The sequence below is a fragment of the Iodobacter fluviatilis genome (genome assembly GCF_004194535.1).
Taxonomy (GTDB): domain Bacteria; phylum Pseudomonadota; class Gammaproteobacteria; order Burkholderiales; family Chitinibacteraceae; genus Iodobacter; species Iodobacter fluviatilis_A.
This window is the reverse complement of the sequence record NZ_CP025781.1, coordinates 1,669,302-1,784,644: the sequence shown is the minus strand read 5'-3', so window position 1 is coordinate 1,784,644 and position 115,343 is coordinate 1,669,302. Positions and strand designations below refer to the sequence as shown.

The window sequence follows — 115,343 nt, the reverse complement described above, 5'->3', positions numbered from 1 at the left end:
TAAACATATTGTTGGGCAAACGGCTGCCAAAAAGGCTGTGGCGATTGCGCTGCGTAATCGTTGGCGTAGGCAACAAGTGGCAGAGCCGCTTAGAAATGAAATCACCCCTAAGAACATTTTGATGATTGGGCCAACCGGTGTGGGCAAAACCGAAATCGCCCGCCGCTTGGCTAAATTATCTGACGCTCCCTTTATCAAAGTAGAGGCAACTAAATTCACCGAAGTAGGTTACGTGGGTAAAGATGTAGACAGCATCATTCGTGATTTGGTTGAGGTCGCCGTGAAGCAAGTGCGGGATAAAGCCATTAGCCGTAATCGTGTTCGAGCGTCAGATGCGGCTGAAGAGCGCATTCTGGATGTATTACTGCCGCCAGGTGGCAGCGATGATTCAGACACACGCCAAAAATTCCGCAAAATGTTGCGTGAAGGAAAGCTGGACGAAAAAGAAATTGAAATTGAAGTGGCGGCAGCCGCGCCAACCATGGAGGTGATGAGCCCGCCAGGCATGGAAGACTTCTCTAGCCAGATTCAGCAAATGTTTAAGGGCGCGTTTTCCGATAAAAAGAAATCGCAAAAGCTTAAAGTTGTTGAAGCCATGAAGTTGCTAACTGAAGAAGAAGCGGCCAAGCTCGTCAATGAAGAAGACGCTAAAGCCGAGGCTCTATTTGCGGTGGAGCAAAATGGCATCGTGTTTATTGATGAAATTGATAAAGTAACTAGCCGTGCCGAGGCGGGCAGTGGCGAAGTCAGCCGCCAAGGTGTGCAGCGCGATTTACTACCGCTGGTAGAAGGCACCACGGTCACCACCAAATATGGCATGGTTAAAACTGACCATATTCTATTTATTGCTAGTGGCGCTTTTCATTTAGCTAAGCCATCAGATTTGATTCCAGAGCTGCAAGGGCGTTTTCCGATTCGGGTAGAGCTTAATTCACTGACTGTGGATGATTTTGCCAGCATCTTAACTGGCACAGATGCTTGCTTAGTGAAGCAATATCAGGCTTTACTGGCAACAGAAGAAGTGGAATTAGATTTCACTGATGACGGTGTAAAACGGATGGCTGAAATTGCTTGGCAGGTTAATGAGAGCACTGAAAATATCGGTGCTCGGCGTTTATATACCGTGATGGAACGCTTGCTCGAAGAGATCTCTTTTGATGCTAAGAGCGGCAAAATTGTGGTGGATGCTGAATTTGTAAGCAGCAAATTAGGTGGCATTGCAGCGGATGAAGATTTAGCACGTTACGTACTGTAGCCGCGTTTAGTTAAATCTGGCGAAAGAGACTTGAAGCATAGTTTTGCTCCAAGGCTCTTTCGCCATTTTTTTGTCTGAATCTGCAGTAAACAGATAGGCAAGCATGCGAAGCGTGCAGAGGGAGTTGAGCTTAAGTGTATTGATTTTTAAGGGGCTTTACCGTTCCTCGCCTTGAGGACGTGTTTTGCCGAGATATTTCTGGAAAATGTCTTTTATGTGAACTAGGCTGTATGCAACTTTCTTGATCGTCTAGCGATTACTTAAAACGTCTTAAAATTTGTAGAGTTAATGGTGCTTTGTACTGCGTATTTTGCTGTATTTAAGTGCTTGAATTGGGGCTTTACACACAGGCAGTGCTTGTGCTTGTAGCTTGATTTTATCCTCCCGCATGGCTTTCGCGATTTTACCCTTCAAATGAGAACAGGCTTGGTTCTTAGCCTTGTTTTTTCTTGATTTATATCACTTTATAGTCTTATTGAGTGCGCCCAAAATCGCACTGAATAATGATCTTACCCACAAAGTTATCCACAGCATTTAAAGCTGCCGTTTTATAATCATAATTGCAGTAAAAACCCTCTATTAGGGATATCCCCGCTTTGTATCTTTGGGCGACTTACCTCTATTATCTTTGCCGTAACTCATATCGTTGTGCACGGATATCGCTGGTATTTTATTTAGTGGTATTTGCGAAGTAAATGCCATATGTGGCTATTTATTCGTCATCAGTTTGAAAAAATAAAACAGTTGTTTCATATGCAAACGCGCGTATTTTCTATTTGAAATTCTCGGCTTTTTTTATCAAGCTCCACAATCACTTTGAAATAAGGATTTGGTCGATGCTTAAATTATTTAAACCTACTCTTTTAGCTACTCTTTTGACGCTTAGCTTAGCCCCAATTTCGGGTGCTGCAGAAATGAAATCCGTGGCAGTAACGGCGATTGTTGATCACCCTGCACTAGATTCGGCCCGTAAAGGGGTTGAAGACGAATTAAAAGCAGCGGGCTTTGAGCCGGGCAAGCAGATTAAGTATCAATTTCAAAGTGCCCAAGGCAATACCGCGACCGCAGCACAAATTGCCCGTAAATTTGTTGGCGATCAGCCAGATGTGATTGTTGCGATCGCCACACCTAGCGCGCAGGCTGTTATAGCAGCTACTCGCAGCATTCCGGTCGTGTTTACTGCCGTGACTGATCCAGTGGCCGCCAAGCTGGTTAAAAGCTGGAAGACAGGCAACGATAATGTAACTGGCGTGTCGGATATGTTAGAGCTGTCGCCACAAATCGATTTAATCTTAAAAGTAAAACCAAACGCTAAGCGCGTCGGCATGGTGTATAGCCCCGGTGAGGTTAACTCAACCATCGTGGCTAAAGAATTAAAAGCCGAATTGGCTAAGCGCGGCATGACGCTGGTAGAAGCGCCTGCGGCCCGCACGGTAGATATATCTACTGCAGCGAAAAGCTTGGCTGGCAAAGTAGATGTGATTTACACCAATACCGATAACAATGTGGTTTCTAGCTACGAATCTTTAGTAGGCGTGGCACAGCAAGCGCAAATCCCTTTGATCTCTGGTGATGCAAGCTTAGTAAAACGCGGTGCGATTGCTGCGATGGGGATGAGCTACTACGATTTAGGCCGCCAAACTGGCAAGATGGTAGTACGTATATTGAAAGGCGAAAAAGCAGGCGATATTGCCCCTGAAGTAGGTTCTAAGAAAGAATTGATGGTCAATACCACTGCAGCTAAAAAACAAGGCGTAACGCTATCAGCAGCCCTGCTGAAAGAAGCAAAAGAAGTGCTTAAGTAAGTTCTAGCAGCCTGTCGGACTTAAGCGATCGTAGCGAGGGAAAGACCGGTTTGAGACAGATTTCGCGGGTTTTTGAGGCGAATAGCTGGCTATTCAACGAGAAAATGCGTGGAATATGGCCAAATCCGGCTTTTCCGTAGTAGATCAGTCTTAAGTCCGACAGCCTGCTAGGCTTTGAATTAAATATTCAACCACAGAGAGCGCAGAGCTACAGCGAGAAAATCATTTCAAGTCGGAAGTTTTCGCTGTGAACTCTGTGCTCGCATTTACCCCTGTGATTCAAGATTTAGCTCGGCTAGTTGGTTTGAGTCATCTCGCTAATCAATAAAAATAATTGTTTTTTTATTTGTCTTTCCGTTTCTGAATATATTTTTCCTTTGTGTTTATTTTGGATTACTTATGACTCCCATTGCCCTGATGGGCGCATTTGAAATTGGCTTGATCTTTGCGCTGGTGGCGCTTGGGGTACTGATTTCTTTTCGCCTTCTGAATTTTCCAGATTTAACTGCCGATGGTAGTTTCCCTTTAGGTGGCGCTGTTGCGGCCACTTTAATTACTGGTGGGCATGATCCTTGGTTTGCCTGTGCAATGGCGGTGCTGGCAGGTGCGGCTTCGGGCTGGTTAACGGCTTGGCTGAATGTGCGGTTGAATATCTTGCAGCTCTTAGCCAGTATCTTGGTGATGATTGGGCTTTATTCTATTAATTTGCGCATTATGGGCGCGCCTAATTTACCTTTGATTGGATCGCCTACGGTGTTTTCACCGTTTATTGGTGAGCAATTTGAGCGAGCTTGGTTGGTGCAGCCAGCGGTATTAGCGGTGATTATTGTGCTGGCTAAGCTGGGAATGGATTTCTTCTTTGCCTCGCAAGCGGGCCTTGCAATGCGGGCGACGGGTGCAAATCCGCGTATGGCTAGGGCGCAAGGGATTGCTACCGATAGAATGATCTTGGTGGGAATGGCGCTCTCAAATGCGCTGATTGCTTTTGCGGGTGCGCTCTATGTGCAAACTCAAGGCGGCGCTGATGTTTCTATGGGGGTGGGCACAATTGTGGTGGGTTTGGCGGCGGTGATTATTGGCGAAACGCTATTGCCATCACGCAAGCTTTGGGTGATTACGCTGGCTACCGTGTTAGGCGCTTTACTTTATCGTTTATTGATTGCCTTGGCGTTAAATGCTGATTTTATTGGTTTAAAGGCCCAAGATTTAAATCTGATTACGGCCGTATTAGTGGGTTTTGCCTTGGTCTTGCCAAAATTAAAAGCCAAACTATTCCGTAAAAAGGGGAAAAAATCATGATGGAAGTTCGTGATTTATATAAAACCTTTAACCCTGGTACGCCTATTGAGAATCTGGTATTGCGGGGATTATCGCTCACCATTGAATCAGGGCAGTTTATTACCGTGATTGGCAGTAATGGCGCGGGAAAATCAACTTTTCTGAATGCGATTTCTGGTGATTTACAAATGGATAGCGGCAGCATTCATATCGATGGTCAGGATGTGACACGTCTTTCTGCTTGGCAGCGAGCAGGCATGGTGGCGCGGGTGTTTCAAGATCCAATGGCAGGTACGTGTGAAGGGCTGAGTATCGAAGAAAACATGGCATTGGCTTGGCAGCGCGGTAAAAAGCGTGGCTTTGGCCGTGCGGTAAAAAACGAGCAGCGGGCTATCTTTCGTGAAAAACTTGCTACCTTAGAGCTGGGTTTAGAAAACCGCCTTGGCGACCGAATGGATTTGCTCTCCGGCGGGCAAAGGCAGGCGGTGAGTCTTTTAATGGCCTCTTTGCAGCCATCGCGTTTGTTGCTGCTAGATGAACACACCGCCGCGCTGGACCCTAAAACAGCAGCTTTTGTTTTGCAGCTAACCGATCGCATCGTTAAAGAAAACAACTTAACCGCGCTGATGGTTACTCATTCCATGCGCCAAGCGTTGGATCATGGCCACCGTACCGTGATGCTGCATCAGGGCCAAGTGGTGCTGGATGTGGCAGGAGATGAGCGCCATACTATGGAGGTGGGTGATTTGCTGGCGATGTTTGAAAAAACACGCGGTGAAAAAATTGATGACGATGCTTTGTTATTAGGTTAATTTTTGAAACGCGGGGTTCACCCATAAACGGTGAACTCCGTCGCTGCTTGGCTTATCTATGAGCCAAAGCGGGTCTATCTAGCGATGATGCTGTTTAGCTAAACCTGCTTGCTTGAGCGACAGATCGCACTGTTCCACACTATTTCCTCCCAAATCCGCTCCTAGCAGCCTGTCGGACTTAAGACTGATCTACTACGGAAAAGCCGGATTTGGCCATATTTCAGGCATTTTCTCGTTGAATAGCCAGCTATTCGCCTCAAAAACCCGCGAAATCTGTCTCAAACCTGTCTTTCCCTCGCTACGATCGCTTAAGTCCGACAGGCTGCTAGCGTTATTTTCTGTGCCTCCCCTTTATTCTTTCTACATAAGATAGTCAGTTTCTAGTGATGTTATCCATATTGCTTACCGATTCTGCTTGTGACATACTTACATCCGTTTCGTGAATAGCACTTATTCTCATTATCATTTTTGTCCGGTAGACTTTTCCCAGACTCACTCGTCCAGAAACTGGAGGCTGTTTTGATTCGCTTTACACCTCGTCCACTCCCCTTATTTTTAAGCTTGCTTACCGTAACTAGCTTGCCTGTTTTTGCACAAGATGAAGTCACGCTGGATTCAGTAGTTGTTACCGCCTCTGGTTTTGAGCAGCAAATTAAAGAAGCGCCAGCCAGTATTTCGGTGATTACTCGCGAGCAGCTTGAAGCCAAGCCTTATATGAATCTTGAAGACGCCGTGCGCCAAGTTGAGGGGGTGAGTATTACGGGGTCAGATCCAAATGATAAGGATATTTCTATCCGAGGCATGACAGGTGAATACACGCTGATTCTGGTGGATGGTAAACGACAAGGCACGCGTGAAACGATGCTCCGCAGCACAGGTGGTGTGCAATCATCGTTGATTCCTCCGCTGGCAGCGATTGAGCGCGTTGAAGTGATTCGTGGCCCGATGTCTTCCTTATATGGCTCAGATGCAATGGGTGGCGTGATCAATATCATTACGCGCAAAGTGGGTAAGCAGTGGCAGGGTTCGGTCAGCGTGGGTGGCACTTTACAAGGTGATTCGGCTTACGGTAATACCGCTCAAGGTGATTTTTGGTTAAGTGGCCCTTTGAAAGAAGGGGTGGTTGGCTTGCAAGTGTTTGGTAATTACAGTGACCGTGCTGAAGATGAAATTTTTTATCCAAGCAATGGTACTGAAGGCGCATATGGCGAACGTAATCGCAATCTGGGTGCAAAGCTAACGATTGTGCCTAATGAGCAGCAAGATGTGATGCTGGAAGTCGGCCGTAATGATTTAACCAATAAAAGCACCGCAGGCAAAACCAATGCGAATGAAGTGAAGGAAACCACGTATAGCCGGGATAGCTGGGGCATTACCCATAATGGCCGCTGGGGCTTTGGGATAAGCAAGCTGGCCTTGTATCAAGAAGTTGGCAAGCTGGAATCATGGAAAGACGGCAAGAAAAAAGCCAGCGAGCCAAAAATCGTCAATACGGTACTCGATGCCCTAATTACGCTGCCGTTTGATCAGCATGTACTTAAAACGGGCGCGCAGATTAATCATGGCCGTTTGTCTTCTCTCGCCAATGAATCGCCGGTTGCTGGGCATGGTGTAAGCCCTGATGAAGCAAGCGCCAGGACATGGGCTCTGTTTTTAGAAGATGAATATGCATTAACCAGCAAATTGTCATTAACTGGCGGTATTCGCATGGATGATGCGGATCGTTATGGCTCGCATTGGAGCCCGCGTTTATATGCCGTGTATCAAATTAATGATGTGTGGACGGTTCGTGGTGGGGTGGCGAGTGCCTTTAAAGCGCCTGCATTACGCCAGACTACGCCTGGCTACTGCATGACGACCGGTGGTGGTACTTCGCTCAAAGGCTCTTTGTGCGGCAATCCAGATTTGAAGCCTGAAGAAAGCGTAACCGAAGAAATAGGCGTGCGTTATGACGGCCCTAAGGGCGAGTCATTCTCTATGACAGTCTTTAATAATGATTTCAAAAATAAAGTAGTGAGTTTTGATACGGGCCAAAAAGACCCAAGCAATCCTAAACTCAATACTTATATTTACGACAATCTTGACCAAGTCGTGATGCGTGGCGTTGAGCTAGCGGCTAGCTGGCCTTTGAGCCGCGAGCTTAGCTTGTCGGGTAATTACACCTATACCCAATCACGCCGTGAAGGGGGAACCGAGCGCTCGTTTAGTGGCGGCTCTTTAGATGGCACCCCACTGGGTAAAACGCCTGAGCACTTAGCTAATGCACAATTGAACTGGAAGCCATTAGAAAAGCTATCGGCTTATACCCATGCTACTTACACCGGTAAAGAAACTTGGGCGGCTTTGCGCAATGGCGCAGTTGGCCCGCGTGAGCGCCCTAGTACACTCACATTTGATGTGGGTGGCCGTTATGAAATCAACAAAACCTTCGCGCTAAGCTTGGCCGTGATGAACTTGACTGACAAGATTGTCCCTGTGGATACCCGTGCCCGTCTTGAAGGCTTAGATGGTAACTGGATGGTGGATGAAGGCCGTCGTTACTGGATGAAGCTAGAAGCAAACTTCTAAGCAAGGGATAAGCAGCCCTTGCATATGCAGGGCTGCTTGTTTTGTAAGTTGGGGTTTCGCACTTCAAGCGCATGCACTTACGTATGGCGGGTGAACCGCCATAGGCGCTAAGCAATCAAATTGGCGATACAAAGTAGCCAGTTAAATCTTAAACCTTAGAGGGCACCGTGTTTCACAGAAGAAACGCGGCCTTATTTTGCGTAGTTCGCTGTGCGCTTTGTACGCTCATTTGTGGCTCCTTAATATTTGGATTAGCACGATCCAGATAGTTTCTTGGCACAAAGTCCAACTAGCAGCTAAGGTGTTCTTTGTTGATCTTTAATGTTAATAGTTCTCATTATCTTGCTTGAGGTGATTGGCAGTGTGTAATTGGAAGGTTGGCTGTTTGTTTACTCTTTAAAAGAGATGCTCTGTTATGAATGATATTTTTCGCGGTGAATTACGTACACAGGCTCAGTATTTACTTTCGGGATACCAAACCGATGCGCCTATTTTCTTTGCCAGTGCGCGGCATACAATGCTGGCTCAAGGGCATTACTCAAGCGTTGCTCCAGCTCAAAGCCTAGAGGCGCTAAATCACGCTGTGCTTGCTGCAATTAAGCAAGCCAAGGCAACGGGACATCCAGATCCTATGGTGGTGGGGGCGATTCCCTTTGATGGGCAAAACCCTGCTTGCCTCAGTATTCCGCGTAGCGTATTACGCGCTGGACCTTTGCCTAAAAGCCTAGCTCAGCTTAATCCACAAGCCGTGCCATGCACGATTAAATCGCTGCCAGAGCCGCAAACCTACGCTGATGGCGTTGCGAAGGCTGTTGAGCATTTAAAAAATAAAGATTTAGATAAAGTGGTGCTGGCGCGTGCGCTGGATTTAACCGCCGCTCAAGCCATTGATATTCCCAAATTATTACTAACCTTGGCGCAACGTAATGCCCATGGTTACACCTTTGCGGTGAATCTTTCCGCCAGCCCCGAGCCGCGTATTTTAATTGGCGCAAGCCCAGAGCTGCTGCTGCGTAAGCAGGGCAAGTTGGTGTTTTCTAATCCACTGGCAGGCTCTGCAGCCCGTAGCAGCGATCCAGTGGAAGACCGCCAGCGTGGCGAAGCCTTGCTGCAGTCCGCCAAAGATTTGCATGAGCATAAAGTGGTGGTAGAGGCGGTTGCCGCTGGGCTAAGGCCTTTCTGCAGTACGTTAAATGTTCCGGCGCGCCCAGTGCTGCTGCATACCGAAACCATGTGGCACTTATCCACAGAGATCAGTGGCGAGCTAATTGATGAAGCAACAACATCGCTGACGCTGGCTGCAGCCCTGCACCCAACGCCTGCCGTGTGTGGTTATCCCAACGTGGCTGCCCGCGAGCTAATCGCGCAAATCGAGCCCTTTGATCGTGGCTTTTACACCGGCATGGTGGGCTGGTGCGATGCCAAAGGCGATGGCGAGTGGATTATCACCATTCGCTGCGCCGAGATTGCCGGTAATACCCTACGTCTTTTTGCCGGTGCGGGGATTGTGGCGGCGTCTTTGCCAGCCAGCGAGCTGGCGGAAACCTCGGCAAAATTTCGTACCATGCTCAATGGCATGGGCTTAGTGCATGCGGGGGAGGTGTAATGAGTTCATTTCTAGCGCATTGCACCCCGTGGCCAGCGGCACTGGCGGCAGATTACCGCAGCAAGGGGCATTGGCAGGGGCAAACCTTAAGTGATTTGCTGGCGCTTAGGGTAGAGCAGGATGGCGATCATCTGGCGATTGTGAGCGACGCAACACGCTGGACTTACCGCCAGCTGGCGCAAGAAGTTGATCGGCTGGCTCAGGCTTTCACTGCATTGGGTATTACTAAAGATGATCGCGTTGTGGTGCAACTGCCTAACTGCGCCGAGTTTTTTTCCGTGATCTTTGCCTTGTTTAGACTAGGGGCTTTGCCGGTGTTTGCTCTGCCTGCACACCGTAAGTTAGAAATTAGCTACTTCTGCCAGCATACCGAAGCGGTGGCTTATATTATTGCCGATCAGCACGGCGGTTTTGATTACCGCCCGCTTGCCAGCGAGGTTAAAGCCGTCTCGCCTAGCCTGCAGCACGTGTTGGTACTGGGTGATGCGGGGCCGTTTGCTGCTTTGCAAACTTTAAATAGCCAAGCCCCTTTACCTGCGCCGCCGCTCGCCAGCGATGTGGCGTTTTTTCAGCTATCTGGTGGCAGCACTGGCACACCCAAGCTGATTCCGCGTACTCACGACGATTATATTTACAGCATGCGGGGTAGTGCAGAAATCTGCCAGCTTAGCTCGGAGAGCGTTTACCTTTGCGTATTGCCAGCTGGGCATAATTTTGCGCTGTGCTCCCCTGGCTCACTTGGCATTTTTTATGTGGGTGGCACGGTGGTGATGAGCAGTAGTGCCAGCCCTGATCAAGTGTTTCATTTGATTAGCCGTGAGCGCGTCACCATCACCGCCTTGGTTCCACCGCTAGTGCCCGTATGGCTGGATGCCGCCTCTAGTTTGCAGCCTGATTTATCCAGCCTGCAGTTGGTGCAGGTGGGTGGTGCCCGCTTTAATAGTGGGATGGCTGCACGGCTGGTGCGTGAGCTGGGCTGCACTTTGCAGCAGGTATTTGGTATGGCCGAAGGGCTGGTGAATTACACACGGCTAAATGATGCTGAATCGCTTATTTTACACACCCAGGGCAGGCCGATTTCGCTAGATGACGAGGTGCGGGTGGTGGACGATGAAGACCAGCTGCTGCCCGTGGGTGAAATAGGGCATTTAATCACGCGTGGCCCTTCCACCATTCACGGCTATTACAAAGCGGCCGAACACAATGCACGTGCCTTTACCGTTGATGGTTTTTACCGCACTGGTGATTTAGTCAGGCAAACGGCAGAAGGCTATTTGGTGGTAGAAGGGCGGGCCAAAGACCAAATCAACCGTGGCGGCGAGAAAATCTCTGCAGAAGAAGTAGAGCATCAGCTGTTAGCGCACAAAGGCGTGCAAGACGTGGCGATTGTCGCGATGCCTGACGCTTATCTAGGTGAGAAAAGCTGCGCTTTTATTATCCGCCGTGACAACACTCTACGTGCCGTTGACCTTACTGCCTATCTGCGCCAACTAGGCCTTGCCGCCTACAAAATCCCCGACCGCATTGAATTTATCGAAGCCTTCCCAAAAACCGGCGTAGGTAAAGTCAGCAAGAAGATCTTGCGACAAATGATAGAGCAGCGGCTAGCAAGTGTTTGATGCAATGACTTAGGGTGGGCTAGCAGCCTGTCGGACTTAAGACTGATCTACTACGGAAAAGTCGGATTTGGCCATATTTCACGCATTTTCTCGTTGAATAGCCAGCTATTCGCCTCAAAAACCCGCGAAATCTGTCTCAAACCCGTCTTTCCCTCGCTACGATCGCTTAAGTCCGACAGGCTGCTAGGCCGCGCTCAGTGCTTATTTAGAAGCGATCGTGTTCGGCCTAACCCACCCTAAGATTTGTCTTGGCCGTTCAGAAATTAAAGACTTTGCGGTGGCTCCCGCAGCAAAACACCCGTGCCAAAGGCATTTACAAACTAAAACATCTATTAGAAAAAGAAGACAAGCGAATGGCTATTCCAAAAATCAGCTCCTATGCAATGCCAGAACAGTTTCCTGCCAACCGTGTGAGCTGGCAGCCCGATGCCAAGCGCGCGGTGCTGCTGATTCACGATATGCAGGACTATTTCCTAGATTTTTATGATGGCACCGCCGCGCCTATCCCTGAGTTGATCGCCAATACTCGGCGGATTTTAGATTTGGCGGCCAAGCTGGGAATCCCCGTGGTTTACACCGCCCAAACCCCAGAGCAAACATTAGAAGAGCGTGGCTTATTGCAGGATATGTGGGGCCCAGGTTTGGTGGCGCGCCCAGATCGAAAAGACATTGTGGCGGCGCTAGCGCCCAAGCCACAAGACACCGTGCTGGCAAAATGGCGTTATAGCGCGTTTCAGCGTTCAAATTTGTTAGAAATTATGCGTGGGCAAGGGCGAGATCAGCTGATTATTTGCGGCGTTTACGCCCATATTGGCTGCATGATGAGCGCTTGCGATGCCTTTATGAGTGATATTCAAGCATTTTTTGTGGGCGATGCACTGGCAGATTTCTCAGAAAAAGAACACCAAATGGCGCTGGATTACGTGGCGCAGCGCTGCGGCTTTACCACCTCTACCGCGGATCTGATCTCCGGCTTGCAGGGGGCTGAGCTGCCCGCTTCGATCGATGAATTAAGGCAAATCATTGCCAGCAGCTTGCAAATGCCTGCTTCTGATCTGCGTGATGATGACAGCTTGCTGGATTGGGGCTTGGATTCAATTCGGATTATGAGCTTGCTAGAAACGTGGCGCAGAGCAGGCGTAACGCTTAATTTTATGATGCTGGCTGAGCAGCCAACACTGGCTGCGTGGTGGCGTTTATTGAGCCAAGCTGCTTAATACTATCGCCGCACATGTTTAAACCCTAGGAAATACAATGCTAAATAGCCGTAGCCAATTAACGGTCCCCTTGGCCGATAAAGTCTTGTACAAACTATGTAAGCATTATGCGCTCAAGATCCCCGTAGAGTTTGATAGCGAACGTGCTTATATCCCTTTTGCGATGGGTGAGTGCCATATTCGCCGCGAGCAAGATACTTTGTTTGTGCATTGTCTCGCCGATACTGCTGAGAAGCTGGCAAAGATTGAATTGGTGATGGATGAGCATCTTGGCTTGATGGTGCGTAATCCAGAGCTTGCGCTCGATTGGCAGACGTAGGACGCATCGATGCCATTGTTTACAGATCAAGCATTCCCGCCAGATTGGCAAAGTGCACCGCTATCTAGAAGCCTGAGTTTTGAAATTAATTCGGCCTATACCGGCCAGCGTTATCGCATTTTGCTGGGCTTACCGCACCAAGCGCCAGATTCAGCGGGCTACCCCGTGCTGTGGGCCTTAGATGGCCAAGCTAGTTTGCCCATTATGGAGTTCGCTCGCCCCAAACCCGTGACTGCAAAGGAAAGCCCACAATGGCGCGCGCGGGTGGGTGAGCAAGCCGCTTTATTGATTGTGGCGATTGCTTATGCAAGCGGTGAGCCGATTGATGTGCATGCTAGAGCGCAGGATTACACGCCGCAGATTGCTGGCGCGGGTGATGCTTTTTCACCAAGGCACGGCGGTGCGGCCGCGTTTTTGAGTTTTCTCACGCAGGAATTACGGCCTTTAGTGGCGCAGCACTTTACAATGGATGCGCGCCGCCATACCTTGTTTGGATTTTCTTATGGCGGCTTGTTTACCCTGCATACCTTAAGCACCGCGCCCCAGCATTTTCAGCGCTATTGGGCGGCCAGCCCCTCGCTGTGGTTTGGCGATCACCATACTTTAAGCCAGTTGCCGCTTAGGCTAGATCAGCTGAAAAGCCAATTTAGCCAAGCCGATTGGCAAGTGATGATTACGGTGGGGGCGCAGGAGCAAGATCCTCCTTTTGATGCTGCCGCAGCGCTGCAGCAAAAATTAGCTGAGCGGCGCATGGTGGATAGTGCGGAGCGCTTTGCTCAAACCTTAAACGAAGCAGGTATTGCTACAGAGTACCAATGCCTGCCAGCGCATGATCACTACGATATGTTGATGCACGGCGCACGGCGAGTCGTGGACTTTGCCAGTCGCGCGTGCTGAGCTGCACGCTTTTCTATCAGGACCTCCCATGAATCAAATCTCCCCCCGTTTGCCGCTTAGTGCTGCCCAGTATGGAATATGGATGGGGCAGCAAATGGTGCCAGATAGCCCCGCTTACCTAACGGCCGAAGCCATAGAACTAAATGGTGAGCTAGATGTTAGCGCCTTTAGCCAGAGCGTAATTGAGGTGTTAAACAACGCTAAATCGCTGCATATGCGGTTTCAATTAGAGGGCGAGCAGCTCTGGCAGCTGCCACAAATGCCGAGTGAGGCACCGCTGCAGGTTTATGATTTACGCGATCAGCCCAATCCACAGGCTGCAGCGCAGCAATGGATGCAGCGCTCCTTAGCCACGCTCTGCAATCCAACGTGTGATCCGCTTTATCAAACAGCCTTATTGCAAACAGCAGATCAGCAGCATCTATGGTATTTGCAAGTGCATCATATTGCCTTGGATGGCTTTGGCTATAGCCTATTGGTTCAGGCCGTGGCCGCACGTTATAGCGCTCGTATACAAAACCAGCCATTGCCCGCGCTGGCGGATTGGTCGCTAGATAAAATTATCTTGGCAGAGCAAAACTATCAAAAAGCCGATAAGTTTCAAACCAGCAAGCAGTTTTGGCTGCAGCATTTAGCCCATGCGCCCAGCGCCTCTACGCTGGCTGCCGCTCAAGAGTTTTCTGATGAAGTGATTCGCCACAGCCAACTCCTAAGCCCTGCTCAGATTGGCGTGTTTGAGCTGGCGGCAGGCCAGTGTGGGCAAGATTGGGGAAGCTGGATGCTGGCGGCGATTGGCTGCTGGTTAGCTAAGCAATCTGGACAGCGGCAGCTCACTTTTGGCTTACCAGTGATGAATCGCTTAGGTACGCCAGCTTTGGGCGTGCCGTGCATGGCGATGAATATTGTGCCGTTTAGCATTTCTATCGATCCAGACCAAGATATGCAAACGCTGAGTAAGCAAGTTGCCGATAGCATGCGGGCCATTCGTCCGCATTTAGCTTATCGCTATGGCTGGATTCGCCAAGATTTAGGGCTGATGGATGTGCAAAAGCATCTATTTAACCAGGCTGTAAATCTGATGCCTTTCGATCGGCACGCGCCATTTGCTGGCTTAACTAGCCTGATTCATCCTATTAGCGCGGGGCCGGTTAAAGATTTAAATATCAGCGTTTCGGTGCTCAATGCTCAATGGCGGCTGAGCTTGGAGGCGAACCCGAATGCCTATCCAGCGGCCAAGCTGGCCCAATTGCATGAAGATTTACAGCAGTGGCTATTTAGCCTAGCGGCGCATCCGGCACAAAGTGGCATGGCCTCCTTGCTGCAAGATTTGCCACCTTTATCGGTGCTGCATGGCCCCGTTTTGGAACAAGCGGCTAGCCCAGTGATGCAACGCATCATGGATCAAGCGATCAGTAGGCCACAGGCGATTGCGCTAGAGCATGAAGGCGTGCAGATCAGCTATCAGCAATTGCTGGCCAAAGTGCAAACGCTGGCGGCGCGCTTGCAGCTAGAGGGTTTGCAAGCAGAAGAGCGAGTGGTGATTTTGCTGCCGCGCAGCCCGCAAGCCATTATTGCGATTCTGGCGACCTTATGGGCTGGGGCTTGCTATGTGCCGCTCGATCCACAAGGGCCAAGCAGCCGTTTGACGATGGTGCTGGATGATGCCAAACCACGGCTTATCCTAAGCTTGCAGTGCTGGGCAGATAAGGTAGGCAAGCACGCCGTCTTGTATTTGGATTTGCCTAGCGATTCTCCAGTAAACCTGCCGCCGCCTTGCCTAATGCAGGCAGAGCAGCCGGCTTATTTGCTCTATACCTCGGGCTCGACCGGCAAGCCGAATGGCGTATTGCTTGGGCATGGTGCATTGGCGCATTTTGTGGCCAGCGCTGGCCAGCTTTATCAAATCAGCGCCAACGAGCGCATCTTGCAATTTGCCCCTCTGCATTTTGATGCAAGTATTGAAGAGATTTTCCTCGCCCTTTGCTACGGCGCAACTTTAGTGCTGCGTAATGAGGCCATGCTGGATTCCATGGCCACTTTTGTGAGCAATATTGAGCAGCTGCAAATCAGCGTACTCGATTTACCGACTGCTTTTTGGCATGAATTAGCCCATGCCCTGACCGCGCCAATGGCGGCTCAGCTAGCGGGGCTAAGGCTAACCATTATTGGTGGTGAAGCTGCGCAGCCGGAGCGGGCAGGCCGTTGGCAAGCCTTGCTCACCGAGAGTGTTTTGCTCAATAGTTATGGCCCTACTGAGGCCTCGATTATCGCAACCAGTGCCGTGCTGAGTGGCCAGGCTGCGGTATGGGATGGGAGCGATCGTCTGCCTATTGGCTTGCCGCGTGCAGGGGTGACAGTGGTAATCGTGGATGAGTCTTTATACCCTGTGGCAGCAGGCCAGCCTGGCGAGTTATTAATTTGTGGCGATGCCTTGGCGCTGGGTTATAGCAATCAGCAAGCGTTGAGTGCGAGTCGCTTTATTCAATTAAATAGCTTGCTGGGCCAGCTGCGTGCTTACCGTACGGGGGATAGGGCTTGCTTACAAAATGGCCAACTCTATTTCTTGGGGCGGCTCGATCATGAGTTAAAAATAAGCGGCTTGCGTATTGATCCGGCTGACATTGAAAACGCCATCCTTAGCCACCCAGCAATACGCGAAGTGGCGGTGGTGGGGGTAGAGCGTGGTGGTTTAGCTGCATATCTTGTTGCAACGGTTACGCATGATGGCTTGCAGGCAGAGCTACACAGCCAATTGGTGGATATTTTGCCTATGGCCGCCATCCCAGATCATTGGTTTTTTGTGGATCACTTACCGCGTAATGTAAATGGCAAAATCGATCGCAAGCAACTCGCCTGCCTGCTTAGCGAGCGCGCCGCGCCGCTGATGCCTGAGGCTAGCTTGCTGGAACAAAAAATCATGCAAGTGTGGTATCAGGTGCTAGGGGTAATGCCTGCCAATATCCATAGCAATTTTTTTGAGTTGGGTGGTAAATCGCTGCAAGCGATTCAGGTAGCAGGCCAGCTGGGGCGTGAGTTACAGCGCGATATCACCGTCTCTGCCTTGTTTAACCATAATACCGTGCACGCCTTGGCCAAAGCCTTGAACGCGCCTGCGGCACATCGCCCTCCGGCTGCGGCGGAGGATCACGCTTTTTCCCCTTTGCTGACGATTCAGCGCGGCAGCCTACCTGCGCTGTTTTGCCTACATCCAGCCGAAGGGTTGTCTTGGTGCTATCTGGGATTAGCGCGCTATTTGCCGGATAGCGCTATTTACGGCTTGCAAGCCACCGGCATTGAAACCAGTCTGCCCAGCAGCTTTGATGCCATGGTGAGTGAATACGTGCAGCGGGTTCGCCAACAACAAGCCACCGGCCCTTATCGTCTTTTGGGATGGTCTTTAGGTGGTGGATTGGCACAAGCCATGGCGGTGCAATTACAAGCAGCAGGTGAGCAAGTAGAGCTATTGGCCCTGATGGATAGTTACCCTGTTGCCGCTTGGCAGCAGCGGCCTTTACCCACCATGCACGATGCTTTAGTCACGGTGCTGAGTGTGAATGGTGAAGTGGATGCCGATAGCCAAGGCTTATCGCTGAGCCAAGAGGCTATTTATCAACGTTTGCTCCGCCCTGGCAGCCCCCTCGCTACTTTAGGGCGCAGCGCATTAGAGCGTTTGGCAGAGTCTGCTTTGCATGGCATGCAGCTATTTCGCCGCAGCCAAACATCCAGCTATCGCGGTGATTTGCTGCTGTTTCATGCTGGGCAAAATCCAGACGATGCCCCGCAGCCAGCCTCTTGGCATCCCTATGTGCAGGGCCAGTTTGATTGTGTAGATATCGATTGCAATCACTTTGGCATGAGTGATCCTGCACCCATTGCTGTTATCGGCAGGGAGTTAGCCAAGCGGCTGCAATCTTCCATAAGCAACAAGGAATAAGCTTTATGCAAAATCAGGAATTTCGCGGCAAGGTTGCCATCGTTACTGGGGCAGCACAGGGTATTGGGGCTGCGATTGTTAAAAGCTTAAGCGAGCAAGGGGCGGTGGTGGCCGCGTTGGATATTCAGCAAGCAAAGCTAGCCGCTTTAGCGCTGGAATACCAAGCTGCCGGTCTACAGGTTCAGCCATACGCTGTGGATATGCGTAGTAGCAGCCAACTTGCGGCGGTGGTGGAGCAGATTGAGGCGGAGCTGGGGCCGATTGATTATCTGGTGAACGCCGCAGGTGTTTTGCGTATGGGCAGTATTTGCGATTTAAGCGATGAAGATTGGGAAAGCACCTTTGCCATCAATACGCATGGGCCGTTTTATTTAGCCAGAGCCGTGGCCAAAAGGATGATCCCACGCAAGCGTGGCGCGATCGTCACGGTGGGCTCTAATGCCGCTGAAGTGCCGCGTTTGCAAATGGCTGCCTACGCTGCTTCTAAAGCCGCGCTAAATCACTTTAGTAAGTGCTTAGCTCTGGAGCTGGCAGAATATGGCATACGCTGCAATATTGTGTCGCCAGGCTCCACCGATACGGCGATGCAGCGCCAGCTTTGGCAAGATGATAGCGATAAGCAAAAAGTAATTGCAGGCTCTTTAGCAGGCTATCGCACGGGGATTCCGCTAGGCCGAATTGCCGATGTTGATGATATTGTAGCGCCGGTATTGTTTTTGCTATCAGCTGCTGCCCGCCAAATCACGATGCATAATTTATGCGTAGACGGTGGCGCTACACTCGGAGTTTAAAAGCGCATGTTAAAAGTTTGGCGAGTGCAGCTGGATGATCCGGCTCATCTTCACCCCAGCCGTTTGGCTTGGCTAGATCAAGAAGAAACCAATCGCTGGCAGCGTTTGCGTAAAGATGCACATCGTTATGCTGCAGCACATACGGCTTTACGCGGCATCTTAGCCAGCGAGCTGGCGTGCTCGCCAAGCGATATCCAATATCAGCAAAATCCTTGGGGCAAGCCTTGGCTGCGGCAAGGCCCGCAGTTTTCTCTCAGCCACAGTCAAGGCTATGCACTGATTGCATTGCAGCCCAATGTGCCGCTAGGCGTGGATATTGAGTTAAATAGTAAAGACTGCGATGTGAGCTGGTTTAGCCAATGCTGGAGCCCAGCTGAGCTAAAGCGGATGCAGCAGCCTTTAAGCCCTGAGCAAGCGCTTAGGCTGTGGGTGCGTAAAGAGGCGGTGCTGAAGGCTTTGGGCCGTGGATTAAGCTTGCCGATGTCGCAAGTGGTGCTGCCGCTAGGGCAGGCGCAGCGGATGCGGGCGATAACGGCTTGTGAAGGGCAAAGTGCACTATGGCATTTATATGATTTAGATGCAGGCCAAGGTAAATTGGCCGCCGTCGCCAGCCGCTGTCGCTATTGTTCTGATGAGCTGCAGGTGCTGGATTATTTGCTCTGAGCGAGCTCACGCTCTGCAATCACCGCAGTAAGGCAGCTTGGGCAATAACAATCGCCCGTGGCAGTGGTGATGGATAAAACCGGAGGGAAATCCATGCACCAACAGCCTTGCTTGCCGCCGCTGCCACAGCTAAATTCTGTGCGGCAGTTTTGGCATTGCTTACGTTTTTCAAGCATGGGTAAGGCAAGCAGCCGTTGCCAGATTTGTTTTTTCTCGGCTTCGCTGGCCTTAGGCCAGAGGCGAATTTCATCCAAGCTGCGGCGGCAGCCAATACAGTTTTGTTCGGCATCTAATTTACATTGGCTAATACAGGGCGAAGGCAGCGGCGTCATGATCGTCAAGCAGGCAAAAGGTGATTTTACCCCAAGTATCGATCTACGCTGGGTTTTGCAAGGACCACGTCTTTTAATTGAATTTCGATTTGCTCTGGAATATCAATTAAATGCCTTAAGGAACCTCTGCTTTAATCCAGCGCCTATAATAACCACAGCTTAAAACGAAGGATCGTGATGAAAAAATCTGGTCAGATGAGTTTTTCAGATGCAGAGCTTAAAGAAAAAACAAACCCGCCGTGAGCGATTTTTAAATCACTTAGATCAACTTCTTCCTTGGAATGAATTGCTCGAATTAACTCATCCCCACTACCAAAAAATGAATGGCAAAGGTCGCCAATCCATTAGCCTTGCTGTTATGTTGAAAATTCATATTGCGCAAATTGTTTATAATTATTCCGACCCTGGAATGGGAGATGCGCTTTATGAAGTCGATTCGCTGCGCCATTTTGCAGGAATTGGACTGGATGAAGTTCCAGATGAAACCACCATTTTGCGATTTAGCCATCTACTAGAAAAGCACGAATTGGCTGCCGCTTTATTTGTAAAAATCAATGAAACCTTATCGGCAAGAGGGTTGTTTTTAAAGACGGGGACCATTGTTGATGCCAGTTTAATTACTGCGCCTACACCTACAAAAAACAAGCTCAGTGCGCGCGATCCTGATATGCACTCCAGTAAAAAAGGCAATATGTGGCACTTTGGTGGCAAAGTTCATATTGGCGTTGATAGTGAAACTGGGCTCACCCATTCTATTGTATTTACGTCTGGAAATGTGTCGGATATCAATGAAGTGGTTCATTTATTGCAAGGCGAAGAAACCTGTTTACAGGGTGATGCAGGCTATCTTGGTATTGATAAACGAGAAGAAATTCAAGCAACACAACTAAAACAGTTTGCCATTGCTAAACGGCCCGGACAATTAAAAAAAATAAAACACACACCAGGCATCACTGCGCGTCCATTGATTGATTTACTGCTTAATGTTGAGCATGAATTAGCGAGCCGCCGTGCGAAAGTTGAACATGTATTTCGCGATTTAAAGATTCGCTTTGGCTATGCCAAAGTACGTTATTGTGCATTTAGGGCTAAAAATGACTGAATATGATGAGTTAGCACAGGCTAAAATGCGTAAGCAGCAAGGTTTTTCTACTTCGTGCTTACAAATTGTGGTTTACCCCTTCCCAAATAGAAATCCTTCATGTACTATGCCGCTCTCTTTAGGGGAGTCGCCAAGTTGGTTAAGGCATCGGATTTTGATTCCGACATGCGAAGGTTCGAATCCTTCTTCCCCTGCCAAGAGCATAAAAATAGCCGCTGAAAAGCGGCTTTTTTTATGCCTAAATATGAGTTACTTTGAGGTTTGAAGCGTCATCCCCGAGTGTACTTGTCGGGGATCCAGCCGTACTGCTGGCTTCTTGCTGTTCTGTAATGTGGAACATCTTCAAACAAAGCCTAATAGCTAATCGGCGTGCTGTGATCCCCTTCCGGCCAGCTATTTTCAAAGAAGATTTGCTCCTGCTCCAAGCGGCTGCCCCAGCCTAAGCGCTCTAGCGTGGGTTTTTCGGGGAAGGTTTCGACTTGCCCTAGGCAAAGAATGGCAATCGGCTTTGCGCCCTCTGGCATCTTTAATAACTTGGCGAGATCGCTAGGCTCAAAGATCGATACCCAGCCCATCCCTATGCCTTCGGCACGCGCCAGTAGCCACATATTCTGAATGGCGCAGGATGCTGAGGCTAAATCCATTTCGGGCAGGGTGCGGCGGCCAAAGATATGTTTCTCACGCCCATCCATTAACGCCACCACCAATACCTCGGCGCATTCTGCCAAGCCATCTACTTTGAGCTTCATAAATTCTTGCTGGCGGCTAGGCAGCGCCGCCGAGGTACGCTCACGCTCGGCATCGACCAAGGCGTGTACCTGCCCACGCAATGCGTCGTCGGTGATATGCAGAAAGCGCCATGGCTGCATAAAGCCCACCGAAGGAGCCATTTGTGCCGCTTCAATTAAGCGCGGCATCAGCCCTTCTGGCAGCGGCCCAGTTTTAAACTGACGAATATCCCGCCGCTGGCTCATTAGCCGAGTCAGACTTTCGATTTCGCTATCTAAAAAACGATGTGAGTTGAGCATGGGGAGTCCGAGGCTGGTGAGGGGGGGTGTTGGCACGTGACTAAGGTAAAACAGGGCTCTTTAGTTATCAAGTTGGATTTTTGCCATAGGATGGCGATAGGCTTGCAAGTGTTGAATCATCGTAGGGCGCGTGAAACCCGCCATTTTCGTAGCATTTTATGCCAGAGTTAGGTGGATTCCACTTTACGTTCTAAGGTTGGTTTAGCCCACAAAATCAGGCGTTATATCCCAAATTAGGCGCTAAATCGCGCTCGGCTTGCTCAATCGTTATCCCACGTCGTGTCGCATAGCTCTCTACCTGATCCTTCTCGATCTTGCCCACGGCAAAGTATTGCGCTTGCGGGTGGCTGAAGTAGAAGCCACTCACTGCTGCGGTAGGCAGCATGGCGTAGCCGGTCGTGAGGCTCATGCCGATGCTGCCCGGGTCGATCAGCTTAAACAAGCCGGTTTTTGGCGTGTGATCTGGGCAGGCGGGGTAGCCGGGGGCGGGGCGGATGCCTTGGTATTTTTCATCGGTTAAATCATCCACATGCAGGTTTTCATCCGGCATATAGCCCCATAGCTCTTTGCGGATTTTTTCGTGCATATATTCGGCAAAGCCTTCGGCAAAGCGATCGGCTAAGGCTTTCACCATAATGGCGTTGTAATCGTCGTTCGCGAGCTCAAAGCGCTCTACATGCTGGTCAATATTCAGCCCGCCCGTTACGGCAAACGCGCCGATATAGTCAGTTACGCCGCTGTCTTTTGGTGCAATAAAGTCAGCTAGGCACCAGTTAGGCTTACCAGCAGCCTTGGCGTTTTGCTGGCGCAGATTGTGCCAAGTCATCAGCCGCTCGCCATTTTCTGGATGGTAGATTTCAATATCGTCCTCCACGCTGTTCGCTGGGAAGAGGCCGATCACGCCATTGGCTTGCACCCACTCGCCTTCTATCATTTGTGCCAGCAGCACTTGGGCGTCGGCAAATAGGGCGGTGGCGGCTTCGCCAACCACTTCGTCGGTCAGGATGCGTGGGTATTTACCGGCCAGCTCCCAAGCGTTAAAGAAAGGGCTCCAGTCGATATAGGGGGCGATGTCTTGCAACGGCACTTTTTCAAAGCGCATCATGCCCAGCTGCTTGGGTTTGGGTGGGGTGTAGCTGGCCCAGTCTATTTCAAATTTATTGGCGCGGGCGGTGGCGATCGGCAGTAGTTTGCTCTTGCCTTTGTTCTCATGAATGGTGCGGATATTTTGGTATTCGGCGCGTAGCTTTTCCATAAAGGCAGGCTTTAGCTCGTCGCTTAATAAATTGGAGCACACGCCTACCGCGCGGCTGGCATCCGGCACATAAACCACGGGGCCATTGGCGTAGCCCGGCTCGATTTTAACGGCGGTGTGCACTTTGGATGTGGTGGCTCCGCCAATCAGCAGCGGAATATCAAAGCCCTGGCGCTGCATTTCTTTGGCCACATGGCTCATTTCTTCTAGGCTTGGGGTAATCAGGCCGGACAGGCCTATCATATCTGCGCCGATTTCCCTTGCGGTATCGAGGATTTTTTGCGCGGGCACCATCACGCCAAGGTCGGTGACCTTGTAGTTATTGCAGCGGAGCACCACGCCGACAATATTTTTGCCGATATCGTGCACATCGCCTTTTACCGTGGCCATCACAATATTGCCTTTGGCGGGTGCGTCTTGCAGGCCCATGGCGATTTTTTCGGCTTCGATAAAGGGCTCCAGATGGGCGACGGCGGCTTTCATTACGCGGGCGGACTTTACCACTTGAGGCAGAAACATCTGGCCCGATCCAAATAAATCACCCACATGGTTCATACCGTTCATGAGCACGCCTTCAATCACATGAATCGGGCGCTCTACGACTAGGCGTGCTTCTTCGGCATCTTCCAGAATAAAGGTGGTATTGCCGCGCACCAGCGCGTGGGTAATGCGCTCTTGCAGCGTGCCATTGCGCCAGCTTAAATCCTCGCCCTTGGCTTGATTTGCGTCGCCTTTAAAGCGCTCGGCAATTTCGATCAGGCGTTCGGTAACATCCAAATTGCCCTCGGTGAGTGGCGCTCCAGCGCTGGTTCCGGCGGGCAACATTCGCACTACGTCTTCAATAATATCGCGCAACTCACGCGGCACTTCTTCGTAAACTTCTAGCGCCCCCGCGTTCACAATCCCCATCGTCATGCCTTTTTTAATGGCGTGATAGAGAAAGACGGCGTGGATGGCTTCGCGTACTTTATTGTTGCCACGGAAGGAGAACGACACATTGGATACGCCGCCGCTGACCTTGGCGTGCGGCAGATTTTGATGAATCCAGCCGGTGGCTTCGATAAAGTCGAGGCCGTAGCGGGCGTGCTCTTCAATGCCGGTGGCGACGGCAAAAATATTTGGGTCGAAAATAATATCGGCCGGATCCATGCCCACTTCATCAACCAGAATGCGGTAGCTCTTTTCGCAGATTTCTACTTTGCGGGCATAGGTGTCGGCCTGACCAACCTCATCAAAGGCCATCACAATCACCGCTGCACCGTAGTCTTTGACCAGACGTGCGTGGTGTTTAAAGGCTTCTACGCCTTCTTTCATCGAGATCGAATTAACAATGCACTTGCCCTGCACGCACTTCAAACCGGCTTCGATCACATCCCATTTGGACGAGTCGATCATAATCGGCACGCGCGAAATATCCGGCTCGGCAGCAATCAGGTTCAAGAAGGTGACCATGGCTTTATGGGCATCCAGCATGCCCTCGTCCATATTAATGTCGATGACTTGCGCGCCGTTTTCTACCTGCTGCCGCGCTACCACCAAGGCCTGTGGATAATCGCCATTTAAAATTAGCCGAGCAAAGGCTTTGGAGCCGGTAACGTTGGTGCGCTCACCCACGTTCACAAATAAATCGCTATCGCCGATATTAAATGGCTCAAGGCCAGAGAGACGGCACTTGGCCTCGATCTCTGGCAAGGCGCGCGGTGGCAGATCTTTGACGGCCGCATACATGGCGGCGATATGCGCCGGAGTGGTGCCGCAACAGCCGCCGACGATATTGATTAGGCCTGACTCGGCCCATTCTTTGATCGATTCGGCCATCATTGCTGGGTCTAAGTCGTAGCCGCCAAAGGCATTGGGCAAGCCCGCATTGGCGTGGACGGAGACAAAGCCTTCGGAAATACGGCTGAGCTCTTCTACATACTGGCGTAGCAAATCTGGCCCCAGCGCACAGTTCAGCCCATAGCTGATGGCGTCTGAGTGGCGCAGGCTGTTGTAGAACGCTTCGGTGGTCTGGCCAGTTAAGGTGCGGCCAGATTGGTCGGTAATCGTGCCGGAAACCATCACTGGCAGCTGATCGTCTTTGGCAATATTGTTTCTGCGGAAATATTGTTTGATTGCGAACACCGCAGCTTTGGCGTTTAGCGTGTCGAAAATCGTTTCAACCAGCAGAATATCCGCGCCGCCTTTCACTAGGCCATCGATGGCTTCTAAGTAGCTTTCAACCAGCGCATCAAAGGTGACATTGCGATAGCCCGGGTCGTTTACATCTGGGCTGATTGAGCAGGTGCGGTTGGTTGGCCCTAAAACACCGGCACAGTAGCGCGGCTTATTGGGTGTTTTGGCGGTTTGCGCCACGCATAACTCTTTAACCAGCTTGGCAGCGGAAAAATTCAGCTCCCAAACCAGGCTTTCCATCTCGTAATCGGCCATGGCAATCGAGGTGCCGTTAAAGCTATTGGTCTCGATAATATCTGCGCCTGCATCCAGATAAGCCTGATGGATTTCAGTGATGATCTGTGGCTGGCTCAGCACCAGCAAATCGTTATTACCCTTTACATCACAAGCCCAATCAGCAAAACGCGCCCCACGATAATCGATCTCTTGCAGATCGTAGGCCTGAATCATCGTTCCCATGCCGCCATCCAGAATCAGAATGCGCTGCGTGAGTTGGTTTTTAAGTTGTGCTTGAAGACTCAAGGGGCGGGTCATGGGCTTATACCTTGGATGGCTAAATAATGCGGCTACAAAGGCGGCAATTTTACCACGCGAAACCGTGGTATTAGTCTGTGATTCACTTGCTACTATTAATTCCGGTGCAGCCAGCTTGCAATAACGTTATTGTTGTCCTTTGATTTTTTTTCTACTAGCTGGATATTTTTGTCAGCTTATGGCGCTATACAAGGGAAATAAAGATGCAAACTCAGATGATCCGTATCCATAGCCATGGAAATAGCAGTGTAATGCAGTTTGAAACACATGCTTTGGCAGAGCCGCAGAAGGGGGAGGTTTTATTACAGCAAACTGCGATTGGCGTGAATTATATTGATACCTATCATAGATCAGGTTTGTATCCGCTAGCGATGCCTTCAGGTTTGGGAGTAGAAGCTTGTGGGGTAGTTGAGGCGTTGGGTGAGGGTGTTACAGAGTTTAAGCTTGGGGATAGAGTGGCTTATGCGGGCGGTGCCGTGGGTGCTTATGCCTCTTACCGCTTAATGCCTGCGGATAAACTGGTCTTGGTACCCGCAAAGATTAGCGATGAGATTGCTGCGGGTACTTTATTGCGCGGAATGACGGCGCAGTATTTACTGAAGCGCACTTTCCGAGTGCACGTTGGGCAGGTAATTTTATTCCATGCCGCAGCCGGTGGTGTTGGGCAAATTGCCTGTCAATGGGCCCGTGAGTTAGGCGCTATTGTGATTGGCACGGTGGGTAGCGATGAAAAAGCGGCGATTGCCAGCCAGTATTGTGATCATGTCATTAATTATAAAACCAGCAACTTTGTAGAACGGGTACGTGAAATTACTGCTGGCAAAGGTGTGGCGGTAGTGTATGACGGAGTAGGTGCGGATACTTTTGAAGGATCGCTAGATTGCTTAGCACCACGCGGCATGATGGTTAGCTTTGGCAACGCATCTGGCCCAGTTCCAGCATTTGAGCCTGCTATATTGGCACAAAAAGGTTCGCTTTTCTTTACACGTCCTACACTGGGACATTACACCTTAACTAGGGCTGAGTTGGTGGCAACCGCTGCGGATTATTTCCATGCTGTCAGCCGTGGTTTTGTAAAACCTGTAATTGGTCAGAGTTATGCTCTAAAAGATGCAGCTAAGGCACACCAAGATTTAGCGCTACGCAATACCCAAGGCTCCACGTTATTACGGGTTTAGGTTTTTGATTTATTTTGTAACATCGCCTTGGTTTAATTTTTGGATGATTTTGCATTGCAATTTGTTTGTGTAAGCAGCGGTGCATTACTCATAAGAGCTTGATTCATTGTGAAAATCGTACCGGTTTTACCGGAAAATAAATATCAATAGAGCCTAGCACCATGCTTATTCATCACCCACACATCATTTATCTACATGGCTTCTTATCCAGCCCCTTGTCGCAAAAAGCAAAAGACATGGCTGCGTGGATGGAGCAACAGGGCTTACAGCATTATTTTCATTGCCCTCAACTCCCCATGCATCCTAATGAAGCGGGCGTTTTGTTGCATGGCTTGTTTTTTAAGCTGGCACACGAAGATATTTGTGTTGTGGGTAGCTCGCTCGGTGGTTTTTTTGCCACTTGGGCGGCAGAAACCTTTGGCTGCCGTGTTGTTTTGATTAATCCTGCGGTGCACCCTTATTTGAAAATTAATGATTATTTAGGGCCGCAGAAAAACTACCAAACAGGCGAAATTCATATGATAGATCCCTGTTTTGCAGAGCAATTACAGGCTTTTGAGCGGCAGCCCTCAAAGCTTGAGCGGTATTGGTTGTTGACACAAACGGGTGATGAAGTTTTAGATTATCAGGCCGGAGTCGATTTTTATTCAGGTTGTCGTCAAACGATTATTGAAGGTGGCAATCATGCATTTGTAGATTTTGAACCATGGTTGCCAGAAATATGGCGCTTTGCCCAAGGTAAGTAGCTGGTGTAATCTGCTGAGCCAATATTTGCTCTAGTTTAGGTAGATTTTGCATTACCTATTGATTGATTAAAGGATTCTTTGCATGACCCCACAAAGCGGAATATTGCCGGTTGCTAATGGCCACGCCCTATTTGTATTGCTACGGCGCAGGTTGGGCAGGCGCGCGGATGTGCGGCTTAAGGCGCTACTCGCCAGTTTTCCTGAACGTATTGCGCGTTTGCAAGAAGAAGATCGCTTAGCTATTGGTGTAATTGCCTTTGGCCCTAAAGTTTGGCCTGAGCTTTACAGCAAAAAACCGGCAGAACTGCGTCAATTTCCATTTATTTCTGGGGCCATTCATCCTGCGCCTAGCTCAGATGCAGATGTGCTACTGCACCTGCGTGGAGAGCGCTTTGATTTACTGTATGAGCTAGCAGATTTAATTACCGCAGATATGGCGGAGTGGTTAGAGTCTATAGAAACCGTGCATGGTTTTCGCTATCGGGACTGCCGCGATTTGACGGGTTTTGTTGATGGCACAGAAAACCCGCAGGATGAAGAACGAGCAGAAGTAGCCTTGGTCGATTCCGCTGATCAGGACTGGGCAGGTGGTAGTTATATTCATCTGCAGCGCTATGTGCATCGTATGGATCAATGGCAGCAGTTGCCAGTGCGCCAGCAAGAAACGGTGATAGGCAGAACCAAGGAAAGCAATGAAGAGCTGCCTGATGAAGATCGCCCACATACCGCGCATATTAGCCGTGTGATTATCGAAGAAGACGGCGAAGAATTAGCGCTCCTTCGCCACTCTATGCCCTATGGCCAGCCAGGAGGCGAAAAAGGCCTTTATTTTATTTCCTACTGTAAAACGCCAGAGGTATTTGAAAAAATGCTCACTCGCATGATTGCACCCACCTCGGATGGGCGTGTCGATCATATGTTGAATTTCACCAGAGCCGTAACGGGGGGGCATTTTTTGCTCCAAGCATTGAGCAATTAAATCAACTACGCAGCTGATCGATGCTTTGTATTTTAGCTAATAAAAAGAGTAGTTAGCTGCAAATTGCCGCGTATTACGCCATGTTTAACGGTGTTATACGCTGTGATTACACATTGCAGACTTTGACTTATGCGCTGAATCTAAACCCTGTTCAGGAAACCCCCGATTGCTGTAAAAATTGAACACGCCCACATTGCATAAACACATTCGAGGGGATCTTGTTTATGCAATTTGTTCAAAAATCGGCTGTATTATCTGCAGCTCTTGCTTTAGCGCTTACCGCTTGTGGGCAAAAAACAGAAACCAATACTGCAGAAACTTCCTCTGCTACCGTTGCGGCGGTGGCTGATTCTTCTGTAGTAAAAATTGGCTTTGCGGCACCACTGACTGGGCCGCAAGCACATTATGGCAAGGGCTACCAAAACGGGGTGCAGCTGGCGATTGACGATGTAAACGAAACAAAACCGACTCTGGATGGTAAGCCTGTTAAGTTTGAGCTGGTGGCCGAAGACGATATGGCTGATCCAAGAACCGCCACCCAAGTTGCAGAGAAGTTTGTGGATGCCAAAGTGGCAGGGATTATCGGCCACTTTAATTCTGGTTGTGCGATTCCCGCCTCCAAGATTTATTCTGACGCTGGCCTGCCACAAATTGCGATGGCCACCGCGCCTGCTTATACCGCTCAGAGCTTTAAAACCACTTTCCGCTCGCTGACTTCTGATTCACAACTTGGCTCAGTGATTGGCAAATACACGGTAGAAAAGCTGGGTGCCAAAAAAATCGCCATTATCGACGATCGCTCCGCCTATGGCCAAGGCTTGGCCGATGAGTTTGAAAAAGCCGCTAAGGCTGCCGGTGCAGAAATCGTAAAACGTGAATTCACCAGCGATAAAGAAACTGATTTCACCTCGATTCTCACCTCTATCAAAGGCGCTAAGCCTGATGTGATTTTCTATGGCGGCACCGACGCACAATCTGGCCCTATGGCGCGGCAAAAGAAGCGTTTAGCCATTAATGTACCGATTGTTTCTGGTGAAATGACGCGCTCAGACACCTTCTTGAAATTAGCCGGCCCAGATGGGGAAGGCACAATTGCTGCGCTGGCAGGTCAGCCCTTGGATCTAATGCCAGGGGGTAAAGACTTTGCTGCGCGTTATAAAGCCAAATATGGTGAGCTAGAAATTTACACCCCATACGGCTACGACTCTACCCGTTTGATGTTGGCAGCGATGCAAGCCGCAGGCTCGGCTAGCCCAGCTAAATACCTGCCAGTGTTGGCTAAAATCAAGCACAGCGGTGTAACGTCTAGCAATATTAGCTTTGATGATAAGGGTGATTTGCAAGATGGTAGCCTCACTGTTTATAAAGTGAAAGGCGGCAAGTGGGAAGTATTGGAAACCCTCGGCGGTAAGTAAGTTGTACCCCAGCTTAGGCTGGGTTGTAGTTCTCTCCTTTGATGCAAACTGGTTTGCCAGTTTGCATTTTTTTATGGGGCAACGTAAAACTAATCTAGATGTTGCTTAGTGCTGTTTTTATCCACGAAAAGAACTAAAGATACGCAAGTGTACAGATGCGCTAGTGGGATAGCATGTCATTGTTCATGCTCGTGATTTTTGTGTATTGAGTGGATGATACCTGCCATAGAGATCAATGATTCGGAGTCTATTCTTGAGCCCTAAAACCCCCGAGCAGCAGTGGCAATGGCTACAAAATGGTCCAAGACTACAGGCCTTAAGCGAAGCCTGCCCAGAGGATTGGTTATTAGTCAGAGATGAGTTAAGCGCGGTATTTGCACGGCGTGATCCTGTGGAGCTGAAGCAGCTTGTGGAGAAAGCATCAAAGCGGGTTAAGCCAGATGCGCGCTTTTTATCAGGAGAGCGCAATGGGCGTGCCTTTGCTGATTTTGTGCGTGCACAAATTCGCCAGCGTATGAGTGAGCTGGCACTGCGCCAATATGCTTTTTCTGCGGCAACCGGCGTGTATACCGGCAAGGTGAGATTTAATTTGTTTAATGGGGTGTTGGCGCAAAAATTATTGTTTCAGCACGATTTAGTCAGAAAACCCGTTTCTATGCGATCTTTTAAGCTGATTTGGCCGCTGCTATGGCAAAAGCGCTTGCTGATGCCGCTGGTGGAAAAGCGCGGCATTTACTGTTTTTATAGCCAAGAACTGATTGCTGAATTAGCAAAAATCATTGGCCAACGGCGTTGCGTAGAAATTGCCGCTGGGGATGGCACGCTAAGCCGGTTTTTAAGTGATGTGGGGGTGGATATTACCGCTAGCGATGATTTTAGCTGGGGAAAAGTGCTGCAATATCCTGAATCGGTGCAGTGCTTGGATGCCACCTCGGCGCTCGCTCGGTTTAACCCGCAGGTGGTGATTTGCTCATGGCCACCATCGGGTAATCGATTTGAAAAGCAGATTTTCCGTAAGCAGGGTGTAGAGACCTACATTGTAATTGGCAGCCATTCGCGCTTTATTACTGGAAACTGGGTGGATTATGAAGCGCAAATAGCCTTTGATTGGCAGGAAGATCCCTCACTCAGTAACCTCGTGCTGCCACCCGAGTTAAAAGCGGGAGTGTGGATTTTCCAGCGTAATGCTGCGGGCTGCGGCGGCTATGAGGCATAAATAGGTGTGCCGGTGCTGCTTGCAAGCCACCCCAAATTCATATCAAACTCAATAATCCTATTGATTCGGGGTGCTTTTTTGAGTAGACGCGTATTGTGAATGAAACGTCAACAGACCCTAGCAGCCTGTCGGACTTAGCATCAGTCAGCTGCAAAATCACCTGATCGGCCTATATTTCACCAGATTTTTGACCAATAACTCGTTATTGGCGCTGCAAATCCGGCAAAATCTGGTCTCGACCATGCGATTTTTCGCTTCGACCGTCTAAGTCCGATAGGTTGCTAGTCTATTTACTTAGCTATGAGCGGGATTTTGTCTTTTATGTTTCCCCTCGCTATCCACAGCTTCACTCAAAGGTTGAGCAGGCATTACAAGCGGCTCTAACGAGTGGTTTGCAGCGCCGCTTGTTTGATCAATTTCTTTTCCCTAAGGTAAAATCATTAAATTTAAATAAACGCACGGTTATTTTTTTGAATTCAAAAAATATATAGCAATTTATTTATATAAATGTTGCAGATTATTTTCGCAGTAACGCTTAGCTGCGCCATACCCCGTTTGATATAGCCTATCCATATTGCTTCTAGACCAATCAAATACATCAGGCAAGTGCTCTTCTGCGATGGAATCAATTAATGGCACCTTATGCAGGGTTATGCCATCACTGTGTAATGCTTCAAATAATTTAATATCATCACGAGCAATTTCTACTAGTGGGGTCATAATAGACATGACCCAAGCGTCACAAAGGTTTTTTGGTTTACGCAGTAGTTTTTCTGCGCCTAATAAATCAAAAACAATGATTTCTTCTAACTCAGGATAGTTTTTGCGTAAATCTTTAAAATTTAGGCAGTCAATTGCGGCGCCTTCGATATAGAAATCACCATTGATTTCAGTGGGGGGATATAAATAGGGGAACGACAGCGCGGCTTGTAAATGGAGTACATCAATTTGGCCACGTGACCAGTTTTCCATTTGGTGCTGGCTCAGGTTATAAGCATTGAGCCAAAAATCGGGGCCAGCTTCTTGCAAGGCATTAAAGTCGATAATTTGTTCGGCAAAGGGAATATGGGCGCATAGGCCTAGCGAATCGCTGCTTAAATTGCTTGGGCTTGCGCTTGCGATTGCAAGACTGGCTCCATCTTTAAATACCTGTGCCAAGGTGTGAGTAACGGGCCATTGTTGCATCATTTGTAGCACTGGATTAGCGCTAAGTGCTTGGCGGTAGGCTTCTGCCATTGGCCCGGGTTTATGGAAAACCTTGAAATTCACTGGAAAAGCGCGGTAGATAAAATCTGCCACGCCCATTTCTTTTAAGCTACGCATAGTGCTTACAACATCACCGTTCTTCGGGGCGATATACATTAAGCCCAGCAAGCCTCCTGCGCCAGCAGCAGAGATCACATCAACATGGATGCCTAGCTCATGAAAGGCTTCTAAAGCGCCTGCAGTCAAGGTGGCGTTAGGTGCGCCTCCACTAATAATTAATGCTGTGCGTGCCATAGCTGTCTCTTGTAAAAGGTTTCCTTACTTATACCTTTAGATAAATCTTGCTGCAACGCCATAAATATCTTGCAAGATGAGCGGGCTATTTTTTCATTCATTGTGGGGTCGTTTAAACCTGCTAGAACACAGTAAGCAATGTTCATTTCTAGGGAGATTTACCATGGATATTAAGAGTCCACGAGGCAAAGTCAGCATTCTGTCGCGAGTTGATTTTATTCGTATGGCATCCACTGCGATGAGTGATGCGGTGTTATTTCTTACCTACGATACAACAGATGAGCGCACCACAAAATCACGCGGTGCTTTAATTGATTATTTAAGTGATGCTGGAATGATAACGGTGGCGCAGGCCGTGGAGTTGCACAACTCTATTGTGATGTTTGAGCTAGCGAGTGACGCTGTTAAGGCTTGGCAGCAAATCAATGATCATAGTCACGCCGTGGCAGCGCATGTTTTTTGGAAGGGTTTACAAGACGACGCTGTGCATTCTGCCGTTATTAATGCGCGGCCAAAAGAAGTGAGCCCATTGGTGCACCATTAAGTTGCCTTGCTAGCTGCGCCCATTTTGAACAAGGAGCTGATGTTTAATATTATTAACTGATGTTACGCAGGCCTTTAGGTGAAATACGCTCTGCAGCTGATTGAGAGAATCCTAACCCATTGATTTTTCATAATGGGTGCGTAACATTAGTTATTAATGTAGCAAAAAGGCCCAGCTATGTGAACTGCACCTCAATTAGTTGGACAGTATAAAAGTTAGGCGTTCAAGGGCTGGTTCTGTATTGCACAGGACTCAGCCCTTTTAACTTCAGTTTGATTCGGTCATGGTTAGGCTCTGTTGCACAAATCGGCCAAGCCTTACTGCTGTTAGAATGAACGCATGAGCAAACCTGAACCGAGCAAGTATAAAACCACCCATTGGAACGCTTATCACGCCGTATTTAAATCGCGCGGTTCATTGTTGGTTTGGTTAGATAAAAACATGCAATGGCATGGGCTCCCATCGAACAAGCAAGGGCGGCAAGCTGAATTTAGCGACACTGCCATTCAGTTTTGCTTAACTACAAGTGCTTATTTAATCTCCCGCTACGCCAAACAACAGGCTTTGTAGAAAGCTTGCTGCGACTCGCCCATTTAGATTGGAAAGTGCATGATTCCAGTGCGATTTGCCACGACAAAAACGCCTTAAGGTCGTCATATCGGTACGAAAAAGCATGGTGCCGAATATCGTCGGCAATGGCGAAAAGTCCACATCGGTATTGATGCTGAAACCCTTGAAATACGTGCCATTGAGGTGACGTGCAACGCCGTAGGCGATGCACAAGTTTTGCCTGATTTGATTGATCAGATACAGGAGTATGAAGTGCTGGTTTCCGTGCATGGTGATGGTGCATACCATGCAAAAGATTGCTACGCTGCGATTACGCAACGCAGCCGCCATCATTTCGACACGGAAAAACGGGCAACTGTGGAAAGAAAATACGTCGGGTGAAAGGGCGAGAAACAAGGCGTTTCGCGCCACGAAGTACTTAGGCTGAACGCTATGGAAAAACTGGAGTGGCTATCATTGCCGGCGCTTGGCTGAAACCAAGATACGCTGTTTCAAACTGTTGGGTGAACGGGTAATAGCCAGGGATTTTGATCGGCAGGTGGCAGAACTACAAGTGTGTGTTGCGATCTTAAATCGCTGCACGCAATTGGGTACACCAGTGACGGTGCGCGTGGCGTAAATCCGGATGGGGTTTGGGGCGATTCGTTCATAGATTGATTTGTGCAACAAAGCCACGTGGACATAAAAATACCCCAAAAACATGGACGGGTGTCCAACTTTTGGGGTGTAGTTCACTATGCCGAGCCTTTTACATGGCTTAATTAAGCCATGGTTTTACCACTTCATTTCACCTTTGTTTACTTTAGCGCCAATTTCTAGCGCCATACCAAGGCCAGCATCTGGGTAGCGTTTTTTCATGGCAGCAATCAGTGCTGCAGAGTTTTTCGCCTTCGCTAGCTCAAGATCGTAGGCTTTTAGGTATTCACGGTTGTATTGCAAGTGCTCAATGGTGAATGTAGTCCCAGCTTTAAAGTGGCCTGGAATGACTACTTCAGGCTTCAGAGCTTCCATCTTATCCAGTACTTTTAGCCACTGAGCGCGTTTAGCCACCGATGCATCATCGGCTGTCCATAGGTGGAAATTACCAAATACCGATACGCCACCTGCAATGGTTCTGATGGATGGAATCCATACAAAGCTGTGCTCTGCATCATCGCCATCTAAACCCATTACTTCTAGTTTTTCGCCATCAATAGTTAGCGTATTACCTGATAGTTGAGCAGGGACTACTGGGTTTTTAGGCGCGTTTGTGCCTAATATCGGGCCCCAATAAGCCATTTTCTTTGGGAGTGTTTTTTTGATATGCGCGATGGTTGGTGCGCTAGCCACTACTTTTACGCCAGGGAAAGCCTGGGTAATCACTTCTAAACCAAAGTAGTAATCAGGGTCACCATGGCTGATGTAAACCGTAGTCAGTTTTTTGCCGCTGGCTAATACATTAGCCACCACGCGGTGCGCATCGGCCAGAGTGAATTGAGCATCGATCAGGATGGCTTCAGTTTTACCTGTGATAAGGGTAGACGCTACGCCGAAGGTGCTTGGATCTGTGTTGGCATAAACTTCGAGCTTCAAAGGCGCTTCAGCGGCTTGGGCTGAGGCGGCTATACCAAGAGCAAGTGTGAGTGTGGATAAAACAGCGGCTGGTTTGAACATGGTTTATTTCCTGTATTAAGTGTGGTCTAGCAATGGATGCTAGATTAGTTGTATACCGTGCATAGAAAAACCCCAAATCAGGCGCTAGTTTGTTGCATAATTCGATCTAATGCATATTGCAAGCGGGTAGCCAAGGCATGGATAGATTAAGTGCGATGCGAGTGTTTATTGAGGTGGTAGATCAAGGTAGCTTAACTGCAGCGGCAGAGAAGCTGGATATGTCACGGGCGATGGTATCGCGGTATTTGGCTGAGTTAGAAAGCTGGCTGGGAGTGCGCTTATTGCATCGCTCTACGCGCAGCGTTGGTTTAAGTAGTGCTGGACAAGAAGCTTTGCCACGTTGCCGTAAAATGCTGGAATTAGCCGAAGATGTGCAGGGCATCACGCTTAATCAAAATGCTGCCCCACACGGCTTGATCCGCGTGGCGAGCAGCAATTCATTTGCGCAGTCGCATCTAGCGGCCGCTGCTGCAGCTTTTGTGGCTAAGTATCCGCAAACTCAGGTTGAGCTAATCGTTGGGGATAGAAGCATTAATTTAGTGGATGAGCGCATTGATTTAGCGATTCGCATTACCAATGATTTAGACCCTAACTTGATTGCTCGTAAATTAAGTATTTGCCGCTCGGTGGTTTGTGCAACGCCTGCTTATATTGCAGAGCACGGTATACCTCAGCAGCCTGATGATTTATTGCAGCATCAGTGTTTACACCATGCTTTTTTTGGAAAAAACGGTTGGCGATTTACAAAAGAGAAGCAGGTTTTTTTTGTGCCTGTGAGTGGTGCAATTAGCGCGAATGATGCAAATGTAATTTTACAGGCGACATTGGCAGGGGCTGGTATTGCCCACCAGCCTACTTTTAGTGCGGCACCTTATTTAGAGTCGGGTGAATTGGTGCAGCTTTTAGCAGATTACCACTCGGACGAGCTTGGCATTTATGGCTTATATACATCTCGCCGGCATATGCCAATTATTTTACGTAGCTTATTAGATTTTTTAGCTGAACGATTTGGGAATGAACCATCGTGGGATAAGCTATTAAAGCTATAGACGGGGTGGCTTAATAATTTTCATCTCTAATTTTAAAATTAGAGATGAAAAATGAGTTGCTAGCGCGCAGTTATAGTAATTTTATTATTGTGTTGATTTGTTCGTCATGTTTTTTAATTGTCCATTTTTTTCTAGTTGGTATAATTTTGTATTTATTATAGATAAGACTTCTTTTGAATATTTTGAGTTTACGCCAAAGGCAAAGTGGGCTGGAACTGATTTTTCTCCAATTATTTTCTCTATTTTATAAATGTTTTTTTTGAATCTAAATTCTTCTAATCGTACTAATGTTTGTGCTATTTCAACGTATTCTAATAAAAAATCACATCGGCGAATGCTTAGCTTTCGGATGACTGACTCATAGTTATTCGCTGTTGTGTCTATTTCAGCGCTAGAAAACATACTATAGGGTTGATAATTAAATCCATTTACCCCACATTTTGTTAGTGTTTGACTATTCGCGTGAAATGGTTGCTTGGCCTTCAATGACACCAAGCCTGGGGTTAAAAATAAATAGGGCCTTGAGAATAAAAATTTTGCCTCTCGTTCAGGCGTGCGGCTAACCGCCATTGCTATCTGGTACTCACCTCCTTTTTGCACTTCGGCTAAGCAACGTGGCCAAGGTAATAGCTGAATTTGGATTTGATAGCCGGAGTTCTCAAAAATTTTGTGCAGTACATCCACGGAATAGCCTGTAATCGTTTTTTTGTCTGTACCTGAATAGTAAGAAGCGGGTGGCCATTCTGATTGACCTCCACAGACGCGCAGAGTTTTCCCTGCCAAGCAAAAAGAGGGGCAGAGTAAAAGAAATAGCCTCAGGGCGTGCAGCATCATGGATGTTTTATTGCTTTATATGATCAAGTTGTATTGAGAATCATTTTTATTTGTAAGTAATTAGGCTAAACTAAGAATGAGTTCACTTACTGTGTAGCGCGCCGTTAAAGTAACTTGAAAATGTTCATTTCAAAGACAGCATGCATAAGTAGTAAGGGGGTGAACGTCGATCATGTGCCTAGCAGCCTGTCGGACTTAAGCGATCGTAGCGAGGGAAAGACCGGTTTGAGACAGATTTCGCGGGTTTTTGAGGCGAATAGCTGGCTATTCAACGAGAAAATGCGTGGAATATGGCCAAATCCGGCTTTTCCGTAGTAGATCAGTCTTAAGCCCGACAGGCTGCTAGCTAAGCTTGCTCTTGAATGTGTCCCTCTGCCGCTTTATTTGATAAATCTAGGTGCCTTGGTCCACCAGGTAGATTGAGTAATTGCATGCTCATCTCTCCCAGTAATTTTAATAGCGATTGCCCATCATCGCTCTGCTTCAGTAGCTGGAAGGGTTGGTAGCTAGGCTTGCTACTTAAGTGCTTGAGCAAGTCTTCTGCTGTGCCAGCAAATTGTTGATTGATTCTGCTTAAGGCACTGCTTGGACTGGTATTGGGCTGACTAGGCTGTTGTGTTGCGGTACTGGCTGATGCGGCTTCAACTATCGATTTGTAGCGTACATCTATTTCAAAATCAAATTGGCGGCCATCAGCAGTATAGAGTTTACCTTTGCCATTAAAGTGGCTGCTGTCCTCTAGCCTAAATGCTGCAGCAGAGCCGTCAGCGCTTTGCTGTGCTGTTGCGGCAAAGTTAGAAGAGCTGCTTAGCTCAGTTTTATCAAAGCTAAAAGTCATGCTCTTGGCGGCATCGCCAAACATCTGCTTGGCAAAGTTTTGCATGAGGTTTTGTGCCAGATCGGTGATGACGTTGCCTAGTTCTTGGTTGCGTTTGGCCAGAATATCGCTACCACTTTGTAGCGCTTGCCCCGTAAGTGCAGGCTTGTTTGGGGGCGTGCTGCTTGGCATAAAGCTAGAAGCCATGCGGCTATTGAGTTGGGAGAGTGGGTTCATGGCCAATTCTCAGTGAGGTTTTAATTCTTATCGGCTGAGCTTGAGGATTCTTTAGCCTGTTTTATTTTACAAAACAAAGCGAACCGTCTTATATCTAGCAGCCTGTCGGACTTAGACGGTCGAAGCGAAAAATCGCATGGTCGAGACCAGATTTTGCCGGATTTGCAGCGCCAATAACGAGTTATTGGTCAAAAATCTGGTGAAATATAGGCCGATCAGGTGATTTTGCAGCTGACTGATGCTAAGTCCGACAGGCTGCTAGCATGAGCGCTATAACCTTACTTATTATTCTTCAGGAATTTTTGCATGCCGAAATTGCTTAATCCAGAACGCCGCACACAAGCCATGCTTTTGGTCTTGATGTTGGTGGTGTTTACCAGCATTGCTGATTTTATGATCCTAATGCCGCTGGCCCCAGATTTAATGCACGAAATGCATATTGATACTGCGCGTTTTGGTTTTTTGGTTTCTGCCTATTCTTTGGCGGCCGGTGTGGCGTCTTTATTGGCGGCATCTCTGGCGGATCGCTTTGATCGGCGGCGGGCTTTATTGTTTTGCTATGCGGGTTTGGTACTGGCTACGCTTGCTTGCTCCTTGGCCACGGGCTTTTATAGTCTCTTGCTAGCACGTTGTTTGGCAGGCGTGTTTGGCGGTGTGATTGGTTCGATTATTTTTGCCATAGTTGGCGATTTAATCCCACCAGAGCGGCGTGGCTGGGCCATGAGCTGGGTGATGCTGGGCTTTTCTTTATCGGCGATAGCTGGTGTGCCACTGGGCTTGTTTATTGCGGCGCATTCTAATTGGCGAATGCCATTTGTGGCTTTATCCGTGATGTGCGTTTTAATTTGGATTGGGGCTTTTTACCTATTACCTGCTGTGAAAGGGCATTTGAGTAAGGGCCAGCCTGCGCAGGGAATGTTGACTGGGTATAAAGAGCTATTTGCGGATCGTAACCATTGGTGGGCGTGTGGGGTAACGGCTTTACTCACCCTATCGGGCTTTTGCGTGATTCCCTATATTGCTTCAACTATGGTTAGTAATTCTGGTTTAAGCACGCATGATTTGGTTTATATGTATTTGCTAGGTGGAGTGGCGACTTTATTTTCTAGGCCAGTGATTGGTGGCTTAATTGATCGGCATAGTCCAAGACGTATTTTGGCGTACTTGGTGCTGGCAAGTTTTATTCCTTTAATCTTGGTAACACAAACCTTTTCGCTTTCTGTGGGGTGGCAGCTGCTGTTTTCAACACTCTTTTTTGTTTTTGTGAGTGGTCGGTTTATTCCTGCAACGGCTATGGTTACGGGGGCAACTGCACCGCAAATGCGCGGGCGCTTGATGGCGTTTAACTCAGCAACACAGAACTTTGCCTCTGGCTTAGCGGCCCTTTTAGCGGGCTTGATTATGACGCAGGCCGGAGATGGACGAATCATAAACTTTGATTGGGTTGGATATTTAAGCTGCATCTTTGGCTTAGCAGCTATTTGGATGGCTAGGAAAGTAAAAGCGGTATCTTAAAACTAAAAAGGCTGATAAAAATCAGCCTTTTTTATGAGCAGAATATACGGCATGGCATGCAGTGCCTTGTTCATTAATCAACAATGGCCACTAAATTGCCAATGTTTTCCTGTGTTTTCTCGCCCTTACTCCAGCAAACTCGCGCACTATTGCCTTCGATCTTCATTACTAAGCCATCAATTTTTTCTGAGCCATCTACCGTTGCAATCCGATTTACGCGGCTATGGATTGCAATATTATTTGATGCACAGAAGAATAAATTGTATAGGCTGCTTAGTAAATTCATCATGATATTTCTCATGTATGTGTAGTAATGCTACTTATTATACATGTGAATATATGTAGTAAAGGTACATTTATGTGTAAATATCTACAGGGCATACTGGTTTATTTTTATTTTAAGTACATGATTAATTAGTAAAAAAACTATTCATTGGTTTATATGTCGGCATTTTTTATGTGCATGCAGATTTGGTTACGGCCTGCTTTTTTTGCTTGGTAAAGCAGCTGGTCTGCTTGCTCAATAAGCTCTTCAGCCGTTTGCGATTGTTGTGGCTTGTAGATCACCAGCCCTATGCTGACGGTCAGTATATTGCTGACTTTAGAGGCTTCGTGAGGAATGGCACGGCGTTCTATGCTGGCTTGTAGCGTGCGGGTAATTTGTAGGGCTCCTACTTCGTCGGTATTGGGCATGAGGACGGCAAATTCTTCACCACCAATTCTAGCGGGTAAATCAGTGAGCCGTAAAAACACGCTTTTGAGTGTATTGGAAACGGTTTTCAGAGCCAGATCACCCGCTGGGTGGCCGTAGTGATCGTTATATTGCTTGAAGAAATCAATATCAAGAATAAGCAGCGCCAAGGGGTGTTTTAGACGTTTGCAACGATTAAGCTCTTGGCGTAGCTGCAAATCAAAAGAGCGTCGGTTTGCTAGATCGCAGAGGCTATCAGTTAAAGAAAGATTTTCTAGGTGTACAACTTGATTGTTAATGACTTGTAGTAGGCCATTAATTTCTTGCCCAAGCTGGCCTATTTCATCATCGCTACCTTGTTTGATAATAGTAGACCAGCTGTGCTCTGCTCTAACGTGTGCGAGTGTTTTTTGTAGTGTTTTTAATGGCTGAACCAGTGTGTAGTGCAGATAAATAATCAAGATTGCGCAACACAGCATGGCGATGCTAACAAGCTGGATAGAGATATTTTGAATGATCCCTTGCCCCTCTGACAGTATTTTTCTGTGGATAATCAGCTGAATATCATAGATATGATTTTGGTTGGTATCGTATAGGGGGTAGTGAAGCGTCAGTGTTTTGTCTGAAAACTGTACGCTTACTTCATGGCCGATAAAGTCATCGGGTACGTTTTTAAGTTGCCAGTGAATCTGGGTGTTAGGTGATGGGGCTACTATAGAAAAAGGCAGTTGTGATCCATCGCGCATTAATTGTAAATGCTGAGCCTCTATCAGCCTACCCATCATCAGGATTCCGCTGGCTGGCCCACTCCCATCAGAGTGTAAGATGGCTCGCCAGCAAGTAGATACTAGACCCGCGACTGTTTTCAAAAAACCACAGACTCGTTTTTCTGGCTGCTGCATGAGAGTGGCGAGCTCGGCGCGGTTTTTTTGCGCTGAAAAAAATGCAGAAGTTTCCTTGGGGCTTAGGCCTTGTTGTTCATAACTAATGATTTCATTCTGCCGCCCAGTGATTTGTACTACGCTAAGCGACGCTGTTTTTAGTTGCTGTTCGCCAAGATTCTCAGTGTAAAAATCAGGGCGTTTATCAAGGGAGTATTGATACAGCTCATTCCAGTTTCCCCAGTCTGAGATGATAATTTTTACATAGCGTAGTTCGTTGTTTAGGCCGTAAATCACCCTAGTGACGTCTTCAATGGCGGAATCTTGCTCAATTTCAAGAAAGTTGCTGTGTAGGTTTCGTTGCAGCAGATACGCGCCAAGCGTCGCCATCATGGTAAAACATGCCAAAAAAATCACAGCTAGCCGAAAGCGAATGCCAGAGTGCAGCTTTATCATCATTTTACTAACCATAGTCGGCAGTGTTAATGCTCAGCATAGTCTGTGGCGAGCAGTGTTGGCTGATTTAAAAAGAGTTGTACTCCATGAAAAAGATGACTTTCTTTACGCGTTTTGTAGATGATATTTTGGCCGAGCGCAAAACCATTACGATTCGCGATACCTCTGAAGCCCATTTGCACGCTGGCGATGTTTTAGATGTGAGTACATTAGAAGAGGGGCGTTGGTTTTGCCGTCTAGAGGTTCTGTCGGTTACGGAGACTAAATTAGCAGATCTAAGCCCGTTACATGCTGCACAAGAAAATATGGCATTACCTGAACTAAAAGCCTTGATTCAAGAGATTTACCCAGAGCAAGAGCTGTTTTATGTTATTCAGTTTTGCCTACTATCTGAGCCTAAGTCGTGAAATTAATAACGCATGATATACAGGGTTTGCATTCGTCCAAGCAGGCTGTGCCGGTTTATGCTTTATTTAAAAATATAATCAATTAAAACAATAGTCTATTTTGAATAATGCTTTTTTATGGATATCCATGTAGCGTTACATTTTATGTATTGTTGTTGGGCCGTACTGATTATTTGTGTGATTAGTGTTAAGGATTTTTTCATTTTTACTGATGTTACGCACCCAAAGCCCGAATCCGTTAACCTTACAACATGAAACTTAAAGAACTTGAACTTTATACCGATTTCCTTATTGCAACTTGCGGCAAAGCAACTGCGACAGGACTGGCCGACGCGCTGGATCAAGAAGTAAGTCACGATCAAGTGACCCGTTTTTTATCTGCGCGCGAATACACATCGCAAGATTTATGGCTGAACGTTAAAAAATCCGTTCGTCAAATTGAACGTGAGGATGCCTGCTTAATCTTTGATGACACCATTCAAGAAAAAGCCTACACCGACGAAAATGACCTGATTTGCTGGCACTTTGACCATTGTTCTGGTCGATCGGTAAAAGGAATTAATCTGCTCAATGCCCTTTATTACAGCCAAGATGTATCCATCCCTGTGGCGTTTGAATTGGTGAAGAAACCGATCCAATTTTGTGATGTTGCAACCCAAAGTGTGAAGCGCGCCAGTGAGATCACTAAAAATGAACAAATGCGGGCGATCATTCAAACCTGCGTCAATAACCAATTGAAATTCAAGTATGTTTTAACGGATAGCTGGTTCTCTGCCAAAGAGAATTTTGAGTTTATCCGGCAGAAAAAGAAGCATTTTATCTCGGCGCTGAAAAACAATCGTTTGGTGGCGCTGAGTTTAGAAGATAAGAAAAAAGGTCGTTTTGTCCACATTAGTTCGCTGGAATTACTTGATCAACAAGCGGTGCACGGCTGGCTAAAAGGCTTCGATCAGGAAGTGCTTTTGGTACGCCGAATTTTTACAAACAAAGATGGCAGCACGGGCTTACTGAATTTGGTGTGCAGCGACTTGGCGTTAAACGGCGAGCAAGTTGCGACGATCTACAAGAAACGGTGGAAAGTTGAAGAGTTTCACAAATCGTTGAAGTCGAATGCGTCACTGGCGAAGTCACCGACGCGGCGAGTCATGACGCAAAACAACCATGTTTTCATGTCGATTTACGCGGTATTCAAACTAGAAAGTTTAAAGATCAAGCACAAAGCCAACCACTTTGCGCTACGCGCCAAGCTCTATATCAAAGCAACCCAGCAGGCCTTGGCGGAACTGCAAAACCTGCGGACTGCGTAACATCAGATTTTTAGTTAAATCGCTTAGTTTAAAATACCTGTTTTCTCACGCCCTTTTAGTAAGGTTTAAATCAAATGTTGCAAACCTTAACTTTGTTCTTTGGCAATATGCTTTTGGTTTTTGGCGCTTTAATGCCTATTTTAAACCCGCCAGGACATGCGCCGATTTTCCTAAGTATGACGGCGAATTACAACTCGGAAGAAAGAACGATTTTGGCGCGGCGTGTTGGTATTTATAGTTTTGTATTGCTGTTGGTCAGTATGTTTATTGGCAGTTATGTCTTAGAGTTTTTTGGCGTGTCACTGCCCATTGTACGAGTCGGCGGGGGGCTCTTAGTGGCCACTGCAGGTTGGCGGCTGATGTCGGCTAGCGATGAGGTGTACAAGACAGAAGAAATGGTGGAGATAAATCAAAACCGCCCTAGCAACGAAGAGCTGCGTCAGCGTGCTTTTTATCCGCTTACCTTCCCTATTACTGTTGGGCCAGGTGCGATTACGGTGGCCATTGCTTTGGGCGCGGGTTTTAACGGCCCTGGATTGCAGAAGTTTTCTATGCCTTTGGCAAGTTTAACTGCTGTGGCGATTACGTCTTACTCGCTTTATCTTTGTTACCGTCACGCCGAGCGTTTATTAAAGCTCTTAGGCACTACCGGCTCGATTATCTTTCTGCGTTTATCGGCTTTTATTTTGCTCTGCATTGGTATACAGATTTTTTGGGATGGCTTTAGCGTGCTCTTTGGCGAGCTTTTAGCCCAATACCTTAAGCTTTGATTTTGATGTTCTAAGCGTGGGCACATTCTCTAGGCTCACGCTGAATGGATTAATAGTGTGGAGGTACTTCGTCAAATAAAGATTTTTGTGTAGAGCCGCTCGGCTCCTGCTGCTGCAACCAGCGTAATTCATTAACGACTTGATCCATCTGCTGCTGCTGGGTAGCGACTATCTTGTTTAAGCTTTCTAATAGCTCATCTTGCAGTGCCAGTTTGATTTCTAGCTCGGTAATGCGGTCTTCTAAATTCATGATTCTCTCGTTTATTATAGGGTGGGCACTCGTGCCCACCCTACCTTTCAGCGTTTTTTAGTGTTCTGAGCCGCCGCATCACGACTTTTGCCGAAGGCTTTTTTGCCCTTAGGTTTATCCGTGCGCCGTACTACAACATTGTTTTTTTCGTGTACAAACTTCTCGCCGGGTTGCTGCGCGGGGATCAGATGCTTAGGCGTATTGCCGATCAGGTCGCTTCGCCCCATAGCGATCAGTGCTTCGCGCAGGATAGGCCAGTTATCTGAATCGTGATAGCGCAAGAAGGCTTTATGAACCTTGCGGCGATGTCCATCGCGGATCACATCGACTTTCTCTGAGCTTCTAGCCAGCTTTCTTAAAGGATTGCGGCGGGTGTGCCACATGGTGGTTGCCATCGCCATTGGCGTAGGCGTAAAGGCCTGTACCTGATCGGGCTGGAAGTCGTTTTTCTTTAGCCACAGTGCAAGATTGAGCATGTCTTCATCACTGGTGCCGGGGTGGGCTGCAATAAAGTAGGGAATCAGGCTCTGTTTTTTACCCGCTTGCTCTGAGTAGTAATCAAACATCTCGCGAAAGCGCTCAAATGTGCCAATGCCGGGCTTCATCATCTTAGATAAAGGCCCTTCTTCAGTGTGCTCTGGTGCGATTTTTAAATAGCCTGATACATGGTGAGTGGCCAGCTCTTTAACATACTCAGGCGATTCCACCGCAATATCGTAACGCACGCCCGAACCAATGGTGATGCGCTTGACGCCATCAATCTTGCGGGCTTTTTTATACAGCTGAATCAGCGGCGCATGATCGGTGTTTAGGTTTTCGCAAATGCCCGGATACACGCAGCTTAAGCGTCTACAGGATGATTCGATTTTGGGGTCTTTGCACGACAGGCGGTACATATTCGCCGTTGGGCCGCCCAGATCAGAAATATGGCCTTTAAATCCCGTCGTTTTATCGCGGATATCGACGATTTCTTGCAGGATGGATTCTTCCGAGCGGCTTTGGATAATCCGGCCTTCGTGCTCGGTAATCGAGCAGAAAGTACAGCCGCCAAAACAGCCGCGCATGATATTGATCGAGAAGCGGATCATTTCCCAAGCCGGAATATGCGCTTTACCGTAGCTTGGGTGCGGATTGCGGGCGTAATACTGGCCAAAGATATAGTCCATCTCTGGCGTGCTCAGCGGGATTGGCGGCGGGTTAATCCATACATCGCGAGAGCCATGCTGCTGCACCAATGCCCGCGCATTGCCGGGGTTGGATTCCAAATGCAGGGTGCGGCTGGCGTGAGCGTATAGCACGGGATCAAAAGCCACCGCTTCATAGGCGGGGATACGGATTACCGTGTGCTGGCGATCGGCCTGCTTGGCGGCGATGCGCTCGGCCTTGCTGATCAGGCGAATCGCCTTGGTGTCGCTCACTGGAGTGATATCTTTTTCAGACTTTTCCGGCAGCATTTCATAGGGGCTGATATGACGGTCTATACGGCCGGGGGTATCTACCGTGGTGGAATCCAACTCCGCCCAGCCTTCGGGCAACCAGCCTTGCGGCGTCATAAAAGCAGTGCCGCGAATATCACGCATATCTTTGAGTTTTTCGCCCGCAGCAGAGCGCTGGGCCACTTCAACCAAGGCGCGTTCGGCGTTGCCGAATAAGAGAATGTCGGCCTTGGAATAAATCAGTGCCGATTGGCGTACTTTATCGCTCCAGTAATCGTACTGAGCAATCCGGCGCAAGCTCGCTTCAATCCCGCCAATCATAATCTGCACGCCCGGATAAGCCTCACGGCAGCGTTGCGAATAAACGGTAACTGCGCGGTCGGGCCGCTTGCCGCCCATACCACCCGCGGTATAAGCATCGTCGGAACGTGGCTTTTTATCGGCGGTGTAGCGGTTAATCATCGAATCCATATTGCCCGCAGTTACGCCAAAAAATAGCCTAGGCTTACCCAGCGTTTTAAATTCATCCGCAGATAACCAGTCAGGCTGACAAATAATCCCGATCCGCAGCCCTTGGGCTTCTAGCAGGCGGCCAATCAAGGCCATCCCAAAGCTGGGGTGATCGATATAGGCGTCACCCGTGACCAGAATAATGTCGCACTCGTCCCAGCCAAGTACGTCCATTTCGGCACGGCTCATAGGCAGGAAGGGAGCGGGTTTGCGGGGGAAAACACCTGCGGGCAAGGTAGAAATGGCAGTAGGAGCGGGATTCATGGCTTTGATGAGCAATACTAATCGCGCATTGTCGCAGATTTACAGCGGCTCAATCAAAAAATTGCTTGTTTTTCATAAGGATATGTAAATGCTGCTTCTGAACGGTGGGGGAGAGTATGACTCTGACGTAGAGTTGAGAGGCTGAATAAAGCGGGGAGTCCCAAAATGGCCTCCCCTCTATTTTTTACTTATTTAAATAAAACACTGTAACACAGGTTACCAGCTTACTTTACCTGTACTTACGTCATACATTGCGCCGACAATTTTGATTTCCCCTTTCTCTTCCATTTCCTTGAGAATCGGGCTCATTTCACGGATTTTTTTAATGCTTTGCTCCACATTTTCATGTGCTACATCTTGTACAAACTCATGATTTTTAGAGCTACGCTCGCCTTCAGTCTTGGTTGCGTCCACGGCAGGTTTGATTTTTTCGAGTAAGGCCGTGAGATTTCCCATGTGCACGCCATCGCAAGCGCCTTTAATAGCGCCGCACTGGCTATGCCCCATGACCACAATAATTTTTGATCCAGCGACTTTAGCTGCATATTCCAAGCTACCTAAAATATCGGGGTTGATGATGTTGCCAGCAACACGAGCGGTAAATAAATCACCAATTCCTTGATCAAACACCACTTCCGACCCAGAGCGCGAATCGATGCAGGCAACAATACTGGCAAAGGGGTATTGGCCTAAGGCGGTTTGCATTACTTGTTTTTTATAATTACGTTTGATCCATTTACCACCCACAAAACGCTGATTACCTGCTTTTAAAATCTCTATGGCTGAATCGGGCGTGATGCTGGCTTGTATCGCCTTGCTCATGGTTTTACCAACGGCATAGGGCTCAGGCTTAACGGTGCCGCCGTGATCATCGGAAGCGTAGCTAAGCGAGCAGGCCAACATCAGGGCTATGGCGGTAGGGCGAATAAACGGTAGTGATCTCATCTTTGTTCCCTTGAGTTTAATGAACGGTAAAAATGGTGATTTTCCATAGAGTCTGCCTCTGAAGGCTGCGCGATTAGACAGTTCAGCATATGTAAGCTTGTTCACTTATGTAAGGATTAATTAGTGGTATTAGTAACTAACTTACACGCGTATTATTTTTAGCACATATATATACTAGTTGCTGGCACTCTTTACTGAGCGGTTGCTTTCATTCGCTGTTTTATATTGTTGGAATTAGGGTAGGGGATGAGATATGCAGCGGCTAGAATTTGTATTAAATAATGGAATGGGCATTATTTTGGCCGTCTGGATTGCTAAGTAGCGGGTAGAATTGCGCCTTGCTGCAAGCTCAGCCATTGGACGTACTATGACAGAACATCACGAAATCAAGCCCGGCCAGTCGGTCGAGCTGCTTAAAGAACTGCATATCCTGACCCGCGACGGCAAACTGAATCAAGATAGCCGCCGCAAACTCAAGCAGGTTTATCACCTCTATCAGTTTATTGAACCGCTATTAAAAGAAGTGCAGGCGGAACACCCCGAAGTCACGCTGGTTGACCACGGCGCGGGTAAGTCTTATCTGGGCTTTATTCTTTACGATTTATTCTTCAAAGATAAGCCAAGCTCCGGTCATATTTATGGCATTGAAACCCGTGATGAGCTGGTTAAAAAATCACAAGAGCTAGCTCAGAGGCTTAACTTTCCCGGCATGTCTTTCTTGAATTTATCGGTGGCCGAATCGACAGATTCTGATCTTTTGCCAGACACCATTGATGTAGTCACTGCGCTGCACGCCTGTAATACCGCCACTGATGATGCAATCGCTTTTGCACTAAAGAAAAACGCCAAATTTATGGTGCTGGTGCCTTGCTGTCAGGCAGAAGTGGCGACAGTACTGCGTAAAAATAAATCACAAGCTCTAAAGAACCCGCTTTCAGAAATATGGCGCCATCCTATTCATACCCGTGAATTTGGTAGCCAAATCACCAATGTATTGCGCTGTTTACAGCTAGAAGCGCACGGCTATCAGGTGACTGTAACCGAACTTGTTGGTTGGGAGCATTCGATGAAAAATGAGCTGATTATTGCCCAGTATAAAGACCTACCGCGCCGCAAACCGGCAGAGCGCTTAGCGGCGGTATTGGCAGAGCTGGGGCTGGACGAGATGCAGGAGCGGTTTTTCACGGCGTAATATCACGTAGGGGCGCTGCTTGCCGCGCCCTTTTTAATGTTGGAAGCGGGTTACGGCGTGGGCCTTTTGGATAATATTGTGGCTGCGCCTTATTTGCGCCAAGGGCTAATACAGAGTGTGCTGCCTGAATGGTTGGCCACGCCTAAACCGTATTTTTTGGTGTTGCCTTATCGGCAGCCGATGCCGAAAAAATACGAAGCTTTTATTCAGTTTGTGGTGCCGCGTTTGCAAGCAAGGCTGAGCCAGTCGATGAATTAAGCGGTGCTGGCACGGACAAACAATTTTGGTGTGCTTACTGCAGCTGGTTTGCGTGAGTTATAAACAACGCCGCTGATGATTAAAATCATGCCAATAAACTGTGGCAGGCTGGGGGACTGGCCAAGCGCAATAGAAATCAGCGTGGCAAAAATAGGTGCAAGATTCATAAAAATAGCACCTTGGGCCGGGCCAATTTTACGCAAGCCTTCGTTCCACCAAACAAAAGCCAGTGCGGTGCAAAAGAATGCCATTATGCCAATGGCGAGTGCGACATTCCAATCTGGCATAGTATAAAAATCGTTACTAATGCTGGCTGCAAATGCCGTCATTAACGCCGCGCCAGCCATAATGGTAACGGTTGTAGTATGCAGTGGTGAAACACCGTGGACAAATCGTTTTGGAATCGCCGAATATAAAGCCCAGCTTAAGCTAGCAATAAAAACGAGGGCATCTCCCAGTGCAAAATGCAAATCAAGAATCGCCTGCAGTGAGCCACCGCTGATTACAATCACTACTCCAATAAAACTCAGCAACATAGCGAGCAATTGTTGGCGCAGGAGAGATTCTTTTTGAAAGAAAGCGGTGAGTACGGCTGTAAGGATGGGGCTAAGTGCCATAATCAGCCCAGCATTGATCGCGGAGGTTAGTTTTAAGCCATAAAATAATGAGAAATTAACCCCCATAATTCCAATGACGGACATCGCTAACAATGGGCGGAAATTGGAGCGTAATGCGTTTATATCCCATTTCTCGCGTAATGAAACAAAGACAAACAGCATCAGCCCTGCCAATATAAATCTCCAACTGCCAATGACCATGGGCGAGATAAATTGCACCGTATATTTACCAAGATGAAATACTGCACCCCAGAAGAAAACCGTCAGGGTCAGTTTTATATAAGTCAGTAAATGTGGCATGGTGTGTACTGCTTTGGCTGAAAATTGCCGTCATTATTGTTGTTGATCCTTGCTATGTATTTAGCAGTGAATGGAAAACAGTTTTCTAAAAATGAAAAATACCGATTTGGATTGGAACGATTTAAAGTATTTTCTGGCGGTGGCGCGGGAAGGTGGCTTAAGCGCGGCTGCGTTAAAGCTGGGGGGGAGCGCATCAACTGTATCGCGCCATATTTCAGCTTTGGAAAACCGCTTGGGGGTTAAGCTGTTTTTACGCCAGCAAACCGGCTATCTGTTAACGGATCAGGGTACGAGCATTTTGATGCGGGTCACTGAAGTTGAAAACGCCATGCTCACCGTAGAAAGAAATGGCGATCAATTGCAGTCGGTAGATGAAGTCAGCGGTTTAATTCGCCTTGCTGCAGCTGAATCGCTGGCTAGCTATTTAATCATGCCGCATATGCCAGAGTTTCTGGCCTTATATCCCAAAATGCAGGTTGAATTATTAGTGGGTGCCCTGCCTGCTAATCTGGCGCGGCGTGAGGCTGATGTGGCATTGCGTTATGGCGATTCAATTGTGGTGGATAATAACCAAGATTACATTACGCATTTTGTGGGTTATGTGCATTTTGCACCGTACTGCCAGAAGTCTTTGCTAGCTGATCTAAGCGCTGAGCAAGACCCATGGAAAACGCTAGCAATTATTGAATTAAGCGATTGTTGGGCTTATTTGCCAATGGTGAAATGGCTAAAGCAAATCACGCAAAACCGAGTTCCTTTAATTAAAGGTAATACGCTGCATACTCAGTATGTTGCGGTGAGGTGTGGGCTTGGGATTACGCTTTTGCCTGAATATGTTGGTGATATTGATAACATGTTGGTTAAGCTAGATGCCCCTACGGTGGTTCCGTCACGTGAGCTGTGGCTGGTTTACCACCGTGATTTAAAAGCCAGTCAGCGCGTGCTGGCAATGAAAGATTTTTTGATTAAACTTTTGGCCCAGGTTCTCGATAGCAAAGTCTAATTTGATTCATTGGCTTTGCTGTCGTCTCAAGCTCTCCTCACTTTGTCCCTGCGTATTGATGTATTCGCGCCACACTCTAATTCTCTTGCTTTCAGACACTATTTCTTGATCTGTCAAACCTGCTGCGTGTAATGCTGGGCTTGGTTTGCTTGCACTGGCTTGCCCCCTTTGGTGATTAATGTAGTAAGTACATAAATTATCACAATATATTACGTTATAAAACTACATTATCATTCTATTTACAGCTACACGAAAGCAATATAAAGTGCTTTCCGTTTTTAATCTTACTTAAAGTTTAATTATTAATAATAAATATGAGAGTTAAATTCTATTTAGTGAAAGCAGGATGCCGCGTTGCATCTGGATGCGTTCACCAGATAAGCGACATGCTAGCGCTTGATTGAGTAACTACTCAGGCTGGATTTCGATTAATAAAAGTCAAAGGAAGTACTATGTCTAATTTGCAGATCAGTGTTGTGATCCCCACTTACAATCGAGCTGATCTTTTGCGCTATACCTTAGAATCTTTGGTACTACAAACGCTGGATAAGCAGCTGTTTGAGGTGATTGTTGTGGATGATGGCAGCACAGACACTAGTGAGCAGCTGGTTCAATCGTTTGCTGAGCGGCTTAATATCAAATATTTTTGGCAGGAAGATAAAGGTTTTCGGGCGGGTAAGGCACGCAATATTGGGGTGTCTATTGCGGAAGGAAAATACATCGTCTTTATTGATACCGGCGTTTTGCTAGGCAGTAAAACTTTAGAAGTGCATGCCAATGTGCATAGCCAATCAGAGTTTCCGGTGGTGATTATTGGTTATGTTTATGGCTTTGAGGTGGATAACAGCTTGCTGGCTGAGATGTCTGCGCAAATAGATTCTCATACGCCAGACGCCACTATCCTCCGTTTGGCAGAGATGGGGGCTCACGATGTACGGCAGCTGCAGTACGATGAGCTGGGTGAAAACATCAGCAACTGGCCAGCTCCCTTTGATATTTTCTGGACTTGCCACGCCTCGGCCGAGCGGGAGCAGCTATTAAAAGCGGGCTTATTTGATGAGTCATTCAATAGCTGGGGTGGTGAAGACGTTGATTTAGGTGTGCGTTTACACCTGAATAATAATCAGTTTGTTATGGAAAAAGACGCGGTGTCTTTTCATTGGCCGCATAAAAAAGAAGTGGACGATCAAAAGATACAATCAGAAATCGCTGCCATTCGAATCCATAAGAAATATCAATTATGGTCGACTAGCTTTTACGGTAAAGACTTAAACGACGCTAAATATTCATTAAATAAAGTCATTAAAATACACCGTGATCACACGGTGCAAAAATCTAAGCGGGCCTTAGCCCTTGAAACAGAAGGGGCATGATATGCCTTGCCAATATCAGAATATCTATCTTATTGATCCAGAGCTGGCCGGAAGCCCTGCACAGAATGTGCCCAAACGCTTGCTGGAGCATGGGGTCAATATAGGCTTAAGTAGCTTTTTTTCTGGCACCCCTAGGCTTGCTTATACCCGTGTTATCGACGTGGAGTTATTAGATGCGGGCCTGATTGAAAGCGAAATAGATGCCGCATTGTTTGCTGGCAGCATCAGCATTGGCAGCCAGTGTTATATCGAATCTGGGCATCTCCCCGCGTTTCATAATCAGCCAGTTAAGCTGAGCACGGTGCAAATTAATGACGGGCCGGTGGGACAGATTCGCATTGGTGATCGGGTCGTGCTGCAGGGGGTGGCGATTCTGGCTTACCAAAAAGTAGAGATCGGTAATGACGTTATTTTTGGCCCTATGGTCACCATTATGGATAGCAGTGGTCACCCCTTATTGGGCCGTGGCCAAGCGGGCGAGGCAAGTCGAATTCGCTCTGCCCCAGTGCGGATTGGCAATGGTGCGTGGATAGGCGCTGGAGCAACCATTCTGAAAGGCGTCACTATTGGAGAGGGCGCGGTGGTGGGCACACAGGCGGTGGTTAGCCAAGATGTACCGGCGTTTTGTGTTGTTACTGGAAATCCTGCGAGGGTTGTTAAGTGCTTGATGGCTGAGCCAATAAAAACCGCTGAAACACGGGGCATGGGGAAACTGCAGATGGCGTGAGGGAAGCTTGGCAGAGCCGGACGTTTGTGGCTCTCGTGCACTTTTACCATGACAACCCAGCGCGGAATGCTTATGTTGTACCTATCTTGAAGCATTGGCTTAGGCGCTCGTGGATTTATCCCTCATTCTTAAAAAAATTATTGCCCTGAGCTTATTCAGCAGCACGCTATTACCCGCTGCTTATGGGGCATTGCCTGATTTACCAGAATCGCAGGATAGGGCACTGGGGAAAATTAACTGGGCGTACGATGGGGCGAGTTTGGGGTTTGAGACGGCAACGGAGCAATTGATTGCTTCGGTAGATTATTCGGCAAGTAATGAAACGGCGTTTTATTTTGATGCTGGCTTTGCCCTCAGTGATTACTTCGCGCTTGGGGCAAACTTGGAAGTGAGCGAGCGTTTTCAAAATGCTTTGTTGACGGGGCTATTTAGTGCGCCGGATCATTTACGCCTGCGGCTGTCTGCTGGGCAGCAGCAGGCAAAAAATGAATTGGACACGGCTGCTAGCTCACTAGGAATGCAGCAGAATAATTATCTACTAAGCCTTAAAAAAGGTGGTCATCATGGCAGCTTTTTTTCTGAGCTAGGGGTTACGATCTATGCCGCAGATCCAAGGTTAGAGAATGAGCACCTCGCTGCAGAAAATACAGGTGGAATGTATTTTGATTCCCGAATGGCAACTGGTAAGCGGCAGGGGGCTATTTACAATCTAAGCCTCTCGCCTAATCGTAATGGCAAGCTTGATTTGGGCTTAGCTTATCAGCGTGAAAAAGAGCTTAAGGGCATGCATTTTGGTGAAAGAGCGCGCAGCACTTTAGTGCAATACAGCCAATATTTTACCAATTGCCTGCGTTTAACCGGCGCTTATCATGGCGGTGAAAACAGCCATTTGTTTAATGTTGGGATTGCAAAAGATGAATGGAGCCTAAATGCCAGCCGTGCGCTTGAGCAAGAAAATGGCAGCGTTGTACTGCGTTATGTCATTCCTCTGAGCGGCAGTAGCGTAAAAAACACCTCGTGCATGCAGTATGGCTTGGAAACCAAGCCCTTGCCGTCTGTACTCAAAGAGCTGACTAAACGACCTGGCCATTTGCCGACACTGGCCGCGCCTGAGCAAAGTTATTCCGCCAAGTCTGGGGATAAATCTGGTTTATATCTTGATGCAAGTAACCGTCAGTTTATTCAGTTTCGTTTGCTGCTGCCGATTGAAGCGGTTATTTCCCTACAAACCGCGACTGTGCTGTTGGCTAATTCATCTGATAATGTTTTGTGGCGAATACATGATGGCGCTTTAAGGCTGATGCTAAGGAATTTTAGGCAAGGCGGCACCTATATTTTTGACGTGCAGCAAAGTGATGGCGCGGTATTGCAAATTGAAGTGGTATTGAAAAAAGCAAAGCCTGAGTTGGGTGGGGCGATCGAGCTGGTTTCGGCCAGACGATTAAATTTTCCGACGCCAACCGGCGTACAAAATATGTCCCCTCAGCAGTTTTCCCGTATGCCCGCCAACGAACTAGCGCTGTTTAATGCTGAGCAACTGCGGGTGCTTAAGCCATTACATCTCGCCGCTTTGTTGCCGGTGCAGCTGGCAGCGTTTTCCTCGCTACCCACGCTTAGTAGCGAGCAATTAGCTGGGTTAACACCATCGCTGTTGCTGAGGCTTAGCCCTGCTCAGCTGGCGGCTTTATCGCTTAATCAGTTGGCTGGATTAAACGCGGTAGATATCGAATTTAGCCCTCAGCAGCGGGCTGTTTTACCGGCGGCAACGCTGACTGATTTTGTATTGAGTAACAAAATATTGGGCGATGAGCCATTTATAATTAACCCGCCCCAAAGCAATAGCCATGGCCCGCTGCGCTATACCAGCAGCCATTCTGAAGTCGCTACGGTTGAAGAAAATACCGGCGAAGTGACTTTGGTAGGCGCTGGTAATACGGTGATCGAAGCCCAGCAAGCGGCTAAAGGGGTGTACACCAGCGCCCGTATCAGTACAACGCTGGAGGTCTTGCCCCCTTTGATTGACGAGCACAATCTGCCTTCATTAACCGGTGGATTCTGATGGCTTAAGCTCTTTTTCGAAATGCTCAAGCCGCAGCGAGCGCCAGAAAAACAAAGATAAATCCCAGAATAATCTAGAAGCCATGAGGGTGTTGCATCAGCGGAATCCCCCCCATTCATACCCATAAATTAGGTAATGATATTCACGGGTAAGGCCAAGACGGTAGCCACGGTAGGGACATAAATACTGCGATTGGTTTGTTCGTTTATTTTTGCGGTTAATTCCTCTATATGAGCTTGATGCGCTCTATCAGCGCTGAGATATCGCTAAAAACGGAAGCAAATTCCTCAGTAGATTGCCGAAAATCTAGAATATCGTGCGCGTTTGGCCCAGTTTTGAGGCTGAACAAGGAAAAAATTGCGACATAGTACGAGTACCATCAGCGGTTTTTAACGCCGTGCAGCCCCAAAAATGGGCTAAACCCGAAGGGCTGATCCGGAAAATGGCCATTCACTGCGTTATGCTCCTCGACAATAACCCGTTATTGCCTTCGTCGCATGCCTTGTGCATAGCCGTTTTCTGGCCCAGCGCAGGCGAGAAACAAACGTCAACAGACCCTAGGGTTAAGTTGGTACTTTGCCATTTCTCTGCGGCGGTATTAGATAGATTGAAATGCAGCCATAAAAATTATGGCTGATTTGGTGTCTTGAGGTGTGGTTGGCTATTGCTTGATTTGTGCCGAATCAATTTGCTGGCCGGGTAAGCCTAGCAAAAATAAATATGCACAAATTATTCCAGTGTGATTTGATCTATAGCTTGCACCCAAATTTGTGACCATAGCCACGATATTAATTGATTAAGATAAGCAGCGTGCTCTTTGCATGTGACTAAATGATTGCAGGTATTATAAAGCGCATGCGTGCTGAAATTCATCTAGATATCATGTGGATGACTTGTTTGGGTAATGTGTTTTTTCTAAAATAGGGGTTTTATATTTTATGCAGACCAAATGCCATGTTTAAGCCTTCAATCTTAGTTTGTAGTATTGCATTAGCGCTGAGCGCTTGTGGTGGTGATACTGTAGAGGCAGCAAAGCCTGCGTTATTAACGTTAGATGGTCAGCAGCCTTTGGTTGTAGCTCATCGTGGTGCTTCGGGTTATTTGCCAGAAGAAACCTACGAGGCTTATGTTAAAGCGATTGAATTGGGTGCAGATGCAATTGAGCCTGATTTAATTTCCACTAAGGATGGTGAATTGATTGCTCGCCATGATCCAAACCTTGGCACCAGTACTGATGTGGCTACACACCCTGAATTTGCCGATCGTAAAAAGACTAGATTAGTGGATGGTGAAGAGCAGACAGGTTGGTTTGCGAGTGATTTCACATTAAAAGAAATTAAAACTTTGGGCGGTATTTCCACTGACGCAGAGAGGCCACAAGAGTTTAACGGTAAATATAAAATCGTTACTTTCCAAGAAATTATTGATTTGGCCAAGGCAAAATCAAACGCTACACGCACTGTTGCCGTTTATATTGAAACCAAAAACCCGAGTTACCATCGAGCCTTGGGGTTGCCTCTTGAAGATAAGCTGATTGAAATTCTGAATAAGGCGGGCTGGAATAGCAAAACAGCGCCGGTATTTGTGCAAAGCTTTGAACCAAGCAGTCTTAAATACATGAAGTCTAAAGGTTTGAATACCAAACTGATTCAGCTGATTGATGCCGATGATGTGGATATGAAAACCGGTAAGTTAACTTACGCATTGCCGTCTGATCGTCCTTACGATTGGACTTTGGCTGGGCAGACCAACCGTTTCTTTAGTGAAATGGTCACTCCGGCGGGTCTTGCAGAAATTAAAACTTACGCCGATGGAATTGGCCCATGGAAGCCTTATATTATTCCAGTTAAAGGTACTTTTGGCGCAGATGGCAAGCAGCTGGATTTAAACGGTGATGGAAAAATAAATTACGCCGATGCCACCAGTATGGCTCCAACGACTTTGATTAGCGACGCGCATAAGGCGGGCTTGTTTGTGCACGCTTATACCTTCCGCAATGAAAAACGCCGTATTCCAGCAGATTTTAAAAATGACCCAAAAGCCGAATACAAAGCCTTCTACCGATTGGGTTTAGATGGCGTATTCAGTGATTTTTCTGATACTGCGATTGCTGCACGCAGTGAGTATTTAAAAGAAATGGGCCGTTAATCACGTGCGTGTGACGCTGTATGTGATGTAAATATAAAGAGCTTGTGTTTACAAAAACGGCTTTGCTACATAGCAAAGCCGTTTCACGTGAAACAGGGCAGATTGAATCAACCCATAATATGAAAGCCGCCATCAATATAAATCGTGCCGCCGGTAATCAGCTTGGCGCTGTCTGTGGCCAGGCCTGCGCAGGCCGCACCCACGTCTTCGATACTCACTAATGAGCGGCTTGGCGCTTCGGCAGCGGCTTTATCGAGCAGCTCATCAAACTCTGCAATTCCAGATGCCGCGCGGGTTTTAAGCGGCCCGGGGGAAATAGCGTGCACGCGGATGCCCTTAGGGCCAAGCTCGGCGGCGGCATAGCGGCAGACTGACTCTAGTGCGGCTTTTACTGGCCCCATGATATTGTAATTTTTAATGACCTTTTCTGCGCCGTAATAGCTCATGGCAAATAGCGTGCCGCCTTGATCCATTAAGGGTTCTGCAAGGCGGGCCATTTCGATAAAGGAGTAGCAGGAGACGCTCATGGCAGTATGAAAGTCTTCTTCCGTAACATCTACCACTCGGCCATGCAGGGCATCTTTAGGGGCAAAGGCGATGGAGTGGATGGCAAAGTCTAAACGTCCCCATTTTTGGCGGATTTCTGCAAATACCGCTTCCATTTGTCCCGCTTGCAGCACGTCTAGCGGCATAAAGAGCGAGGCTTCTAGTTCCTCGGCTAAAGGCGCTACAAAGGGGCGGCCTTTCTCGTTGATATAGGTAATCGCCAGCTCGGCTCCACGCTGCTTAAATGCCTTTGCGCAGCCGTAGGCAATGGAGTGCTGGTTGGCAATGCCAATAATAATGCCTTTTTTTCCGGCCAAGGATTCGTATTGGTCAGCAACAGGCTGGGTCATGGCACTTCCTTTAAGTGGATTGGTGAGTGGGGCTATCGTGCGATACGGACGTTACAGCCCGAGCTGCTTGCGAGTATGTCTTGCAATCATTAGTTCTTCATTGCTAGGGATCATCCAAACCGAAGTTGGGCTATTCATGCTGCTAATGCACTGTTCGCCAGCCTTATTGGCTTGGTGATCTAGTTCTATGCCTAGCCATTGGGCTTGCTCGCACACTTTTTGACGAATAATGGCGCTGTTTTCGCCGATGCCCGCGCTAAACACCAGTGCATCTAAGCCACCCATGCTGGCGGCAAGCGAGCCAAGCTCGCTGCTAATGCGGTGTACAAAGTAATCAATGGCCAGCTGGGCGTGCGGCTCTTGACTAGCTAACAATACGCGCATATCGCTGCTAATACCGGATAAGCCCAAGAGGCCAGAGCGCTTGTAGAGTAGCTCTTCAACCTGACGCACATCGAGTTGCTCTTGCTGCTGTAGATAGAGCACAACGCCTGCATCAAGGCGGCCTGCTCGTGTTCCCATCATTAGGCCATCTAGCGCGGTAAAGCCCATGCTGCTGGCCACGCTTTGGCCATTTTGAATAGCGCACATGCTGGCTCCATTGCCTAAATGGGCGATCACCACCTTGCCAGCGGCTACTTCAGGCTCTTGTTGCTGTAGCACCGAGGATACGTATTCATAAGATAAACCATGGAAACCGTAGCGGCGGATGCCGCGCTCAAAGCAACTATAAGGCAGGCCAAATAGCTGATTGATTTCGCTTTGGCTGCGATGAAATGCCGTATCAAAGCAAGCAATCTGTGGCATTTCTGGCATGGCTTTGGCCACTGCCCGAATGGCGGCTACATTATGTGGTTGGTGTAGCGGGGCGAGTGGGCTTAGGGCATCCAGTGCATTGATAATGCCTGGCGTCAGCAGAATAGGGGCCGAGTAGTGCATGCCGCCATGCACTACTCTATGCCCAACGCCAAGCAGCTTAATTCCTAGGTATTTGGTGCGTAGTAGGTTGGCAATGGCGAGTAAGCAATGTGCATGATCGATGCTTGCGGCGTCTTGCCAATACTCGTCAGCCAGTATTTGACCGTGGTGATCTTTAGCTAAAAAGTGCGGCGCATTGCCAATACCCTCTACTTGGCCTTTGGCTATCAGGTGCAGATCGCTAGCGGTATCGTATTCAAACACTGAGAATTTTAGGCTGGATGAACCAGTATTTAAAACCAAAATTGCTTTAGTCATTGTTTGATTCCTAGAGGCGACATCTATTCTGCAAAGAGTTGCTTAAGGTGGGTGAAACCCCATGTGCGTTAAGCAAAAAATGATGTGATCGAACCGTGAATTAAATCTTAAACCACAGCGTTTCACAGAGGAAATAATGTCAAGGCTTGAACCTTGTTTTGTGTCCTTTGCGCGCTCTTTTTACTCTGGGGCTCAAGGTGTAGCGCCATTTCACACACCGTAATGGCTCTACGTAATTTTTGTTAGCGCACACGCGGCTTTCTCTCTCATGACGCGCTAAGTTTGGTCTGGGCTTTCTTAAAGCTTAGATTGCGCGATTAAGCAGGCTACGGCGCAGGAAGCTAATTTGGTTCTGTCGTTATCGGCACGGCTAGTAAGCACAATGGGGACGTGCGCACCAAGGACGATTCCTGCGGCATCGGCATTACTCATAAAGGTTAGCTGTTTGGCTAGAATATTGCCGGCTTCTAAATCAGGTACTAATAAGATATCGGCGTCGCCCGCTACGGGCGAGTTAATCTGCTTGATGCGGGCCGATTCATAGCTAATAGCGTTATCCAGCGCTAAAGGGCCATCTAAAATACCGCCTTTGATTTGGCCACGGTCGGCCATTTTGCATAGGCTGGCGGCTTCTAATGTCGATAGAATTTTGGGGTTGATGGTTTCAACCGCCGATAAAATAGCCACTTTAGGCTGGCTGATGCCAAGGATATGTGCCAAGTCGATGGCGTTTTGGCAGATATCGGCTTTGTCTAGCAGCTCGGGGTGTATATTGATCGCGGCATCGGTTACCAGTAGCGTTTTGTGGTAGGTGGGCACATCCATAATAAACACATGGCTGATGCGGCGCTCGGTGCGTAGGCTGCTTTTAACGACGGCACTCATTAGTTCGTCAGTATGTAGGCTACCCTTCATTAAAATAGAGGCTTCACCACTGGTAACTAGCTCCACAGCACGGCTGGCCGCGGCGTGGCTATGTGGGGTGTCTTCTAGCCTAAATGCGCTGATATCTAACTGATATTGTGCGGCCATGGCCTGAATTTTTGCGGCAGGGCCAACTAAAATTGGTTGCATTAAATGGTGTGCTGCTACGGCAATGGCAGCTTTAAGGGATGACTCATCGCAGGGATGTGCGATGGCTACGCTAAAGCTGGGCAGATCATTGCAGCGCTCAAGCAGCGCTTCAAAAGCATGATGGGTTTGGATGCTAACTAGGCCTGCATCGGGGCGGGCCAAAGTGATTCTATCTGTGGGGGCAATGACCTTAGCGGTGCCGGTCATAATGGTTTGGCCGTGTTGATTACGGCATAGGCAATCAAAACTAATCAGATGGCTTTCTGGGTGCTTTTCGCGCACGGTAACACTGATTTCCAATGTATCCCCCAAAATAGCCGCCGCATGAAATTGTAGATTCTGCCCAGAGTAAACCGTGCCAGGGCCAGGTAGTTGGCTGCCTAAAATGCCGGAGATCTGCGCTCCTAGCCACATCCCAGGTGCGGTAGCCCCACTAAAACCTGCATGATTAGCAAAGGCGGCTTCTAAATGGGTGGGGTTAAAATCACCCGCTACGGTAGCAAATAGCTGGATATCACGCATGGATAAGGTGTGCTGAACCCCAGCGTAATCACCGATATCTATTTCATCAAAACAGCGATTTTGTAAGGTAATGGCGCTCATGCATCCCCCGCTTTAGATGCTTTAGCGCTAGGCTTGGCACGGCTGGCTTTAATTCCTAGTAGCTCTTTGGCTTTTATGGCCAACGGTGACTTAGGGTCTTCTAGTTCAGGCGTGAGCATGGTGACTTCAGTTACGATCTCTACCGCGCGTTTTCGCTCAGCCAGATTTTTTAATAGCTTAGGCAAGCTTGCCATCGCTCGCTCAGCATCTAGGCTAATTAGCAGTGTTTGAGCTTCAACGGCTTTGCGCCATTCAATTGGATCTATTTCTGGCAGCTGGGTTTGATCGGCGATTAAGAATGAGCGGCGCTCTATGCCGCCACTGTGATGCATCGCCAAGATAAACAGCCGTGCTAAACCCTCAGTAAAGCCACCTGTTTCAAATTCTGGCTCGGCCTCTATTTTAAGAGTGTCTAAGCGCTGTTCGGCATGCTTGCGCACGGTTTCTTCAAGCGGCGCTGCAGGAGGGAAGATCGCGCCCAAACCCCAAGCACCATAAAGTGTTTTTACATAGCTGCTGCTGGCAGCATTACGTAAATCACGGTAGCCATTGAGTGAGGCCATGATCATTTCGGAGGCTTGCTGCTCTAAGCCACGGAAAAAATTATCTTCGCTGATTACTTGCCGTGTTTGGCGAACTTGCTCGGCTTGATGGGCAACGCCCACCATTAAAGGGTTAAAGTCTGAATAGGCGTAGTTTTTTAAGGTGCTTGGGCTCAGTTTGCGTGACCATTCACCCATTTCAGGGGTAATCACGGTCTGTAAAACTGGGCGTAGCGTGTTTTTATAAATCGCTTCGTTAATTTCAGAAACCTGCGCAACGGTACTAAAAAGCGCTTCATCGCTACGTGAGCCAGGATCGACCAAGCGTAGTTGCTCAATGGTGCGTGTCTCAAAGTTTACGGTGTAATCGCCTTGCTCTAGCTCGGCGTAAGCTAAATCTGCGGTCTTAGCATCGATCACCATTTCATAAAGGCCAGGCGGTAGGGATTCCACCATTTCCATCACATTAACCAGCTCGGCGTGCTGCTTGCGCGCTACCTTGCCTCCTACAAAAATCCCCAGATGGCCGACATCTTTATGCAGCAAATACACAATGATTTGACCTTCTTCCACGATGGCGCTTTCATGGCCATAGAGGTCGATAATCCAATTTAAAGCTTGCGCAGGTGGGGTGATATCGTCCCCCCAAGAGGCAAAAACAATAATCGGGGTGGTGATGTTATGTAAATCAATTTTGTCGCCATCGGCGGTTTGTATCTGACCACTAGCAAGTTTATTACCAATAAATAATTGATTAACAATGGCTTCAATTTCTTCGCCCGTCATGCGGAAATGCCCACCCCACCAGCGTTCAAACTCTAAGTAGCGCGGGGCTTCGGTATCGATATTGGCGTAAAGATGATAAGGCTTACCCCAGTGTGTATTGGCGGGGTTAAGGTTTTCAAAGTTTTTAACTAAGTGAGCGCCATCAAATACGCCACCACCTAAATCGGCGCTGAGTGCTGCTGTCCATGAGCCGCCATTCACACCACCGGCGTAGCGCATTGGGTTTTGTTCATCGGAGCCCGCCCAGTAAGACAATGGCGCACCATTTAGTACAATCGGCCCCATGATTTCTGGCCTTAAGGCGGCTAAACCCGCCACTGCCCAGCCCGCTTGGCAATTACCAATCACGCAAGGCTTGCTGGCCTTAGGGTGGCGTTTGGCTACTTCTTCAATAAATAGCGCTTCGGCTTGCATCACGTCTTGCAGGCGTTGGCCAGGAACGGGGTCAGGGTAAAAGCCTACAAAATAAACCGGATGCCCAGCACGTAAAGCTACCCCAACTTGTGAATCCGCTTTAAACCCACCAATGCCCGCGCCGTGGCCCGCGCGTGGGTCGATAATCACATAAGGGCGTTTGGTGGCATCGGTGTGGATATCGCCCGAAGGTAAGACCCGCAGCAGCATATAGTTGCAAGGCACGTCTAGGCTGCGAGCATCAATTAATAGCTCGTAATCAAAGGCCAGTAGTGGAGGTTTGCCTTGCTGAGCATGTTCGATCGCAATATTGCTGCGCTCACGCATGACATCAAGAAATAGCGCTGAGCGCTGAGTGGTGTCTATCCAGTATTCCCAAGCGTGGTCTAGAAGGGCTAAGGGAGAGATCAAGCTGGTTTGGGTCATTGCACCACTCGCTGTGTTAGGGTTTATAAGCTGGCAATAAGTAATCAGGAAAAAATTCCTAGCATTGTGCGCGTGCCTTGTTGGGAAGCTTTTGCTGCACTACTTATGATTTATTGTAAGTTTACAATTAGATAAAAACGTTAATTTGCAAAGATATAGTAATTAATGATAAATGTACTGACAAGCTAAACGGTTAATATGACACAGATATGTACACAATTGATTGGACTACCTCGCCAGCTTAGATCGTGTGATGTCTATGGCTTAATTGAGTCAGGTGTAAGAATGCCCGTGCAGAGGGTGAGCACTAAATGATATAAAGCGTTAATTGGCGTTTATTATAAAAATGCATTTGCTAATAACTAAATTAAAAACGTTTCGCGGCTGAATGGAGTAGTTTATGTCAGGTTTTGCGCCCGTCATTGAATCATTATTAGATACCGACTTGTATAAATTCACCATGATGCAAGAAATACTGCACCATCAGCCTGAAACGCAGGCAGCTTATGCATTTAAGTGCCGTAATGCCCCTGAGCGGCCTTTGGCTGCATTGCAAGCTGAGTTAGAAGCACAGCTAGATCATCTCTGCTCTTTGCGTTTTAGTGAGGCAGAACTAGCCTATTTAGCTAAATTACGTTTTATTAAATCTGACTTTGTTGATTTCTTACGTTTGTTTCAATTGCAGCGGCGTTTTATTAGCATTACAGCACAAGGTGAGGATTTAGATATTCGCGTTACAGGGCCAATGTTGTATTGCATGTTATTTGAAATTTATGTCTTATCGATTGTGAATGAGCTGTATTTTAGGCAAGTACCGCAAGCTGCAGCCCTTGCTATTGGCCGCGAGTATTTACAGGCTAAATTAAAGGCATTAAATACTTTATCGCAGCAGCCTATGCCCGCTAACCCCTTTGTGTTTTTTGATTTTGGCACAAGGCGACGCTTTTCTAGGGTGTGGCATGCAGAAATGGTCGGCATTTTAGTAAAACAGGCTGCTCCTTATTTTCGCGGTACTAGTAATGTATTGCTGGCTATGCAATATGGTGTAACGCCCATTGGCACGATGGCGCATGAATATATGCAAGCATTTCAGTGCTTTGGATCGCGGCTGCGTGATTTTCAAACCAATGCACTAGAGCATTGGGTACGTGAATACCGTGGGGATCTAGGTATCGCCCTCACTGATGTGGTGGGCACGGATGCATTCTTACGTGATTTTGATCTGTATTTCTGCAAACTCTTTGATGGATTGCGACATGATTCGGGTGATCCTTACGAATGGGGCGAGAAAGTAATTGCCCATTATATTAAAATGAATATTGATTACGGTACCAAGCAATTGGTGTTTAGCGATGGCTTAACTTTAGAAAAATCGATTGCGCTTTATCGCCATTTTGCGCCTAGAACCCGCACCGGTTTTGGCATTGGCACCCATTTATCCAATGATTGCGGCCAAGTGCCACTGCAAATTGTGATGAAATTAGTGGCTTGTAATGGCCAACCCGTAGCAAAGGTAAGTGATACAGCGGGTAAAGGGATGTGTGAGGATGAAAATTTTTTGAATTATCTCTGTGATGTTTTTCAAATTACCCATCGCTAATCGTTGCTTTTAACCTATTCAAAAGATCGTTGAGGAAGTAGGGCTTGTTGACGTTTGATTCAGGGCTGCATTGGCGGTAGTTGTGGGGCTGAACAAGGTAAAAGACACGAAGTGCTACGAGTACTGTCAGTCTCTTTTAACGCAGTGCATCACTATTTTCAGGCTCAGCGCAATTGTGAATCAAATGTCAACTGATCCTAATACATCTCCTTTCTTATAAAACATAGTGCTAAGATAGTAGGCTTCAATATGCTAGACAGGTCACTCTGCGGTTTGCAGATCATTTATGCTTTTTGAAACTAATCGCTCATATTTGGCGTCTTTGCCGCGTTTTTCACAAGACCCAGCTCATTTCCAAACCTTACTAAGTACCGAAGACTTTCGCGAGAAGTTACTCGATCTAATTAGTAAGGCACAATCGCGTATTTATATTACCGCGCTATATTTGCAAGAGGATGAGGCGGGGGCGCAGATTTTAGCGGCGCTATATGCGGCCCGTGCTAGCAAGCCTGATTTAGACATCCGTATTTTTGTAGATTGGCATCGCGCTCAGCGCGGCCTCATTGGTGCGGGAGCGCAGGCAGGTAATGCGGCTTGGTATCAAAAAGAGCGCTTAAATCACGAGCTAAATGTGCCTATTTATGGCGTGCCTGCGCAAACGCGCGAGCTATTTGGTGTACTGCATTTAAAGGGCTTTGTTTTTGACGATACCGTGGTTTATAGCGGTGCCAGTTTAAATAATGTGTATTTACATGTTGGTGATCGCTATCGTTATGATCGCTACCATATTATTAAAAATGTGGCTTTAGCGGATAGTATGGTTAATTTTTTACAGGGCGAATTCTTAAATAGCAGCGCTGTTTATCGCTTAGATTTAGATACGATTCCTAGTACTAAACAAATTAGTCCAGAGATTCGCCAATTTCGTCAGCGGCTTAAATCAGCGCATTACGCAACACACCATGCCCAAGATGAAGTGACCGGTTTGGGTATTACTCCTGTTGTGGGCGTTGGTAAGCGTAATTCATTAAATCGGTTGATTATTAAATTACTAGGCGCAGCGCAAAACCGCGTACAAATTTGCACGCCTTACTTTAATTTGCCTAGAACGGTGATTAAAGAAATTAATCGCCTGCTGCAAAGAGGCGTGAAGGTGGATATTATTGTTGGCGAGAAAAAAGCCAATGATTTTTACATTCCAGAAGGCGAACCATTTAAAACTATTGGTGCATTGCCTTATTTGTACGAAACGCATTTACGCCGCTTTGCTAAGTTGCACCAATTAGATATTTATCGTGGTCAGCTTAATTTAATGCTCTGGAATGATCCGGGTCATAGCTACCATCTAAAAGGTATTTGGATTGATGATGATTATATTCTGCTAACAGGTAATAATTTAAACCCACGTGCGTTTAGCTTAGATCTGGAAAACGCACTGTTAATCCATGATCCTAAGCACGAGCTAAAAGCGCAGTTGCAAACAGAAAAAGACATGATTGCTAAAAATACCAAGCGTATAAATTATTACCGTGAGCTGGAAACATTATTGGATTACCCCCCCCCGGTTAAAAAATTATTAACTCGGCTGTCGCGTTTTAGGGCCGATCGATTAGTCTCTAGATTGCTTTAATTTTGAGTAACAATAAAAAAACCACGGCCTATCACCGTGGTTTTTTTTATTGCCTAGATTATTTTATTTCCAAATCACCAAGCAATGATTTTTCTTACCTCGGCGCAGCAGGGTGTAGCTGCCATAGCGGCGATCGGCCTCACTTAGGCTGTAAGCTACGTCGCTTATTTTTGCGCCATTGATAATCACCGCGCCGCTTTCAATAAAGCCACGTGCTTGGCTTTTGGATGTTGCTAATTCGCCTGCAACCAGTGCATCCAGTAAACCCGGCTGATCTCTACTGATCTCAACGTGGGGCAGTCCATCGAGTGCTAGCTGTTCAAAATCGTCTTCAGTCAGCGAGTTTTGATCCTCTGAGAACAAGCTTTGGCTGATGCGCTGTGCGGCAATGACGGCGTTTGCGCCGTGCACTAACGTGGTCACTTGCTCGGCTAAGATACGCTGGCCTTCTGGCTTGCCCGCAGCGGCAATATCTGCTGCTTCAATGGCATTGATCTCGCTATTAGTGAGGAAAGTAAAGTAGCGTAAGAATTTATACACGTCAGCATCAGCGGTGGTCAGCCAGAATTGGTAGAACTTATACGGTGAGGTTTTTTTTGCATCTAGCCAGATGGTGCCGCTCTCGGTTTTACCGAATTTAGTACCGTCCGATTTGGTCACCAGTGGCATGGTCAGGCCAAATACCTGCTGCTGATTCATGCGGCGTGTTAGATCGGTGCCGGCGGTGATATTGCCCCACTGATCGGAGCCGCCAATTTGCAGCTCGCAGCCATATTGCTTATTCAGCTCTACAAAATCGTACCCCTGTAGCAGGCTGTAGGTGAATTCGGTAAACGAGATACCAGAATCATCGCGGTTAATTCGTTGTTGCACCGCTTCTTTCTTGATCATGGCGTTTACAGAGAAGTGCTTGCCGATATCGCGCAAGAAAGTTAGCACATCCATTTTGCCAAACCAATCGTGGTTATTGGCCATAATGGCGGCGTTGCTGCCTTCAAAATTGAGGAAAGGCTCAACTTGCTTACGAATTTTGCCAACCCAGCTATCGATAATATCGAGGGTATTGAGTTTGCGCTCGGTGGCTTTAAAGCTAGGGTCGCCTATCATGCCGGTGGCACCGCCAACCAATGCAATCGGTTTGTGGCCTGCTTCTTGGAAGCGTTTGAGTACCAGAATCGGCACTAAGCTGCCGATGTGTAAGCTATCTGCCGTCGGATCAAAGCCGCAATAAAGAGTAATGGATTTCTCAGCCAGCCGTTTTTCTAGCGCATCGCCATCAGTCAGTTGGGCGATCAGGCCACGTGCTTGTAAATCGCTGATTAAATTCATTTCACTCATTATATTTTCCAATTGATTGCTCAAGATCGTAAAACGCTGCTATTTCAAGATTGCTCAGCCTTCGTAGGGCGGGTGCAACCGGCGAGCAATAAAATACGCGGGTGTTTCACCCGCCCTACGAGGCGGAGGTACAGATTTGTTTTTGCTTGAATTACAGCGTTTCTTTTAGTGCTAAAGCCTGCTCTAAAGCGCTATCTACATTGCTGGCTAGCACATTGTAATGGCCCATTTTGCGGCCAGCGCGGGCTTCTTTTTTGCCGTAGAGGTGCAGCTTGGTGTTGGGGGCGGTGAGCATGATTTCCCAATGCGGCTCGCTGCCATCGCTATGCCAAACATCGCCGAGCAGATTGACCATCACTACCGGTGTGTGCAAATCAGGCTTGCCGGGGTAAAGGCCACACATGGTACGTACTTGCTGCTCAAACTGGCTACTAAATGTGGCGTCTAGCGTGTAATGGCCGCTATTGTGCGGGCGCGGCGCCATTTCGTTGATGACCAGTGAATCGTCTTCTAGCACAAAAAACTCTACTGCAATCACGCCGATATAATCGAGCTTTTCGGCTAGCTGAATCGCCATGGCACGGGCGCGCTCGGTGATTTCTGGGCTGATGCGGGCCGGAACAATAGAGATATCCAAAATACCATCGGTATGAATATTTTCTGCTGGTGGAAAACAGGCGATTTCATTGGCGGCGCTACGAGCCACAATCACTGATACTTCAGCTTTCAGCGGCAGCATTTTTTCTAGTACGCAGGGCTGATGCTTAAGCTCAGATAAGGCGTAGCGGGCTTCTTCTAAGCTTTTGATCCGCACTTGACCCTTGCCGTCGTAACCATTACGTGCGGTTTTTAAAATGCCCGGTAGATAGGGGCTAAGGTCTTGTTCTAGATCGCCGGAGTTTTTAATCACCAGAAACGGTGCAGTTGCGAGGCCCGCATCGCGGATAAAATTTTTCTCGCAAGTGCGGTCTTGGGCGATGGCGACTGAATCACCAGAAGGGCTTACTTTTACGCCCTGAGTAGCTAGCCAGCGCATGCTATCGGCGTTGACGTTTTCAAATTCGGTGGTGACGGCCACACATTGCTTGGCCAGTGCTGCTAGTGCTTCTTGATCGGTGTAGGGTTTGCAGAGATGTACATCGGCTATCTCCGCAGCAGGTGCGTTGGGATCTGGGTCGAGCACTGTAACACCATAGCCCATGGTCTTGGCGGCCATTGCAAACATGCGGCCCAGTTGGCCTCCACCCAAGATGCCTAACATGGCGGGTGGGAGAATCGGCTTAACGGCCATTTTTAAATCCTTTCTTGTGTCGGCTTTAGCTGACATGGGCGGCTAAATAAATTGCTTAGGCCACGGGATGCCGTGACCCTACAAAATCAATCATTATCTTGTCGTCGTTTTACACCCTGCAACAGGGCAACACCCCAAAGCCCCCAGCCAAAGACCGCACCTAAAATAAGGGCTAATGGCAGAATTTGTATCGTGGCAGTGAGATAGGATTTTCTTTCAAAAAAGCTAATTGCCAAAGAAAATAGCAGCCCGAAGGGAAGCCCCCAGCAGAGGGCCCCTCGATAAAAAACGCTGAATAAAAAGCCTTTTTCTTCTAGCTCTGCCAGCAGTTCTTTGGCGGGTTTCATTCTACTTCGGGCAGTTCCATCGCCAGCACAGTTTCTTTTTGCTCCTCACGGAATGCAATAAGCTTAGCCGCTAGCTCAGGCAAGGCATTGGCAAGTAGCGAGATAGCAAAAAGAGCGGCGTTGGCCGCGCCAGCTTCGCCAATGGCAAAGGTGGCGACTGGAATGCCTTTAGGCATTTGCACGATGGAGAGTAATGAGTCTTCTCCGCGTAGATATTTGGAAGGGACGGGCACTCCCAATACCGGAATGGTGGTTTTAGCCGCAATCATTCCTGGCAGATGAGCTGCGCCACCTGCGCCTGCAATAATGCACTGCAAGCCGCGAGCCACGGCAGTTTCGGCGTATTCAAACAAGAGATCAGGGGTGCGGTGCGCAGAAACAACGCGGCATTCAAATGCCACGCCAAAGGCTTTTAGTTGCTTGGCGGCATGCTGCATGACTTCCCAGTCACTATTGCTACCCATTACAACGCCGACTTGAATCATGGGTTTCCCCCGAGTAAAGAATGAATGTTACCGAAAAAATGGCAATTAGGGAGAGTTTCGATTGCTTTCGAGCTTTCTTTGCGTAGTTTGCATGGAATCAACACTGTTTTTAAAGCAAATTTACTTATATTTTTACCAAACATGAGTAAATGTTAATAAGTAAATTTATTTGTCATGTTCTCTAAGCCATTTTGCGTTCTGCGGTGCATGTGCCGTGGCATTCGCAATTACATTTGATACGCTGAGAGGCTTGCCTCTCAGCGGTTTTTTTGCATAAGTGCCGTTAACTGTTGGCAAATTGCGCGGCGTGCATACGGCTATACATGCCATTTTTGGCCATTAGTTCAAGATGGTTGCCGCTTTCAACGATTTTCCCATGCTGCATCACTACGATACGGCTGGCATTTTCGATAGTAGATAGGCGGTGGGCAATCACTAGGGTGGTGCGGCCTTGCATTAGGTTTTCTAGCGCGTCTTGTACTTTGCGTTCTGATTCGGTATCCAGCGCGCTGGTTGCCTCATCCAAAATCAAAATTGGCGCGTCTTTATAAATCGCGCGGGCAATGGCTAAGCGCTGGCGCTGGCCGCCGGATAGGCGCATGCCGTTTTCACCCAGTAGAGTGTTTAAGCCGTCAGGCATGGCATCGATAAACTCCAGCGCATGGGCGGCTTCGGCTGCCTGACGAACCCGCTCCATATCAACGTCATTACCGTAAGCAATATTCGCAGTCACACTATCATTAAATAGAATCACATCTTGCGAAACAAGGGCAATTTGCTGACGCAGATTACCCAGCTGATATTCAGCCAAGGGCTGATCATCGATTAATATTTGGCCGCTACTTACATCATAAAAACGGGGTAGTAGATTGGCCAGCGTGGTTTTGCCACTGCCGGAGCTGCCGACTAGGGCAATGGTTTCGCCAGGCTTAATATCTAAATTAATGCCATCTAGCGCGGGTTTACCTTCATCGGCATAGGCAAAGTAAATATCTTGTAGCGTAATGGAGCCTTGCACTCGTTGGCTTTGAAGCTGACCCTGATTCCTTTCGATGGGCTCATCTAAGATGGCAAAGACCGATTCAGCTGCCGCTAAGCCCTTATGTAGGCTCTCGTTAATTTTGGTCAGGTTTTTGATGGGTTGTTGCAAGGCCATCATCTGCACCATAAAGGCCACAAACGCGCCTGCGGTCAGTGCCCCATCTTGGGCACGCAAGCTGGCGTAATAAATAATCACCGCTAGCGTAATCCCAATCAAAAGCATGATTAAGCCAGAATTCATACTGGAGGTAATGGCCTGCTTAATTGATAGGCGGCGCACATTATTATTAGTGCTAGCGAAGCGATTAGTCTCGTAAGAAAAACCGCCAAATATTTTGATAATACGTTGGCCGGATAAGCTTTCATCTAAAATTTGCGTCATTTTCCCCATGGCTGCCTGAGTTTCACGCGAAAGCCTGCGCTGGCGCTTGCCGACCACGCTGATACTGATCGCCACGCCTGGCAGCAAGATCAGGCAAAGCAGGGTAAGTTGCCAATCTAAATACAGCATGGATGCCAGTAAAAACACCAAGAGTAGCGAGTCTTTGATGAGCACAGTGAGCACTTTAGTGCCCGCATCCATAATTTGATTCACATCGAATGTGACTCGGGAAAGCAAGACACCCACCGAGGTTTGGTCAAAGTATTTCACCGGTAGGCTAAGCATGCGGCCAAACATTTTTCCGCGTAAATCGTGCATCACTTTGGATGAAACCCATGCGGTGGTGTATTCATTGCCGAAGTTGGAAATCAAGCGCAGCAGCGCTAACCCTAGAATTTGAGCGGGTAATATCCAAGCCATGCTGCGCGCTAAGGCCGATGTTTGTAAATTTTGGTCAACTAAAGGCTTCAGTAAAAGGGTTAAGCCCGCATCCACCGCCGCCGCTACCGATAGGCAGAGGATAGAAATGGAGACCACTTTAATGTGCGGGCGAATTTCGCCCAGAATACGCAGATAAAGTGCTCGATTACTCGTCGATTTCATGAGCATGCCTGAAGGTTAATGCTGGAGAGGGGGCGAATTATACGCTGTAGTCAGGGGCATAAGTTGCTACCTGCCGTTGTTTAAAATTGCCGCGTATAGATGAAGATAAAGCAAGTTTAAGCACCGCTTGTTTACGCTCGGCTCCTCAAAGCGGTGCTTGCATTTCAGCAGCATTTTTTTGCATTTCAGCTACTTTGTTTGTCACCTTATCGCAGCGCTGTGTCAGTGAGTGCTGGATTTGGTTACAGTGATCTTAGTTAACTGCAAGCGCCCTTAGGATGAAGGCTTACAAGTCTCCGTATTTGCTCTGCAGCAGCGCAGCAATCACCGGCGCTACCGTTTCGGTGCGAAAAATTCTAGGGCCAAGGATTAGCGGGGTGTAGCCAGCGGCAACGGCCAGTGTTTCCTCCGCTGCAGAAAATCCACCCTCGGGGCCAATGAGTACGGCGGCACTGCTGGCGGTCAAAGGTAATTCATTTTGTCTGATGGCACCAATGGGGGAGAGCAACAATTTTAGTGCTGCATCTTGCGCTAAGGCTTGCTCAAACTTAATGATTGGCAAGATTGTAGGGACACGGGTGCGGCCACATTGCTCGGCGGCGGATACGGCAATCGCCTGCCAATGGGCGAGGCGTTTTTCGGCGCGCTCACCACTAAGGCGCTGCTGGCAATACTCGGAGATCACCGGCTGAATACGGCTAACCCCCAGCTCGCTGGCTTTTTGGATGGTGTAATCCATACGATCGCTAGCTGATACCGCTTGAATCAGCGTGAGATCCAGTGGCGATTCTCTGTCTTGCTCATCCCATGCCAGCACTTCTATGGCTACATGGCGTTTGCCCATTTCGGTGATGCGGCCCGCGTATTCTCCACCTTGGCTGTTAAACAAGGTGATTGCGTTATCTGGCTGCAAGCGCAGTACCTGTACATGGCGAGCAACATTTTCAGGCAAGTTGAAGCCAAGGCCAGTGGCCAGTGGCATATCAAGGAAAAATCTAGGCATATTCACCTCGTGCATTCGAGGGATTGGTATACCGCAAGGCAGGTTTGGATTCAAGTACTGGGCTGGGGATTTTGCCCAGCGCTATTGGGCAATAAGCATCACGCTGTGCTCCTAGCATGCACTGTGTTTAGAGTAGGCACCTTGATGTAGTACAAAATTAATACAATTTTTATAAGTCTCATGACATCAAAATAAAGAAGAATATGCGGATGGCGTGCCAAGCTGTGGCATTATCTTGGCGTGCTAATTTAACCTCTTTTGAAAGAAGCCTCTGCATGTGGATAACCAAGGTTAGTATTAAACATCCGGTTTTTGCGACGATGGTCATATTGGCGCTGCTGGTGTTAGGCATGGCTTCTTACGGCTTGCTGCCGGTAGAGCGCATGCCCCCCGTGGCTAGCCCGCAAGTGTTTATTCAGCTTAGCTACCCTGGTGCATCCCCAGAGGCGATTGAAAACGATTTAATTAAACCGCTAGAAGAGCAAATCAATACCGTGAATGGGGTGAAGCACATCTGGGCCACGGCGCGTGAAGGCTCGGCCTTTATGAGTGTGGAGTTCCGCATGGGTGCGAACTCGGCCGGTGGTCTGCAAGAAATTCGCGATAAAGTGGCGCTGATTAAGCCAAATTTCCCTAAGGAAGCTAAAGATCCTTTGGTCTTAAAGGCAGATATTAGCGGTGAAAGCGAGCCGGTGATGCAGCTTGCCTTACGCTCAGGCACGCTTAGCCTGCGCGAGCTAAGTATGTTGTCTGAGCAGATGGTGATAAAACGCTTACGCACAGCACCAGGCGTGGGCAGCATTAATAGCAATGGTTTGGTTAATCGGCAGATTCAGCTGCGGCTGCGCCGCGATGCGCTAAATAGCTACGGCTTGGGTGTCGATCAGGTGATGAACGCCGTGCGCGAGGCTAATCAGGATGTGCCAGCAGGCCGTATTGTGAATGGCAATAACGAGCAGCTTGTGCGCCTAGAAGGCAAAATTAAAGACCCTAAGCAATTTGGTAAAATCATTATCGCTCGTCAAGCCAATACGCCGATTTACCTTGAGCAGGTCGCTGATGTGGTCGATGGCGAGCAGGAAAATACCTCAATTTCTCGCCTTGATGGGCAGAGCGTGATCAGCTTGGATGTTTTCCCAATTCAAGGGGCGAATATTGTAGAGCTGGGTGAAGGGGTTAAATCTGCGGTTGAAAAGATGAAAGCCAGCCTGCCTGCTGGCGCAGAACTAACCGTGGTTCAGGCCAATTCTGACGATATTAAGCGCGCTTTAAGTGACACAAAAGTCACCATCTTAGAAGGCGGGATACTGACTACGCTGATTGTGTTTATGTTTTTGCACTCATGGCGCAGCACGGTGATTACCGCCTTAACCCTACCGATCTCCGTGATTGCGACGTTTATTGTGGTACACGCCTGCGGTTTTTCTTTGAATATGCTGACGCTGATGGCCTTGAGTCTGTCGATTGGCTTGTTGATTGATGACGCGATTGTGGTGCGGGAAAACATTGTTCGCCATCTGGGCATGGGTAAAAACCATGTGCAGGCCGCACATGAGGGGACAGAGGAAATTGGCCTAGCGGTTATGGCGACTACCTTTGCCATTGTGGCGGTGTTTGTGCCGGTGGCGTTTATGCACGGCATAATCGGGCAGTTTTTCTTTCAGTTTGGGATTACCGTAACCGTTGCAGTGCTGGTTTCCTTGTTCGTTAGCTTTACCTTAGACCCGATGTTGTCTTCGCTTTGGCACGATCCAGAAGGCGATCGCTTGAAAAATTGGCCGCGTATGGGCCGGTTTATGGCGGCATTTGAGCGCCAAATTGAAAAGCTGCACCATATCTATGGCCGCTTTCTAGCGTGGTCTTTAGTTAAAAGAAAAACTGTGCTGGCCGGTGCAATGGCGGCCTTTATTGCCAGCCTATTCTTACTGCCATTTATTGGTACAGAGTTTGAGCCTAAAGTTGATAATGGCGTGCTTAGGTTGCAACTCAACACCCCAATTGGTTCCAGCCTGAATTACACCGACGCCAAAACGAAGCAGATTGAAACGGCTTTAAAGTCATTTAAAGAAGTGCGCTCCATTCAATCGGCCGTTGGCGTACAAAACAGCAAAAATATGGCAGAAATCACCCTGAAGCTGGTTGATCGCAAACAACGCCGCTCGCAGAACGATATCGAAAAAGAAATCCGCAAGGTGGTTGGCCGTGTGGCTGGGGTGGAGCTATCGGTAGGCGGTTGGAAGCCGATTTTTATCACCGTATTTGGCCCAGACCCTAGCCAGCTGACGCAAATTACCAGCGATTTAATGAAAAAAATCGCCAAAATTCCTGGCGTGGTGGATTTAGAAAGCAGTGAAAAAGCCTTTACTCCAACGCTGGCGATTAAAATTGATAATGAGGCTGCTAGCGATTTAGGCCTAAATAACGCGCAAATTGGCAGTGCATTACGCGCACTCATCTCAGGTGAAACAATTAGCCACTGGCTAGCTAGCGATGGGCAGAATTACGATGTGGTGGTGCAGCTGGCAGAAAGCGATCGCCGTACCGCTAGTGATCTTGGCGATCTTTACCTAACTAGCTCTAAAACCAATAGCGATGGCTCTCCACTCAGAGTGTCTTTGCGCCAGGTGGCAACGCTAGAAAACAGCAGTAGCTCACAGCAGCTTAAGCGCCTAGATATGCAGCGCCGTGTTTCGCTATATGCCAATGTGCAAGGCCGGCCAAGCGGCACGGTGAGCAATGAAGTGCAGGCGTTATTGGATAAAACCGAGCTGCCACCAGGCTATCACTTTGGAGCAGGCGGCCAGCAGGCCGAGATGCAGGAAGCCTTTGCGGCTTTCCTTGGTGCGATTGGCTTAGCGGTGATCTTTATTTACTTTGTGCTGGCCTCACAATTTGGCAGCTTTTTACAGCCTTTGGCGATTATGGCCTCACTGCCGTTCTCGCTAACGGGGGCGTTACTGGCGCTGTTTTTAACCGGTACCACGATCAATTTATTCTCTATGATCGGTTTTATGATGCTGCTGGGGCTTGCGGTTAAAAATGCGATTTTACTGGTTGATTTTGCCAATAGCGCCAAGCGGGCGGGGCAGTCGGCCAAAGAGGCGCTGCTAGAAGCTGGCCAAGTGCGTTTACGCCCTATTTTAATGACTACCGCAGCGATGATTTTTGGCATGTTGCCGATGGCGATTGGCCTAGGCGAAGGCGGAGAAACACAGGCTGCAATGGGCCGTTCAATTATCGGCGGGGTGATTTCCTCTACCGTGTTGACGCTGATTGTAGTCCCGATTTTGTACGCTTATTTAGATGGCTGGGCGGTAAAGCGCAAGGCGCGCAAGGCTTTGAAATTGGCTCTGGCAACGAATTAATCAGGAATAAATGTGATGACTATGTTTAAGAAAAAAACGATTGGCCTAGCGCTGCTGTTTATTGCATTGGCAGCGGGGGGCGTGGCTTTTACCCAAGGCAAGGGTAAGCCTGAAAAAAAAGAAGAAGCGCCGCGTAAATTAGAATTTGCCGCCGCCGATTTGGCCGTGGCTACGTTGCGCCCCTTGGATCAATCTATTTCTATTAGCGGCGCTTTGCAGGCGGTAAACCATGCGGCCTTGCGTTCTAAAGTATCTGCTCAGGTGGATAGCGTACTGGTGCGTGAAGGCGAAGAAGTAAAAGCGGGCCAAGTGCTGGCGCGCTTTGATGCCAGTAATATTATTGCTCAGTTGAACGAGCGGCAAAGTAATCTGGATATGGCGAAGGCCGAGCTGGCGCTGGCAGAAAAAACGCACGGTAAAAACCAAGCCTTACAAAAGCAGGGCTTTATTTCTGGCAATGCCTTTGATAGCAGCTCTAGCAGCCTAACCGTTAGTCAAGCCAAACTAAAAGCGATTCAGGCACAGGTGGCGGTGGCTAAAAACGCGATGGACGATATGGTGCTGCGTGCACCTATCCGTGGGCAAATCAGTAAGCGTTTTATTCAGCCTGGCGAAAAAGTCGATCAAAATTCTGAGCTATTTAATATCGTTGACGTATCCGCCATGGAGCTACAAGTGGCCGTGCCTGCAAACCAAATTGCTAATGTTGCCGCAGGGCAGCAGGCCGAATTTCAGGTGGATGGCTTTGGCAGCAAGGTATTTAACGGTACGGTGCAACGCATCAACCCCGAAGTAGAAAAAAACTCCCGCGCGATTGCCGTGTTTCTGGCGGTAAAAAACCCTGCGGGCACCTTGCGTGGCGGTATGTTTGCCAAAGGCCAACTGGCCCTTGGCGTATCGCAGCCTAAACTCACCATCCCTAGTGCTGCAGTGCTTGGCGGCAGCACCGATCCATATGTCTATTGGTTAGAGAACGGTAAAATCGCCCAAAGCAAAGTAAAACTAGGCAGCTCAGATGAGCGTAGCGGCCTCACCGAAATCACTTCCGGCATCACCGCTGGCGCTAAAGTGCTGGCAAGGAAAATGGATGGGATTAAGACTGGAATGGTGGCCACTGCGGCAGCGGGGGGCTAAGTTTTGCGGCGTGGGCAAGATAAAGCATTTTGCCTGCCTTACAGATCGCTGAAATGGCCCATTGCTTTTTAATAAAGCAATGGGCCATTTTTATGAAATTACGATGTGTGGATCTTAGGGAGGGCACTCGTGCCTACGCTGCTTTTCCCCATGTTTACTCGCTTGCCGTCCGTAAATTAAGTGCTTGCCAATCTGTTTTACGGGTGAGCACCATTACGCAGCTCAGCAGGCCGAATAGGGTTAGGCTGCCCATTAATAGCGCCATATCTTCTGATTGCAAGATGCCGTACAAGAGGCCATAGAGGGCGGTGAGGATAATGGCAAAGCCTGTGCCGCGCTGCCATGTGGCCAGTACAAAGCTTACGTAATAGCCGAGCAGTGCGATGGATGCGGCAGCGGCAGCTCCGTAGGCTTTGGCAAAGCCTAAATGCTCGGATAGCGATAAAGTCAGTAGAAAAAACAGTGCTAATGCCGCGCCAACTAGGGCGTATTGCACAGGGTGAATTTCGATTCGTTTTAGTACCGACATCAAAAACACCGCGCCAAAAATCACCAGTACAAATAACTCAGCATATTTGATGGTGCGCTCGTTAAGGGTGTATCTATCAACGGGGTCAACCAGACGTAAGCCCAGAGATGCGCTTGGGCAATTGGATTTAACGCAGTTGCCACCGGTAGCTAACTGGCTGGTTTGCCAGCGTGCGCTAAAGCCCTGAGCGGTAACGCTGCGCTCGACTGGGGCAAAGTTGCCGCTAAAGCTGGGGTGAGGCCAGTTGCCTGCCAGCGCAACGTGGCTTTCTTTGCCGATTGGCTCGATCAGTAACTGCGTTGTGCCGCTGAGTTTTAGATTCAGTTTAAAATCCAGCGATTGCGCACCGGCAGGCAAGCTGACCATGGCATGCACTCCGCCGCCTAAGCTATTGCTTGCTGCAGGAGTGGCGGCTACCGTGCGCTCTTCCCCAGAAGTGGCTTCGGCGACCACGCTTGGCGTGCTGACTTCTTGCAAGGTGCCAGGTTCAAAATTTAATGAATCAGCCGCCAGCGTGCCGCCCATATTCTGTATGCCGCGCACATCAGAAAGGCTCAGTACGATATAAGGCTTGCCCCAGCGGCTGCTGATTTTCTCGCGCGCGGAGCTGGGCTGTTGTTCATAATGGCTAAGCACAGGCAGAGCAAAGCGCCCTGATAAGATGAGATCACTGCGGTAAATCGGCGCTTCAAAAATTCCCCGTTTAAGTTTCTCTACCGCTAATTGCCCGTTGGCTGAAAATTGCTCGGGGCGCAGGATGATATTGCGGCGACTGCTGCTTTCTTCCCAAGCGCTGACTTTACCCTGTGGGGTTTGTTGCTCGGTTAGTTTGCTGATGGTTTCAGTTAAAGGCAGCACCAGAAAAGGCCCTTTCACGGTTTGTTCCCCAGCACTGAATTGGGCGATCTCTTGGCGCACTTCCTGGGCGCGCTGCTGCCGTTCAAACACCATATGCCTGACCAAGTTTAAAATAAATAACATGCCTATCAGCAGCAGCACGCTGGTGAAAAACTTCCACTTAAGTTTCATAACCTTCCCCTTGTGTATGCGATGGGTGCATTGTGCAAGGCGGATGTGGAGGGAGAATGAGTGGAATGTGGAGATTGTGTGGAGATGGGAGGCAGCAAAACCTAAATCTTGAACCACAGAGGGCACAGAGAACACGGAGTTTCATGGAGAACAACAATGTTTAAGTTATGTTGCGTGTTTTAAGTGCTAAATATTTAAAAATTAGCCATCTGCGCTTTTAATAGCATTAGTGATGCAGTACAGATTAGCTATCTTTGGACTTTTAAAACTTCAAGTGCGAAATGTTTATCTGAAAGGTGTGCTTGGTATACCTGAATAGGCGAGTTTCTCTGAGATATCCATTCCATCACCATTTCTTTGTTTTGGGTAGAAATTTGTGCTCCAAAAATGAGCCCACACAATGCTTCTTTGGGATACTCACATGCTCCATGGCCTTTTTTAATACTTAGAATACGCCATTCTTTTTCGTATTCCCAATGGTCTGATTTCGTCATAAAGGCATGTTTGGCTATTTCTATGTGCAATTCTTTTATTAAACTAATTTGAGGGCGATTTTTTTCATAAATAACGGCTTCTGCTTGGTTAAAAAATGGGAACTGGCTTTTAAATTCGAGGCAAATCCCTTGATGTGAATCTGCATAGTGAGCCCACATCAGCAGGTCGTTATTGATTGCAGATAGGGATAGCACCCCCATTTTTTGTGCAAAGGTTGCAAAGCGTGAGTTGGCAGTTTCTAAGTAGCGCTGAAAGTTTATAGGGTCTCTTGCAATGCGTTTTGCTTTTGCTGTGCGTGTGGAGCGTTGAAGGCTAGGATGTTTTATTAATAATAACTTATAGGTGTATTTTTCTTTTTCAGCAATTGATGCAGTTTCGGCAAAGTAAGGTTTGCAATCAAATGGATCGTTAAATGATAGGGGAGGGGCGAAGTAGAGCTCATTATCGCAAATGATAGCTTCAACACGCTTGACATTTTCGCCAGATAAAGGTCTGTACTTATATAAATAGCAAGGTAGCTCAGGCATTTTTCAGACCTGTGGATTTTATGTTTTTTAGCGTAGACCTAATTGATAAATAAAACTGTTCGATTGCGGTGTTGTTATCTTCATTTAGTTGTTCAATCCAAGGGCAAGCAAACCTTCGCCTCCACGCCTCCCTCCGCATGATTCGCCAAGCTCACACTTCCGCCATGCAATTCCAGCATGGTGCGGGTCAGTGCTAGCCCTAGGCCGGTGCTTTTTTGGCCGGTGGCGGGGCGGGGTAGGGAGTAGAAGCGCTCGAATAGGCGGGTGAGGGCGTAATCGGGGATGGGCTCGCCTTGGTTGTGGATGGCAATTTGCAAGCTTTGCGCATCAATTGTCAGCTCGATATAGATCTGCCCGTGCTCAGGGGTGAAGTCCAGTGCGTTTTGCAGCAGGTTTCTGATGGCTTGGGTGAGTAAAAAGGCCTCGCCGTGGATGATGGCGCTGGGCCACGGCGCGTGCAGCATTTGCCGTGTACCGGCTTGTGGGCTGAGCGCGTTGATGACGTCATCGAGTAGTTTGGCGATGTCTACTGGCTCGGTATCTTTCAGGCTGTGCCTTGCTTCCAGCGTGGCGAGTTGCAGCAGGCGGTCAACAATTTGCTGCATGCGGGCGGTTTCTTGGCGGATATGGCCGGTAAAACGGCTGTGATCACTTGCTTTGAGCGTTAAGCCTTCTTCAAATAGGATTTCAGCTGCGCCGCGTATGCCCGCCAGCGGTGATTTCAGCTCGTGGGTTAGCCCGTGTACATAGTTTTCTACATAGGCTTTGCCCTCCAGCCGCTCGCGCATATTGCCTAGGGCTGCGGCAAGGGTGGTGAGCTCACGATTGGCGGTAAAGTGCGGCACGGCCACGGCCTGCCCCACGCTCACTGCTCGGGCAAAGGTGGTGAGTTTACTGATGCCGTGGCTGAGCCACCATGAAAATAAGCCGCCAATAATTAGCCCAATGGCCAGCAGAATCAGGCCGGCCCGCCAGAGTTTATTTTCGCTGCGTTCAATAAACGGCTGCATGGCCCAGTTGGGGCGGGCCACGGTGAGCACGCCAATAATTTCTTTGCCCTTGGTAATAGGGGCGGCAACGTGCATCACGGTGGTAGATTCATCGTAGCGATCCATCGGCGAGCTGCGCGCGCCATACTGGCCGCGCAGGGTAAGATAAACATCGCGCCATTGGCTGTAATCTTGGCCCACCGCTTGGCCAGTTGAATCGAGTATCACCTTGCCCTTGGCATCGGTGATGTATACGCGCAAAAAGGTTTTATCCCTAGCTACGCCCCATACTTTGGCTTGCGGGTTTCTTTCGGCAAATAGCTTGATGGCTCTGGCAAAACGGCCATCGTCTAGCCGCCCTGCCACAAAATCGGGCTGCACCAGTTCAGCTAATAAATTAGCCGTGTCTACTAGCACTTCTTCGCTGGATTGGCGCACTGCGGGTTTGATCTCATCGCCAACCAGCTTGAGTAAAAAAGCCGCCAGCAGGCTAACCAGTAAAAAATAGCCTAAAAATATCCGCAGCGAAAAACGCATTAAATCTGCTCCAGCGCATAGCCAAAGCCACGGTGGGTGGCGATCGGGTCTAGGTCTGGCCGTACTAGGCGTAATTTGGCGCGCAGGCTTTTGATATGGCTATCTATGGTGCGCTCGAAGCTATCTTCGGCGGCCTCGCCCAGTGCATCTAAGAGTTGAGCGCGGCTAAATACTTGGCCTGGATGGGCGAGTAAAGTGATTAGTAGGCGATATTCCGAGGGGGTGAGCGTTAAATAATGGCCAGCGTATTGCATACGGCGAGCCTGCGCTTCGTGCTGAAATAGGCTGCTGCTGATGGCGGGGTGGCTATAGCTGGCATCAGTTTTGGGGCTGCTGCGTTTTAAGATGGCTTTTACTCTAGCCGCCACTTCACGTGGGCTAAAGGGCTTGAGCACATAATCATCCGCGCCGAGTTCCAGCCCTAAAATTCGGTCGAATTCCTCGCTTCTGGCGGTAAGCAGTAGCACCGGTAGATCGCTGTGGCGGCGCAGGCGTTTGAGCACTTCTAGCCCGCTATCGTCGGGCAGGCCGATATCCAGAATTAGCAGATCGGGCCGCTGCGCCTTGATTGCCGCTTCGCCATCCCTTGCCAGCAAATAGCTGCTGACAGCAAAACCCTCGCGCTCTAGCGCAAAGCGTAGCGTATCGGCGATGGCGGGTTCGTCTTCTATTAATACGATGGCGGCGCTCATTGCTGGCCTTATCAGAAGTAATGCCCTTGATTGTAAGCGACTTTCTACCCTTTGTGCTTTGCCAATAGCTGCTATGCTGCATTGCAGTATTAGGTTTTTACACAGTTTCGTTAGGCTGCTTGTTTATTCTTGTGCATTCTTATGAGGGCTGACCATGACTAAGAATCTGCGGACGATTAATCTAGCCTTGCAAGGTGGTGGTGCGCATGGCGCATTTACTTGGGGTGTGTTGGATGCCTTGCTAGAAGATGGCCGTCTGCAGTTTGAAGGCGTTAGCGGCACGAGTGCAGGGGCAATGAACGCGATTGTGCTGGCACAGGGCTTAATGGATGGCGGCAAAGAGGGAGCTAGGCTGGCGCTAGAGAATTTCTGGCTGGCATTGGCCAAGAGCATGCCGGTGGATATTAGTGCGGCGGATTCTGCTAGCGCTTCGGTTGGCAAAATCATGCAGCATTGGACGCGTTATTTATCACCCAGCCAAATGAATCCTTTTGATTTAAACCCGCTACGTGATTTGATCGGTCAGCAAATAGATTTTGAGGCTTTACAAAAGCATAGCCCCGTTAAATTATTTATTGCCACGACCCATGCTAATTCAGGAAAGCTAAGGATTTTTACTCATTCAGAAATGACGGCGGAGGTGGTTTTAGCCTCGGCATGTTTGCCTACTTTATATCGCAGTGTAACGATTGATGGCGAGCCTTATTGGGATGGCGCTTATTCTGCTAATCCAGCGATATTTCCTTTATTTGATTACTGTGATGCCTGCGATATTTTACTGGTGCTATTACAGCCACTTAATTTAACGCCTACGCCAGATTCGGCCAGAGAGATTCAAAACAGAATTCTAGATATTACGTTTCAATCTGGGTTTTTGCGAGAAATGCAGATGTTTACACGGCTTAAAGCGCACCGCCCTTTGTTTGTTTGGTCAAAACTAGATCGGCATATTGCACGTACTCATTTTCATTTGATTGAGGCAGAAATGGGGCAATTTAATGCAGAGTCAAAATTAGCCGTTAATCTAAAATTTTTTACCACTTTAAAAGAAATGGGGCGCAAGGCAGGGAAAAAATGGCTGGCCGACCATTATGTCGAGTTAGGGCGCTCGTCCAGCGTGGATTTATCGGCGGTATTTGCTTGAGTTGTGATGGCTTGCTTAGCGCGGCTTGCCGTGAATAAAGCGTAATTGATTGAGGTTTAAACTGATTTTTGTAAGTTTTTTGGGTTTTTTAACGACCATCTGCCGCCTTTTGCCGTTTATGTGTTTATTTTTTAAAGCGATATCGTTAAAAAACGCTTTGATCCTGCATAATGAAGGCTACTTAAACAAACAAAAGGATAGGAGCTTCTTGAAGCTCCTGATATGGGCAGTAGTATTTTATTGATTGTAGTTGCGTTGCTGTTGGTGCTTCTCAATGGTTTCTTTGTGGCAGCAGAGTTTGGCTTAGTTAAATTACGCTCAACTCGGGTGGATGCCATAGCCAAAACAATGGGCTGGCGCGGGCGGGTTTTAGTCAAGGTGCATAGTAATCTTGATGCTTATCTTTCTGCTTGTCAGCTTGGTATTACTCTCGCATCCCTTGGCCTTGGTTGGATTGGCGAGCCTGCATTTGTGAGCCTACTGCAGCCTATGTTGGCTATGGTGGGGATTGTGAATGAAGCCTTGATTCATTCCATTTCGTTTGCCTTCGCATTCTTTATTATTTCTTATTTGCATATCGTGGTGGGTGAGCTTGCTCCTAAATCCATGGCGATTCGTATGCCAGATAAGGTTAGTATTTGGACTGCGACTCCTCTGTATTGTTTTTATTGGTTAATGTATCCGGCAATTTGGATGCTTAATCACAGCGCTAATTGGGTGCTGCATAAGATTGGCTTGGATATCGCGGATGGGCATGAAAGCCACTATTCTGCTGAAGAGCTGAAGCTCATTTTACGTACCTCGCAATCTGATGAGCAGTATAGCGAAGATGATTGGCGCGTTTTAGCGCAGGCGCTGGATTTCCGTGATTTGGAAGTGGCAGATTTAATGCATCCTTTCAATGAGGCAGTAGCTTTACAGGCGAGTGCCGATATTGAAACCAATTTAGATTTATTGGTAAAGCATCGTTACAGCCGCTATCCCTTGCTTAATGAAGAGGGGAAAGTGCAATCGGTATTGCACTTAAAAGACGTGTTTTTTGCGATGCGCAAAGGCGAATTGCCTACTCATTTAGATAAATTAGCTCGCCCTGTGCTTACCGTATCTCCACGTATGTCGGTATCTGAGCTGTTTAAACGCTTTCAACATGGCACGCCGCATTTTGCTGTGGTGGCTTATAAAGACGGCCAGCCGCTGGGCTTTATTACGCTCGATAATTTGCTGGGTGCCTTGGTGGGTGAAATTGGCGATGAATTCCGTCAGCCACAAAATGAATGGTCTAAGCTCGACGATGGCTCTTTAATTGGTAAGGGCAGCTTGAATATTTTTACCCTAGAGCGTGCTTTGGGGATTGATATTGAGGAAACCGAGGCCGATTCAGTGGGGGGCTTGATTATGCAGCAGCTGGGTGATTTGCCCACGGAAGGCCAGCGTATTCGTTTTGAGCATTTTGATGCCGTGGTTAAAAAAATGAATGGCCCTAGAATTGTGCTGCTGCGGATTTACCCGCATGAGCTGGTGAGTTAAGGGCTAAGAAATACGATGATTACTTTTTCTTAGCTAATCAATAGGCGGCCAATAGATGAAACTTCTTTGCATTACCGGTGGATCGCAGGGCTTAGGCGCGGCTTTGGTGGATGTGTATCAAGGCTTGGGCTGGCATGTTTGTGAGTTTTCGCGCAGTGGTAGCAGTAGCGGGCATATTGGCGTGGATTTAGCCGCTGGCGATGCGGCTAGCGTAGCTGATCAAGCATTTAGCCAGCTCGCTAGCCAGCCTTGGGAAGAAGTGCTACTGATTAATAACGCTGGCATGCTTAGCCCGCTCGCACCCGTTTCTGCCATTAGTGATGAGGCCATTACCTTTAATTTGAATGTTAATTTCAACTCGGCAATTCGTATTATTGCAGCGTTTATTCGCCATTTTGGCGATACGGCTGTGCCAAAAACGCTAGTGCAAATTTCATCCGGCGCAGCACTGCGTGGCTATGGTAGTTGGTCTTTATATTGTGCTAGCAAGGCAGGTTTAGAGCATTTTATTCGGGCGCTGGCAGCAGAGCAAAGTCTTGCTCGCTATCCGGTCACGTGTGTTAATTTTGATCCAGGCGTGATGGATACCGAAATGCAGGCCGAAATTCGCTCACGCAGCACCGCCGAGTTCCCTGATGTTGGGCGGTATATCGCCCGCAAACAACAGGGCCTCTTGCGCCAGCCACAGGATGTGGCGGCAGCGCTAGTCAAACGTTTGGCTGCATCGCCTCAGGGTGGTGAGCGTTATAGCGTTGAGGATGTGCTGTAGAGAGCTAGGGTGGGCTACCCTTATCCCAAAGAAGATAGCTTTGGCGGCAAGCCCGTAGCCCATCACTACTAAAATCAATTCACTGCATAAACCTGCCCAGTCTGGGCGCCTTCCACGCTTTTGCTATAAGCTCGTGCCACTTTTGCTGCGGGGACAGTGTTAAAGCCTTGAAAATACGGGCCGTAGTTTTCTAGCGATTCTTCTAGCAAAGTGGGGCTAATACTATTGATGCGAATGCCGCGTGGCAGCTCAATGGCTGCTGAGCGAACAAAACCGTCGATGGCGGCATTGACCATGCTGGCACTACTGCCAAAGCGGATTGGGTCGCTGCTTAAAATGCCGCTGGTTAGGGTAATGGAGCCACCATCATTTAGTGCTTCCTGCGCTGCTAATGCCAGATTTACCTGACCCATCAGTTTGTCATTTATGCCAATGGCGTAGTTATCGGCGCTAAATTCGGCCAGTGGCGCAAAGTGTACATTTCCCGCTGCAGAAACTACTGCGTCTACCTTACCTATCTCTTTAAATAGCGCAGTGATGCTGGCTGAGTCTTTTAGATCGACTCGATAATCGCCACTATTGCGCCCTGCAGTAATGATCTGGTGGCGGGATGCAAGCTCTGCAACTACGGCTTTGCCCACTGTGCCATTGGCTCCGATAACTAGAATTTTCATATTGTTCTCTTTAAGTGTGAGGCTTATAGCCCCGTGTGATTAAGATTGTTTATAAAATCGAGGATAAACGATCTTTAATCAGTGATAATTAGCTTAAATATCAACCGTGTGTTGCCTATATGGAAACAATCAATCAGCAAGTCATTTGGGCCAATACCTTTGCCTGTGTGGCGAAGGAGGGGAGCTTTACGCGGGCGGCAGAAATTTTAGGCTGTTCTAAATCCTATGCCAGCCGCCAAGTATCGCAACTAGAGAATCTGCTAGAGGTTGATCTTTTTTATCGCACTACGCGCAAACTCAATCTCACTGAGGCAGGGCGGGTGTATTTGGCGCATTGCCAATCGTGGCAGCAGCAGGTTTTTGCCGCTCAGCAGGCGGTGGTGGATTTGCGTACCGAAGTGGCAGGCTTATTGCGTATCACCGTGCCAACCAGCTTTGGCGGAGTGTTTATGGCGCAATTTTTATTGGATTTACAGCAGCGTTATCCACGATTAGAGGTGGAGCTGGATGTAAGTCGTGAGCCTAGAGATTTAGAGCACGATGGCTATGATTTAGCCGTGCGATCGGGCTATTTGGGGCATGAACGATTGGTGTCTAAGCCGCTAGCGGTGGCTGAGCTATGCCTAGTGGCATCGGCAGAGCGGATTGCTGCATCGTCACCGTTGAGCAGCCCTGCTGATTTGCAAGGCTGGGCATGCTTGGCTAATTATCATTTTAAAGACCCTTGTCATTGGGCGTTTAGCCGTGGCAAAGAGCTGCATGCGGTGGATATCAAGGCCGATTTAAGAGTTTGCGATTATGGTTTGCTGCGCAATTTAGCGCTGGCTGGTGCGGGTGCGGCCTGCTTGCCGCATTACTTAATTGCTGCTGATTTGGCCAGCAGACAATTGCAACTGCTTTTGCCTGATTTTAGCCTGCCTGCGCAATCGCTATATTTGGTCTACCCGCAGCGCTTGCCTCAGCCTGCTAAGCAGCGGGCCTTAATCGATTTTTTTTGCGCTTGGTTTGCTCAGCCAGAGCGCGGGGCGTTGTTGGGTGGGGGCGAACTTAAGCTCTTGTAGTCGTGGTCAAAGGCTTTATTTGGCGGGAGGCCCCCTACAATAGCTTGGCTTGGGGTGGAAAAATTAAAACAACACCTCATCCAGCCGCTGGCTGAAGTCTTTTGGTGGGATGATATCTGTGCGGAGGATTTTAACCGGTACGATGGTTCTATCCAGCCACTGCCCGCGTTCAGCTAATACGTGGCTGAGGGTGATTTCGGCTGCATCGGCATCGGCATCGTTACTGACTACTACGCCCATTTTATTGAGATTTAAGCGCTGAGTTTCTAGCTTGATATGGCTATTGGCATCGGTAAGCGAGGTTTCTAGCAGCGCCAACATCGCCTCTGGCTCTAAGGCACTGCGGCAGGCGTTGAATTCTGTAGAGAGCTGATTAACTTGTTGGGTAAGTGCGGCATAGCGTGCTTCGGTCGGTTTGCAATAGCGCCAGCTGATCCTTACTTGCTCAAGCTCGGCTTCTAATTGGCGCTTAAATTGTTCTCTCGCTTCAATATGCCAAGCAGCATGGCTGGCTACCAGTTTGAGTAGACGTTGGCCTAGTTTACTGTGTAATTCATCGATGCTGCCTGCTACTTGGCTCAACTGTTGGGCTCGGCACACAAAAACCTGTTGCGCTACATCTTGGCGCACGCTATCGCCAAATACTTCCATACCATAGCGTTGTTGCAGCTGGCTTTGCATCACCAGTACGGCGTAGGCATGATCGGCCAGTGGGTTTTGGGCAAACCAAGTTTGGGCTTCTTCCGAATGGCTAATGGTTTCTTGCACACTTTCGCTGGTGCCAAATGCGGCATGGGTGTGGGGCTCGGTGTTCCAGCTACTGCTGGATAATTCAACGGGCGCAGGCAGCAGCGCCACGCTGCGGCCACTCCAAGAAACCGCAATGGCACAGGCATTTTGTAGCCTTGCTTGATAGCGGCTAGCAAGCTTAATTCGTGGATTTGCAATATCTGCTAAGGCATTGAGTAAGCTTGGATCGCAGCTAAATACCGTAGGTTTAAATAGTGCTGTTAGTGAGTTCCAGAGTTTCATACACCTTCCGTATATAGTCGTGCTGCCGTTGTTTACTTTGTTGATTAAATTGCTCAATAGGGCTTAAGACTAGGCTTGCTTAGATTGATTCAGCTTTTATGACTTTTTCCCCACAATCCAAACCTCCAGTCATTGGATAGGGCTGAGGTGTTCGTCCAAAATAATGATGCTTAATAAAATAGACAACATGGGCCCAAGACTGCCGATGATGGCAGTACGACTGGCACCAATCCGGCTCATCGCGGCTGCGGTGGCGTAGATCGGTAAAACACTGCGGCAAAAACGTCTAAAACCACGCCAAGGCGGAAAGAGCTGCTGCTGGGGGATGGGGTATGCATCTTGTTTCCATTGAGGAAAAACGCTGGTTTAGGCCCGTGGTTTATATTTTTTACCAAAGTATCTTAGCGGCGCAGTGCAGTGCCCCTATCTTGCGTATTTGAGTATCGCGGCAGTAGGTTTTTTTGCGTGGATCATGTTTTGGCCAATACTGCTGCATAGCATCCGTTAATTAGACTGCCTTAGCATGGTCTTCTGCCAAAATATTTGCTAGCCCTGCTTGGATCAGCCGGTAGGCAATGCTGGAGGAGCTGGGTAGCTCGGGCAGGTTTTCTGGGCTAAACCATTGGGCATCTTCGATTTCATCGGCTTGGGGGATAATCTCACCCGAGCTGTAGTCGGCAATAAAAGCAAGCATCAATGAGTGGGGAAAGGGATGGCTTTGGCTGCCAAACCAGCTTAGCTTGCCTACTTTTACCCCAACCTCTTCATGAATTTCACGATGAATGCATTCTTCTAGGGATTCACCTGCCTCTACAAAGCCTGCTAATGCGCTATAAATACCCGGCCTAAAATGGGGGGAGCGGGCCAACAGCAGCTCTCTGCCTTTTTTAATTAGCACCATCATGGCGGGGGAAATCCGCGGATAGCTGCGGTGCAGACAGGCGGGGCATTCACGCGCGGTTTCTGTTGGCATCCGTGCGGTGGCGGTGCCGCAGCAGCCGCAAAAACGATGCTGCCGATCAAAAGTAAGCAGTTGCTGGGCGCGGGCCGCAATCCAATAGCTGCTGTTATCAAGTAAGCCCCATGCACTACGTAGGCCAATGGCCTGTAGCTGATCGGAGTGTGGGGTTTCTTTGGGCCAAGCTAATAAAATACAGGCTTTGCCTGAGCATTCGCCTATTTGCACACTGATTTCGGCACTAATAGGCAGCGCTGTGGCTAGCGGCAGCTGGCCATCGGCGCTAACTAAAAGTTGATCACCAATAAACGCCAAGCATAGCGCGTCCACGCTTGCTGTCGTATGAATATATTGCGGAATAAAATCGACAGGCCACATCACCATACCTTTATTGTTTTAATGAGTAGAGAAATTCCCGTCAGGATGGTAACGCTTTCAAAGCAGCGCTTAATCAGCTGATTGCCTTGTTTTAAGCCCCAGTGCGCCCCTAAATAGCCACCTAGGGCTGAGGCGATCAGCAAAACGGGAACCCAAGGCCAGTAGAGGCCTGCTTGCATTGCCAGCGAAATAGCCCCCGCGCCATTCCAAAATAAGCCCACCAATACCATGGTATAAGCCACTGCCCGTTTGTAATCCATTCCAAACCAATGCACCAGCCACAGCGTAACAAATAGCCCCGTACCCGAGGTAAACGAGCCATTTAATATGCCGATTAAAAATAAGCCCACCGCACCCTGCCAAAGTGCTAGGCCACTGCGATGGCGGCTTTGTGGCGCTTGCCCAAGCGTGGGGGATAGCAGCGAGTAAATACCTAATCCGCTAGTGAGTAGGGCAAGGATCAGTAGCGTCCAGCGCTCAGGAATTTGTAATACCAACAGTGTGCCAATGAATACACCAGGTAAGCCACTTGCCAAAATCAGCAGGGCAAAACGCCAGTTGAGCGAGCCTGCTTTTAGGTGCTTTATCGTAGCGCCTAAGCCTAGCGCTACGCTGGCCACTTTATGCGTAGCCAGCGCCACGGGGAAAGCCAAGCCTAAAAACAGCAAAATGGGCAGCTGCAATAGGCCCGCACCGCCACCAGCAAGGGCGGAAAGTATGTTGGCAATGAGCGACACAAAGAATAATGCGAGTAATTCGATCATGGATTTAAGCACAGGTAATGCTGTGGAAGGAGTGATCTAGCGGCTTGTTGCTCTGAGACTAAACCCGAAGGGCTGAGCAGGGAAATGGCTATTCACTGCGTTATGCTCTTTGACAATAACCCGTTATTGCCTTCGTCACATGTCTTGTGTTTGGCCGTTTTCTGGATCAGCGCAATGGCGAATGAAAGGTCAACAGACCCTAGCAGCCTGTCGATTTAAATTCACATAAATAATCGTTTTTCTTTGATCTGGAGCTACTTTAAGAAAGCGCTGCTGGCAGTGTGTCGTTTAAATACATCAATGCGTAGTAAATCATCGGCGGTTTTGTCAGTATCCTCTCTTTTTTGCCTGCTGTTTGTCAGAATCCGCAAGTTAGTTTTCTAAGGTCATTCCTTATGAAAGATAACTAAATTGCACAAAATATTGCATATGCAGGGTTAAAAGTAGGCGAATGTGCTGCTATTACATAGCAATTCGCCAATATTACTAAATTTTTACACTAATTTATCGTTAGTCAGTTATTTGACTTCGTTAACTCTTACCTAGGGATATTCCTAGGCTGTTTTGGCTTGTCAAACACGCGTTTGATTCGTAACATCCAGTCTGGCTCTTACACAAAGCATCGGGCTGGTGCTAACCACAATAATACGGGAGATTTACATGAATTCTTCGCTGCCACGGGCAAGCCGCCCCTTTGCTGTTTTGCTACTGACCTCCTTGCTGGCTGCATGTGGTGGTGGAGGAGATGCAAATACCCCAGCGGATACTCGTAATATTAAAGAAGTAGTGTCTTTTGGCGATAGCCTGAGCGATATCGGCACGTATAACCCGACTACGGCAGATGCTGATTTGACCAATGATCAGCCGCTGGGTCTGCGGTTTACGACCAAGCCCCTTCTTAAAGTACCTGGTAAGCCTGATCAGCAAACTCCAGGTGCTGTTTGGGCTGAGGTTTTAGCCGCTGAGTATGGCTTAAATTTAACGCCTAATCGCTTAGTTAACTTCAGCGGCTTAAATCCAGCAACGGGTGCGCCAGTGGGGACACCAGGTGCTATGGGTAAAATTTATGATCTAGGTGGTAGTGCCTATGCAGAAGGTGGCTCAAGAATTGATACTGAGCTAACTGTAAATGCCAAGGGTCAAGCGATTAGCAATGGTCTTGTAACGGTAGCCCCTGGCGTGACTTACCAGTCGGCAACGGCGCTGTCGATCAAGGGCCAAATTGCCAAGTATAAAGCGGCACGTACCAGTTTTAATGCCAGTCAATTGGTGTTAATTCAAGGTGGCCCAAATGATTTCTTTGCTTTCTTAGCAGGGGTAGCTGCAGGGCAAATTAACCCTACAACGGCTCCAACCGAAATTGGCAAAAATGCAACGTCGATGGTCACGCAAGTGAAAACATTGATTGCCATGGGCGCTAGTAAAGTGGTCTATGCCAATATGCCAGATCTAGGCGTTACCCCTCAGTTTGCGCCAACACCTTTGAAAGGCTTAGCAACAACGCTTTCAGTTGAATACAACAAAGCGGTTGCTGCAGCATTGGCTACTGAAATCGCGGCGAAACAAGTGGTGATTATAGATACCGCAGACCTTGTGGCTAAAGCCATTGCCAGCCCAGTAAGCTTTGGTTTGGTTAACACAAGCAATATGGCGTGCAATAACGACACCACGCCATCTATCAACCCTCTGCCGCCAACCACAGACCCAACCAAAGTATCCGCTCTCACTTGTTCCACAAAAACTTTGGTAGCGGCTAATGCAGATATTACTTATCTGTTTGCCGATGGCGTACACCCAACGGTTGCTGGGCATACTATTCTAGGTAAAACTGCAGCAGGTACTGCAATGGCTTCAGGCTTTGTGAAGTAAGTTTTATCTTTAAAAAAACCGCGCTTGGCCTCTGGCTTAAGCGCGGTTTTTTATTGGCTTTAATTTGATGATATCGCCTAGGCGCTGTGTATCCGGTAAAATTCGCCCATGAGCAAATTAACATTAGATCGCATCCTGCAATCGCAGGGCTTTGGTACGCGCAAGGGTTGTCGCGAGATGATTACCGACGGTGAAGTGGCCGTAAACGGTGAAATCGTGAGCAACTTTAAGCTCGCTTTTGAAACTACGGGGCTGGAACTCACCATTTTTGGTGAAAGCTGGCCCTATCGTGAACACGTTTATATTGCACTGAATAAACCAGCAAATTATGAATGCTCACGCAAACCTAGCCACCATCCAGGCGTGTTAAAGCTATTACCTGAACAGTTTAATTGGCGCGAAGTGCAGCCCGTTGGCAGGCTAGATCACGATACCACTGGCCTTTTGTTGATGTCGGATGATGGCGCATTTATCCACGCCCAATCCTCACCAAAGCGTCATGTGCCTAAGGTTTACGTGGCGATGACCGCCGAGCCAGTGAGCGATGAGTTAATTGCCCTGTTATTAGCAGGTGTGCAGCTTAATGATGAGCCCGCGCCTTTGGCCGCCGTGCATTGTCAAAAGCTGGGTGAAAACGAGCTGGAAATCGTGCTGGAGCAAGGTAAATACCATCAAGTCAAACGCATGTTAGCTGCGGCAGGCAATCACTGCGCTGGCTTACGTCGCTCAGAAATTGGTGGTTTGAAACTAGCCGAGATGGATTTACCTGAGGGTGAATGGTGTTATCTATCTGAAGCGCAAATGGCGCTGTTGCTTGGTGTTAAGTAGTTAGTAGCAAGGCTGTGATTGCAGCAGCGCGCTGAGTTATATCAAGGATTACTCATTCTGCTGTAATCTTAGTGACATATGTGTGTTATTTTAATGCGATTTATCTTCATTAATCTTACAGCATTTATGCTTACTACTTAAAGGTATACCATGCATTTACGTAATGGATTGTTGTTGGTCAGCATCGCGTTGGCACTCACTGCTTGCAATGATTCTGATCTTACCTTACCCGTTGATGTAAAACTGATTGCCATTAATGATTTCCACGGCAATATCGAAGCGGCTGATGGTATTACGCTTACTTCCACTGATCCTAAAGACCCAAGCAAAACCATTAAAACCCCTGTGGGCGGTGCTGAGTATCTGGCGACTTGGGTTAAAAACCTTAAACTAAAAAATCCAAACAATGTGGTGGTTTCAGCTGGCGATTTAATTGGCGCTAGCCCAATGATCTCTGCGCTTTACCACGATGAGCCAACCATTGAAGTAATGAATGCACTGGGTTTAGATTTTAACGCGGTGGGCAATCATGAATTTGATGACGGCAGCGCAGAATTACTGCGTATGCAAAATGGCGGTTGCCACGCAGATAAAATAGGCTGCGCTGATGGTAAGTTTGATGGGGCTAAATTTAAGTTTCTAGCTGCCAATGTGCAAGATAGCAAAACGGGAAAAACGCTATTCCCTGCTTATCAAATCAAAGAATTTCAAGGCGTAAAAATCGGCTTTATCGGTATGACTTTGAAAGGCACAGCTGGCATTGTTACCCCTGCAGGCGTAGCAGGTTTAGATTTTAAAGATGAAGTAGAAACGGCCAATAAGCTAGTGCCGGAGCTACAAAAGCAAGGTGTTGAGACGATTGTGGTGCTGCTGCACGAAGGCGGCGTAACAGTCGATAAAAAACAAAATGAATGCAATGGCATTTCTGGCCCGATAGTTGAGATCGCTAATAAGCTTGATAAAGCAATTGATGTGGTGATTTCTGGCCATACTCATCAAGCCTACAATTGTAAAATCAACGATAAATTAGTTACAAGCGCCTATCAATACGGCGGCATGGTTACCGATATTGATCTGACTATTGATCCTATTACACGTAACGTAACGAAGATGAGCGCCAATAATTTAGCGGTGACGCGAGATGTGGCCAAAGACCCAACTCAAACATCGTTGATCGAGAAATTTCTTAAATTAGTGAACCCATTGAAAGAGCGCGTAGTAGGAACGGTGGGCGGCGCATTGTCCAGAACGGTTAATGATGCCGGTGAAATGGTGCTGGGCCGAGTGATTGCCGATGCTCAGCTGCTAGCTACCGCAGATAAAGACAACGGCGGGGCGCAGATATCATTTATGAACCCAGGTGGGGTGCGTGCAGATCTAACCCCCGATGCAAATGGCAAAGTGACCTACGGCCAGCTATTTACTGTGCAGCCGTTTGGAAACACTTTGGTAAGCATGACTTTAACCGGCGAGCAAATTGATAAGGTATTGGAGCAGCAGTGGAATAGCGCAGCTAGCAAAATTATGCAGGTGTCTTCTGGCTTTAGTTATGTATGGGATCAGAACAAAGCCGATGGTAGTAAGGTTGATATCGCCAGTATCAAGCTCAATGGTGTAGTTATCAATCCCAAAGGAAGTTATCGCGTCACGATTAATAATTTTATGGCCAGTGGCGGTGATGGTTACTTGGAATTTGTAAATGGCACCAATGTACTGGGCGGCCCACAAGATATTGATTCTTTTGAAAGCTATATCAAAAAGAACCCGGCATTAGCGGTGCCTACGACTGAGCGGATTACCCGTTTGAATTAATTTATATTGCGTGGCGAGGGGCATTTAGCGCCCTCTAAACAAGAGCGTTTTATGAAGGAGCGCCGCACTTCTATATTCTATCCATGTGAAGGCCCTAAATAAAGATAAGTAGTGGCCAAGCCGCTCAAGCAATATGCTTGGGCGGCTTTTTTTAAAGTTAGAATTTAAAAAAGTTGACTATGCTGAGTTATATCTTTGGCTAGGGTCCCTAATGAAAAATAATTGTAAGCAGCGCAGGCAGTTTTTAGTTATGGCGGCAGGTTTGCTGGCCGCGAGTGTAGTGCCGGCTTGGGCAGCGGGCGTTTCTGGCGAGGTAAAAGCGCTAGAAGGGGTGGCGTGGCGTAACGATCAGCCCTTAAAACTAGGCGACCCCATCATGCTAGGCGATCATTTGCGCACGGGTGCAGATTCTAAGTTGGTGGTTCGTCTTGGGGGCGATGTTTATTTGTTACGAGCCAATGGTTCTTTGCAATTAGAAAATAAAGGTCTAGTGCTGGGGAGCTTACGTTTGCTGAGTGGTGCTTTACTTGCAGTATTTGCGAAGAGTAATAAGCAAATTATTACGCCAACGGTTACGGCAGGGATACGTGGTACGGGGTTATACGTTGAGGCGAGCGAGCAAAGTACTTACTTTTGCCTGTGCTATGGCGAGGTAGAACTGATGCCTATGCATCAGCGTAGTCAGCAGTTTCGCTTTAAAGCCAATCATCATAAGGCGCATACACTAGATGCAAAAGGTGGCGTAGAAAAATCGCCACTTCGTAATCATAACGATGACGAATTGGCGATTTTAGAAGCATTAGCAGGCCGTAAACCTCATGCCTTGGTTGGCTAAACTAAATAATTACTTTTGTTTTGTTAGACGCTTATTCCAGTTTTTAACGACAGTATCTAGCGCCTCTTTGGCGGGTTTACGCCCAGTGATGGCTGCTTGGATCTCCGTTTGCAGGATGCGCTGCATCGTGGCTTCATCTGGCAAAAGACCTGGTTCAATGGTTATCGTTTTAGCATTGCCAATAGATTGCGCGGCTACGGCGCGGGCTTTTTCTACTGGATCACTGCTGTTGGCGCCAGATATAAAGTAAGGATCTAAAGCGGCTTTTTTAGTGGAAGGGAAGGTGGTGCCGGTTTCTTTAGAGAAAGCCAATTGAGCGGCATCACTGGTAATAAACTTGCCTAGTTTTGCTGCATCGCTTGGTGATTTTGTGCCCTTAGGAATCACGTAATCCATCATCCAACCACCAAAGGCCATTTTGCCTCCGGAAACCGGAAATGGGGCGATTTCGGTTTTACCATAAACGGCTTTGCTATCTTGCTCAGTACGTTTTAATGCCTGCGGTGCCGTGGTCATCATGGCAATCCGCTGCGTGTTATACGCGGCAATTTCTTGTTCGAATTCAATCTTAAATACGTCTTTAGGCATTGCACCTGATTTATATAAATCTACAAATTTTTGCAAGAATGCAATATGTTGAGGGGAATTAAATACCGCTTTGCCATTTTCAATGACTGGTAGGCCTGCGTAATAAAACCAAGTGATAAAACTGCCACCACTTTCCGCCGACAATTTAGGCGTAAATGCGGGTAATTTTGTTTTGGTGGTAATCGTTTTCGCTTGGCTAATTAATTCATCAAAATTTTTGGCTGGGGTTTTGATACCCGCTTTATCAAATATTTCTTTATTGTAGGCAATTACAGCAACTGAGTTATACCAAGGGAAGGCATAAATTTTACCTTTATAAGTAACATCCTTAAGTGCATTGTCTTGATAAAGATTTTTATCCGCACCCAAGTATTCATTCAGTGGCAAGATATTGCCTTGGCGGGCAAAATCATGCACCCAAGGGACGTTAAAGTTAACGAGGGCTGGTGGGTTGCCTGCAGCAATGGCCGCAATTAGCTTAGGCTGAATTTGGTCCCAATTCATATCTACCCAAATTGCATCCAGGTTTGGATTTTGCTGATTAAATTGAATCGCAAGGCTTTTAAAGTAATCATTAAATTTAGGAGCCATGCTCATGGTCCAAAATTCAAGTTTTACTTTTTCAGCGGCAAAAACGGGCGAGGCGCTTAAAATACAGGTCACAACCATTGTTGCGCTAGTAATAAATTTCTTCTTCATCTAGATATGCTCCATTTTTTTGCGATGCGGCTTGGCAACGTAAGTATTGTGTTACCTATAGTATTTTAAATATTGTGCAAAAGTGAGAAGTGCTGTTGTAAAAATGTAACTTTCATTTTTAATAAATTGGGTGTAGAAGTCCGTCATATTTGTATATGGCTATTGATCAATATGTGAGGGTATCTTTGTTTATTGAGCAATGATAAAACGGGAGTTTAGCTTTTATGTTGCTGTGCAATATGTTTTTATCCAATTGCTTATTTAAACTCGGCTTGCAACCTATACTTATTCAATTAACCCCTGCGAGGAATGAACACAATGTCAGTTTTGATCTGTGGTTCTATGGCTTACGACACGATTATGGTTTTTCCTGATCGGTTTAAAAATCATATCTTGCCAGAAAAAATTCATATGCTGTCGGTGTCGTTTATGGTGCCAGAAATGCGCCGTGAATTTGGGGGGTGTGCAGGCAATATCGCTTATACGCTTAAAATGCTGGGCGGGGTTCCGCAGATTATGGCGACGGCGGGGTGTGATTTTGCGCCCTATGCAAGTCGTTTAGATACATTGGGTATTCGCCGCGATAGCATTTTAGAGCTAGCAGATACATTTACAGGCCAATGCTTTTTAACCACTGATTTAGACGACAACCAAATCAATGCCTTTCATCCCGGCGCAATGAGCTTTTCGCATCTAAATACTGTTGCGGATATCAAATCGCCGATTGAGTTGGCTATTATTTCCCCCGATGGCAAGCAAGGCATGCAAGAGCATTGCGAGCAGCTCGCCAGCGCTAACATCCCGTTTATTTTTGACCCCGGCCAAGGCCTGCCAATGTTTAATGCGGCGGAGCTATTGCGGATGATCACTTTAGCAAGCTATGTGACGGTCAATGATTACGAGCTAGAAATGGTGCTGAATACCACAGGGCTAAGTATGGATGAGCTTAAAAAAACCGCAAAAGTGCTGATCGTTACACTAGGTGAAGATGGCTCTAAAATCTATGAAGGTGGAGTTTGCCATGATATCCCCGTGGTTGTGGCCGATGAGGTGCTGGATCCAACGGGCTGCGGCGATGCTTATCGCGCTGGGCTGCTCTATGGCATCAGCCAAGGCTGGGATTGGCCAAGCACTGGGCGCTTGGCCTCCTTATTAGGCACACTTAAAATTGGCTATAAGGGCGGGCAAAACCATGTTTTCAGTCGTGATGAAATTGCGGCACGGTTTAAGCATGCTTTTGATTTAGCCTTGGCATAATCTATATGCGTTGAGTAGGGGCTGGTGCCCCTACTCAAACAGTATTAGCACTTTCTACTGTATAAAATCTGTCACACAACTGACTTGTTGTTTTCATGCTTGGTATATATGGTTTACGCTCACGTCGGAAATCCTGACTAACCATACAAATCAAGCAGGGGTTGCAATGAATAAGAAGGCGGTAGATGGCTGCAAGCTAAAAACGTTGATGGCACTGTGTTTAATGGCTTGGGGAATAAATGCTCCTGCCCATGCGGCTGCAAAAGTGGTGATTAGCCAGGTTTACGGCGGCGGCGGTAATAGCGGGGCGACGTTTAAAAGTGATTTTATTGAGTTATTTAATGCGGGTGATCAGCCTGCAGATCTTTCCGGTTGGAGCGTGCAATACGTTTCTGCAACGGGAAGCAGCTGGCAAAAAACAGCGATTAATGGGGTCTTACTTGCTGGGCAGTATTACTTAGTTCAGCAGTCTACAGGCACAGCGGGTAGTGTAAATCTGCCCTCTCCAGAAGCGATAGGTACTCTGCTTTTAAGCGCGAGTAGCGGCAAAGTTGCTCTGGTTAAAAATAATTCACTTTTGGCTTGCGGTGCGCAGTGCAGTAGCAATGCGAATGTTGTGGATTATTTAGGGTTTGGAGCTGCAAATAATGCAGAAACCAACCCAACAGCGCTATTAAGTAATAGCACCGCAGCCTTGCGTAAAAACGCAGGCTGCACGGATACAAATGACAATAGTGCTGATTTTATCGCGACCACTCCGGCTCCCCGTAATGGCGCAACCCTGCTGCATACTTGCGGTGTTGTTACTCCAACACCTACCCCGACACCCACTCCTACCCCAAGCAGCCAACGCATCCATGATATTCAAGGGCATACGCATCGCTCGCCTTTAGAAAATACCGTGGTGAATAATGTGCTAGGGATTGTAACCCTGCTGGCAAGTAATGGCTTTTATCTGCAAGACCCGCTGCCAGATAACGATTCTTTAACATCTGAAGGGATCTTTGTGTTTATTGGCAGTGCGCCCACGGTGGCTGTGGGCGATTCGGTATTGGTCTCTGGCACGGTACGCGAATTTCGCCCTGGCGGCACGGGCGGTACAAATAACTTAACTACCACGCAAATCAAATTAGCCAATGGCGGTGTTAGCAAATTATCGAGCGGCAATGCGTTGCCTGCGCCGGTGATCTTAGCTGGCAATGTACCAAATCAGCGGCTCTGGCAGGGTAATGTAGCTGATATTGAGCAGGCAGCCTTGCTTGATATCGCCAATGGTCTTGATTTTTATGAAAGCTTAGAAGGCATGCGCGTGCAAATTGGTGGCGCGGTGGTGGTTGGCCCGAGCAATAAATTTGGTGAAGTGTTTGTGGTTGCAGATCATGGCAGAGCCGTAGGCCCGCGTGCTCCGCGTGGTGGGGTTGTGGTCACGGAAACGGATTTCAATCCAGAGCGCATTAAATTAGCAGCAGGTGCAATCAAAGCTCCTGCTGTGAATGTGGGGGATTGGTTCCCGCAGGCGGTGGGCGTGGTGGATTATAGCTTTGCAAATTACAATTTACAGCTTAGCGAATTAGCCGCTCCAGTGAGCAGTAATCTACAGCCAGAAACCACGGTGAAGCAGACTGGCGATGAGCTAGCTATTGCCTCGTTTAACGTGGAAAACTTAGCGGGCAATGAGGGCGCGGCTAAGTTTGCTCGCCTAGCGGGGCAAATCGTCCAAAACTTGCAATCACCCGACATTATTGGCTTGATGGAAATCCAAGATAATAACGGCGCGGCCAGCGATGGCACGGTTGATCCAGTACAAACCTTGGCTAAGCTGATCGCCGCCATTAAAACAGCAGGTGGCCCCGCTTATCAATATCGCCAAATTAACCCTGTGGATGGCCAAGATGGTGGCCAGCCAGGTGGCAATATTCGCCAAGTGTTCATGTTTAATCCTGCAAGAGTAGGGTTTATTGATCGCGCAGGTGGCTCTGCTACTCAGGGTATCGATGTGGTGGCTTGCCCAGAACAAGCATGCTTAAGCGCCAGCCCAGGCCGTATTGCGCCAACAGACCCAGCCTTTAATGCCAGCCGTAAACCGCTTACTGGCGAGTTTTCTTTTAATGGGCATAAGCTGTTTGTAATTGCCAACCACTTTAATTCTAAAGGGGGTGATCAGCCTTTGAGTGGTCGCTTTCAACCGGCTAATCGCAGCTCAGAAGTGCAGCGCAATAAACAAGCACAAATCGTTGCTAATTTTGTCAGCCGAATTAATAACTTAGATCGCAATGCCAATGTGGTGGTACTGGGAGATATCAATGATTACCAGTTCTCTGGCTCAGTACAGCGTTTAAAAGCAGTTGGCTTGGTGGATTTAGTTGAAACGTTGCCAGAGAACGAGCGCTATACCTACGTTTTTGAGGGTAATAGCCAAGTGCTGGATCATATTTTGGTGTCGCCAACGTTAGCTAGCCGCGCTCAATATGATGTGGTGCATGTGAATTCTGAGTTTGCGGATCAAGCATCGGATCACGAGCCTGAAGTGGCTAAGCTGACTATGCCAAAAGCATGGCTTGATATCACGGCGCGCTTTAGCCAGCAAAAATCTGGCTTGGTTTATAACGCGGGCAGCAAAACCTTTAATGGCAGCCTGACCTTAGGTGCGCAAAATGCTGTAAGTGGCCCAGTCCGTGTGCAAATCACAGATCTACCTGCAGGGGTAACGCTGGCAAATGGCGCTGAAGATGGCGCGCTGCTGGCTCATATTACTGCCGGTACGGCGTTGGTTCTACCGCTTAAATTCAATAATCCTGCACGGGATGCGATTCGTTTTACCGCACAAATTCTGGCTAATAAGGACTTTAAATAATGAAACATACGCTTAAACTGGCATTGGCTGGGCTTACCTTGGTTTGCAGCAGCATGGTTTCGGCAGCGATGTATCAAGTGGATGTGGATACTCGCACTTTGGAAGGGCAGGGCGGTTTTGTGGCTTTGGGTTTAAATGGCCTAAGCGATTCGCCTTTGGTTCGTGCGCTCGTTAGCCGGTTCCGAGGTAGCAGCTTTGGGCGGGTTGATGACAGCAACACGTTTAACGTGTTTGGGCAGCTTAGCTCTACTTTAAAGTTTGATAATTTGCAGGCTAATCAATTTACTCAGGGCGTTGTCTTTGGTAAAAAACTACAGTTCAATGTTGAATTTGCAGAAAGCAATTCGGTAATTGGCTCAGGTACTAGTTTTGCTTTTTCTTTGCTAGATAAAAACTATGGCTCTTTGCTGAGTGCTGATCCATCGGGCGTTGCGGTATTGGCAGAATTTACCCCAGGAAGCGCAACGTCATTTAATAGCTTGCTTCGCGCCGATGGTAATGCCGTGGCAACGATTACCCCCGTACCAGAGCCAGAAACGTATGCTTTGATAGGTTTGGGGCTTTTAGGTTTGCTAATACAAAGGCGTAAACGCAGCGCTTATCTCAGCAAGATTTAATACAGCAAAGAGATGAACCCACCTCTTTAGTTAAAAACGACCCTACAGGGTCGTTTTTTTGTTAAGCTTTTGTAAAAAAATAGTAATTATTTTTTGAGTAATTTGTAATTATTTGTAAGTTAAATGAATGCTTGTCACTGTTTTAAAAGTGCATTGGTTTTTATGGTTGAATATTTACTTACAACAATCCTGACTAATTGATACATAAATGCGCTGGTTAAAGGTATTTTGTTTTTTTATGCTAAATAATTAACCGCTCTAAACTTATGTTTGCGTAAAACTGAAATTCTGTTTGTTTTTAACTCCAGTGACCTCCTTGTATTTGATTTATATCGTTTTTTTTTAGAGTAGAGGCCATGTAGTGAGAAGGCCTAATACCCATTTCACAAAAAGTCATGGCTTAACGCGTTGGGGATATCTCTAGTAGGAGCAGTCCTTAACGTGAGGTTTACTGCTAGGCAGCACTTTTGGACTCGGAAAGAGTTTTCTCTATTAACGTAGTAAGGTGGGAGAATCACAAATGCGATTGAAACAGCTCGGATATATTCTCGCTACGGCGTGTGCTTTGAATGCGGGGGCTGCAATGGCCGCCGGAAAAACTTTGATTTTTTGTTCTGAAGGTAGCCCTGCTGGTTTTGATCCGGTGCGTTATACCTCTGGCACGGATTTTGATGCCTCTGCTGAAACTGTTTTCAATCGCTTGGTGCAATTTAAACAAGGCTCTACCCAAATTGAGCCAGGTTTAGCAGAAAAGTGGGAAGTATCGCCAGATGGTCTGACTTACACCTTTAATCTGCGTAAAGGTGTTAAGTTTCATACCACGCCTTTCTTTAAGCCAAGTCGTGATTTTAATGCCGACGATGTGGAATTCACTTTCCAACGCATGACGAACAAAAACCTGCCGTTTAATAAGGCAGCGCCATCTGATTTCCCCTATGTATCGGATATGGCTTTAGACACCAATATCGTAGGTATCGAAAAAGTTGATGCTTACACGATTCGCCTGAAGCTTAAAACTGTTGATGCCGCATTCTTGCAAAATATAGCCATGTCTTTTGCCTCGATCTACTCGGCTGAATACGCAGATAGCTTGGTGAAGAGCGGCAAAACCTCGCAAATGAACACCATGCCGATTGGTACTGGCCCATTTGTGTTTAAGAGCTATCAAAAAGACAGCAATATTCGCTTTGATGCCAATCCAGAATACTGGAAGAAAGGCGATGTAAAACTGGATAAACTGATTTTTGCGATTACCCCAGATGCATCTGTGCGCTACCAAAAGCTGCAAAAGGGTGAATGCCATGTGATGGTTTATCCAAAGCCAGCTGATCTGAAAGCCATGCAAGAAAACAAAAGTTTAACTGTGCCTTCACAAGCTGGTTTTAATCTTGGCTATTTGGCTTACAACGTTCAGCACAAACCACTAGATAAGCTGGAAGTTCGCCAAGCGTTGGATATGGCGATTAATAAGAAAGCCATTATCGAAGCGGTTTACCAAGGTGCGGGCCAGTCTGCGACTAACCCAATGCCACCAACACAATGGTCTTACAATAAAAAGCTAAAAGATGCGGCTTATGATCCGGTTAAAGCGAAGGCTTTGCTGAAAAAAGCCGGTATTGCCGAAGGCACTGAGATCACCTTATGGGCGATGCCAGTACAGCGCCCTTACAACCCAAATGCCAAGCTGATGGCCGAAATGATCCAAGCAGATTGGGCTAAAGTTGGCGTGAAAGGCAAGATCACCACTTACGAGTGGGGCGAGTACCTGAAACGCGGTAAGGCGGGTGAGCACGACACCATCTTGGTGGGTTGGACTGGGGATAATGGCGATCCTGATAACTGGCTAGGTGTGAATTTGGCTTGCGGATCCTTGGATGGCAATAACTACGCCAAGTGGTGCGATAAAGAGTTCGATGGCTTGATCACTAAAGCGCGCGCGCTTAATAATCAAGGCGAGCGCACTAAACTGTACGAAAAAGCACAGGAAATCTTTAAGCGCGAACTTCCTTGGACCACAATTGCTCACTCGACTGTGTATCAGCCGATGCGTAAAGAAGTGCAAGGCTACAAGATCAGCCCATTTGGCCTGAACTCTTTTGTTGGCGTGAGCTTGAAGTAATGCTTTTGGTTTGAGAGAGCGGCCGCTGCGATTCGGGCGGCCGTTTTTGCGTAGTGCTTTTGTGTATGTTGCTGTCACTGGCCTTTGGAGTTGCTGTTTTTGTGCTGAAGGTGCGTTTACGTAGCTAAAGTTTTTTATGTTTTTCGCAGCTAAAACTGCAGTGCGCCGTATGGAGAAATATCCATGTTTAGTTTTATTTTTCGTCGCTTAAGCGTCACGATTCCCACCTTTCTGGGTATCACCGTTTTAGCGTTTGCGCTGATTCATATGATTCCGGGAGATCCGGTTTTGGTGATGGTGGGTGAGCGCCGTTTAGACCCCGAATTTTATCGCCAAGCCCTGATTCGGCTTGGCTTAGATCAGCCTTTATATGTGCAGTACTGGCAATATCTGCTGAAAGTATTGCATGGCGATTTAGGTTTTTCTTTAGTAACGCATGAGCCCGTGATTAGTGATTTCTGGGCGCTATTCCCTGCCACATTTGAGCTTTCAATGTGCGCCATGTTGTTTGCCACGGTAACGGGGCTGGCCGCAGGGATTGTGGCAGCAACGCGTCGTGGTACCGCGATCGACCATGCGGTCATGGGTACCGCCTTAACGGGTTATTCAATGCCGATTTTCTGGTGGGGCTTACTGCTGATTATGCTGTTTTCGGTGCAGCTAGGCTGGACGCCTGTGTCGGGGCGTTTAGATTTGGAATTTGATATTCCGCGTGTTACGGGCTTAATGCTGATTGATACGCTGATTTCTGGCGAAGAAGGCGCGTTTAAATCTGCCGTTATGCATCTGATCTTGCCAACCATCGTATTGGGCACCATTCCTATGGCGGTGATTGCTCGGATGACGCGCTCGTCCATGCTAGAAGTGTTGCGTGAAGAATATATCCGCACGGCCCGCGCTAAGGGTCTTTCCAAAACGCGGATCGTACTGGTGCACGCTTTAAGAAATGCGCTGATGCCCGTGGTCACGGTGATTGGTTTACAAGTTGGCACCATGCTGGCTGGTGCCGTACTGACAGAGAGTATTTTCTCTTGGCCTGGCATTGGCAAATGGCTGATAGATTCGATTTCGCGTCGTGATTATCCGGTGGTGCAGGGCGGTATTTTATTAATCGCTACGCTGATTATTATTGTTAACCTAGTGGTTGATGTGCTGTATGGCATTATCAATCCACGTATTCGCCATGCGAGGTAAGTATGTCGAACATTAAGTCTTTGGCCGTTGCAGAGCCACTTTATAGCTATCCATCACCACTTAAAGAATTTTGGCAAAGCTTTAGCGCCAATCGTGGTGCCTTGGTTTCATTTATCTTTTTTATGCTCATGGTGGTGTCGGCTTTGCTGGCGCCTTGGCTGGCTCCGCACGCGCCTAGCGAGCAGTATCGCGAGTTCTTTTTAACCCCTCCTGCGTGGCAAACCGGTGGCTCTTGGCAGTTTATTTTGGGAACCGACGAAGTGGGTCGGGATATTCTCAGCCGCCTACTCCACGGTGCAAGGCTGAGTTTAATGATTGGCTTGATCTCGGTAACGATGTCGCTATTGCCAGGGATTGTGCTGGGAATGATTGCCGCTTTTTATCCTAACTTTATTGGCACCTCCATTATGCGTGCGATGGATGTGATGATGGCTCTGCCTTCATTACTGCTCGCTGTGGCGATTGTGGCCGTGCTAGGGCCAGGGCTGCTGAATACGATTTTGGCGATTGCGGTAGTGAGCTTGCCATCTTATGTCAGGCTGGCACGGGCTTCGGCTATGGGCGAGCTAGCTAAAGATTATGTGATTGCGTCCCGCCTATCGGGCGCGGGTAAGTTGCGCTTGATGTTTAACACGGTGCTGCCAAATTGCATGGCGCCGTTGATTGTGCAAGCAACGCTAGGCTTTTCTGCCGCCATTTTGGATGCTGCAGCTTTGGGCTTCTTGGGCCTTGGTGCTCAGCCGCCGCTGCCAGAATGGGGCACGATGTTGGCTTCTGCCCGCGACTATATCGAGCGCGCTTGGTGGGTAGTGACCATGCCGGGGGTAACGATCTTGATCACCGTGTTGGCGCTCAATCTAATGGGCGATGGCCTGCGCGACGCGCTAGACCCAAAACTGAAAAAGCTGGCTTAACCCAAAAGTCAAAAAGATCTGGCGACACAGAGAACATGGAGAAAGACAAAAGCGAGAACACTGAGAAAAACGTATTTGGGCGGGGGAATTGAGCGATTACTTTACTCAATGGTTTTACTCCGCCTTTCTCAGTGTGCTCTGTGTCCTTCCTGTTCTTTGTGTCTACAGAACTTTTTTATAGGTTTAGCTTGCTCGATGTACATAGAGAGAAAAAGATGAGTTTATTAGATATAAAAAACCTCTCCGTAGCGTTTGGTTCGGTTGATAAGCCATTTCGGGCGGTAGAAAGCGTCGATTTTTCGATTAACCGTGGCGAGATCGTCGGGATTGTAGGCGAGTCAGGCTCGGGTAAAAGTGTCACCATGTTGGCCTTGATGGGCTTGATTGATGCACCGGGCCGAGTCACTGCGGATCAATTGTCTTTTGAAGGCAAAGACCTGCTGAATATGAAGGCCAACGATAAGCGCAAAATCATCGGTAAAGATATCGCCATGATTTTTCAGGATGCTTTATCTAGCCTCAATCCTGCTTATACCGTTGGCTATCAGCTGATGGAAACCTTGCAGCAGCATGAAGGCTTGAAGGGGGCTGCCGCGCGCCAGCGTGCGCTGGAGCTCTTAGAAATGGTGGAGATCCCAGACGCTAAATCTCGGCTGGATGCCTATCCGCATCAATTATCCGGCGGGATGAGCCAGCGGGTGATGATCGCCATGGCGATTGCCTGTAAGCCGCGCTTGCTGATTGCCGATGAGCCAACCACCGCGCTCGATGTAACTGTGCAAGCGCAGATTATGGAGCTCTTAGTTAATCTGCAAAAGCAGCACGATATGGCGCTGATCTTAATCACCCATGATCTGGCCGTGATTGCCGAAGTGGCGCAGCGTGTGGTGGTGATGTATGCAGGCCAAGTGGCAGAAACCAGCCCTGTACCTGCGATCTTTGATTATCCTCGCCACCCTTACACGCAAGCTTTGCTGAGCTCTATTCCTGAGCACAGCAAGGGCGCACATCGCTTAGCGACTTTGCCAGGTGTGGTACCGGGGCAATACGATAGGCCAGTTGGATGTCTACTTTCGCCACGCTGCCCGTATGTACAAGAATCCTGTAAAACCAAACGTCCAGATATCACGATAGCGGGCGTAGGCACCGTGCGCTGCATTACACCATTGGACGAAGCGGGGAGACCACAAGCATGAGCGATGTAATCCAACCTATCCTAGTCGCCAGCGAATTATCGCGTCACTACCATGTATCACGCGGCTTTATGAAGCCTGCCGCCACGGTGAAAGCACTCAATAGCGTGAGTTTTAGTCTAGCGCCTAAAAAAACACTGGCGGTGGTGGGTGAATCGGGCTGTGGTAAATCAACCCTCGCACGCCAGCTCACTTTGATTGAAGAGCTTACCTCTGGTCAGTTGCAAATTGCCGGTGTGGATACTGTGGGGGCCTCGGCCGCTGATTTAAAAATCCTGCGCCCTAAAGTGCAGATGGTGTTTCAAAACCCGTATGCCTCCTTAAACCCGCGTAAGCAAATTGGCACCATGCTGGCCGAACCGCTGCTGCTTAATACCTCGCTGAGCGCCGCAGAACGCGAAGAAAAAGTACGCGCCATGATGACCCGCGTGGGCCTGCGCCCAGAGCATTATCATCGCTACCCGCATATGTTCTCTGGCGGCCAGCGCCAGCGTATTGCCGTGGCCCGCGCCATGATGCTTACCCCTAGCGTAGTGGTGGCCGATGAGCCAACTTCGGCGCTGGATGTATCGATTCAGGCGCAGATTTTGAATTTGTTTATGGATCTGCAAGACGAGCTGGGCATTGCTTACGTGTTTATTAGTCACAATCTATCCGTGGTTGAACACGTAGCCGATGATGTGCTGGTGATGTACTTTGGCGTAGGCGTGGAGCACGGTCCTAAGGATGTGCTGTTTGATCGGCCACTACATCCCTACACCCGAGCATTGATGTCCGCAACACCAGCGATCCGCGCTGAAGACCGTGGCTCTAAAGTAAAATTATTGGGTGAACTGCCTTCACCCCTTAACCCACCTAGCGGCTGCGCTTTCAACACCCGTTGCCCCTTTGCCACCGACCATTGTCGTACAGAAGTACCCAAACTACGCCCAATCGAAGGCCGCTTAGTGGCTTGCCACCGCGTGGAAGAAATTACGGTTTGATCTAATACGCGTGGGCAGCACCCGCCAGCAAAATAATACGCCGCCACTCTCATATCGAGATGGCGGCGTATTATTTTGGGGAGGGGTAAAGGGGCTGGCTTGACTCAGCATATTTTTTTTTGATCCACTGATGGTGGTTTTACCTTGTGTCAGAACGCTCAATTATCTACAATTATCAAAAAATCATAATTTATGAAAAATTGATAATTCAAGGTAATAGCGATGAAAATCTACAGCTATAGACGCCCAAAAGTGGCAGAGATGTATTGCGATGCGCTCCAAGGCGATAGCTTGGTAGATAAAAGATCTGGCTTATTTCTAACTGCAAAGCGTCGGGTTGGAAAAACCACTTTTTTACGAGAAGATTTGCTACCAGAGGCAAAACAGCGAGGTTGGCTGGCTGTCTACATTGATTTATGGTCTGACCGATCTCGGGATCCTGCGGAGCTGATCGCCGATGTGGTGAAGGAGGCGATTTATCAGGAGTCAGGGGCCGTGGCCAAGGCCGCTAAATCAACCGGCCTCAGTAAATTTAGTGTTGCTGGGTTTTCTTTTGATTTTCAGGCCATTGGCTTGCCTGAAGGGATGACTCTATTTCAAGGATTGCAGCTACTACAGCAGCTTACTAAAAAACCAATTCTTTTAATTGTTGATGAAGCTCAGCACGCCTTAATTAGTAAAGAAGGTGAAGCCAGCATGTTTGCCTTAAAAGCAGCTCGAGATGGAATGAATAACAGTAATGATGCGCCCAAGCTCATGCTTGTTTTTACTGGATCAAATCGCGATAAGTTGGCTCATTTGGTGATGAGCAGCAAAATGCCGTTTTTTGGTTCAAGTGTGATGGATTTTCCGATGTTGAGTCGTGAGTTCACCGATGGATATACCGCGCATATTAATAAGAGTTTGGCTTCGGATAATCAGCTAGATCCAAATGCCGTTTGGGATACCTTTCAATTAGTGGGCTATCGACCTGAGTTTTTACGTAGCATTATCAGTGACGTTGCTTTGGAGATGCAGTCTGCTCCTGACTTGAATCAAAAAATTCAAGCGGGCGGCACTGTATTGCAAAGTCGAATTTGGACTGAAATTGAAAATGAATACACATCTCTTTCGGCATTACAGCAGGCGATTATTCGGGTGATGTCTATTCAACATGGCCAATTTAGCCCATTCAGTGCCAGCTCAATGGCTGAATATGGTGCGGTAGCTCAAGGGCTATCAACGGGATCTATTCAGACGGCTTTGGATGCTTTACGAGAGCGTGGCATTGTATGGAAGGAGTCACGTGGTGCCTATGAGCTGGAAGACGAATCATGGAATACATGGCTTAAGATGAAAAATATCGTTCAATAATTTACTGGGTTTTTATAATGCCAATAGTGAATCGCACCGGGTTTCGCGGAGGCTCCAATTCTTGAGAGAATGGCGCCATGAAGAAATCAACTCACTTTTCCCCCGAAGTCCGTGAACGAGCAGTTCGCATGGTCATTGAACACCTTGCTGAATACCCATCCGAATGGGCTACCCTCGTTTCAATTGCCAGCAAAATAGGCTGCACGCCCGAAACACTGCGCACATGGTGCCGTCGACAAGGCGGCGATACCGTTCAAGCCAACAAAAATTCAGCAGAGAACGAACGAATCAAAGCGCTGGAACGAGAAGTACGCGAACTTAAAAAGGCCAATGAAATTCTGCGCCTAGCCAGCGCGTATTTCGCACAGGCGGAGCTCGACCGCCGCTTGAAATCGTAAGGTCATTCATCGATTCCCATCGTGGTCAGCACGGGGTCGAGCCGATCTGCAAACTGTTACAGGTCGCTCCGTCTGCCTATCGACGTTATGTCGCTCGACAGCGCAATCCCGCGTTACGTTGCCAACGTGCCATTCGTGACGAGCAACTGAGCGGTGAAGTTACGCGCGTCTGGCAAGAGAATCATCAGGTGTATGGTGCCGTCAAAGTCTGGCGGCAACTCAAGCGCGATGGGCATCTTGTGGCGCGGTGTACCGTTGAGCGTTTGATGCGCAGCCTAGGTTTGCGCGGAATATCGCGTGGTAAAGCGGTGCGCACGACACGCCCAGACCCTGCCGTTGCTTGCCCACTCGATCATGTGAACCGACAATTTGTCGCCGAACGACCGAATCAGCTCTGGGTGTCGGATTTTACCTACGTATCGACTTGGCAAGGCTTCGTGTATGTGGCGTTTGTGATTGATGTATTCGCTCGGTATATCGTGGGCTGGCGAGTGAGTCGCAATATGCAAACCGAGTTTGTGCTGGATGCGTTAGAGCAAGCCCTTTGGGCGCGGCAACCGGAGCGAGAAGCGCTGATTCATCACAGCGACCGTGGATCGCAGTATGTATCGATTAGATATACCGAGCGATTGACTGAAGCAGGCATCGAGCCATCGGTTGGTACGACCGGCGACAGTTACGACAATGCACTCGCTGAGACGATTAACGGACTCTACAAAGCGGAAGTGATTCATCGTTTGGGGCCTTGGAAAAGCCTAGAATCTGTGGAGCTAGCGACATTAGAATGGGTTTCGTGGTTCAATCACCATCGTTTGCTTGGGTCGATTGGTCATATCCCACCTGCGGAAGCAGAAGCAAATTATTATCGTAATCAAAGCGAGCAGGCCATGTTGGTCTGACTCAAACCAAACAGCCTCCGCGAAACCCGGTGCGATTCAACTTGTATCAATGTGCGTGAGTAGTGTGTCCCCTCTACATTGCATCCTGTCCTATCCACAAGGACAGCTCCCGCCATCTCGCTTATACTTCGCACCCGTCAGAAATATTATCTAAGGCCCATCATGTCCTTTTCCGCTCTGGGTCTGTCACCCGCCGTTTTACTTGCTGCTAGCAAAAAATCCTATATCACTCCAACGCCCGTTCAGGTGGCGGTGATTCCTGCTGTGCTGTGGGGGGAGGATGTTTTGGCGCAGGCGGCCACGGGTTCGGGTAAAACGGCTGCTTATGTTTTGCCACTGCTGCATCTCATGACAACGGGCAGTAGCAAGGTGTTGATTTTGGTGCCAACGCGTGAGTTAGCGGTGCAGGTGGGGGACGAGATCAAGGGGTTTCTGGCGGCTTTAAGCAAAAATAATCTGACTAAGCCGATCAAGCTAGCGACGGTATTTGGGGGTGTGGCGATTAACCCGCAAATGATGCAGCTGCGTGGTGGGGCCGATGTGTTGGTGGCAACGCCAGGCCGTTTGCTGGATTTAATCGATAAGAACGCGGTTCGGCCTGAGTTTTTTAATATCCTAGTGTTGGATGAAGCTGATCGCTTGCTGGATATGGGCTTTGCAGTAGAGCTAAACCGAATTCTTGCGCTGTTACCTGCTAAGCGTCAGAGCCTGTTTTTCTCGGCGACTTTTCCTGACGAAGTGAACGCGCTGGCGACAGGCATATTACACATGCCGACCCGTGTGATGATTGAGTCGACCGAAACCACTAAGCCAGACATCTTGCAGCGGGCGATTTTTGTGGATGCAGAGCGCCGTGCCGATGTGCTCGCGCATTTGATCAAAGAGAATGAAGGGCAAAGAGTGCTGGTGTTTGTGGCCAGCAAGCAGGGAGCTGAGCAGCTTGCTAATCAGCTTTACGCCAAGGGCATTAATACCGCGCCTTTTCATGGCGAATTTAGCCAGGGGCGGCGTAATCAAGTGTTGGCCGAGTTTAAGTCGGGCAGCTTGCAAGTGGTGGTGGCGACCGATCTGGCTGGCCGTGGTATCGATATTGATGGCCTGCCGTTTGTGGTGAATTACGATCTGCCAAGATCCCCCATTGATTACACTCACCGCATTGGCCGCACTGGTCGCAATGGTGCAAGTGGCTGCGCGATTAGCTTTGTTACTGCGGCCACCGAAGCGCATTTTCGCCTGATTGAAAGCCGCACGCATATCCGCCTTACCAGAGAAGTGATCGCAGGCTTTGAGCCCCAGCAAACTAGCGCGCAAGCGGTGCCGAATCCCGGTGGAGTGAAGGGGGTGAGGATGAGCAAAAAAGATAAACTGCGCGCGGCAGCGGCTAGGGCAGAGAAAGAATAAAGATGTAAGAACTTAAAAAATCTTAAGGCGCAGAGAACACAGAGAAAACCGATTGAATGGTTCTTTGTGTTCTGCCTTTTTCTCTGTGCCTACAGACGTTTTTTTAGCCCATCATCACCAAATATTCACCCGCTTATCTTCGCTTCTTAATGCTGCTTTACCGCAAGAAAATGCGGTGGCAAATTCTGGCATATTGGCGGTGGGGGCGAGTACACGGTATTTCTCAGGTGAGTGTGGGTCGGTCAGTATTTGCATACGCAAGGCTTCATTGCGAACATTGTTTCTAAAGCTTTGTGCATTGGCAATAAAGAAGCGCTGCTCCTGCGTTAAACCATCTATTTTTTCTGGCTGTGGTTTGCTTGCCAGCGATTTCTTTAATGCGATAAAGGCAATTTTTAAACCGCCTAAATCGGCGATATTTTCGCCAGCGGTGAGTTTGCCATTGATATGTAATTCATCGATGGGATTAAATTCATCGAATTGCCTAGCAATCTTACTCACTCTAATCGCAAAGTTCTTTTTATCGTCGTTAGTCCACCAGCTTTTTAAATTACCATCGCCATCAAATTGGCTGCCCTCATCATCAAAGGCATGGGTTAATTCATGGCCGATGGTAGCGCCGGTATTACCATAATTACTGGCGGTGTCTGCCCCCATATGAAACAGCGGCGCTTGCAAAACACCTGCAGGAAATACAATTTCATTCATACTTGGATTGTAATAAGCATTTACAGTTGATGGTGTCATACCCCATTCGTTTCTATCAATTTCTTTACCAAGTTTGGCAAGTTGGCGTTTGAATTCAAATTCATGGCCGCGTTTAATATTGGCCACATAGGATTCTTTATCAATTTGCAAACTGCTGTAATCGCGCCAAGTATCTGGATAGCCAATTTTTACTGCAATCTTATCTAGCTTTTTTAAAGCCTGCTGCTTGGTGATATTACTCATCCAGTCTAAGCTTTTTATTTGCTCCGCCATGGCTAGTTTTATATTATTTACCATATCTAAAGCTTTGGCCTTGGCGGCGGGGCTAAAGTATTCAGCCACATAAAGTTCGCCCAATGCTTCACCCAAATTCTGATCTAGGCTTTTTAATACCCGCTTCCAACGTGGCCTTAATTCGGCTGCCCCAGATAATTGTTTACTATAAAAATAAAAGTCTGCATTTACAAAATCACTCGATAAGTATTTAGCCCGATTATGCGCCAAGTGCCAGCGCAAATAGATTTTCCAATCATCTAGCGATACAGTATTTAGCATCTGGCTAATATGTTTAAAAAACTTAGGCTGCGCAATATTCATGTCTTGGGGATTAGCTACACCTAATTCTGTAATGTAATCTTTCCATTGTAAATTAGGGCTCAGTTTTTGCAGCGTTTGGAGATTAAGTACGTGATAAGTAGATTCAGGATCGCGCTGTTCTACTTTTGTCATAGAAGCTTTTGCTAGGCTTGTTTCTATGCTTAAAATGCGAATTGCATTTTTTTCTGCTTGTTGCGGGCTATCACCTAATAAAGCGAATATTTTCAGTAAATGTGCTTTGTATTGCTGGCGGATGGTTCGGCTTTTGCTATCGTTTTTTAGATAGTAATCTCTATCTGGTAGGCCCAATCCGCCTTGGGATAAATCTATGATATAGCGCAATGAGTTTTTTGCGTCCTGAGCCACATTAAAATCAAATAATGGATTCACCCCTTCGGCGTGTAATTGGGCTAAAACTCGAATCAAATCTTGCTGGGTTTTAATGGCAGTAATCTGCCTTAAGCGCTCGGCCAGTGGCGTTGCCGCTGCGGCCTCAATCCGCGCTTCATCCATGCCGCTTAAATAAAAGGCACCTACTTTATTTGCTGCGATGGTATTGTTTGCAGAGTTAGCTGCGACTTCAACAATATTTTTTAATGCGCTTAAATTTCGCTCATAAACTTCATCATAAGCACCATAGCTAGAGCGATCCGCAGGTACTGGATGCTCCGCCAGCCATTTGCCATTTGCAAATTGATAAAAATTACTGCATGGATCTGCTGATCTATCCATTGTGGCGGCTTCTAACACCAGATTATTGGCGTGGCTTAAAGCTGATCCAGCAAAAAAAATCACAGCAAGTGCAGTGCGAATTGAATTGGGCATGGTGGTTCTTTGAGTGGATGATTTGTCTTTGAATCTACGCAATTATGTCTTTGAAATATATTGGGGTAAGCGAGATGTAAAAAAATACGCACTTAAGTAATGCTTGCCAAGCGATTGAGTTATCAATATAGTTGTAAAAAACAACTATATTGAGGTTGGCATGAATTCAAGGGCGCTAAGAGCCGTATCGCGCGATATTGTGCGTGAACTGGGTGTATTTGCTAAGAAATGCGGCAAGGTGGAGCTGAGCCCCGTTGAGGCGCATATTTTGATTGAGCTGGAAAGCGCTAGCCTTACTAGCTTGCAATTAGTTGAGCGCTTGCGTATTGATAAGTCCAACGCCAGCCGAGTTTTACAAAAAATGCTTGAGCAGGGTTTGATTGAATGGCAGGCGCACGTCAGTGATAAAAGAAGTAAGCAGGCGGTGTTAACCTTGGCGGGTAAAGAGCTATTACAGGCGGTGCATGGGCAATACGACGGCGAAATTAACCAGGTTTTGCAGCAGCTAAGCCAATCTGAGCTGCAGGCTTTGGAGGCGGGTTTATTTTTATATCGGCAAGCTTTAATGAAAGCGCGTGCCCAGCAGGGCTATCAAATCCGCCCAATGTTAGAAGCGGATAATCAAGGCATTGCGGCGGTGATTCGGCAGGTGTCTGCTGAGCATGGTTTGAGTGCGGCTCAGGGTTATGGCGTTTCAGACCCGCATTTGGATCAACTTTATCCTTGCTATCAGCAGGCAGGGGCGGCTTATTGGGTGATTCAGCAAGACTCTGGTGAGCTGCTCGGTGGAGCAGGCATTGCTCCGCTAGCTGGGGCTGCGGGATCGGTATGCGAGTTACAAAAAATGTATTTATTAAGCAGCAGCCGAGGTTTAGGTTTTGGCCAACGTTTGCTTAATATTGCCTGTGATTTTGCGCAGCAGGCGGGGTATCAGCAGTGCTATTTGGAAACCACCGCCAGTTTACCGGCAGCGCTTGCCCTGTATAAAAAAATGGGCTTTAGGCAAATTACAGAAGCGATGGGCGATACCGGCCATCATTCTTGCGAAATTTTTATGCTGAA

Annotated in this window: 92 protein-coding genes, 1 tRNA gene, 1 pseudogene and 1 other annotated feature (2 of these 95 cut by a window edge); of the genes and pseudogenes, 59 read left to right on the top strand and 35 right to left on the bottom strand. The window is 48.0% G+C overall.

Annotated elements, in window-relative coordinates; genetic code table 11:
* From hslU to C1H71_RS07885, 13 genes are all read left to right on the top strand, one after another.
* Positions 1–1,255 carry the 3' portion of an ATP-dependent protease ATPase subunit HslU gene (gene hslU, locus C1H71_RS07945; RefSeq protein WP_188053666.1) on the top strand. It extends 41 nt beyond the left edge of the window, so 1,255 of the gene's 1,296 nt are visible here — the last part of the coding sequence; its start codon lies off the left edge, out of view; the stop codon is at positions 1,253–1,255.
* Between the two features lie 836 nt (positions 1,256–2,091).
* Positions 2,092–3,060: an ABC transporter substrate-binding protein gene (locus C1H71_RS07940; RefSeq protein ID WP_130106069.1), complete on the top strand. Its 969-nt coding sequence runs from the start codon at positions 2,092–2,094 to the stop codon at positions 3,058–3,060.
* 399 nt (positions 3,061–3,459) lie between these two features.
* The gene (locus C1H71_RS07935; RefSeq protein WP_130106068.1) at positions 3,460–4,359 is read left to right on the top strand and encodes an ABC transporter permease; all 900 of its coding nucleotides are present in this window, start codon (positions 3,460–3,462) and stop codon (positions 4,357–4,359) included.
* Positions 4,356–5,150: an ABC transporter ATP-binding protein gene (locus C1H71_RS07930; protein WP_130106067.1), complete on the top strand. Its 795-nt coding sequence runs from the start codon at positions 4,356–4,358 to the stop codon at positions 5,148–5,150. The genes C1H71_RS07935 and C1H71_RS07930 overlap by 4 nt, the downstream gene beginning before the upstream one ends.
* A 519-nt stretch (positions 5,151–5,669) precedes the next feature.
* Complete coding sequence (locus C1H71_RS07925) at positions 5,670–7,718, top strand: TonB-dependent receptor domain-containing protein (protein WP_188053664.1); 2,049 nt, start codon at positions 5,670–5,672, stop codon at positions 7,716–7,718.
* A gap of 415 nt (positions 7,719–8,133) precedes the next feature.
* Positions 8,134–9,324, top strand: coding sequence for an isochorismate synthase DhbC (dhbC, locus tag C1H71_RS07920; RefSeq protein WP_130106065.1), 1,191 nt, complete (start codon positions 8,134–8,136; stop codon positions 9,322–9,324).
* Positions 9,324–10,943 carry a (2,3-dihydroxybenzoyl)adenylate synthase gene (locus C1H71_RS07915; protein WP_130106064.1) on the top strand — a complete coding sequence of 540 codons (1,620 nt, stop codon included), beginning with the start codon at positions 9,324–9,326 and terminating at the stop codon, positions 10,941–10,943. The genes dhbC and C1H71_RS07915 overlap by 1 nt, the downstream gene beginning before the upstream one ends.
* A gap of 272 nt (positions 10,944–11,215) precedes the next feature.
* Positions 11,216–12,160, top strand: a complete 945-nt coding sequence (locus C1H71_RS07910) for an isochorismatase family protein (protein ID WP_308418304.1) — start codon at positions 11,216–11,218, stop codon at positions 12,158–12,160.
* A 37-nt stretch (positions 12,161–12,197) separates the two neighbouring features.
* Positions 12,198–12,479, top strand: coding sequence for a DUF2218 domain-containing protein (locus C1H71_RS07905; RefSeq protein WP_130106063.1), 282 nt, complete (start codon positions 12,198–12,200; stop codon positions 12,477–12,479).
* Positions 12,480–12,488: 9 nt separating this feature from the next.
* Complete coding sequence (locus C1H71_RS07900) at positions 12,489–13,376, top strand: alpha/beta hydrolase (protein WP_130106062.1); 888 nt, start codon at positions 12,489–12,491, stop codon at positions 13,374–13,376.
* Positions 13,377–13,404: 28 nt separating this feature from the next.
* Positions 13,405–17,310, top strand: a complete 3,906-nt coding sequence (locus tag C1H71_RS07895; protein ID WP_130106061.1) for a non-ribosomal peptide synthetase — start codon at positions 13,405–13,407, stop codon at positions 17,308–17,310.
* A 5-nt stretch (positions 17,311–17,315) separates the two neighbouring features.
* Complete coding sequence (locus C1H71_RS07890; RefSeq protein WP_130106060.1) at positions 17,316–18,101, top strand: 2,3-dihydro-2,3-dihydroxybenzoate dehydrogenase; 786 nt, start codon at positions 17,316–17,318, stop codon at positions 18,099–18,101.
* 6 nt (positions 18,102–18,107) lie between these two features.
* Positions 18,108–18,764: a 4'-phosphopantetheinyl transferase family protein gene (locus C1H71_RS07885; protein WP_130106059.1), complete on the top strand. Its 657-nt coding sequence runs from the start codon at positions 18,108–18,110 to the stop codon at positions 18,762–18,764.
* Here C1H71_RS07885 and C1H71_RS07880 read toward each other — a convergent pair.
* The gene (locus tag C1H71_RS07880) at positions 18,752–19,096 is read right to left on the bottom strand and encodes a DUF1289 domain-containing protein (RefSeq protein ID WP_130106058.1); all 345 of its coding nucleotides are present in this window, start codon (positions 19,094–19,096) and stop codon (positions 18,752–18,754) included. The two genes, C1H71_RS07885 and C1H71_RS07880, sit on opposite strands and share 13 nt — an antisense overlap.
* 208 nt (positions 19,097–19,304) lie before the next feature.
* Between C1H71_RS07880 and C1H71_RS07875 the strand changes: the two genes are divergently transcribed.
* A complete protein-coding gene (locus C1H71_RS07875; protein WP_130106057.1) occupies positions 19,305–20,198 on the top strand; it encodes an IS5 family transposase in 894 nt (297 codons plus the stop codon).
* A 120-nt stretch (positions 20,199–20,318) separates the two neighbouring features.
* Positions 20,319–20,395, top strand: a tRNA-Gln gene (locus C1H71_RS07870).
* A gap of 156 nt (positions 20,396–20,551) precedes the next feature.
* Here C1H71_RS07870 and bluB read toward each other — a convergent pair.
* Together bluB and metH are read right to left on the bottom strand one after the other, a co-directional pair.
* Positions 20,552–21,226 carry a 5,6-dimethylbenzimidazole synthase gene (gene bluB / locus C1H71_RS07865; protein WP_130106056.1) on the bottom strand — a complete coding sequence of 225 codons (675 nt, stop codon included), beginning with the start codon at positions 21,224–21,226 and terminating at the stop codon, positions 20,552–20,554.
* A gap of 214 nt (positions 21,227–21,440) precedes the next feature.
* Entirely contained in the window at positions 21,441–25,190 is a 3,750-nt protein-coding gene (metH, locus tag C1H71_RS07860) for a methionine synthase (RefSeq protein ID WP_130106055.1), read from the bottom strand.
* On the opposite strand from metH, the gene C1H71_RS21380 reads away from it, so the two are divergent.
* The 6 genes from C1H71_RS21380 to C1H71_RS07835 all read left to right on the top strand — a co-directional run bounded on the left by C1H71_RS21380 (position 25,189) and on the right by C1H71_RS07835 (position 30,724).
* Entirely contained in the window at positions 25,189–25,314 is a 126-nt protein-coding gene (locus tag C1H71_RS21380) for a hypothetical protein (protein ID WP_262488414.1), read from the top strand. The genes metH and C1H71_RS21380 overlap by 2 nt on opposite strands.
* A 79-nt stretch (positions 25,315–25,393) precedes the next feature.
* Positions 25,394–26,368 (top strand): quinone oxidoreductase family protein, encoded by a 975-nt coding sequence (locus tag C1H71_RS07855; RefSeq protein WP_223146013.1) that lies wholly within the window; start codon positions 25,394–25,396, stop codon positions 26,366–26,368.
* 161 nt (positions 26,369–26,529) lie between these two features.
* Positions 26,530–27,114, top strand: a complete 585-nt coding sequence (locus tag C1H71_RS07850; RefSeq protein WP_130106054.1) for a YqiA/YcfP family alpha/beta fold hydrolase — start codon at positions 26,530–26,532, stop codon at positions 27,112–27,114.
* 82 nt (positions 27,115–27,196) lie between these two features.
* A complete protein-coding gene (locus C1H71_RS07845; RefSeq protein ID WP_130106053.1) occupies positions 27,197–28,093 on the top strand; it encodes a Dyp-type peroxidase in 897 nt (298 codons plus the stop codon).
* 224 nt (positions 28,094–28,317) lie between these two features.
* Positions 28,318–29,508, top strand: a complete 1,191-nt coding sequence (locus C1H71_RS07840) for a branched-chain amino acid ABC transporter substrate-binding protein (protein ID WP_130106052.1) — start codon at positions 28,318–28,320, stop codon at positions 29,506–29,508.
* A 253-nt stretch (positions 29,509–29,761) separates the two neighbouring features.
* The gene (locus C1H71_RS07835; RefSeq protein ID WP_130106051.1) at positions 29,762–30,724 is read left to right on the top strand and encodes an SAM-dependent methyltransferase; all 963 of its coding nucleotides are present in this window, start codon (positions 29,762–29,764) and stop codon (positions 30,722–30,724) included.
* 495 nt (positions 30,725–31,219) lie between these two features.
* Here C1H71_RS07835 and C1H71_RS07830 read toward each other — a convergent pair whose 3' ends face one another.
* Positions 31,220–32,224 (bottom strand): patatin-like phospholipase family protein, encoded by a 1,005-nt coding sequence (locus C1H71_RS07830; RefSeq protein ID WP_130106050.1) that lies wholly within the window; start codon positions 32,222–32,224, stop codon positions 31,220–31,222.
* Positions 32,225–32,387: 163 nt separating this feature from the next.
* Between C1H71_RS07830 and C1H71_RS07825 the strand changes: the two genes are divergently transcribed.
* The gene (locus C1H71_RS07825; RefSeq protein ID WP_130106049.1) at positions 32,388–32,768 is read left to right on the top strand and encodes a hypothetical protein; all 381 of its coding nucleotides are present in this window, start codon (positions 32,388–32,390) and stop codon (positions 32,766–32,768) included.
* A 223-nt stretch (positions 32,769–32,991) separates the two neighbouring features.
* Here C1H71_RS07825 and C1H71_RS21915 read toward each other — a convergent pair whose 3' ends face one another.
* Complete coding sequence (locus C1H71_RS21915) at positions 32,992–33,075, bottom strand: IS3 family transposase (RefSeq protein WP_374704456.1); 84 nt, start codon at positions 33,073–33,075, stop codon at positions 32,992–32,994.
* Between the two features lie 32 nt (positions 33,076–33,107).
* Between C1H71_RS21915 and C1H71_RS07820 the strand changes: the two are divergent.
* Positions 33,108–33,957: pseudogene (locus C1H71_RS07820) on the top strand (IS5 family transposase).
* Positions 33,958–34,112: 155 nt separating this feature from the next.
* Here C1H71_RS07820 and C1H71_RS07815 read toward each other — a convergent pair.
* Positions 34,113–34,991, bottom strand: a complete 879-nt coding sequence (locus C1H71_RS07815) for an MBL fold metallo-hydrolase (RefSeq protein ID WP_130106048.1) — start codon at positions 34,989–34,991, stop codon at positions 34,113–34,115.
* Between the two features lie 137 nt (positions 34,992–35,128).
* Between C1H71_RS07815 and C1H71_RS07810 the strand changes: the two genes are divergently transcribed.
* Positions 35,129–36,040 (top strand): LysR family transcriptional regulator, encoded by a 912-nt coding sequence (locus C1H71_RS07810; protein WP_130106047.1) that lies wholly within the window; start codon positions 35,129–35,131, stop codon positions 36,038–36,040.
* 84 nt (positions 36,041–36,124) lie between these two features.
* Here the strand turns inward: C1H71_RS07810 and C1H71_RS07805 are convergent, their stop codons facing one another.
* Positions 36,125–36,874 carry a substrate-binding periplasmic protein gene (locus tag C1H71_RS07805; RefSeq protein ID WP_130106046.1) on the bottom strand — a complete coding sequence of 250 codons (750 nt, stop codon included), beginning with the start codon at positions 36,872–36,874 and terminating at the stop codon, positions 36,125–36,127.
* A 346-nt stretch (positions 36,875–37,220) separates the two neighbouring features.
* A complete protein-coding gene (locus tag C1H71_RS07800) occupies positions 37,221–37,928 on the bottom strand; it encodes a hypothetical protein (protein ID WP_130106045.1) in 708 nt (235 codons plus the stop codon).
* Positions 37,929–38,234: 306 nt separating this feature from the next.
* Here C1H71_RS07800 and C1H71_RS07795 point away from each other — a divergent pair, with 306 nt between their 5' ends.
* Positions 38,235–39,443 carry an MFS transporter gene (locus tag C1H71_RS07795; protein WP_130106044.1) on the top strand — a complete coding sequence of 403 codons (1,209 nt, stop codon included), beginning with the start codon at positions 38,235–38,237 and terminating at the stop codon, positions 39,441–39,443.
* 73 nt (positions 39,444–39,516) lie between these two features.
* On the opposite strand, the gene C1H71_RS07790 is transcribed toward C1H71_RS07795, so the two are convergent.
* Positions 39,517–39,732 (bottom strand): hypothetical protein, encoded by a 216-nt coding sequence (locus C1H71_RS07790; protein WP_130106043.1) that lies wholly within the window; start codon positions 39,730–39,732, stop codon positions 39,517–39,519.
* A 149-nt stretch (positions 39,733–39,881) separates the two neighbouring features.
* The gene (locus tag C1H71_RS07785) at positions 39,882–41,474 is read right to left on the bottom strand and encodes a sensor domain-containing diguanylate cyclase (protein ID WP_188053661.1); all 1,593 of its coding nucleotides are present in this window, start codon (positions 41,472–41,474) and stop codon (positions 39,882–39,884) included.
* Positions 41,475–41,557: 83 nt separating this feature from the next.
* On the opposite strand from C1H71_RS07785, the gene yqfB reads away from it, so the two are divergent.
* The 3 genes from yqfB to C1H71_RS07770 all read left to right on the top strand — a co-directional run bounded on the left by yqfB (position 41,558) and on the right by C1H71_RS07770 (position 43,955).
* Positions 41,558–41,878 (top strand): N(4)-acetylcytidine aminohydrolase, encoded by a 321-nt coding sequence (gene yqfB / locus C1H71_RS07780; protein ID WP_130106041.1) that lies wholly within the window; start codon positions 41,558–41,560, stop codon positions 41,876–41,878.
* Positions 41,879–42,129: 251 nt separating this feature from the next.
* The gene (locus tag C1H71_RS07775) at positions 42,130–43,185 is read left to right on the top strand and encodes an IS701 family transposase (RefSeq protein ID WP_130106040.1); all 1,056 of its coding nucleotides are present in this window, start codon (positions 42,130–42,132) and stop codon (positions 43,183–43,185) included.
* A gap of 74 nt (positions 43,186–43,259) precedes the next feature.
* A complete protein-coding gene (locus C1H71_RS07770; protein WP_130106039.1) occupies positions 43,260–43,955 on the top strand; it encodes a MarC family protein in 696 nt (231 codons plus the stop codon).
* A gap of 49 nt (positions 43,956–44,004) precedes the next feature.
* Here C1H71_RS07770 and C1H71_RS07765 read toward each other — a convergent pair whose 3' ends face one another.
* From C1H71_RS07765 to C1H71_RS07755, 3 genes are all read right to left on the bottom strand, one after another.
* A complete protein-coding gene (locus tag C1H71_RS07765; protein ID WP_130106038.1) occupies positions 44,005–44,205 on the bottom strand; it encodes a SlyX family protein in 201 nt (66 codons plus the stop codon).
* A 47-nt stretch (positions 44,206–44,252) separates the two neighbouring features.
* Positions 44,253–46,415 carry a YgiQ family radical SAM protein gene (locus tag C1H71_RS07760; protein ID WP_130106037.1) on the bottom strand — a complete coding sequence of 721 codons (2,163 nt, stop codon included), beginning with the start codon at positions 46,413–46,415 and terminating at the stop codon, positions 44,253–44,255.
* 216 nt (positions 46,416–46,631) lie between these two features.
* Entirely contained in the window at positions 46,632–47,360 is a 729-nt protein-coding gene (locus C1H71_RS07755; protein WP_223146012.1) for a carbonic anhydrase family protein, read from the bottom strand.
* Between the two features lie 367 nt (positions 47,361–47,727).
* Between C1H71_RS07755 and C1H71_RS07750 the strand changes: the two genes are divergently transcribed.
* Together C1H71_RS07750 and C1H71_RS07745 are read left to right on the top strand one after the other, a co-directional pair.
* A complete protein-coding gene (locus C1H71_RS07750) occupies positions 47,728–48,552 on the top strand; it encodes a class I SAM-dependent methyltransferase (RefSeq protein WP_130106036.1) in 825 nt (274 codons plus the stop codon).
* A 36-nt stretch (positions 48,553–48,588) separates the two neighbouring features.
* On the top strand, positions 48,589–48,810 hold the full coding sequence (locus C1H71_RS07745; protein ID WP_130106035.1) for a LysR substrate-binding domain-containing protein: 222 nt from the start codon (positions 48,589–48,591) through the stop codon (positions 48,808–48,810).
* Here the strand turns inward: C1H71_RS07745 and C1H71_RS07740 are convergent.
* On the bottom strand, positions 48,807–49,727 hold the full coding sequence (locus C1H71_RS07740) for a DMT family transporter (RefSeq protein ID WP_130106034.1): 921 nt from the start codon (positions 49,725–49,727) through the stop codon (positions 48,807–48,809). The two genes, C1H71_RS07745 and C1H71_RS07740, sit on opposite strands and share 4 nt — an antisense overlap.
* 70 nt (positions 49,728–49,797) lie before the next feature.
* On the opposite strand from C1H71_RS07740, the gene C1H71_RS07735 reads away from it, so the two are divergent.
* From C1H71_RS07735 to C1H71_RS07715, 5 genes are all read left to right on the top strand, one after another.
* Complete coding sequence (locus C1H71_RS07735; RefSeq protein WP_130106033.1) at positions 49,798–50,730, top strand: LysR family transcriptional regulator; 933 nt, start codon at positions 49,798–49,800, stop codon at positions 50,728–50,730.
* A 452-nt stretch (positions 50,731–51,182) separates the two neighbouring features.
* Complete coding sequence (locus C1H71_RS07730; protein ID WP_130106032.1) at positions 51,183–52,103, top strand: glycosyltransferase; 921 nt, start codon at positions 51,183–51,185, stop codon at positions 52,101–52,103.
* 1 nt (position 52,104) lies between these two features.
* Complete coding sequence (locus tag C1H71_RS21790) at positions 52,105–52,830, top strand: acyltransferase (protein WP_130106031.1); 726 nt, start codon at positions 52,105–52,107, stop codon at positions 52,828–52,830.
* A 109-nt stretch (positions 52,831–52,939) separates the two neighbouring features.
* Positions 52,940–54,889 (top strand): hypothetical protein, encoded by a 1,950-nt coding sequence (locus C1H71_RS07720; RefSeq protein WP_130106030.1) that lies wholly within the window; start codon positions 52,940–52,942, stop codon positions 54,887–54,889.
* 954 nt (positions 54,890–55,843) lie between these two features.
* Positions 55,844–57,037 (top strand): glycerophosphodiester phosphodiesterase, encoded by a 1,194-nt coding sequence (locus C1H71_RS07715; RefSeq protein ID WP_130106029.1) that lies wholly within the window; start codon positions 55,844–55,846, stop codon positions 57,035–57,037.
* Positions 57,038–57,144: 107 nt separating this feature from the next.
* Here the strand turns inward: C1H71_RS07715 and fabI are convergent, their stop codons facing one another.
* The 4 genes from fabI to C1H71_RS07695 form a co-directional block, all read right to left on the bottom strand.
* Positions 57,145–57,933 carry an enoyl-ACP reductase FabI gene (gene fabI / locus C1H71_RS07710; RefSeq protein ID WP_130106028.1) on the bottom strand — a complete coding sequence of 263 codons (789 nt, stop codon included), beginning with the start codon at positions 57,931–57,933 and terminating at the stop codon, positions 57,145–57,147.
* Positions 57,934–57,984: 51 nt separating this feature from the next.
* Positions 57,985–59,169 carry an acetate/propionate family kinase gene (locus C1H71_RS07705; protein WP_130106027.1) on the bottom strand — a complete coding sequence of 395 codons (1,185 nt, stop codon included), beginning with the start codon at positions 59,167–59,169 and terminating at the stop codon, positions 57,985–57,987.
* 297 nt (positions 59,170–59,466) lie between these two features.
* Positions 59,467–60,846 (bottom strand): bifunctional enoyl-CoA hydratase/phosphate acetyltransferase, encoded by a 1,380-nt coding sequence (locus C1H71_RS07700; RefSeq protein ID WP_130106026.1) that lies wholly within the window; start codon positions 60,844–60,846, stop codon positions 59,467–59,469.
* Positions 60,843–63,014, bottom strand: a complete 2,172-nt coding sequence (locus C1H71_RS07695) for a DUF3141 domain-containing protein (RefSeq protein ID WP_130106025.1) — start codon at positions 63,012–63,014, stop codon at positions 60,843–60,845. Before C1H71_RS07695 ends, C1H71_RS07700 begins: the two co-directional genes overlap by 4 nt.
* A 400-nt stretch (positions 63,015–63,414) precedes the next feature.
* Between C1H71_RS07695 and pncB the strand changes: the two genes are divergently transcribed.
* Together pncB and pssA are read left to right on the top strand one after the other, a co-directional pair.
* Positions 63,415–64,614, top strand: a complete 1,200-nt coding sequence (gene pncB, locus C1H71_RS07690; protein WP_130106024.1) for a nicotinate phosphoribosyltransferase — start codon at positions 63,415–63,417, stop codon at positions 64,612–64,614.
* A gap of 286 nt (positions 64,615–64,900) precedes the next feature.
* A complete protein-coding gene (pssA, locus tag C1H71_RS07685) occupies positions 64,901–66,244 on the top strand; it encodes a CDP-diacylglycerol--serine O-phosphatidyltransferase (RefSeq protein ID WP_130106023.1) in 1,344 nt (447 codons plus the stop codon).
* Between the two features lie 63 nt (positions 66,245–66,307).
* Here pssA and tyrS read toward each other — a convergent pair whose 3' ends face one another.
* The 6 genes from tyrS to C1H71_RS07655 all read right to left on the bottom strand — a co-directional run bounded on the left by tyrS (position 66,308) and on the right by C1H71_RS07655 (position 72,734).
* Positions 66,308–67,573 carry a tyrosine--tRNA ligase gene (tyrS, locus tag C1H71_RS07680; protein WP_188053721.1) on the bottom strand — a complete coding sequence of 422 codons (1,266 nt, stop codon included), beginning with the start codon at positions 67,571–67,573 and terminating at the stop codon, positions 66,308–66,310.
* Positions 67,574–67,733: 160 nt separating this feature from the next.
* Complete coding sequence (locus tag C1H71_RS07675; protein ID WP_130106021.1) at positions 67,734–68,873, bottom strand: 5-(carboxyamino)imidazole ribonucleotide synthase; 1,140 nt, start codon at positions 68,871–68,873, stop codon at positions 67,734–67,736.
* 86 nt (positions 68,874–68,959) lie between these two features.
* Positions 68,960–69,220, bottom strand: a complete 261-nt coding sequence (locus C1H71_RS07670) for a hypothetical protein (RefSeq protein ID WP_130106020.1) — start codon at positions 69,218–69,220, stop codon at positions 68,960–68,962.
* Positions 69,217–69,705: a 5-(carboxyamino)imidazole ribonucleotide mutase gene (purE, locus tag C1H71_RS07665; protein WP_130106019.1), complete on the bottom strand. Its 489-nt coding sequence runs from the start codon at positions 69,703–69,705 to the stop codon at positions 69,217–69,219. Before purE ends, C1H71_RS07670 begins: the two co-directional genes overlap by 4 nt.
* A 283-nt stretch (positions 69,706–69,988) precedes the next feature.
* Positions 69,989–71,731, bottom strand: a complete 1,743-nt coding sequence (msbA, locus tag C1H71_RS07660; protein WP_130106018.1) for a lipid A export permease/ATP-binding protein MsbA — start codon at positions 71,729–71,731, stop codon at positions 69,989–69,991.
* Between the two features lie 286 nt (positions 71,732–72,017).
* A complete protein-coding gene (locus C1H71_RS07655; protein ID WP_130106017.1) occupies positions 72,018–72,734 on the bottom strand; it encodes a 16S rRNA (uracil(1498)-N(3))-methyltransferase in 717 nt (238 codons plus the stop codon).
* Between the two features lie 275 nt (positions 72,735–73,009).
* Here C1H71_RS07655 and C1H71_RS07650 point away from each other — a divergent pair, with 275 nt between their 5' ends.
* Positions 73,010–76,099, top strand: a complete 3,090-nt coding sequence (locus C1H71_RS07650; protein ID WP_188053659.1) for an efflux RND transporter permease subunit — start codon at positions 73,010–73,012, stop codon at positions 76,097–76,099.
* A gap of 15 nt (positions 76,100–76,114) precedes the next feature.
* The gene (locus tag C1H71_RS07645) at positions 76,115–77,233 is read left to right on the top strand and encodes an efflux RND transporter periplasmic adaptor subunit (protein WP_130106015.1); all 1,119 of its coding nucleotides are present in this window, start codon (positions 76,115–76,117) and stop codon (positions 77,231–77,233) included.
* A 154-nt stretch (positions 77,234–77,387) separates the two neighbouring features.
* Here the strand turns inward: C1H71_RS07645 and creD are convergent, their stop codons facing one another.
* From creD to creB, 4 genes are all read right to left on the bottom strand, one after another.
* On the bottom strand, positions 77,388–78,791 hold the full coding sequence (gene creD, locus C1H71_RS07640; protein ID WP_130106014.1) for a cell envelope integrity protein CreD: 1,404 nt from the start codon (positions 78,789–78,791) through the stop codon (positions 77,388–77,390).
* A gap of 248 nt (positions 78,792–79,039) precedes the next feature.
* The gene (locus C1H71_RS07635; protein ID WP_130106013.1) at positions 79,040–79,813 is read right to left on the bottom strand and encodes a DUF2971 domain-containing protein; all 774 of its coding nucleotides are present in this window, start codon (positions 79,811–79,813) and stop codon (positions 79,040–79,042) included.
* Between the two features lie 92 nt (positions 79,814–79,905).
* Positions 79,906–81,339 carry a two-component system sensor histidine kinase CreC gene (gene creC, locus C1H71_RS07630; RefSeq protein WP_130106012.1) on the bottom strand — a complete coding sequence of 478 codons (1,434 nt, stop codon included), beginning with the start codon at positions 81,337–81,339 and terminating at the stop codon, positions 79,906–79,908.
* Entirely contained in the window at positions 81,339–82,031 is a 693-nt protein-coding gene (creB, locus tag C1H71_RS07625; protein WP_130106011.1) for a two-component system response regulator CreB, read from the bottom strand. Before creB ends, creC begins: the two co-directional genes overlap by 1 nt.
* A gap of 154 nt (positions 82,032–82,185) precedes the next feature.
* Between creB and C1H71_RS07620 the strand changes: the two genes are divergently transcribed.
* The 3 genes from C1H71_RS07620 to C1H71_RS07610 all read left to right on the top strand — a co-directional run bounded on the left by C1H71_RS07620 (position 82,186) and on the right by C1H71_RS07610 (position 85,471).
* The gene (locus C1H71_RS07620; protein ID WP_130106010.1) at positions 82,186–83,175 is read left to right on the top strand and encodes a patatin-like phospholipase family protein; all 990 of its coding nucleotides are present in this window, start codon (positions 82,186–82,188) and stop codon (positions 83,173–83,175) included.
* Positions 83,176–83,397: 222 nt separating this feature from the next.
* A complete protein-coding gene (locus C1H71_RS07615) occupies positions 83,398–84,702 on the top strand; it encodes a hemolysin family protein (protein ID WP_130106009.1) in 1,305 nt (434 codons plus the stop codon).
* A 55-nt stretch (positions 84,703–84,757) separates the two neighbouring features.
* The gene (locus C1H71_RS07610; protein ID WP_130106008.1) at positions 84,758–85,471 is read left to right on the top strand and encodes an SDR family NAD(P)-dependent oxidoreductase; all 714 of its coding nucleotides are present in this window, start codon (positions 84,758–84,760) and stop codon (positions 85,469–85,471) included.
* A 74-nt stretch (positions 85,472–85,545) separates the two neighbouring features.
* Here C1H71_RS07610 and C1H71_RS07605 read toward each other — a convergent pair whose 3' ends face one another.
* Positions 85,546–86,172: a short chain dehydrogenase gene (locus C1H71_RS07605; protein ID WP_262488447.1), complete on the bottom strand. Its 627-nt coding sequence runs from the start codon at positions 86,170–86,172 to the stop codon at positions 85,546–85,548.
* A 92-nt stretch (positions 86,173–86,264) separates the two neighbouring features.
* Here C1H71_RS07605 and C1H71_RS07600 point away from each other — a divergent pair, with 92 nt between their 5' ends.
* Positions 86,265–87,206, top strand: coding sequence for a LysR family transcriptional regulator (locus C1H71_RS07600; RefSeq protein WP_130106006.1), 942 nt, complete (start codon positions 86,265–86,267; stop codon positions 87,204–87,206).
* 63 nt (positions 87,207–87,269) lie between these two features.
* Here C1H71_RS07600 and C1H71_RS07595 read toward each other — a convergent pair whose 3' ends face one another.
* The 4 genes from C1H71_RS07595 to C1H71_RS07580 all read right to left on the bottom strand — a co-directional run bounded on the left by C1H71_RS07595 (position 87,270) and on the right by C1H71_RS07580 (position 90,338).
* Positions 87,270–88,238, bottom strand: a complete 969-nt coding sequence (locus tag C1H71_RS07595; protein WP_130106005.1) for a hypothetical protein — start codon at positions 88,236–88,238, stop codon at positions 87,270–87,272.
* A 129-nt stretch (positions 88,239–88,367) separates the two neighbouring features.
* Positions 88,368–88,565: an EamA family transporter gene (locus tag C1H71_RS07590; protein WP_445351655.1), complete on the bottom strand. Its 198-nt coding sequence runs from the start codon at positions 88,563–88,565 to the stop codon at positions 88,368–88,370.
* A 181-nt stretch (positions 88,566–88,746) separates the two neighbouring features.
* On the bottom strand, positions 88,747–89,574 hold the full coding sequence (gene nudC / locus C1H71_RS07585) for an NAD(+) diphosphatase (RefSeq protein WP_130106003.1): 828 nt from the start codon (positions 89,572–89,574) through the stop codon (positions 88,747–88,749).
* The gene (locus tag C1H71_RS07580; protein ID WP_130106002.1) at positions 89,574–90,338 is read right to left on the bottom strand and encodes a sulfite exporter TauE/SafE family protein; all 765 of its coding nucleotides are present in this window, start codon (positions 90,336–90,338) and stop codon (positions 89,574–89,576) included. Before C1H71_RS07580 ends, nudC begins: the two co-directional genes overlap by 1 nt.
* A gap of 660 nt (positions 90,339–90,998) precedes the next feature.
* Between C1H71_RS07580 and C1H71_RS07575 the strand changes: the two genes are divergently transcribed.
* The 4 genes from C1H71_RS07575 (at position 90,999) to C1H71_RS07560 (ending at position 95,682) form a co-directional block, all read left to right on the top strand.
* Positions 90,999–92,207, top strand: coding sequence for an SGNH/GDSL hydrolase family protein (locus C1H71_RS07575; protein ID WP_130106001.1), 1,209 nt, complete (start codon positions 90,999–91,001; stop codon positions 92,205–92,207).
* Between the two features lie 108 nt (positions 92,208–92,315).
* A complete protein-coding gene (locus tag C1H71_RS07570) occupies positions 92,316–93,035 on the top strand; it encodes a pseudouridine synthase (RefSeq protein WP_130106000.1) in 720 nt (239 codons plus the stop codon).
* Positions 93,036–93,185: 150 nt separating this feature from the next.
* Complete coding sequence (locus tag C1H71_RS07565) at positions 93,186–94,847, top strand: bifunctional metallophosphatase/5'-nucleotidase (protein WP_130105999.1); 1,662 nt, start codon at positions 93,186–93,188, stop codon at positions 94,845–94,847.
* 211 nt (positions 94,848–95,058) lie between these two features.
* Positions 95,059–95,682, top strand: coding sequence for a FecR domain-containing protein (locus tag C1H71_RS07560; RefSeq protein WP_188053657.1), 624 nt, complete (start codon positions 95,059–95,061; stop codon positions 95,680–95,682).
* A gap of 9 nt (positions 95,683–95,691) precedes the next feature.
* Here C1H71_RS07560 and C1H71_RS07555 read toward each other — a convergent pair whose 3' ends face one another.
* Entirely contained in the window at positions 95,692–96,969 is a 1,278-nt protein-coding gene (locus C1H71_RS07555; RefSeq protein WP_262488413.1) for an ABC transporter substrate-binding protein, read from the bottom strand.
* Between the two features lie 318 nt (positions 96,970–97,287).
* Between C1H71_RS07555 and C1H71_RS07550 the strand changes: the two genes are divergently transcribed.
* From C1H71_RS07550 to C1H71_RS07500, 11 genes are all read left to right on the top strand, one after another.
* Positions 97,288–98,226, top strand: a complete 939-nt coding sequence (locus C1H71_RS07550) for a carbohydrate kinase family protein (protein ID WP_130105997.1) — start codon at positions 97,288–97,290, stop codon at positions 98,224–98,226.
* 166 nt (positions 98,227–98,392) lie between these two features.
* A complete protein-coding gene (locus tag C1H71_RS07545) occupies positions 98,393–101,080 on the top strand; it encodes a lamin tail domain-containing protein (RefSeq protein WP_130105996.1) in 2,688 nt (895 codons plus the stop codon).
* Positions 101,080–101,697, top strand: a complete 618-nt coding sequence (locus C1H71_RS07540) for an NF038129 family PEP-CTERM protein (RefSeq protein WP_130105995.1) — start codon at positions 101,080–101,082, stop codon at positions 101,695–101,697. Before C1H71_RS07545 ends, C1H71_RS07540 begins: the two co-directional genes overlap by 1 nt.
* Before the next feature lie 520 nt (positions 101,698–102,217).
* Positions 102,218–103,816 carry an ABC transporter substrate-binding protein gene (locus tag C1H71_RS07535; RefSeq protein WP_188053655.1) on the top strand — a complete coding sequence of 533 codons (1,599 nt, stop codon included), beginning with the start codon at positions 102,218–102,220 and terminating at the stop codon, positions 103,814–103,816.
* A gap of 183 nt (positions 103,817–103,999) precedes the next feature.
* Positions 104,000–105,010, top strand: coding sequence for an ABC transporter permease subunit (locus C1H71_RS07530; protein WP_130105994.1), 1,011 nt, complete (start codon positions 104,000–104,002; stop codon positions 105,008–105,010).
* A 2-nt stretch (positions 105,011–105,012) separates the two neighbouring features.
* Positions 105,013–105,924: an ABC transporter permease subunit gene (locus tag C1H71_RS07525; RefSeq protein ID WP_130105993.1), complete on the top strand. Its 912-nt coding sequence runs from the start codon at positions 105,013–105,015 to the stop codon at positions 105,922–105,924.
* 215 nt (positions 105,925–106,139) lie between these two features.
* Positions 106,140–107,120 carry an oligopeptide/dipeptide ABC transporter ATP-binding protein gene (locus C1H71_RS07520; protein WP_130105992.1) on the top strand — a complete coding sequence of 327 codons (981 nt, stop codon included), beginning with the start codon at positions 106,140–106,142 and terminating at the stop codon, positions 107,118–107,120.
* Positions 107,117–108,100: a peptide ABC transporter ATP-binding protein gene (locus tag C1H71_RS07515; protein ID WP_188053652.1), complete on the top strand. Its 984-nt coding sequence runs from the start codon at positions 107,117–107,119 to the stop codon at positions 108,098–108,100. The genes C1H71_RS07520 and C1H71_RS07515 overlap by 4 nt, the downstream gene beginning before the upstream one ends.
* Before the next feature lie 222 nt (positions 108,101–108,322).
* On the top strand, positions 108,323–109,453 hold the full coding sequence (locus C1H71_RS07510) for a hypothetical protein (RefSeq protein WP_223146011.1): 1,131 nt from the start codon (positions 108,323–108,325) through the stop codon (positions 109,451–109,453).
* A gap of 77 nt (positions 109,454–109,530) precedes the next feature.
* A protein-coding gene (locus C1H71_RS07505) for an IS3 family transposase (RefSeq protein WP_374704445.1) occupies positions 109,531–110,750 on the top strand; the annotation gives its coding sequence in 2 pieces (ribosomal slippage) (positions 109,531–109,810 and positions 109,810–110,750; 1,221 coding nt in all).
* Positions 109,806–109,922 (top strand) — a sequence feature (AL1L pseudoknot). (Overlaps the previous gene by 117 nt.)
* Before the next feature lie 162 nt (positions 110,751–110,912).
* Positions 110,913–112,151 (top strand): DEAD/DEAH box helicase, encoded by a 1,239-nt coding sequence (locus C1H71_RS07500; RefSeq protein WP_130105991.1) that lies wholly within the window; start codon positions 110,913–110,915, stop codon positions 112,149–112,151.
* Positions 112,152–112,265: 114 nt separating this feature from the next.
* Here C1H71_RS07500 and C1H71_RS07495 read toward each other — a convergent pair whose 3' ends face one another.
* Positions 112,266–114,281, bottom strand: a complete 2,016-nt coding sequence (locus C1H71_RS07495) for a M13 family metallopeptidase (protein ID WP_130105990.1) — start codon at positions 114,279–114,281, stop codon at positions 112,266–112,268.
* 160 nt (positions 114,282–114,441) lie between these two features.
* Here C1H71_RS07495 and C1H71_RS07490 point away from each other — a divergent pair, with 160 nt between their 5' ends.
* On the top strand, positions 114,442–115,343 hold the 5' portion of the coding sequence (locus tag C1H71_RS07490) for a bifunctional helix-turn-helix transcriptional regulator/GNAT family N-acetyltransferase (RefSeq protein ID WP_130105989.1). Its footprint extends 10 nt past the window's final position; the window shows 902 of its 912 coding nt (coding positions 1–902); it begins with the start codon at positions 114,442–114,444; its stop codon lies beyond the right edge, outside the window.

What these genes read in the sequence shown, in the direction of transcription:
- C1H71_RS07940 (WP_130106069.1), top strand. Translation starts at nt 2,092, where the DNA reads ATGCTTAAATTATTTAAACCTACTCTTTTAGCTACTCTTTTGACGCTT.
- C1H71_RS07935 (WP_130106068.1), top strand. Translation starts at nt 3,460, where the DNA reads ATGACTCCCATTGCCCTGATGGGCGCATTTGAAATTGGCTTGATCTTT.
- C1H71_RS07930 (WP_130106067.1), top strand. Translation starts at nt 4,356, where the DNA reads ATGATGGAAGTTCGTGATTTATATAAAACCTTTAACCCTGGTACGCCT.
- dhbC (WP_130106065.1), top strand. Translation starts at nt 8,134, where the DNA reads ATGAATGATATTTTTCGCGGTGAATTACGTACACAGGCTCAGTATTTA.
- C1H71_RS07915 (WP_130106064.1), top strand. Translation starts at nt 9,324, where the DNA reads ATGAGTTCATTTCTAGCGCATTGCACCCCGTGGCCAGCGGCACTGGCG.
- C1H71_RS07905 (WP_130106063.1), top strand. Translation starts at nt 12,198, where the DNA reads ATGCTAAATAGCCGTAGCCAATTAACGGTCCCCTTGGCCGATAAAGTC.
- C1H71_RS07900 (WP_130106062.1), top strand. Translation starts at nt 12,489, where the DNA reads ATGCCATTGTTTACAGATCAAGCATTCCCGCCAGATTGGCAAAGTGCA.
- C1H71_RS07895 (WP_130106061.1), top strand. Translation starts at nt 13,405, where the DNA reads ATGAATCAAATCTCCCCCCGTTTGCCGCTTAGTGCTGCCCAGTATGGA.
- C1H71_RS07890 (WP_130106060.1), top strand. Translation starts at nt 17,316, where the DNA reads ATGCAAAATCAGGAATTTCGCGGCAAGGTTGCCATCGTTACTGGGGCA.
- C1H71_RS07885 (WP_130106059.1), top strand. Translation starts at nt 18,108, where the DNA reads ATGTTAAAAGTTTGGCGAGTGCAGCTGGATGATCCGGCTCATCTTCAC.
- C1H71_RS07880 (WP_130106058.1), bottom strand. Translation starts at nt 19,096, where the DNA reads ATGACGCCGCTGCCTTCGCCCTGTATTAGCCAATGTAAATTAGATGCC.
- C1H71_RS07875 (WP_130106057.1), top strand. Translation starts at nt 19,305, where the DNA reads ATGCAGAGCTTAAAGAAAAAACAAACCCGCCGTGAGCGATTTTTAAAT.
- bluB (WP_130106056.1), bottom strand. Translation starts at nt 21,226, where the DNA reads ATGCTCAACTCACATCGTTTTTTAGATAGCGAAATCGAAAGTCTGACT.
- C1H71_RS21380 (WP_262488414.1), top strand. Translation starts at nt 25,189, where the DNA reads ATGGGCTTATACCTTGGATGGCTAAATAATGCGGCTACAAAGGCGGCA.
- metH (WP_130106055.1), bottom strand. Translation starts at nt 25,190, where the DNA reads ATGACCCGCCCCTTGAGTCTTCAAGCACAACTTAAAAACCAACTCACG.
- C1H71_RS07855 (WP_223146013.1), top strand. Translation starts at nt 25,394, where the DNA reads ATGCAAACTCAGATGATCCGTATCCATAGCCATGGAAATAGCAGTGTA.
- C1H71_RS07850 (WP_130106054.1), top strand. Translation starts at nt 26,530, where the DNA reads ATGCTTATTCATCACCCACACATCATTTATCTACATGGCTTCTTATCC.
- C1H71_RS07845 (WP_130106053.1), top strand. Translation starts at nt 27,197, where the DNA reads ATGACCCCACAAAGCGGAATATTGCCGGTTGCTAATGGCCACGCCCTA.
- C1H71_RS07840 (WP_130106052.1), top strand. Translation starts at nt 28,318, where the DNA reads ATGCAATTTGTTCAAAAATCGGCTGTATTATCTGCAGCTCTTGCTTTA.
- C1H71_RS07830 (WP_130106050.1), bottom strand. Translation starts at nt 32,224, where the DNA reads ATGGCACGCACAGCATTAATTATTAGTGGAGGCGCACCTAACGCCACC.
- C1H71_RS07825 (WP_130106049.1), top strand. Translation starts at nt 32,388, where the DNA reads ATGGATATTAAGAGTCCACGAGGCAAAGTCAGCATTCTGTCGCGAGTT.
- C1H71_RS07815 (WP_130106048.1), bottom strand. Translation starts at nt 34,991, where the DNA reads ATGTTCAAACCAGCCGCTGTTTTATCCACACTCACACTTGCTCTTGGT.
- C1H71_RS07810 (WP_130106047.1), top strand. Translation starts at nt 35,129, where the DNA reads ATGGATAGATTAAGTGCGATGCGAGTGTTTATTGAGGTGGTAGATCAA.
- C1H71_RS07805 (WP_130106046.1), bottom strand. Translation starts at nt 36,874, where the DNA reads ATGATGCTGCACGCCCTGAGGCTATTTCTTTTACTCTGCCCCTCTTTT.
- C1H71_RS07800 (WP_130106045.1), bottom strand. Translation starts at nt 37,928, where the DNA reads ATGAACCCACTCTCCCAACTCAATAGCCGCATGGCTTCTAGCTTTATG.
- C1H71_RS07795 (WP_130106044.1), top strand. Translation starts at nt 38,235, where the DNA reads ATGCCGAAATTGCTTAATCCAGAACGCCGCACACAAGCCATGCTTTTG.
- C1H71_RS07790 (WP_130106043.1), bottom strand. Translation starts at nt 39,732, where the DNA reads ATGATGAATTTACTAAGCAGCCTATACAATTTATTCTTCTGTGCATCA.
- C1H71_RS07785 (WP_188053661.1), bottom strand. Translation starts at nt 41,474, where the DNA reads ATGATGATAAAGCTGCACTCTGGCATTCGCTTTCGGCTAGCTGTGATT.
- yqfB (WP_130106041.1), top strand. Translation starts at nt 41,558, where the DNA reads ATGAAAAAGATGACTTTCTTTACGCGTTTTGTAGATGATATTTTGGCC.
- C1H71_RS07775 (WP_130106040.1), top strand. Translation starts at nt 42,130, where the DNA reads ATGAAACTTAAAGAACTTGAACTTTATACCGATTTCCTTATTGCAACT.
- C1H71_RS07770 (WP_130106039.1), top strand. Translation starts at nt 43,260, where the DNA reads ATGTTGCAAACCTTAACTTTGTTCTTTGGCAATATGCTTTTGGTTTTT.
- C1H71_RS07765 (WP_130106038.1), bottom strand. Translation starts at nt 44,205, where the DNA reads ATGAATTTAGAAGACCGCATTACCGAGCTAGAAATCAAACTGGCACTG.
- C1H71_RS07760 (WP_130106037.1), bottom strand. Translation starts at nt 46,415, where the DNA reads ATGAATCCCGCTCCTACTGCCATTTCTACCTTGCCCGCAGGTGTTTTC.
- C1H71_RS07755 (WP_223146012.1), bottom strand. Translation starts at nt 47,360, where the DNA reads ATGAGATCACTACCGTTTATTCGCCCTACCGCCATAGCCCTGATGTTG.
- C1H71_RS07750 (WP_130106036.1), top strand. Translation starts at nt 47,728, where the DNA reads ATGACAGAACATCACGAAATCAAGCCCGGCCAGTCGGTCGAGCTGCTT.
- C1H71_RS07745 (WP_130106035.1), top strand. Translation starts at nt 48,589, where the DNA reads ATGTTGGAAGCGGGTTACGGCGTGGGCCTTTTGGATAATATTGTGGCT.
- C1H71_RS07740 (WP_130106034.1), bottom strand. Translation starts at nt 49,727, where the DNA reads ATGCCACATTTACTGACTTATATAAAACTGACCCTGACGGTTTTCTTC.
- C1H71_RS07735 (WP_130106033.1), top strand. Translation starts at nt 49,798, where the DNA reads ATGGAAAACAGTTTTCTAAAAATGAAAAATACCGATTTGGATTGGAAC.
- C1H71_RS07730 (WP_130106032.1), top strand. Translation starts at nt 51,183, where the DNA reads ATGTCTAATTTGCAGATCAGTGTTGTGATCCCCACTTACAATCGAGCT.
- C1H71_RS21790 (WP_130106031.1), top strand. Translation starts at nt 52,105, where the DNA reads ATGCCTTGCCAATATCAGAATATCTATCTTATTGATCCAGAGCTGGCC.
- C1H71_RS07715 (WP_130106029.1), top strand. Translation starts at nt 55,844, where the DNA reads ATGTTTAAGCCTTCAATCTTAGTTTGTAGTATTGCATTAGCGCTGAGC.
- fabI (WP_130106028.1), bottom strand. Translation starts at nt 57,933, where the DNA reads ATGACCCAGCCTGTTGCTGACCAATACGAATCCTTGGCCGGAAAAAAA.
- C1H71_RS07705 (WP_130106027.1), bottom strand. Translation starts at nt 59,169, where the DNA reads ATGACTAAAGCAATTTTGGTTTTAAATACTGGTTCATCCAGCCTAAAA.
- C1H71_RS07700 (WP_130106026.1), bottom strand. Translation starts at nt 60,846, where the DNA reads ATGAGCGCCATTACCTTACAAAATCGCTGTTTTGATGAAATAGATATC.
- C1H71_RS07695 (WP_130106025.1), bottom strand. Translation starts at nt 63,014, where the DNA reads ATGACCCAAACCAGCTTGATCTCTCCCTTAGCCCTTCTAGACCACGCT.
- pncB (WP_130106024.1), top strand. Translation starts at nt 63,415, where the DNA reads ATGTCAGGTTTTGCGCCCGTCATTGAATCATTATTAGATACCGACTTG.
- pssA (WP_130106023.1), top strand. Translation starts at nt 64,901, where the DNA reads ATGCTTTTTGAAACTAATCGCTCATATTTGGCGTCTTTGCCGCGTTTT.
- tyrS (WP_188053721.1), bottom strand. Translation starts at nt 67,573, where the DNA reads ATGAATTTAATCAGCGATTTACAAGCACGTGGCCTGATCGCCCAACTG.
- C1H71_RS07675 (WP_130106021.1), bottom strand. Translation starts at nt 68,873, where the DNA reads ATGGCCGTTAAGCCGATTCTCCCACCCGCCATGTTAGGCATCTTGGGT.
- C1H71_RS07670 (WP_130106020.1), bottom strand. Translation starts at nt 69,220, where the DNA reads ATGAAACCCGCCAAAGAACTGCTGGCAGAGCTAGAAGAAAAAGGCTTT.
- purE (WP_130106019.1), bottom strand. Translation starts at nt 69,705, where the DNA reads ATGATTCAAGTCGGCGTTGTAATGGGTAGCAATAGTGACTGGGAAGTC.
- msbA (WP_130106018.1), bottom strand. Translation starts at nt 71,731, where the DNA reads ATGAAATCGACGAGTAATCGAGCACTTTATCTGCGTATTCTGGGCGAA.
- C1H71_RS07655 (WP_130106017.1), bottom strand. Translation starts at nt 72,734, where the DNA reads ATGCCTAGATTTTTCCTTGATATGCCACTGGCCACTGGCCTTGGCTTC.
- C1H71_RS07650 (WP_188053659.1), top strand. Translation starts at nt 73,010, where the DNA reads ATGTGGATAACCAAGGTTAGTATTAAACATCCGGTTTTTGCGACGATG.
- C1H71_RS07645 (WP_130106015.1), top strand. Translation starts at nt 76,115, where the DNA reads ATGACTATGTTTAAGAAAAAAACGATTGGCCTAGCGCTGCTGTTTATT.
- creD (WP_130106014.1), bottom strand. Translation starts at nt 78,791, where the DNA reads ATGAAACTTAAGTGGAAGTTTTTCACCAGCGTGCTGCTGCTGATAGGC.
- C1H71_RS07635 (WP_130106013.1), bottom strand. Translation starts at nt 79,813, where the DNA reads ATGCCTGAGCTACCTTGCTATTTATATAAGTACAGACCTTTATCTGGC.
- creC (WP_130106012.1), bottom strand. Translation starts at nt 81,339, where the DNA reads ATGCGTTTTTCGCTGCGGATATTTTTAGGCTATTTTTTACTGGTTAGC.
- creB (WP_130106011.1), bottom strand. Translation starts at nt 82,031, where the DNA reads ATGAGCGCCGCCATCGTATTAATAGAAGACGAACCCGCCATCGCCGAT.
- C1H71_RS07620 (WP_130106010.1), top strand. Translation starts at nt 82,186, where the DNA reads ATGACTAAGAATCTGCGGACGATTAATCTAGCCTTGCAAGGTGGTGGT.
- C1H71_RS07615 (WP_130106009.1), top strand. Translation starts at nt 83,398, where the DNA reads ATGGGCAGTAGTATTTTATTGATTGTAGTTGCGTTGCTGTTGGTGCTT.
- C1H71_RS07610 (WP_130106008.1), top strand. Translation starts at nt 84,758, where the DNA reads ATGAAACTTCTTTGCATTACCGGTGGATCGCAGGGCTTAGGCGCGGCT.
- C1H71_RS07600 (WP_130106006.1), top strand. Translation starts at nt 86,265, where the DNA reads ATGGAAACAATCAATCAGCAAGTCATTTGGGCCAATACCTTTGCCTGT.
- C1H71_RS07595 (WP_130106005.1), bottom strand. Translation starts at nt 88,238, where the DNA reads ATGAAACTCTGGAACTCACTAACAGCACTATTTAAACCTACGGTATTT.
- nudC (WP_130106003.1), bottom strand. Translation starts at nt 89,574, where the DNA reads ATGTGGCCTGTCGATTTTATTCCGCAATATATTCATACGACAGCAAGC.
- C1H71_RS07580 (WP_130106002.1), bottom strand. Translation starts at nt 90,338, where the DNA reads ATGATCGAATTACTCGCATTATTCTTTGTGTCGCTCATTGCCAACATA.
- C1H71_RS07575 (WP_130106001.1), top strand. Translation starts at nt 90,999, where the DNA reads ATGAATTCTTCGCTGCCACGGGCAAGCCGCCCCTTTGCTGTTTTGCTA.
- C1H71_RS07570 (WP_130106000.1), top strand. Translation starts at nt 92,316, where the DNA reads ATGAGCAAATTAACATTAGATCGCATCCTGCAATCGCAGGGCTTTGGT.
- C1H71_RS07565 (WP_130105999.1), top strand. Translation starts at nt 93,186, where the DNA reads ATGCATTTACGTAATGGATTGTTGTTGGTCAGCATCGCGTTGGCACTC.
- C1H71_RS07560 (WP_188053657.1), top strand. Translation starts at nt 95,059, where the DNA reads ATGAAAAATAATTGTAAGCAGCGCAGGCAGTTTTTAGTTATGGCGGCA.
- C1H71_RS07555 (WP_262488413.1), bottom strand. Translation starts at nt 96,969, where the DNA reads ATGAAGAAGAAATTTATTACTAGCGCAACAATGGTTGTGACCTGTATT.
- C1H71_RS07550 (WP_130105997.1), top strand. Translation starts at nt 97,288, where the DNA reads ATGTCAGTTTTGATCTGTGGTTCTATGGCTTACGACACGATTATGGTT.
- C1H71_RS07545 (WP_130105996.1), top strand. Translation starts at nt 98,393, where the DNA reads ATGAATAAGAAGGCGGTAGATGGCTGCAAGCTAAAAACGTTGATGGCA.
- C1H71_RS07540 (WP_130105995.1), top strand. Translation starts at nt 101,080, where the DNA reads ATGAAACATACGCTTAAACTGGCATTGGCTGGGCTTACCTTGGTTTGC.
- C1H71_RS07535 (WP_188053655.1), top strand. Translation starts at nt 102,218, where the DNA reads ATGCGATTGAAACAGCTCGGATATATTCTCGCTACGGCGTGTGCTTTG.
- C1H71_RS07530 (WP_130105994.1), top strand. Translation starts at nt 104,000, where the DNA reads ATGTTTAGTTTTATTTTTCGTCGCTTAAGCGTCACGATTCCCACCTTT.
- C1H71_RS07525 (WP_130105993.1), top strand. Translation starts at nt 105,013, where the DNA reads ATGTCGAACATTAAGTCTTTGGCCGTTGCAGAGCCACTTTATAGCTAT.
- C1H71_RS07520 (WP_130105992.1), top strand. Translation starts at nt 106,140, where the DNA reads ATGAGTTTATTAGATATAAAAAACCTCTCCGTAGCGTTTGGTTCGGTT.
- C1H71_RS07515 (WP_188053652.1), top strand. Translation starts at nt 107,117, where the DNA reads ATGAGCGATGTAATCCAACCTATCCTAGTCGCCAGCGAATTATCGCGT.
- C1H71_RS07510 (WP_223146011.1), top strand. Translation starts at nt 108,323, where the DNA reads ATGAAAATCTACAGCTATAGACGCCCAAAAGTGGCAGAGATGTATTGC.
- C1H71_RS07500 (WP_130105991.1), top strand. Translation starts at nt 110,913, where the DNA reads ATGTCCTTTTCCGCTCTGGGTCTGTCACCCGCCGTTTTACTTGCTGCT.
- C1H71_RS07495 (WP_130105990.1), bottom strand. Translation starts at nt 114,281, where the DNA reads ATGCCCAATTCAATTCGCACTGCACTTGCTGTGATTTTTTTTGCTGGA.